Source organism: Rhodoferax sp. ZS1R25, assembly GCF_056521335.1.
On record NZ_JBWMAZ010000002.1, the window covers coordinates 110,098 to 220,909 of the forward strand.

The following is a 110,812-nucleotide window of genomic DNA, read 5'->3' on the forward strand; positions in this document are numbered from 1 at the left end:
GCGGTGGGTGTTGTCGGAGAAGCAGGAGTGCTCGTCTTCCTTGTCCTGGGTGTTCATCGCCACTTCCAGGCGTTCACCGGCCAGCTCGCCGCGCGACAACGAGCCCAGGCCCACGATCATCTTGCGTACGGACTGGATGCCGCCTTGCTCAAACTTGGCACGGTAGTTTTTGGCCGATGGTTGCCAAGCTTTGACGAGGTAGCCCAGGTCGTCGATCAGCAGTTCGGTGACGGTGTTCAGGTAGGCACGGCGGCGGTCCGCATTGGGGGCCTTGCCGGTCACATAGTCTTCAAACGAGCGGTCACCGGGGCCGGTTTCGCTCAGGTCCTGGCCCCAGAGCAGGAATTCGATGGCGTGCCAGCCGGCGGCGATGTTTTCCTCACCGCCGCGCTCATTGAGTTTGGCCAAGCTGGCCTTGTTGATCTTGACCTTGGGGTTGTTGACAATGCCCGACGCGGGCTTGCCCACCACGCGGTCGATATAGGACTCGTCCAGCGGCCAGGAATTCAGGCGACCTTCGGGGCCTTTGGCGTCGTCAATGGGGCCGCTGTAGAAGCGGAAGGCTTCTGTCTGGCCGTAAAACTCGCGCGCGGCCAGCCAGGCCTTGCGGGCATCCGCCAAGCCTTGTTCCGAAGGGGCGGCCGTGAAAGCATGGATGGCCTTTTGCAGGGCGTGGGCGCTGGTCAGCACGTCACTGTAGTTGGCATACACCAGGGCAGCGTACTGCTGCACCACGGCCTTGGGCTCGGTGGTCTGAGCGTGGGCGGATACGCCCAGCAACATGGCGACGCTGAGCAGGCTGGCCTGGAGGAAATGACGCTTGTGCATGAAAGCCTTTCAATGGTGCAAAGTGATCTTGGGCCACATAATAATGCAAATCGTTCTCATTTGTGACGCAAAAAAAGCCAGCGAATGCTGGCTGTGCGATGAAAAAGTGGGGGCGGCTTAGGACAGCTCGCCCATCTGGCTCTGCAAGTAGTTTTGCAAACCGACTTTGGCGATGAGTTCGATCTGGGTTTCCAGAAAGTCGATGTGCTCTTCGGTGTCGTCCAGGATTTTTTGCAGCAGATCACGTGAGACATAGTCGCGCACCGATTCGCAGTGGGCGATGCCGGCCTTGATCGTGGCTTGCGCGCCTACTTCCGCTTTCAGGTCGCAGGCCAGGCACTCGGGCACGTCTTCGCCGACCAGGATCTTCGCCATGTCCTGCAGATTGGGCAGGCCATCGAGCATGAAGATGCGGTCCATCAGCAGGTCTGCATGCTTCATCTCTCCAATGGATTCAGAGTATTCCTTCTTGGCGAGCTTCTCCAGACCCCAGTGCTTGTACATGCGGTAGTGCAAGAAATACTGGTTGATGGCGGTGAGTTCGTTCTTCAGTTGGGCCTGCAAATGGCCAATGACTTGTGCGTCGCCTTTCATGGGGAACTCCTTTGAATCAAACCCGCATTATGGCCAGCGCCGCGGGGTGTTCCAGCGTTTTGTGCTGCGGATATGAGAGAAATTCCTTTGAATCTAAATGGTTTTGCAAATGAGAATGATTCGCATATACTGAAAACCATGCGAAATACATCGCAGGCCCACAGAAGGACCCAAGGAGACGCCATGCAAAGCACCCCTGTCACACCCAGTACCACCGAGGAATACACCATGCCCTGTGCCGAAGCCTTGCTGGCTGGCACGTTGGCGCTGATGACTGGCCATGTGCAGGCCTGCTGCGGCGCACACCGCGAAGCCATGGTGGCAAAGATCGTCTCAAACCTGACCGCCCTGACCGAGGACCCCATGCTGTCGCCCGGCTTCAAGACCCTGCTGTGGTCTCTGCGTGGCCGCTGGGTTAGCCAAAGTCAGAGCAGCCCGCTGGCCCAACTGCCCAGTACAGAACGCGGTTTGTGGCACAGCAGCCCGGAGGCCGTGCAATGAGCACAACTCCGGCCCCAGGGCACACGCAGCGCTTGGTGGCGTCGGTCTACGGCTGGCGCACCTACCAGTCGTGGTGTGACTGCTGCACACCCGCTGCAGACACAGACGTGGCGGACAAGGTCCCCACGCTGAGTTCCCGACCCCGTAACAAGCCCGCCAGTCCGGTGCTGCCCTGGCGTAAGCGCCTTGCAGTGCCTGCAGAGTAAAAAATGCCCATAGCCCCCGTCAACAATGCGCAAGCAGCTATTGAAAAGATAGCATTTGGAGGTCCATCCATGCCTGTCAATGAACACAGCCACGGTGGCTTTTGTCACCACGAGACCGCTGCAGCTCCGGCCCAGGGCTCCCGGCGCAAACGCCTCTGGGATTTGGGCCACCAATGCCACTGCCCGCTGGTGGGAGTAAGTCTGCCTATCGACGTGCTGCGCCGGCTGGTCAACAAGGCCCTGGGCGGCAGTGCCGTGGCCAATGACTACGAGGTGCACGCCGGTGCCGTGTCTGAATGTGCGCGCCGCTCCAAACTGTCGGAGCTGATGCAGGCCGAGCTGGACGCGCGCTATGCACGCGAGATCCTCTGGTTCAAGACAGCCAAGAGCACGCTGGCGGTGGCCGACTTTTGGATCAAGTCGCTGAAAGCCGGGGATGTGGCGGGTGCCTTTTGGGCGGCCTTGACCCACCCGCGTTGCGATGTGCCGTTGCAAGAGGCCATGTGCAAAGACCTGCACATGTTCCAGCACCAGGCAGGAGCCGGCGTGCGACTGGAGATGACGCGCTTCAATGCTTTGGCGGAAGAGAACGCGGTGCTGACGCGCGAGTTGGGCAAAGTGCAAGAGCGCATCACGCGCGTAATCAGCCAGAAGACCGCAGATATCGAGCGCCTTAACGCCTTGTTGGTGCAAGCCCGGGCCGATGCCATCGCCAAGGACAGCCGCATCAACTTCATGGCGCAGGATCTGGAAGCCCTGCAAACCTCGATCCCTGAGCTGGAAGACAAGCAGCGCCTGCAAAGGCGGTTGGACCAGATGGCGCAGCGCCAAGTCGAACTGGAAGGCCAGAACGCCGAGTTGCGGCGCAAGTTGGCTGTGGCCGAAAAGGCTGCCGGCGGCGCCGTGCCGCGTGAGTCGGTGCCAAGCCCAGAAGAGGGCGCCCTCGTTGGCGTGCAGGCCATGGTGATCCAGCTGCACCAGAAGATGGTGCTGTGCGTAGGCGGGCGCAGCGGCAACATTGCCAACTACCGCGACGTGGTGGAGCGCGTGGGCGGTCGCTTTGCCCACCACGATGGCGGGGTGGAAGACAACGCGTCGGTGCTGGACGCCAACTTGGCCGCCGCGGATTTGGTGATTTGCCAGACCGGCTGCATCAGCCACAACGCGTATTGGCGTGTGAAGGATTTTTGCAAGCGCACCGGCAAACGTTGCGTGTTTGTCGAGAACCCCAGCGCATCGTCTCTGGAGCGTGGTTTGGCGCAGATCGCGGCGCCCAAATCGTTGGCGAGGGAAGTCACGCTGGGCGAGCCTTCCACGTGAAATAAATTTCGTTACAAATCTAAATGCGAATACTTCTCAAGTAGAATAAAGACTTCGAGTAGCAAGCTAAGTCCCCAGTCCGGTGTCAGCAAGACGCCCAAGTCCAGTGCCCAGCCAGCCAATGTGAAACCTTTGTTTTCTATGGGTGATGTGTATGGCTTGTGCAGGTATGTCGGGGCAGTTTTCTTTAACCAAACTGTCCTTGTGTTTGGGGTTGGTGTGGGGCAGCACGGTATTCGCGCAACCCGCCGCTGATGGTGAGGTGGTGAAACTCAAAGAAGTGGTTGTCACGGCCACGCGCAACGCAACGGACATCGACAACACTACGGCCACGGTGACCAGCATCGATCGCACCAAGCCGAGCGCTACGTTGGTTGCCGATGAGAGTGAGTTGTTCAAAGACGAGTCTGACGTGGCCTTTGCTCGCGATTTGCGCCGTCATGGCGCCACGCGCATCAACATCCGTGGCATTGAAGACAACCGCGTGGTGTCTTTGGTGGACGGTGTGCGTTTGGGTGACTTTTACAACGGTGGTGGCCCCACCAACTTCACCCAAAGTGCGGCTCCCGCTGTGCTGCCAGATTTCTTGAAGCGCATCGAAATCGTGCGTGGGCCTTCTTCCAGTCTGTATGGTTCGGACGCCATTGGTGGGGTGGTGGGCTATGTCACGTTGGACCCTGCCGATATTCTGAAAGACGGCGCATCTACCGGCGTGCGTTTGATTGGTGGCTACACCGGTGCCAACGAAGGACTGAATCAAACCGTCCTGGGTGCGTTTCGGGACAGTTCGGCCGAAGTGTTGCTGGGCTACAGCCACGCGACTGGCAAAGAGATGGCGAATATGGGAAGTGTGGGTGGCACATCGGTGAGCCGCAGCACCCCCAATCGGTTGAAATCCGAAGACCATGGCGTGCTCGGAAAAGTCACGTTCCAGCCCGCAACGGGGCACAAAATATCTGCCATGCTGGAAGGCCACGACCAGCAGGTGGACTCCAATATCTACCGCATGGCATCGTCATTGCCACGGGTCAGTTCTGTCAATGGTGAAGACAATGCGCGACGCATGCGCACCAGCTTGGAGTGGGAGCACAGCCCCACGAATCTGCCGATCTATGACCGGTTGACCGCGCGCCTTTACCAACAAGATTCCAGCACCCAGAACTACAACTTCCAAAACCGCACGAATACCACTGCGACTTGCTCTGCGACGACTGCCGGTGTCAATAACTGCTACATCGAAAGCGATTTCACGTTGAACCAGTCTGTATTGGGTACAGGTGTTCAATTGGAAAAACTGTTGTCCGCGGGTGGCGTGGATCACATGCTGACCTACGGCGCAGACCTGAGTCGCACACGTGTGGAAGAACTGCGAGACACACGGGTGTGGAACCGTACCACCGGCACCTTCACCAAATCGTTGGCCGGTGAAAACTATCCCTTGCGAGATTTCGCCATTGGCACCACCGACACGATAGGGGTGTATTTTCAAGATGAAATTTCGGGCCTGGCTGGTGGAAAGCTTTCGTTGACGCCTGGCATCCGTTTTGACCAGACACGGTTGACGCCGGAGGTGGATGTGCTCGCGCAGCAAATCCTTACCCTCAACAACCGGCAGGCTGCTTCCCAAACCCAAGCAGGTTTGTCGCCCAAGATTGGTGGCGTTTGGAAGTTTGACTCTGCAGTTTCCACGTTCGGGCAAATCTCGCGTGGGTTCCGGGCGCCCAACTACAACGAAGTCAATGGCGTATTCCGCAACACGGCCCAAAGCTACGGCGTCACACCCAATGCAGACCTGAAACCGGAAACCAGCATTGGCATGGAGCTGGGCGTGCGTGTAGGCAGCGGCAAGTTCAAAAGCCAATTCAGCGTGTTTGACAACCGCTACCAGGACTTCATTGACAGCGTGAAGCTGACTTGCCCCGGCAATCCGAATTGCATCTCGGGACTGGGCACCACGTACCAGTCCGTCAACCTGAGCAAGGTGCGCATCTTTGGTGCGGAAGCCCGCGCGAGCTGGGACTTTGCGCCCGGTTGGTCCACCAGCGGTTCTCTGGCATGGGCCCAAGGCAGCAACGAGGAAACCGGCGCGCCCATCAACAGCATCGAACCCATGCGCCTGAGTGCCAGTTTGGCCCGCGATTTTGGCGAGTGGGGCGTGGAAGGGCGCATGCGCGCAGCCAGCGACAAGGACCGCACCGATGACTCGGCGGGCGCGTGGTTTCGTCCCGGCGGCTACGCCGTGAGCGATGTGTCTGTGTGGTGGAAGGTCGGCCGCCATGCACAACTGACCGTAGCCATGAACAACGTCTTTGACAAGAAGTATTGGCTCTGGAGCGACATCCGCCAGGCGGATGCGAGCAACCCGGTGGGCGTTGATTTCTACAGCCAGCCCGGACGCAGTCTCAGCTTGGCCTTTCGTGCTGATTTTTGATCCCACGGGCCAGCATTTTGTAAAAGTTTGAAGACGGTGAGGGCGCCGCTTTACCAGGAGCCCCTCAGGGGGCTCCTCTTTTTTATGTTGGGTTTACGTTGATGAATGGCTTGAAACATCGTGGTCTCTGGTCGCGCCTGGGTGCGGGGTTTCTCCTGTACCTGGCGCATGCACTGCTGTGGCCGTCCCTCAGCGTCGCCGCCTCCCTGCTGTTCGTCACCTCCAGCCCCATCACCCCCGGCAAGTTCAAGGTGTTGTCCGATGCCGCTGCGCCCTATGGCGTGAAGGTGGAGGCGAAGTTCATTGAGAAGCTGGGTGCGGTAGATGGCCGTCTGTGGGCCGGGTATGACATGGTGTTTTTCGATGCCCCGCGGGACCACATCCAGGAGGCGATTGCCGCGAAGGTGAACGACGTGTTGCCCGCGTTGGCTCAGGCCAAGACGCCTACGCTGTGGCTGCACACCAGCAAGCCGCTGTGGCAGAACCTGCCCGATGACCTGGCACGGCGTCTGCATGGTTATTACGTGAACGGAGGGCGGGCCAACAGCGCGGGCTTCTTTGCCACCGTGGCGGCTTATCTGGGCAAGAAGCCTTGGGCCGCTATTGCACCGCCGCAGATCTTTCCTACCACCGCCATCTACCACCCCAAGGCACCTTCGCTGGTGTTTGCCGACACTGCTGCCTACTGGCGCTGGAAGGGCAACATCAAGGGCAAGCCGGTGGTGGCCATTGCGTTCCACCAGCAGGCCATTGCCGCAGAGCAGACGGGCATGATCGATGACCTCATCGCGCGCATTGAGGCGGCGGGTGGGGTCTCGCTGGCTTTCTACAGCCCGGTGATGGACAGCAACCTGGTACCCCTGCTGGCACCGCAGGGCAAGACGCAGCCCGATGTGCTGATCAACACCCAGATCATGCTGAACCCTGAGGGGCGGCGTGCCGAGTTTGAAAAGCTGGGAATTCCCGTGATCCAGGCCATGGCCTACCGCAAGGGCAGCGCCGATGCCTGGTGGAACGACACCGTAGGCGTGTCACTGATGGACGTGCCGTTTTACCTGGCACAGCCCGAGTTTGCGGGCGTGCACGACATCCAGGTGGCGGCCGCCACCGGGGCCAACGACCAGTTGCAGCCCATTCCCGAGCAGGCCGATGCGGTGGTGGGCAAAGCCATGGCCTTGGCGCGGCTTGCGCATTCTGCCAATGCGGACAAGAAGGTGGCGGTGATGTACTGGAACTACCCGCCCGGCGAGAAGAACCTGGGCGCCTCCTTCATGAACCTGCCCACCAGCCTGCAGAGCATGCTGACGGCGATGAAAGACGCCGGCTACCGCACCGAGGTGCCAGACGCCATACAACTCACACGTAACTTGCAGCGCCTGCTAACCCCGTTTTACCGGCCTGGCAGCGTGACCGAAGAAATGGAAGCGCTGGTGCGCGATGGTCTGGCCGAACTGATGCCGCTGGCCACCTACAAGAAATGGCTGGCCAGCCTGCCCGAAACGCGGCGCGAGGTCTGGACCGCGGCCGTGGGCCAGCCGGACAAGTCAGTGTTCCTGGTGCGGCGCAATGGGGAGGCCTTTTTTGCCATTCCCCGCCTGAAGCTGGGCAACGTGAGCATCCTGCCGCAGCCGCCACGGGGCGAGCCCCTGGGTGGCGGCCTGTATGCCAAGAACAAGGACATCTACCACTCCAGCAGCGCGGCCCCCCCGCATTCCTTCATGGCCAGCTACCTGTGGACGCGTGAGCAGCTCAAGGCCGACGCGCTGATCCACTTTGGCACCCATGGCACGCAGGAGTGGCTGCCTGGCAAAGAACGTGGGCTGTGGGCCTATGACTACCCGCACATGGCGCTGGGCAATGTACCGGTGATCTACCCCTATATCGTGGACAACATTGGCGAAGCCGTACAGACCAAGCGGCGCGGCCGGGCAGTGAACATCAGCCACCAAACTCCCCCGTTTGCGCCTGCGGGCCTGCACGATGTGCTGACCAAGCTCCACGATGACCTGCACGCCTGGCTGGCCCAGGACACGGGTGCGGTGAAAGAAAAACTGCATGCGCAAATTGCCGCCACGGTGCTGAAGGAGCACATAGACCGTGATATGGGCTGGACCACCGCGCGCATGGAGCGCGAATTCCCGGCCTTCATCGACGAATTGCACAACCACCTGCATGAGCTTGCGCAGAGCGTGCAACCGCTTGGCCTGCATACGTTTGGCAAGGGTTCGGACGAGCAGGGCCGCCTCTACACCGTGCTGATGATGCTGGGCATGCCGTTCTGGGAGGCTACCGCCACCTTCATCGATGGCAACGACCTGGAGGCGGATGAAGCCATCATTGCCGACTACGCCAAGATGACGCAGACGGGCCCCTACAAGCTGTTGGTCAAGCACGTGGTGCAGGGCCAGCCCACCGATGGCCTGCCGCCCAAGCTAAAAACCATGGTGGAGCAAGCCCGCCGCTGGTATGGGGACTTGCAGGCCGAAGGCGAAAACGCGGGCCTGCTTGCTGCGCTGAGCGGCCGCTACATCCACACCTCTTACGGGGGCGACCCCATCAAGAACCCTGACAGCCTGCCTACCGGGCGCAATCTGTATGGCTTTGACCCCTCCCGTGTGCCCACCAAGGCCGCGTGGACGGCGGGTAAGGAGGCGCTGGACAAGCTCGTGGCCGCGCACAAGCAAAAGACGGGTGTGACGCCTTCCAAGTTCACTTTCACGCTGTGGTCGGTAGAGACCATGCGGCACCAGGGCATGCTTGAAGCCCAGGCCCTGTGGGCCATGGGCGTTGAACCCGTGTGGGACGCAGGTGGCCGCGTCACTGACGTGAAACTGGTGCCACGGAAGGAGCTGGGCCGTCCACGCATTGACGTAGTGCTGTCGGCCACCGGCTTGTACCGCGACCACTTCCCCAATGTGATGAAGCAGCTGACCCGCGCCGCCCAGCTGGCCGCGCAGGCCATCGACGAAGCCGACAACGCCGTGGCAACCAACACCCGCACCGTGGCCCGCCAGCTGGTGGCCCAGGGTTGGCGCGCGGATGCGGCGCAGCGCGCGGGTGAGACGCGCGTGTTCTCCGCGGCATCGGGCAACTACGGCACGGGCCTGGACGACGCGGCTCTGGCCACCGACACCTGGAAAACCAAGGAGGAGGGCGACCGCAAGATGGCCGAGCTCTACCTGCGCAAGATGCAGTTTGCCTACGGCCCGGATGAGGCCGATTGGGGTAAGAGCGGTGCCGACCTGGCGCGTGAGGCCGGTGGCAGCAGCGGTGGTGCGAGCCTGAACCTGTATGCCTCGCACCTCAAGGGCACGCAGGCTGCGGTGCTGGCGCGGGCGTCCAACCTCTACGGCATGCTCACCACCGACGATCCCTTCCAGTACCTGGGCGGCATCGCCACCGCAGTACGCTACCTGGATGGCAAGGCGCCCGAGCTGTTCATCTCCAACCTGCGTGGCGCGGGCTCGGGCAAGGCCGAAGAAGCCGGCGCCTTTCTGGCCAAAGAGCTGGCCACGCGCAACTTCCACCCCGGCTACATCCAGGGCCTGATGAAAGAGGGCTACGCGGGCACGCTGGAGGCGTTGGACGGCATCAACAACTTCACCGGTTGGACCACGGTGGCGCGCGAGATCGTGCGCGATGACCAGTGGCAGGCGTTTGCTGATGTGTATGTGCGCGACAAGCACCAGCTCGGTATTCGCCAGTGGATGGAGCGCGAAAATCCCCACGCACTGGCGCAGATGATGGAGCGCATGCTGGAGATGGCGCGCCAGGGCTACTGGCAGGCCGACGCCGCCACGGTGGACGAACTGAAGGACCGCTACAAGGACCTGGCCAAACGCTTCGACGTGCGCAGCAACAACCAGACCTTCCAGGCGTTTGTGGGCCTTTCCGGCTACGGCCTGAGCCAGCCCGTGGACGGCGCAGTGACGCAGGCGGCTGCGCCTCCTGCAGCCCGCCAGGCTGCCGCTGCACAGCCAGCGCCGGCGGCCGACACACCCAAGGGGCCTGCGCCCCCACCGCTGATCGAAGGCATGAAGCTGGAGAAAGTGGCCGAACCCGTGGTGCAGGCACTCAGCGCGATGCTGTTGCTGGCCATGGGGCTGCTGGTGATGACGCCAGCGGTTGGCGCCTGGCGGCAATGGAGAAAAGCATGACCCACCGCTACGCAGTGGGCTGCGTACGGCTGTGCCTGGGTCTCAGCCTGGGGGCGTGCAGCCTTGTTTACGCGCAAACACCCCAGCCTTTACCCGGGCGCATCTGGGACACCCAGGCCGGCCAGTTCATCACCGAAGACGCGCTCTACCAGCGCGCCGCCGCCGCACGCTACGTACTGCTGGGCGAAAAGCATGACAGCGAAGCCCACCATGCACGCCAATTGGATGTGCTCAAGGGCCTGGCTGCACTGGGTCGCAAGCCGGCCTTGGCCATGGAGCAATTGGACTCTGAGCACCAGGCTGCGCTAACCCAAGCCCAGGCCATGGGTCTGGCGGACGCAGAAGGCCTGGCCGATGCGGGACAGCTCAACCGCAAGGGCTGGCGCTGGCCCCAGTACAAAGCGCTGATTACCTTTGCCGCCGAGCAGCAGTGGCTGCTGCTGGCCGCCAACCTGTCGCGTGCCGAGGCACGACCCATTGCCCTGGGGCAGGTGGTTCCTGCGCTACCCGTGCCCGGCGCAGCGCAGCTGGCCGCGCTGGAAGACGATGTGGTGCAAGGCCACTGCGGTCAGCGGCCCGAGCCTGCGCGGCTGAACGGCATCGTGGCCGCGCAGCGTGCCCGCGATGCGCGCATGGCCCAGGCGCTGGACGCTGTGCCCGGCTCGGTGGTGCTGGTGGCCGGTGCGGGCCATGTACGCTCCGACCGCGCCGTGCCGCGTTACCTGGCAGAGCCCAGCCGAGCCCTGGCCATTGCACTGGTAGAGGCCAACGACCACAAGCCCCAGCCCACCGACTACGACCAGGCAGGCTTTGACCTGCTGTGGTTCACCGTTGCAGGCGAAGAGCGCCCCGACCCCTGCGCTGCGCCATTGCCGGGTCTGGCGGCTCCTGCTACTCCTTTAACCCCATCCCCCAATACCAAGCCTTAAGGACACCCCATGAGCCAAAGCTCGATGATTGAAATTTTTATGTACCAGGTAGGGCAGCTGTTTTTGCTGCCCGTGCTGAGCCTGGTGGCCCTGTTGTTTGTCTACGCACTGTATGTGCTGGGCTCGTTCACCGTGCAGGCGCTGCAGCGCCGCAACGCGGGCACCTCGGGCGGTTTTCCGCTGCTGCGCCATGTGGAAAAGAACCCTGGCGCCACGGAAGACGAACTGGACCTGTTTGCCCACAAGCTGCTGGAACCCGAACGCCTGGCCAGCCGCATTGCGCCCATGCTAGGTCTGGTGGGCACCATGATTCCCATGGGCCCCGCGCTCAAGTCGCTGTCAGACGGCAACCTGGCCCAGGTGTCGGGCAGCCTGACGGTGGCGTTTTCTGCGGTGATCCTGGCGCTGATTGCCGCCAGCATCACCTACTGGGTGGCCAACGTGCGCCGCCGCTGGCTGGCCGAAGAGTTGGTAACCCTGCAGAAGAGGAAAGCAGCATGAGTTTGAAGCTGTTGCACGAACCCGAGAACGACGACCCCATCCTGTCGGTGGTCAACATCATCGACATCTTCCTGGTCATCATCGCCGCGCTACTGATCACCGTGGCGCAAAACCCCATGCTCAATGCCTTCAGCAAGCAAGACGTGACCGTGATCACCGACGCCGGCAAGCCCACCATGGAAATGATGGTGAAAAAGGGCGAGAAGATCGAGCGTTACAAGTCCAGCGGCCAAATCGGCCAGGGCGAGGGCGCCAAGGCGGGCACCGCCTACCGCATGAAGGATGGCGGTATTGTCTATGTGCCGGAGTAGCTGTTTATAGAAAAAATAGGCCGCTAGCCCCCGTGGAGTATGCGCGAGCAGCTATCTAATTGGTAGCATGCTTGCGCTGCCACCAGACAAATAACGGCGCGCCCACGATCTCCAGAACGGTAAAGCCCACAAACGGCAGCAGCGGCAGTCCTACCAATAGCAGCGATGCCAGCCGGCCCACGCCGCCCAGAAAAATCATCAGCCACACCGCGCGGAATAGCGCCGTCTCGGTGGCAATGCGCGGCACCAGCCACCACACGCTCAGGCCCAGACCCAGCCATACGCCGCCCAGAAAACGCATATTGCTGTCCAGCGTTGCATCGCGCGGCAGGGCCAGCGCGGCGTACAGCGGGTCGCTCAGCCCCAGCATGGTGACCAGGCCGGTGGCCACTGGCACCGCACCCAACAGGGCGGTGGTGATTTGCAGTTGGCGCAGGCTCATGGTTGCACCTGCACCCATGTGGCCAGCAGGCCGGCCGCAAACAGCACGCAGGCCAGCGCGATGCCGCGCCGCGGAATGCTGAACCAGTAGCGTCGCGCCAGCGCCAGGTAGGCCAGCAGCGTGCCCATGCCCAGCGCCAGCAAAAACACCGACTGCTGTAACAGCACCGTGTGTTGCGTGGCCAGGAAACCAAACACCAGCCCAAACAGCATGGCACCCAGGCTGTGGCTGGCGTTAAAGCCCTTCACCGCCCGCCACACTGTGGTCTCGCGCGTCAGCACCGGGTGCGTGGCCTGCATGGCCAGGGTGGTGGCCGCATCGTGCGGATGCAGCTTGCTGCCGTGGAAGGTGTAGAGCAGGTGGATGCTACCTAGCAGCCCCACCACGGTGGCGCTGGAGGCGAAGAGCAGGGCGGCGAGTGGCATGGCGGTTCCTTCGAAAACATCGGTAGATGGGTTATCTTTACAAGAGAAAGATTGGCTACATATTGCACCCTTATCTTTCGCATGTCAAGATAGCGCCATGCTCTCTGCAAAACGCACCCCCAAGCCACCGCCCAAGCCCTACCACCATGGCAATCTGCGTGAAACCCTGCTGGCCGCGGCTGATGCGGTTCTGGCCGAGCGCGGGGCCCAGGGCCTCACGCTGCGCGATGTGGCCAAGGCCGCGGGCGTTTCACACGCCGCGCCGTACCACCATTTCGCCAGCCTGAACGACCTGCTGGCCGCCGTGGCCGAGCGTGCGTTCGGCCTGCTGGCCCAGGCGCTGGAACAAGCCGCTGCCGAGTCGGACACGGCTGAGCGCATGCTGAAGATCAATGACGCCTATGTGGCCTGCGCCGTGGCGCGGCCGGCCCAGTTCCGCCTCATGTTTGGCCCGCTGCTGGCGCGCAAGCAGGACTACCCCGCGTTCAAAGTCGCGGCCGAACGCGCCTTTGGCGTGGTGCTGGCCGCCGCCTGCGCCCACGACCCCCAGCGTGGCCCAGAGCTGGCGCTGACCGGCTGGAGCCTGGCCCACGGTCTGAGCAACCTGCTGATCGACGGCGCGCTGGAAGGGTTGCCGATTGCAGTGGGGCCTGGCCAAGCGCTGGCACGGCAGTTGGCGGTGCGGGCACTCGGCATCACTGACAAGCAATTGATCAATTAACTTTTTTGATGACTTTCGCGGTAGCGGGCTGTTCGTTTTTCAGGTTCCGGACCCAGACCGCGGAGTACTCTGGGGTAACTTCTCCTGCAATCTCATAGATGCCATTCGCTTCTGGAGAAAAATCGACAACGCCTTCTGCCAGGACGTTTTCCCTGGCATCTGGTTTGGCATCCACTGAGTTGCGATACAGCTGAAGTTTGATCTTCATGACAACTGCGGGTATTTGGTCGCCGACGCAACGTGCCGGGACTGCATCTCCACGTCTGAATGCTTCACCTTGGCATTGAGAGGGAAGTCGCGGCGCTCCGTAAATCTCGCTGAAGTTAAACCACAAAATGGTTTTTGCATTTTCCATTTTCCCAACGCCACGAATTTGGGCAATCGGACCGCCGTAGGCGTTGGGATCCTGATCCGCCGCAACACACGTCGGGCCCAAATAACTGAAAGCTTTGATTTTTCCGTCAGCGGATGCCTGCAGCGTAATCTCGCACCATAGGATTAGTTTTTCTTCTGCAATTTCTATTTCTTTGGGTTCACGTTGGAAGCGGTACCGTTTGAAACCTGGTTGGTTGCCATCTTCGATGTTCAAAGGTTCGCCCCACTTGGTAACAAGGTCCTCTATCTTGGAACCGACAAGCGATTGCATGTATTTTTTGAAGGCAGCCTCTGTTTTGGGGCCTTGCGATTGGCTCTGACTTGGGTCCGCCGTAAATATTCCGATGGCGAATGCGAGTAAAAAGCGGCTTAGCACGAAAGTTTGGAATCGAAGTTGCATGGTGAGGATGAATAAGTTTTTTTCCTGCTGCATCCTAAACAGATTCATCGGATGATTTAAGAGCATGTTGTTTACTCGTTTCTTTGCCTACTGTCGGACCGCCTTCCGCTGGCAGCGCGGCCGCCAGGGCACGGGCTACGACAAGATGCTGCTGCTCACCGCGCGCTGGCCGCTGCCGTTTGACAGCTACCTGATCCGCTACCCCGAGGGCTCTGAGATCCCGCCGCACACCGACCCCGTGCAGGCCGGGCGCCACTACCGGCTCAACATCGTGCTCAAGTCGCCGCGCTTGGGCGGTGAGTTTGTCTGCGCCACGCCCATTTACGCCAGCCGCCGCATCAAGCTGTTCCGCCCCGATGCCTGCGAGCACAGCGTGACCCGGGTGGTGGGTGGCAGCCGCTATGTGCTGTCGCTGGGCTGGGTGCTGAAGGCGAAGGCCCGATAATCGGGGCATGTCATCTCCCAAAGTGCTATTCGGCTTTCACGCCGTGGGCGTGCGCCTGAAGACCGCCCCCAAATCCATCATCGAAATCTTTTACGAGCCCACGCGCCGCGACGCGCGCATGCGCCAGTTTCTGGAAAAGGTGGCCGAAGCCGGCATCCGCGTGGTCGAGGCCGACGGCATGCGCCTGGCCAAGATTGCGGGCAGCCACGGCCACCAGGGCGTGGCTGCCCGTGTGCAGGAGATCAAGCAGGTCCATTCCCTGGACGAGCTGCTGGAAAACCTGGAAGCCGCCAACGCCGAGCTGCCTGCAGACCAGCGCACCAACCCGCTGATCCTGGTGCTGGACGGCGTGACCGACCCGCACAACCTGGGCGCCTGCCTGCGTGTGGCCGATGGTGCGGGCGCGCATTGTGTGATCGCCCCCAAGGACCACGCCGCCGGCATCAACGCCACCGTGGCCAAGGTGGCCAGCGGGGCGGCCGAGACCGTGCCCTACTTCATGGTGACCAACCTAGCGCGCACGCTCAATGAGCTGAAGGAACGCAACATCTGGATCATCGGCACCAGCGACCAGGCCACCAGCAACCTGTACCAGGCCGACCTGAAAGGTCCCGTGGCCCTGGTGCTGGGCGCCGAAGGCGACGGCATGCGCCAGCTCACCGCCAAGACCTGCGACCAGCTCGTCAGCATCCCCATGCAGGGTGCGGTGGAAAGCCTGAACGTGTCGGTGGCCAGCGGTGTGTGCCTGTACGAGGCGCTGCGCCAGCGCACCACGGCCGCCAAGTAATTCGAAATGCAGGGAGTGACGATGTTTGCTACGAAATCAGGAGCTGCTCGCGCAATATTGACGGGGGCTATAGCCGCTTTTCTCTTGATGGCCTGCACCCAGGAGCAGCAAAACAAGATCAGCCGCGACATCCAGAACTGGACCGGCACCAACGGCGTGCTGGAGTTCTACGCCGGCGACAAGCTGGTGCGCCGCTTTCTGAAGATCGACAAACTCAGCACCGCCATGGGCACCGAAGACGGCAAGCCGCGCAGCTACCGCTTTGGCTACGGCGTGCTGGACGAAAACCTGAACATGCAGGCCGACCCCGGCGAGAAGAAGGTGTATTTCGAGATCAGCGACTACGGGTCGAACTACATCTTTTTCGAGAACCCGCGCTAAGCACGCCCCACTGTCGCCCGGGTTACGCAAACAGGCCGCACCGCCGCGGCGCGCACCTAAGATCAGCCTCTTTTCTGCAGGAGGGGATGATGAACATGCGTTTTGACGACAAGGTGGTGCTGGTCACCGGCGGTGGTGGTGGCATTGGCAGAGCCAGTGCGTTGGCCTTTGCCCGCGCAGGGGCCAAAGTCGCCGTGACAGACCGGGACGTGCAGGCGGGACAAGATACCGCGGCGCAGGTGCTGGCCTTGGGTCAAGAGGCCATTTTCATTCAGGCTGATGTGGTGCACGCCGCGCAGGTGCAAGCCATGGTGGCACAGGTAGTAGCCCATTTTGGGCGACTGGATTGTGCGTTCAACAACGCCGGCATTGAAGAAGAGCACATGCGCTTGGCCGACTGCGAAGAAGCCACCTTTGACCGCATCATGGGTGTCAATGTCAAGGGTGTTTGGCTCTGCATGAAGTACCAGATTGCCCAGATGCTGGCCCAGGGCTGCGGCGCCATTGTGAACACCGCGTCGGTGGCAGGCTTGATCGGTGCGCCCAAGATGTCCGCCTACTGCGCCAGCAAGCACGCCGTCATCGGCCTCACCAAATCTGCCGCTGTGGAGTACGGGCGCAAGGGCATCCGTGTGAACGCTGTGTGCCCCGGTGTTATCCGCACGGTGATGTTTGAGCGTGCGGTGCAGGCAGACCCCAAGCTGGCAGGGACGGTAGCGGGCGCGCATCCCATCGGTCGCATCGGTGAGGTGGATGAGGTTGCCGCAGCGGTGCTGTGGTTGAGTTCGGACGCAGCCAGCTTTGTAACCGGCCATGCGCACACGGTGGACGGTGGCCTGACGTCGATCTGATGATCCTGCGCCGCTGAATCCGCGCGGAGCGGCTACCTCAGCCGCGCATGGCGGATTCGATGGCGGCGATGTCGATCTTCTTCATCTGCATCATGGCCGTGAACGCGCGCTTGGCGACCGCAGGGTCCGGGTTTGCGATGGCGGCCATCAGGATGCGCGGTGTGATCTGCCACGACAACCCCCATTTGTCCTTGCACCATCCACACTGGCTTTCCTGGCCGCCGTTGCTGACAATCGCATTCCACAGGCGATCTGTCTCGGCCTGGTCGTCGGTTGCGATTTGGAAGGAGAAAGCCTCGCTGTGTTTGAAGATGGGGCCACCGTTCAGTCCCAGGCAGGGGATGCCCATTACCGAAAACTCCACCGTCAGCACATTGCCCTCCTTGCCATTGGGGTAGTCGCCGGGCGCATGGTGCACCGCGCTTACCGCGCTGTCGGGGAAGGTCTCGGCGTAAAACTTGGCGGCTTCTTGGGCGCCGCCGTCGTACCAGATGCAAATTGTGTTTTTGCTGACCATCTTGGTTCTCCTGCAGAAATAGTGGCGATAGCAGTTTAGTCCTCGATGGCCGGCCTCTGTGTGCGGCAGTGCACGGTTGGCGGCTTAGTTCTGCATTTCTTCTACCCCGCTTCTGGCATACCGCCCAGGAGGCATACCCACATGGCGCGTGAAGGCCACGCCAAAGGCGCTGACCGAGCTGTAGCCCACGCGCTCGGCAATATCGGCGATCGCCAGTTCGCGTTGGCGTAGCAGTTGTTTGGCCAGCGCCATGCGCCAGGCCTGCAGGTATTCCATAGGCGTGACGCCGACGGCACGGCTGAAGCGGTCGAAGAAGGCGGAGCGCGACATGGCAGCTTCGCGCGCCAGTTGCTCAATGTTCCAGGGAGCCGCTGGGCGCTCGTGCATGCGGCGCAGCGCCAATGCCAGTTTGGCGTCGGCCAAGCCGCGCACCAGGCCCGGCGATGCCGCTGTGCTGGCGGTGGACCGCAACGCTTCGATCAGCAACACCTCCAGCAGGCGTGCCATCACGATGTCACGCGCAGGCCGGTCTGTGCGCGATTCGTCGCCCAACAACTGCACCAGCGTGGACAGCCGAGGCTCGCCCCGCACATGCACCCACTGCGGCAACAGCGGCACCAGCAGCTCGGCGTCCGGCGATCCCAGCACGCAGTTGCCTACCAGCATGCGCACGTCTACTGCGCCGTCCGGGTTGCCCACGCGCGCGCCACCGGGCATGGGGACGATGGCTGTGGTGACAGCTTCGTCCGCAAGAGGTGGCAGCCGGTCGATGCTGGACGTCGCAAAGCTGCGCGCTGCCGGGATCAGCGCAAAGTCCCCCGCGTTCAGCGTGATCGTGTCGCTTTGCGCCGGGCCATCGATCGTCAGGTGGCAGCTGCCCTCCAGCACCACAAAGTAAAACGGGCGGCCCATCTCGGTGCGGCGCACCGCCCAGGGTGCAGACGCCACCACGATCTTGGAAAACGGTGCGCCCGGCTGCAGGAGCGAAACGACTTCGGCCAGCGGATCAACCATATTGGATCATCTCAACAAAAAAATGGACATTTAAATATAGTAAGTCCGGATCATGGCACGTATCGTACGGACACCACCCACCCAAGGAGTTTTTTGATGTCTGCCATTTCCACTGTTCTTATCACCGGTTGCTCGTCGGGCTTTGGCCTGGAGACCGCCCGGTTCTTCCTCGACAAAGGCTGGCGCGTGGTTGCCACCATGCGCACGCCGCGCAAGGATCTGCTGCCAGCTTCAGATCGCCTGCGCGTGCTGGCGCTGGATGTGACCGACCCGGACAGTATCCGCCGCTGTGTGGAAGATGCCGGCCCCATTGATGCGCTGGTCAACAACGCTGGTGTGGGCCTGCTGGCTCCGCTGGAAGGCATAGCGCTGGCCCATGCGCGGGAGATCTTTGAGACCAACACGCTGGGAACCATCGCCATGACCCAGGCGGTGCTGCCTCAGTTCCGCCAGCGGCGTGCTGGCGTCGTGGTGAACGTGACTTCCAGTGTGACGCTCAAACCACTGCCACTGCTGTCGGTTTACACCGCCAGCAAAGCCGCAGTCAATGCGTTCACGGAGTCATTGGCGCTGGAGTTGGAGCCCTTCGGTGTGCGTGTGCGCCTGGTGCTGCCGGGTAGAGCGCCCAGTACCAGCTTTGGTGCTAACGCCCGCCCCCGCATGGAGGGCAGCATGCATGAGGCGTATGCCGACTTCACGCAACAAGTGTTTGCGGCCGTGCGCGACACGGCCACACCGGTCACTTATTCAGAGGACGTTGCAGAAGCGGTGTGGCGCGCGGTGACCGATACGGCCGCGCCAATGCAGCTACCGGCAGGTGCTGATGCGGTAGCACTGGCCTAGCCGCTAAACCCACCCCACCCATCCCGCAACCGCCCCCGCGCCCAGCAGCCACAAAATGTGGATGCGGGTCTTCCAGATCACCACGGTGGTGACGGCGGTGACGGCCCAGAGGGTGAGGTGGTGGTCTTCGGCCTTGTGGTTGGCGGCCAGCAGCCAACCGGTGGCCACCAGCAGCGCAATCACGATGGGGGCCATGCCCTGCTTGAAGGCGCGCACGGCGCGCATCCCGCGGTTGCGATGACCCCAGCGCGACGCGGTGAAGGTGAGGATGGAGCTAGGCAGCATGATGCCGAAGAGCGTGATGCAGACACCGGCCAACGCGCAGGCCAGGCCCACCCAGCCGGCGGCCAGGCCACCGGCGGCATTGAGCCCCAGGTTCCAGCCCAGCAGGGGCACAAACAGGATGTTGGGCCCGGGCGCCGCTTGGGCCAGTGCGATGCTGGAGGTGAACTGCTCATCACTGAGCCAGCCTTGCTCCACCACCAGAAAGCGCTGCATGTCGGGCGCCGTGGTGATGGCACCCCCCACGGCAAGGATGGACAGCGAGGCGAAGTGCAGAAACAGGTTCAGCCAATCGGCCGCGTGCAGGGTGATCATGGAGCATCCTTCTTCGCGGCCAGCTTCACGGCCCGGCCCAGGCACACATAAGCCCAGCTGCAGCACAGGCCGCCAATGCCCAGCAGCACCCAGGCCAGCGGCACGCGCAAGAAGGCAACCGCCACAAAGGTGGCGACCAGCGCAGCCACGCAGGCCGCCATGCCCATGACATTGGTTTTGAGCGCCGTGACCAGGCGCAGGCCAGCCGCTCCGATCAGCCCAGCGGCCACCGCACCCATGCCGCGCAGCGCGCCCTGGGCCTGCGGGTTGTCGGCCACGCCAGCAAATGCGGCCGCCATCAGCAGCACGATGACTAGCGGAAAGAGCAGCATGCCCGCCACGCCGACCAGCGCACCGCGCCAGCCAAAGTAGCGGTCGCCCAGCATGAGCGAGAGATTCACCACGTTGGGGCCGGGCAGGATCTGGGCGACCGCCCAATCTTCGACAAACTCTTCAGGCGTAAGCCACTGCTTCTTGTCCACCAACTCGCGCTGCACCACGGCCAGCACGCCGCCAAAGCCCTGCAGGGCGAGCAGCGAGAAGGCAACAAACAATTCGGTCTTGGAACGGGGGCCGGGGCGGGGAGAGAGTGGGGTGCTGGGTGGCATGCAGGGGATCGGGGCTTAGGCGGGTTGCCCCACCACGGTGAATTGCGCCCTATTGTCGCGCAGCCACTGCAGCGATCGCGTGGTGTCCTGCTGGCGGGGATGGAAATCTTCGCGCAGGTAGGCGCGCCACAGCGCCCGGTTGCTGGAGATGATGCCTGCCTTGCCAAACAGGAACTGGCTCGCGCTGCGCCAGGTGCTCCATCGGAATAGCGCGCCGTCGTGCCACAGGTTGCGAAGGGTCTGGCGCGTCACATCGGCAAAAAAGGTGAGTGTGATGTAACGGAACAGGCGCAGGCGCCATTCGTGGTTGCCGCCTATGGCCTGGTACACATCAAACGCGGTGCTGCAGTGCTCCGACTCTTCGGCGCTGTGCCACAGCCACAGGGTTTTCAGGCGGTCTTCGCTGCCTTCCAGCGCCTCGGGGTGGGCCAGCATCCAGTCGGCAAAGATGGCGGTCAGGTGTTCGGTGGCCGCGGTGGCGGCGACGTGGATGCGCACATCGCGGTGGGCATTGGCTTGCAAGCGCCTGGCGGCCCGACGTTCCAGCGCGTTGTCAAAGCCCTGCTGTTCCAGATGCCCGTTGAACAGCGCGTGGATGCGGCGGTGCGTGGCCTCTTGGCCCACAAAACCTTGCACCTCGGCGGCAAAGCGCTGGCGTTGGTCCTCGGGCAGGGTCTTGAGCCCGGCGCGCACTGAGTCCATGAAGTACTGCTCGCCAATCGGAAAGCTCATGGACAGCGCGTTGAAGAAGGCCGAACGAAATGCGTCGCCCCCATTCCAGCGCACGGCAAAGGGCGTGTTCAGGTCAATCAGCAGTTTGCGAACCACGAGGTCGGTCATGGGGAGGCTCCGGGAGAAGAAGGGTGCAGGCCGTGCAGCTGGGTCAGCAGCCATTGGATCACGGTGGCATCGGTGCACAGCTGCACGTGGCCCACGCCGTCAAACACGGTGGGCGTGATGCCGGCCAGGGTTTGGGCGCGCTGGGGGTATACGATGTTGTCTTGCGGGGTCAGGGCAATGCGCAGCAGGCTGCGTTGCTCTGCGGACTCGGAGGCGGCCAGTTCTTGCAGCCAGGCACTGTTCAAGTCCATCTGCCGGCCGTTGGGGGTGCGCGGGTGCGCATCGATCTGCGTGCCCGCATGCGGCGTGCCCAGCGTGATGGCGCGCGCCACCTGGGTGGTGCCGTGTGCGCGCATCCACGCGCGAATGGCCAGGCCGCCCATGCTGTGGCCCACCAGCAGCACCTGGGCCGTGCCCGCATGCTGGCGCAGGGCCTGCACCGCGGCGTCCACGATGGGGGCGTAATTGTCGATAGAAGTGAAGACCGGCTCCAGGTTCACCGCCAGCACCGCATGGCCCTGGGCGCGCAGCTGCGTGGCCACCGGGTCCCACAGCCGGTGGTTGCACAGGTAGCCATGCACCAGCACCACGGGCAATTGGGGGGTGCCGCCCGTGGCGGGCAGCACGGTGGGGGCGTGCAGGGTCCAGGGTTGGCGCAGCACAAAGGTCTGGAATTCGGCCACCGTCTCGCCCAGCCAGGCACGCCACCAGTGCGCGGCAGGTTCGCCCGCCGCGCGGGACTTGAGGGCCGATACCAGGTTCACTAGCACCAGCGTGGCGCAGGGCAGGGCGACAGCCCCTAGCAGCAACCACACCGCCCCGCCATACGACCGCGATGCGGCCCAGCCCAGCAGCGCGCCCAGCGCCATTTGGGTGAACAGGATGCGGCGTAGCAGGCGGGCGAGCATGGTGGCGTAGGTCTCAATACTGGGGTTGGCGGCGGCGGATGGCGGCTTTCACATCATCGCTCAGTGCAAAGCCCGGGCCATAGTGCGCGGCCAGTTCCGCGGCACGTGCCTCAAACGCCTCCACCCCCATGCCATAGATGAACTGCATCGCGCCACCGGTCCAGGCCGGAAAGCCGATACCGAAGATGGAGCCGATGTTGGCGTCGTGCACACTGGTCAGAACGTTTTCCGACAGGCAGCGCGCGGTCTCCACGGCTTGGCGGTAGAGCAGACGGTCTTTGAGGTCGGTGATGGCCCAGGGCGCATCGGCCTTCTCAAACAAGGGCTTGAGCTGAGGCCAGAGGAATTTCTTGGCGCCTTTTTCGGTGGGGTATTCATAGAAGCCCGCACCGCCCGCACGGCCGGGGCGCTCATGTTGGCGCACCATTTTTTCCACCACCCGCTCGCCCGGTGTGGGTGTGTAGGTCTTGCCTTCGGCCTCCAAGTCCTTCTTGGTCTGCTCCATCACATGCAGGCTCAGCGTGAGTGCGGTTTCGTCCAGCACGGCCAGCGGGCCCACGGGCATGCCGCACTGGATGCCAGCGTTCTCAATCGCCGCAGCGGGGATGCCCTCAAGCAGCATGGCCGCGCCTTCCATCACAAAGGTGCCAAACACGCGGCTGGTAAAGAAGCCGCGCGAATCGTTCACCACGATGGGGAACTTGCCCAGCGCCTGCACATAGTCATAGGCGCGGGCTACGGTCTCGTCGTCGGTCTGCTTGCCCTTGATGATTTCCACCAGCTTCATCTTGTCCACGGGGCTGAAAAAGTGGATGCCGATGAACTTCTTGGGTTTGGCGCTGGCCGTGGCCAAACCGGTGATGGGCAGGGTGGAGGTGTTGGAGGCGAAGAAGCCGCCGGGCGCGAGCAGCGGCTCGGCCTCCTGCGTCACGCGGGCCTTCAGCTCGCGGTTCTCAAACACGGCTTCGATGATGAGGTCGCAGCCCTGCAGGTCTGCCGCGCTGCCGGTGGGCTGGATCAGGTCGAGGATGGCCTGCTGCGCCTCGGGTTTCATGCGGCCCTTGTCCACGCGGCCTTGGGTGATTTTGGCGCTGTAGCTCTTGCCCAGGTCGGCTTTCTCCTGGCTCACGTCCTTGAGCACCGTGGTGATGCCTTTGCTGGCCTGGCTGTAGGCAATGCCGGCGCCCATCATGCCGGCGCCCAGCAGGCCCACCTTGGCGGGCTTGAAGCGTGGCACGCCGGCCGGGCGGCTCTGGCCGCTCTTGATGGCGTTGAGGTTGAAGAAGAAGGTATTGATCATGGCCTTGGCCTGTGGGCCGGACATGAGCTTGGCCAGGTAGCGGCTCTCAATGCGCAGCGCGGTCTCCAGGTCCACCTGCAGGCCTTCCACCATGCAGGCGATGATGGCTTCGGGTGCGGGGTACAGACCGCGGGTGTTCTTCTTGATGACGGCGGGCACCACGGGCAGCATGCCAGCCACGGCGGGCGAGGAGGGCAGGCCGCCGGGCACCTTGTAGCCCTTGGCCTCCCAGGGGTGCTGGGCGTTGGGGTTGGCGGCAATCCAGGCCAAGGCCTTGGCTTTCATCTCGGCCGCGGCATCGGCGCCGGGCGCCACCAGCTCGTGCACCAGTCCCAGGCCCTTGGCCTCGGCGGGGCTGAAGGTCTTGCCCTCCACCAGGTAGGGCTGTGCGCCCATCAGGCCCAGGTGGCGCGTCATCTTGGTCACGCCGCTGGCGCCGGGCAGCAGGCCCAGCGTCACCTCGGGCAGGCCAAACTGGGTTTTCTTGTCGTCCACGGCAATGCGGTAGTGGCCCACCAGTGCCACCTCCCAGCCGCCGCCCAGCGCCGTGCCGTTGAGCAGGCTGACCACGGGTTTGCCCAAGGTCTCGATGGTGCGGAAGTTCTTCTTGACGCGCTCGATCTCTTCAAAGATGCGCGGTGCATCCGCTGGCGTCAGGCGCATGGCGGCCTTGAGGTCGGCGCCGGCAAAAAAGGTGGTCTTGGCGGACGCCAGCAGGATGCCGGTGATGCTGTCCTTGTCCTGCAGCACGCGGGCGGCCACGGCGTCCATGTCTTCCTGCCACTGCAGGCACATGGTGTTGACGGGGGAGTCCGGTTCGTCGAAGGTGATGGTGGCAATGCCGTGGGCCAGCGAATATTGGATGGTTTTCATGGAGGATGCCTGCTATGAAATAAGGAGCTGTTCGCGCAATGAATACGGGGGCTAGAGGCTTAAAATGCCTCAAAGTCGCTCGACAATGGTGGCAATGCCCATGCCACCGCCCACACACAGCGTGGCCAGGCCATAGCGCAGCTTGCGGCGGTGCAGCTCGTCGATCAGCGTGCCCAGAATCATGGCGCCCGTGGCACCCAGCGGGTGGCCCATGGCGATGGCGCCGCCGTTCACGTTCACCTTGTCGTGCGGCACCTTCATCTCCTTCATGAAGCGCATCACCACGGCGGCAAAGGCCTCGTTCACTTCAAAGAGGTCAATGTCGTCCACGGTCAGGCCCGCCTTGGCCAGCGCCTTACGCGTGGCGGGCATGGGGCCGGTGAGCATGATGGTGGGGTCGGCACCGCTGAGTGCCGTGGCCACAATGCGTGCGCGTGGTGTCAGGTTGTGGGCCTTGGCCGCAGCCTCGTTGCCCACCAGCACGGCGGCGGCGCCGTCCACGATGCCCGACGAGTTGCCCGCGTGGTGCACATGGTGGATGCGCTCCACCTGCGGGTAGCGCGTGAGCGCCACGGCGTCAAATCCCATGCCGCCCATGTCCGCAAATGCGGGCTTGAGCCCGGCCAGGCCTTCCAGTGTGGTGCCGGGCTTGATGAATTCGTCGCGCGCCAGAATGGTCTGGCCCAGTGCGTCCTTTACGGGCAGCACCGACTGGTCAAAGTAGCCTGCCGCTTGTGCCTTGGTGGCGCGGCGTTGTGATTCGAGCGCATAGGCATCCACATCGGCGCGGGTGAAGCCTTCCAGCGTGGCGATCAGGTCGGCGCCAATGCCTTGCGGCACAAACAGGGTTTGCGAATTGGTCTCGGGGTCCATGGCCCAGGCGCCGCCGTCGGAGCCAATCGGCACGCGGCTCATGCTCTCCACGCCGCCAGCCACGACCAGGTCTTCCCAGCCCGAGCGCACTTTTTGCGCCGCCATGTTCACGGCCTCCAGGCCGGAGGCGCAGAAGCGATTGATCTGCACGCCCGCCGCCTGAAAGTCCCAGCCCGCCTTGAGCGCGGCCACCTTGGGGATGACGGAGCCCTGGTCGCCCACGGGGGAGACCACGCCCATCACCACGTCATCCACGCGCGCGGTGTCGAACTTGTGGCGCTGCTGCAGGTCAGTGAGCAGGCCAGCCAGCAGGGTGACCGGCTTGACCTCGTGCAGGCTGCCGTCTTTCTTGCCCTTGCCGCGCGGGGTGCGGATGGCGTCAAACACAAATGCTTCGCTCATGGGGTGTCTCCTCGGGTTATTTGCGCAGGGCGGGGCCTGCCCTCATCGGCTGGAATGCAGTATATTCTTTTTACCAAGCAAATGCTTTGTAAAAATATTGTCACAGATCCGAGGGCATCCCCATGATTGAACGCACCCTGTTTTCCCCCGACCACGAGTCCTTCCGCGACAGCTTTCGCCGCTTCATGGAGAAGGAGATTGCGCCCTTTCACGCCGAATGGGAAGAGCAGGGCTATGTGGACCGCGCCGTGTGGAACAAGGCCGGCGAAAACGGCTACCTGTGCATGACCATGCCCGAGGAATATGGCGGCTCGGAGGCCGACAAGCTGTACTCGGTGATCCAGATGGAGGAGCTGGCGCGCGGCGGCTTCACCGGCATAGGCTTTGGGCTGCACAGCGAGATCGTGGCGCCGTACATCCTGCACTACGGCACGGCCGAGCAAAAGGCCAAATACCTGCCCAAGCTGGCCAGCGGCGAGATGGTGGGCGCCATTGCCATGAGCGAGCCCGCTGCGGGCTCGGACCTGCAGGGCATCAAGGCCACCGCCCTCCAGCAGGCCGATGGCAGCTACCTGCTCAACGGCAGCAAGACCTTTATCACCAACGGCTGGCATGCGGACCTCGTGGTGGTAGTCGCCAAGACCAACCCGGCCGCAGGCGGCAAGGGCACCAGCCTGCTCCTGGTGGAGCGCGGCATGCCGGGCTTCAGCGTGGGCCAGCGGCTCAAAAAGCTGGGCATGAAGGCGCAGGACACGTCGGAGCTGTTCTTTGACAACGTGCGCGTGCCGGCCAACAACCTGCTGGGCGGCAAAGCGTATGAAAACAAGGGCTTCATCTGCCTGATGGAGCAGCTGCCCTGGGAGCGGCTGCAGATCGCCATTGGCGCGGTCGCAGCATCGCAGGCCGCCATTGACTGGACGGTGGACTATGTGAAAGAGCGCAAAGTGTTTGGTCAACCCGTGGCCAGCTTCCAGAACACGCGCTTCACGCTGGCCGAGCTGCAAACCCAGGTGCAGGTGGCGCGCGTGTTTGTGGACAAGTGTTGCGAGCTGATCTGCCAGGGCACGCTGGACACGGCCACGGCAAGCATGGCCAAGTACTGGACTACCGACCTGCAGTGCAAGGTGATGGACGAGTGTGTGCAGTTGTTTGGTGGCTATGGCTATATGTGGGAATACCCCATCACCCGCGCCTATGCCGATGCACGCGTGCAGCGCATTTACGGCGGCACCAACGAGATCATGAAAGAGGTGATCACGCGGTCCATGGGGCTGGGCGCGAAGTAGGGCGCTCGGTACACTGGGGCGCCATGAACCCGCTCGATTATTTGCCCCATGCCGGCCCCGGCAATGCCCGCACCGATGCCGCGCTGGATCGCCTGCGCAAGGCCATGGCGGACATCACTTTAGACATTGGGAAAAACCAGGGCGTCTACCCGTTCAACCACGGCCGCGTCACGCAGTCCGAACTCTGCCGGCGTGCCGATGTCAAAAAGGCCACGCTGCAAACGCCGCTGCACAAAGACACTACCCGGGTGCAGGTCCTGGCTTGGCTGGAGGCGGTGACTGCCACGCTCGCCCAAACCCGCGATGGCACGCGCGAGCGTGTGACCGTCGTGGCAGACCAGCTTTCAGCCGAGCTCACCCGCCTGGGCGACGAGCTGCAGGCCGCGCTGCTGCAGCTGGGCATTGCAGAGCAGGCGCTGGAAGCACTGGAACATGAGAACGCTGGATTGCGGGCACAACTACGGTGAGGGACGCCACATGCGCATGCGACATCTGATTGTTTTCTGTGGATTTCTCATGGCCAGTCTGTCCATGGTGCCGGTCGCGGCCCTGGCACAGGGCGCACCAAAAGCGGCACCCGCTTGTCCGGCCTTGCTACAGCACCAGTTCCCTCGCTTGCAGGACGACAGTCCGCAGAACTTGTGCCAGTACGCCGGCAAGGTGGTGCTGGTGGTCAATACCGCCAGCTACTGCGGGTTTACCAGCCAGTACCAAGGCCTGGAGGCCCTGTATGCCAAGTACGAAAAACGGGGGCTGGTGGTGCTGGGTTTTCCCTCCAACGACTTTGGCCAGCAGGAGCCAGGTTCGTCCAAAGACATTGCCGACTTTTGCTTCAACACCTACGGCGTGAAGTTCCCGATGTTCTCCAAATCTACGGTATCCGGCGCACAGAAAAATGCCCTGTACGCAGCACTGGGCAAGGCCACGGGCAGCACGCCGCAATGGAATTTTCACAAATACCTGCTGGACCGCAGCGGGAAGGTGGTCGCCACTTTTCCCAGCGAAGTGGACCCGCAAAGCCCCAAGCTCGTTGCAGCGTTGGAGCGCGCACTGCAGTAAGTCGATCGCCAACAGGCGTGTCTGCCTTTTCCGCTGGTTGTCTGATTCATGCTGAAAATGGCACCACAGTTGCCCAGCCTTGGCACAACTTGCTAATATGGTTGCACCACTAGTGGGGGATGGCCAATGACTTACGTACGGCAGCCTAGCAAATCCTTGACACCACCCGCCCAGTCGCGCCCGCCGCGGCTGACGGTCTTCCAGCGAGAGCTGCAGCGCCACATGAAGTGCAGCGCCCAGCAAGCCGCCTGGATGGACGCACTGGCGAGCCTGAACAGCCCATCCAAACTCGACCACTGAACGCTTCGGTGGACCTTGCAGGGTTTTGACGTCGGAGGTACCCCTATGGACAAGTGCTCTGTTGGATTTTCCAGGTTGTTGTCGCAATGCCTTCTGCTGTTTTCGTTGGCGTTTGGGGCGGTTGCAGCCCATGCCGAGGGGCTGAGCCCCAAAGACGAAAAGCAAGTTCTCAGCGTGGTGCGCAGCCAGCTGGATGCCTTCGCGCAGGACGATGCAGACAAGGCCTTCTCGTACGCGGCGCCCAATATCCGCAACCTGATGGGCACCGCGGCACGCTTCATGGCGATGGTGCGCAACCAATACGAGGTGGTGTACCGGCCCGCGTCCACCATCTTCCTCAAACCAGTGGGTGATGCGAGCGAGGCTGTGCTCAAGGTGCAGCTGACCGAAGAAGACGGTACGCCCTGGATCGCGATCTACACGCTGCAAAAGCAGAAGAACAAATCCTGGCGCATCACCGGTTGCGCCGTGAGCCCGGCCACCGGCACCATGGTGTGAGTCAGGGGGTAGACTGTTCCGAGTTATTCCACCGGAGCACTTGAATGCGCAGTCCTTCCCGCCGTTTTTTCAGCCTGGCGCTGTGCTTGGCCACCACTGTGGCACTTGCCCAAACCGCGCCGCCACCGCTACGCCTGCGTGGCGTGGTGCAGCAGGTCAGTGCCACCACACTGACGCTCAAGGAGAGCAATGGCGAGGTGATCGAACTGGCTGCCCCGCCGGGGTTGGTGGTGTCTGAGGTGTACCCGATCACACTGGCCGACATTCAGCCCGGCAGCTTCATCGGTACCGCCGCGTTGCCACAGACCGATGGCACACAGCGTGCCATTGCGGTTACCGTATTCCCCGAGGCCTCACGGGGACTGGGTGAGGGCCACCGGCCCTTTGACCTGCAACCCCAAAGTACCATGACCAATGCCACGGTGGACCAGGTGGTGTCTGGCGTGTCTGGCCGCACACTGCAACTGAAGTACAAAGGCGGTGAAAAGACCATTGTGGTGCCGCCCGAGGCGCCCATCGTCACCTTCCGCCCCGGGGATCGCAGCCTGTTGGTGCCCGGTGCCAGTGTGTCGCTGTCAGCCCAGGCGCTGGACGGTGTGCCCACGGTGCTGCGCATCAGCGCTGGGCGCAATGGCTTTCAGCTGCCGTACTGATACGGGTATTCTGCGTCAGGCGGGCTTTGGATCGCTCTTGCGTAGCAGGTAGGTGTCCATGATCCAGCCATGCGCCGCGCGCGCAGTTTGGCGCTGGTCCAGAATTTTTGGGCCGACATCGGCCAGTGGGCCGCTAATGCAGATTTGGTTGGGCATACCTAGGTAAGCCCCCCACCAGATGTGAACGCCCTCCGCAGGCAACTGCTGAAAAGCACACTGGCCATCCAGCATCACTGCCACCGTGCTGGCGCCCACGGGCCAGCCATGGTCGCGCAGTCGGCGCCCCGTGGTGATGGTCACTGGCGCATTGATTTCATTCAGCGCAATGGCATGGGCCGCGGTGAGCGCCTGCAGCGCTGTAATGCCTGGCACCACCGACACCCGCAGTGGCAACTGCGCCGCCAGACGTTCGGCAATGCGCAGTGTGCTGTCATACAAGGAGGGATCACCCCACACCAGCAAGGCCAGGCGCCCGCCCTGGGGCAGATGGGCCTGGATGTGTGTGAGCCACACCTCTGCAATGGCGTCGTGCCAGCGGTTCACTCCGCTTTGGTAGTCAGGGTCTGCGCTGTCGCGCACCGGCATGTCAAAGCCCACCACGCGCGTGGCTGGGTTGGTGATCAGTTGGGTACACAGGCTTGCGCGTAAGTCGGCCAGGTCGGCTTTGTCCGCGCCCTTCTGGGGCAACAGAATCAAGTCCGCCGCATTCAGTGCGGCCACGCCCTGGCGGGTGATGTGGTCCGGGTTGCCGGTGCCCATGCCCACTAGGCTGAGTTCGATCATGGTGTGCTGCCTTCGGGGAAGCGCGGCTGCGTGCCTACGGGGCGGTAGCGCCGATCGTAGTCGCCAGCATACAGGCGGCTGGTGGCAAAGTCCTGCGCACCCAGGGTGCGGCCGACCAGAATAATCGCCGTGCGTTCCATGCCTTCCCCCACCGCAGCCTCCACCGTGGCCAGAGTGGCGCGCACCACGCGCTCATCCGGCCAGCTGGCACGCCAGACCACGGCCACCGGACAGTCCACGCCGTAGTGGGGACTGAGCTCTTGCACCACGCGGGCCAGCACATGGATAGACAGGTGGATCGCCAGCACCGCGCCGGTCTGCGCGAAGTTGTGCAGCGACTCCGCTTCCGGCATGGCCGAGGCACGGCCCGAGGTGCGCGTCAGCACTACCGACTGGCAGAGACCCGGCAGGGTCAGCTCGGCTTCCAGCGTGGCGGCGGCCGCAGCAAACGACGGCACGCCCGGCGTAACGCTGTAGGGAATGCCTTCTTCACGCAGACACCGCAGCTGTTCGCCCATGGCGGACCAGACTGAGAGATCGCCCGAATGCAAGCGCGCTACGTCCTGCCCTGCGGCATGCGCAGTACGGATCTCATCAATGATTTGCTCCAGCGACAGCGGCGCGGTGTTGACGATGCGGGCACCGGCCGGGCAATGCGCCAGAACGCCTTCGGGTACTAGAGAGCCCGCGTACAAACACACGGGGCTGGCAGCAATCAGGTCGCGGCCGCGCAGGGTCAGCAGGTCAGGGGCGCCGGGGCCGGCGCCAATAAAGTGAACAGTCATGGGAAGGTATTTTCAGGGAGGACAAACGCGATGGCCGACGTGGCCAAGCGATCCGGGGACACGCAGCGCGGCCCCCGCAGTTGCGCACCAGAGCCCGCGGCCGCCAGTGCAGAAGACTCGGCCAGGCTGTGCTGGCCATAACGCGCAGGCACATGGGCGCTGGTGTGGGCCTGCTGCATGTGCAAAGCCTCTGCCGAAATGGCCAACACCGGCAGCCCCCACTCGGTGGCAAAACGCACAAATGCAGGGGCGACCGCCTTGTCCCAGGCCGTGGCCAGCGCGGTCAGGGTGACGGGCGCATCCGATTGCGCCAAGGCGGCTTGCAAGGCGCTTCGTAAAGAATCTGCCGTTGCGGCTTCGCGAAACCCGAATCCGGCCACGCTCATGCCCGGCCCTTCACAGCCGGATACTCCACTGCACCACGGGGCGGCTGGGCTGCCAGCCGCGCATGCGCCCTAGCGGTGCTGCATGCGCCAGCTCAATGCGCAGCAGCTCGCCGCCATGCAGCGCATGCAGCTGCAACAGTGCCGACTCGGTTTCCAGCGTCACGGCATTGACCACCAGGCGGCAACCCTGCGGCACGACTGCCCTCAGTGCTTCGAACAACGCCAGATCAAAGCCGCCACCGACAAACACCGCGTCGGGTTTGGGCAAGCTCTGTAGAGCCTGCAAAGCAGGCCCGTGCACCGCCGTCAATGCAGCGGTCACGCCAAAACGCTGGGCATTGGTCTCGATATTGGCCACCCGTTCGGCATGCTGTTCCACGGCGCTGGCCGTACCTCCCGCCAGGCACCACTCCACGGCAATCGAGCCGGAGCCCGCGCCCAGATCCCACAGGTGTTCACCCTGGCGTGGCGCCAGAGCAGCCAGCGTGAGGGCTCGCACAGGGGATTTGGTGATCTGCCCATCGTGGGCAAAGTCGGCGTCGGGCCGCCCGGGCGTGCGCGCCATGCCGGTCAAGCCCGCCACCTCGACAGCGATGGCCACCGGTGCAGCCACGTCTGCAAAGTCGCAGGCCCGTGCCGTGGCCTCGCGCACACGTTCACGCGGGCCGCCCAGGGCTCCCAGCACCCAGACGCGGGAATCGCCCGCGCCCAGATCCGTCAGCCACTGCGCATAGCCCGCAACCGCCGCGCCATCGCGCAGCAGGCAGACCAAGCGTTGACCCGTATGCAGCGCCTGCCGGGTGGCGGCAAACGGCGTAGCGTGCAGCCCAAAGCAATGCGTGGTTTCCAGCGCCCAACCCAAGCGGGCGGCGGCCCAGGCGAAGGTGCTGGGGGCAGGAAACGCCTGCCACTCATGGGCATCCAGGTGCTTGGCCAGGCTGCAACCGGCGCCAAACCAAAACGGGTCACCCGAGGCCAACACGGCGACGGACTGGCCACGCAGCGCCAGCACCGGCGCGATGTCAAACGGCACGGGCCAGGCGATGCCGCGTTCCCCCACCTGCGCCAAGGCCAGGTGCCGGGGGCCACCGACCACATGCCGCGCGTTCGCCAGAGCCGAGCGGCTACCATCCGACAGACCATGCAGCCCATCTTCCCCCATGCCAATGATTGAAAGCCAGGGTTCAGCCATGCCGCGTGTCCTCGTGTTGGGGGGCACCACCGAAGCCAGCCGCTTGGCCCAGGCCTTGGCCGATGCGCAGGTAGACGCCATTTTTTCGTATGCAGGCCGCACCGAATCGCCGCTGCCGCAGCCGCTGCCCGTGCGGGTTGGGGGCTTTGGCGGTGTGGACGGTTTGCGGGCCTGGCTGCGGGAGCAGCGCATTAACCATGTGGTGGACGCCACCCACCCCTTCGCCGCCCAGATGAGCCGCAACGCCGTGAATGCCTGCGCTGTTACCGGTATCCCGCTGCTGGCGCTGGAGCGCCCAGCCTGGCAGGCACAGGCGGGTGACCATTGGCAACTGGTGCCCGATATCGAATCCGCGGTGCGTGCGCTGCCCGAGGGACCCGCCCGTGTTTTTCTGGCCATTGGCCGCCAGCACCTGGCGCCATTTCTGGCCCTGCCGCAGCACTGGTTTTTGCTGCGTCTGGTAGATGCATCGGTGGAGTTGCCATCCGAGCGTGGACACATTGTGTTGGCCCGTGGCCCATTTGCCGTAGCCGCCGATGCCGCCTTGCTGCAGCAGCACCGCATCACACACATCGTGGCCAAAAACTCGGGCGGCAGCGGCGCTGAAGCCAAGCTGAGTGCTGCCCGTGCCTTGGGCTTGCCCGTCATCCTGATTGACCGCCCCGCCATTCCGCCCCGGCCCACGGTGGCGCGTGTCGAGCAGGTTCTGCAATGGATTGCTGGCCATCATGGCAGCACCGGCGTAGCCACCGAACGCGGCGTGTAAACAAAGCGGCCCACCTGCCGGGTAGTGCTATTGCCTACGATGACGACAGTGCGCATGTCCGCCATGTCGGCACGCGCTTGCGCGAGGGTGACGGTGGCAATGCGCTCCTCGGGTGTGCTCACCGCGCGGGCAAAGGTGATGAGCCGGTCCGGGCCACACAGCTCCAGCAAAACTGCGAGGATGCGCACAAAGGTATCTGGGCGGCTGGCGGATCGCGGGTTGTAAAAGGCCATCGCAAAGTCGGCACCGGCGGCAGCGCGCACACGGGCTTCGATCAGGCTGGCGGGCTTCAGGTTGTCGCTAAGGTTGATGGCACAAAAGTCGTGGCCCAGCGGTGCACCGGCCTTGGCCGCAGCGGCCAGCATGGCGGTAATGCCGGGCAGCACACGGATGTCCAAGCCTTGCCAGTGTGGCTGCCCTTCCAGTGCCTCGAACACGGCAGCCGCCATGGCAAACACGCCAGGGTCGCCCGAGGACACCACCACCACCTTGTGGCCCGCAGCGGCCATCTGCAGCGCCGCACGGGCCCGGTCCATCTCCACCCGGTTGTCCGAGGCATGCAAGGTGAGCCCAAGCCGTGGCGCAACGCGCGCCACGTAGGGGATGTAGCCCACGATATCGGTCGCCTCGGCCAGCGCAGCGCTGACCTCGGGCGTCACCAACTGTTCGTCACCCGGCCCCAGGCCGGCAATACACAGCCAACCGCTCATTCCTGCACCTCCGGGCGCCGGCCCTGGCCGTGCACCAGCACGATGGCGAAGTAAGGGCAGTCGTTGCCATCCACCTCGGCCAGTGGCAGTACACGCTGGCCCGGCATGGTGCCGCGCTCGACGAGCCAGGCCTGTTCCAGCCGGCCAGCGGCCTGCAGCGCCCGGCGCACGCGGGGCAGGTTACGCCCGGTCTTCATGATGACCAGCGCGTCTGCGGACTGCATGTGCCGCTCCAGCTCGGCATCCGGCAAGGTGCCCATCAGCACAGTCATCACGTCATCGCCCCAGGTAATGGGCGTTTGGGTGGCCGACCAACAGCCCACCATGCCCGGGATACCGGGAATGACGTCCACCTGGGCGCGCCCCTGCAAGCGGGTGTACAGGTGCATGAAAGAGCCGTAGAAAAACGGGTCGCCCTCGCACAGCACCAGCACGTCCTGCGTTTGCGCCAACTCGGCCAGGCGCTGGGCCCAGTCGTCGTAAAAGGTGGCCAGGCAGTGGATGTATTCGGGGCTGTCAAAGGGCAGCTCGGTGGTGACCGGGTACTCCATGGGGTACTCCACGGCGTGCGGTGCCAGCATGCCCTCCACAATGCGCCGGGCCTGGCCGGGGCGCCCTTTTTTACGGAAGTAGGCCACGTGCCCGGCACCGCGGATGGCGCGGTCCGAGCGCACGCTCATCAGATCGGGGTCACCAGGCCCCAGGCCGGCACACACAATGCGGCCCATCAGATCTCCCTCCGGCTGGCCAGCGCATTGATAGCCGCCACCGTGATGGCCGAGCCGCCCAGCCGGCCGCGCACCACCATGGACGGCACCGGTGGCGCCGCCATCAGCGCGGCCTTGGATTCGGCCGCCCCCACAAAGCCCACGGGGCAGGCAATGATGGCGGCAGGCCTTGGAGTATCGGGGTCTTGCAGCAGGTTCAGCAGGTGAAACAGTGCGGTGGGCGCATTGCCAATGGCCACCACGGCACCAGCCAGGTGCGGGCGCCACAGTTCCACGGCAGCCGCGCTGCGGGTGGTGCCCAGCGTTTGCGCCAACGCACGCACTTCAGGCTCTTGCAAGGTGCAAATCACCGCGTTGTTGGCGGGCAGGCGGGTGCGGGTAATGCCTTCGCTCACCATGCGCACGTCGCACAAAATGGGCGCACCGGCTTCCAGCGCGGCCCGGGTGGCCTGGGCCATGCCGGGTGTGAAGTGGATGTGCGATTCCAGGCCCACCATGCCGGCCGCGTGCACCATGCGCACCGCGGCCATTTCTTCCACGGCGTCAAAGCGGGCCAGGTCGGCCTCGGCGCGGATGATGGCAAAGGACTGCCGGTAGATGGCCTCGCCATCGGTTTCATAAAGGTGTCGCATGCGCTTGTTCTTGTATCTGGGTGGCCAAGGCCGCCGGGGTCAATCCCACCCAGTCGGGTGGTGAGGCGGCGCTTCCGTGTTGAATCAGGTTGTACCCGTGGGCAGTGGCCACCACTGTCAATGCAGCCGCGGGGTGGGCGCAGCCTTTGGTGCAGCCAGCAACATGCAGTGTCTGGCCGACCGACAGAGAAGTCGCCAGTGCGCGGGCCAGTGGCCGGGTTGCACCTGCCGCTTGCCCACAGCCGGGCGCGCCCGTGCAGGCGTGGATGCGCAAGCGCGGGTCGTCGGCGCGGGTGATGAGGTCTGGCAGAGTGGGGGTGGTGTCTACGCCTTCCAGCAGCACGCTGCGCCAGGGTGTCAAGCGCAGGTGCGCCAGCTCTGCCAACGCGGCCAGCGTAGTCGCAGGCAGCTGCCCAAACTCCAGGGCCGCCAGATAGCCCAGCGGCACGCGGCCCAGTGGCTGCGGGCGCTGTGCGGCAGCTGGCACTGGTGTCGTGGTGAAGCGGTGCGGCAGTGCCTGGGTGGCAACCAGGGATGCCATGCGTTTGCGCGGGGTTGCGAGGCCACCAGCCTCGACAAACCACTGAGCCAGTGCCATGGCAAGGGCAACTACGTCGTCCACATGCGCCAGCGCGCCGGTGGTGCTGCCATCGGCGTACACCAAAAAACCGGCATCGCAACGCTCCACGCGAATGTCGGCCGAGCTGGCGCGCAAGACCGGCGTATCTCCGATGTCCAGCGCGAAACCAAATTTCGCGGGGAGATCGGGGGCCTGGGGCGCATTCAGTGCCAGGGCCAAAGCACTTGCCACTTCCGTGGTGCCATCGCCGGCCTGCCAGAAGGGAGCCAGCAACAGGTTGCGCCGCGACTCTGCCCGCACATCGGCGTCCACCACGCCCAATGCTTGCAGGCCTGACAGCAACACCGGGTAGTCAACATCCGTGATGCCACGCAGTTGCAGATTGGCGCGGCCAGTGATCTCTACGGTGTCTTGCGCATGGCGGCTGGCCAGGGCTGCAATGCCACGGGCCTGGGCCTGGGTGAGTCGGCCCAGCGGCGGGCGTATCCGCACGACCCAGCCGTCTTCTGCCAACATGGGCTGCAGCGCGCCGGGGCACCAACCTTGAATGCGCGGAGAGCTCATGGGGCGTATGTTGGCAGCCAATTGCGGGTGCAGCGGTTGCGGTGCGGTAAGGGTTTCAAATCCGTGCGGATGGGTGGGAACCTTCAAGTATCTCACTATCAAATTGCCAGGCCCATGGTCCTACCGCAGAAATAGAATGCAGGCGACCGTCGCCTACTGGAGCCCCTTTGCCCGCGCCCGAACTCAGCAACCCCTTTGCCATCCGAATTTATTGGGAAGACACAGACGCAGGCGGCGTAGTTTTTTACGCCAACTACCTGAAGTTTTTTGAGCGTGCCCGCACGGAATGGCTGCGCGCTGCGGGGGTGGAGCAACAGGCCTTGCGTGAAGAGACCGGCGCCATGTTTGTCGTGGCCGAGGTGCAGATGCGCTACCTGGCCCCAGCCAAGCTGGACGACCTGATGCTGGTGAGCGTGAAAGTGGTGGAGCAGGGCGCGGCCAGCATGGTGCTGGAGCAGGAGGCCTGGCGTGGTGACACGCTGCTGGCACAGGGGCGCATCCGCATTGGCTGTGTGCAGGCCGACACGCTGAAGCCGCGGCGCATTCCGCCGCAGGTGCGTGCGGCAGTGCTTACTGCATGAACCAGCCGTGGCTGACCACGATGGACTGACCGGTTAGCGCATTGGAATTGAAGCTGGCGAACAGCAGCGCCACCTCGGCCACGTCCTGCACCGTGGTGAATTCACCGTCCACGGTTTCCTTGAGCATCACCTTTTTGATGACGTCGTCTTCGCTGATGCCCAAGGCGGCGGCCTGCTCGGGGATCTGCTTTTCTACCAGCGGTGTGCGCACAAAGCCGGGACAAATCACGTTGGCGCGGATCTTGTGTTTGCCGCCTTCCTTGGACACAGTTTTGCACAGGCCGATGAGCCCGTGCTTGGCGGTGACGTAGGCGGACTTGAGCACCGAGGCTTCTTTGGAGTGCACCGAGCCCATGTAGATGATGCTGCCGCCATTGCCAGACTTTTGCATGTGCGGCATGACGGCCTTGGTGGTCAAAAAGGCACCGTCGAGGTGGATGGCCAGCATCTTCTTCCAGTCGGCAAACGGAAATTCTTCTATCGGGTGCACGATCTGAATGCCGGCATTGCTCACCAGCACGTCTACACCGCCATAGGCGGCCACCGCTTCGGCTACGGCGGCGTTCACCTGGTCTTCGTTGGTCACATCCATGGCCACGGCCATGGCCGTGCCACCGGCCTTGGTGATCTCATCCGCCGCCGTCTGGGCAGCGTCTTTGTTCAGGTCGGCAATCACGACCTTGCCACCTTCGCGGGCGTAGGTGAGGGCGATTTCCTTGCCAATGCCGCTGGCGGCGCCGGTAACGATGCAGACTTTGTCTTTGAGTTTCATGGGGATACTTTCAACGGGGTGGAGTTAAAAATTGAGGGCCAGGGCTACGCCAGGTAATCGTGGATCACACTGCCCATGCCCAGTGTCATGTCGGACAGGATGTGGGTGCCCGACAGCACTTCCAGCACTGGCAGGCGGGCCACGGGCGCCAGGGCATGGTGGGCCAGCTCCAAGGCAGCGGGCCCGGTCCAAGCGCCCTTGATGGTGACGTCTTCCAGAAAATAGCGCACTAGTTCGCAAATGCGCGGGCTGCCGTCCACGTGGGGAATGATCTTGAGCAAGTAATTGGGCGTCAGCATGCCGGTGCGCACCGCTACTGGGTCCAGCGTGCGGTGCTTGTAGCCCATGGTGGCTGTGGCCACGCGCACGGAGCCATAGTCCAGCGTGCCCAGCAGCGTGTCGGTTTCCATCACCATACGGGGCGACGCCAGTTTTTTCGGGAAGCCCCACAACTCGCGCCCGCCGGCAATCGGTGCTTCGTCGTTCAGGTACATGGAATGCACATAGCCGCCGGCCACGCCTTCGAAGCTGACGGGGATCACTTGCCCCGACTCGGTGTAATCGCCAAAGCCAGTGGAGTCCGGCATGCGGATGAACTCGTACTTGACGATGGGCTCGGTGATCTGCAGTGGCTCGGGGACCACCGCGCGCAGCGCATCCAGATCGGTGCGATAAGTGACGATCAGAAATTCGCGGTTGATGAAGCGGTAGGGCCCGGGCGGGAACGCAGGGCTGGTCAGCGGCATCGCAAAGGCGTTGCGTTTCACGTCGGCAATGTTCATGGGGGTGATCCAGAAGAGGGTGTGGCGTCTGAGGCCAAGTCAAATACGCGCACACCTGTCGCGTTGCGCTCGCGCCCGGTCCAGCGCGCGTCGTGCAGCGTGTGGGCCATGTCGGCGCGTCCGGAGTCCCAGTGCTCTTCCATGGACAGGCGCGAGAACTCGTAGTCTTTGGACTGGCTTTCGTAGTGCTTGCTGCGGTAAATCAGGTGCACCACATCCACACCACCTTCGCTGCGCAGGCGGGCCAGTGCGCGGGCGTCGGGGTCATGGCGTAGCTCTGGTGGCAGTTTCGCCAGCAGGCGCTGGGCGGCCTGGGCAATCACCTGGCGGTCCAGCTCCATGGTGGTGTTGAGCCGGGTGCGGCTGGAGAAGCGGATGTCCTTCTCGCGCTCCGTCACCTCGGCCAGCGTGGCGGGCAGGGCGCCCGCAGCAGCAAACAAATCGACCTGGAACACGGTGCGCTGCTGGTCGCCGGGCTGGTCCAGCACGTACTGCAGTGGCGTGTTGGAGACCAGGCCGCCATCCCAGTAATGCTCGCCATCAATCTCGACCGGCGCAAAGCCCGGGGGCAGGGCGCCACTGGCCATGATGTGGCGCACATCGATGTGCTGTTTGGCCGAGTCGAAGTACTCAAAATTACCGCTGCGCACATTGACCGCGCCCACCGACAGCCGCACCGTGCCTGCGTTGATACGGTCAAAGTCCACCAGGCGCTCCAGCGTTTCCTTCAACGGCGCGGTGTCGTAGTAGCTGATGGCCTCCAGCGTGCCACGGGGCTGGAGCGGTGCGGGCGGGAAGCGGGGTGCGTAAAAGCCGGGCACGCCAAACAGCATGGCCTGGCTGGCGCTGGCTTCGTTCAACAGCTCGCGCAGCGGTGCACTGGCCACGCTTGGGGGTGCCACCGCAGAGCTGACCAGTTCCCAAAATTCACGCAGCCGCGCCACGCGCTTGTGGGGAGGGTTGCCCGCAATCAGGGCACAGTTGATGGCGCCAATCGAGATGCCCGCCATCCAGGTGGGTTCGCGGTAGACCTTGCTGAGCGCTTCAAACACGCCGGCTTGGTACGACCCCAATGCGCCGCCGCCTTGCAGCACCAGGATGCACTCTTTGTCCAAATTCGATGTCATGTGCGGTAGGTGGCTCTCAGGTTGGGTAGTTCAGTCCATGGTGGAGGGTGCGCCAGCCAGTGTCAATGCATTCGATACACCAAAGTGTGAACATTGGGTAAAGCTGTTGCGCCGGCCGAATGAGGCAGTCTCTTTGCAAGAAATGTGCCTATAGCCCCCGTGGAATATGCGCGGGCAGCTATACATTCAGGAGCATTGCTGCTGACTCAGCGCTTGCGCTTTTCTTCGCGCAGCTGCCAGGCCGCCACCACGGCGATGGCGCACAGGGCTGCCAGCATGAGGAAGGATTCGTTGAACGCGGTCAGCCGCGCGGGGTTGGTACTGGGTTGGGTTAGCGACTGGCCATGGACCGCCAGTCGCCATTCCAGCACGATGGCGCACATGCTCACGCCCACGGCACCTCCCACCATGCGCACAAAGTTGATGACGCTGGAGCCCTGTGGAATCAGGTGCTTGGACAGGCCGCGCATGGAGCCCAGGTTCAGCGACGGCAGGATGAAGCCCAGCCCGATGCGTCCCACCACCACCCAGCCCACGATGAAGGCAATCGCCGTGCCCAGGCCCACCGTCACCATCAGCGCAAAGCCCAACGCCAACAGCAGCAGCCCGATGCTGACCAGCACGTGGGTGGGGTGCTTGTCCGCCAGCCGGCCCACCAGCGGAATGGTGATGGCCAGCGCGAACCCGGCGGGCAGCATGATGGTGCCCACGTGGGAGGCCGACATGCCCAGCCCCATCTGCAGGTACACCGGCAGCAGGTAGGTGGAGCCAAACAGCGCCGTGCCATAGATGAACGACACCAGGCTACCCATGGCGAACTGCCGGTGGTTGAACAACGCCAGGTTCATCAGCGGGGCCTGCTGGTGCGGCCCGCGGTGGATGTGGCTTAGGCGCCGCTGCCATTTCACAAACACCAAGAGCGCCAGCGCTGCGGTGCCCAACATCAGTGCCGAATGCGTGAAGCCGCCGCTGTGCAGTGACACCAAGCCATTCAGCAGACACAGGGTGACGGCCGTGGCCAGGCCCAGGCCGCGCCAGTCGAGCGTGGGTTTGGTGGTGGGGGCTGCATCGTCACCGGTGGTGGTGAAGGCGGGGATGAAGCGCCGCCCCATGTAGAGCGAGGCCAGACAAAACGGCACCACCATGAAGAAGGTAGAGCGCCAGCCAAACCAGTCCACCAGCAGGCCGCCGATGCTGGGGCCTATGGCTGGTGCCAACACCACGCCCATGCCAAACACGCCGCTGGCACGCCCTTGTTCGTTGGAGCCGAAGGCATGCAGGATGATGATGGCCGGTATCGGTTGCACCACACCCGATGCCAAGCCTTCGGCCACGCGGGCCAGCAGCACCAGGTCAAAGTTGCGGCTGAACCCGCCCGCAATGCCACCGGCCAGCAGCAGCAGCATGGCCCAGGCGTAGGTCTTGCGGTAGCCAAAGCGCGACAGCAGCCAGGGCGTGGTCAGCATGGACACAGTCATGGCCACCATAAAGCCCGACGACACCCACTGCATGCGGTCCTGCCCCAGGCTGAAGTAGCGGCTCATGTCAGGCACCGCCACATTGATGATGGTGGACGACATGATGGACGCCATGGTCCCAATCATCACGGACAGGAGCAGCAGCCAGCGGTAGCGCTCTCCGTGGCGGGCCTGCAGGCTGACAAGGGTATCGGAAGAGGGCATAGACCTATTTTGCCGGGTTTGTAGGACTGCGACTACCGCAAGTCGCGGCCTCCATCCCTAGGCAATGGCGCCCTGTGGCCCCATGCTTCAAGCACACCCCAGTTGCACTGGCCCAGCGGGCTTTAGACACTGTTTTTTGCTGTTTTTTCGATCGGAATTTCATGACCTTTTTCATTCCCACCGTGTTGGGTGGCATTTGGGGCCACCAGGTGGTTCAGCCCTGCGCTTGAAGAGCGGAATGACCATGTCCATGTTGCGCCTGAACTTCTCCATCGTGTTGAACTACAACATCACCCCACCCGGGTGTGACTTCATCTTCAACATCCATGCGGCCCAAACCGCGCACCAGACGGTGGTGAATGAGTCGCTCACCATCAGCCAGCAGGTGATGCCCAAGATGTACACCGATCCCGTGACCCACAACCGCTACCTGCGACTCAAGGCAGAGGCGGGCCCGCTCACGGTGCGCTACGAAGCGGTGGTGGACCTGGCCCACCATGTGGCCCAGCCGCTGGATGTGCCCGAGGTGCCGGTGGCCCAACTGCCCGGCGCGGTGCTGCCTTATATCTACCCCAGCCGCTACTGCGAGTCCGACCGCCTGCACCGCCTGGCAGTGAAAGAGTTTGGCCACCTGCCGCAGGGCTACACCCGCGTGCAGGCCATCTGCAACTGGGTGACCCAGCGCGTGGTGTTTCGCTCCAACACCTCCAACGGCACGACCACGGCGCTGGACACCTTGGTGGACGAGACCGGTGTGTGCCGCGACTTTGCCCACCTGATGATTGCGCTGTGCCGCGGGGTAAACATTCCCGCGCGCTTTGCCACTGGCATCGACTACGGCGCCGACCCGGCGCTGGGGCCGACCGATTTCCACGCCTATGTGGAAGCCTTTGTGGGCAACCGCTGGTACCTGTTTGACCCGTCCGGCACTGCCATTCCCATGGGCTTTGTGCGCTTTGCCACCGGGCGCGATGCGGCTGACTCTGCCTTCGCCACCATGTTTGGCGGCGTGCAGGGCACGGCGCCCATCATGCACATCCAGGCCATCCCCAACGCCCAAGGCGTGCTGCGGGTGCCCGAACACGTTTCCCACGCCCTGTCTACCGACGGGATTGCCAATTACCACTGAAGGGACCACCGGTCCCTCGTTCACCGGAGAGAAAAAATGAAACACCACACCACCGCCACCCTGGTCGTCGCCTGCACTTTGGCCCTTATGGCCAGCACGGGCTGCGCCACCCGAACCCAAACTGCGGCCACCGCCAATGTGGCGGTATCCAAAGCCGCCGTGGACAACGCGGCTGGCGCAGACGGCGTGCAGTTCGCACCGGCCGAGATGGCCGCAGCTCGCGAGAAGCTGACCCGTGCCAACCAGGCCATGACCGCCAAGGACTACAAGGCCGCCACTGCACTGGCCACCGAAGCCCAGGCCGATGCCAAGCTGGCCCAGAGCAAGGCCAATTCCGCCAAGGCGCAGGCTGTGGCCGACGCGCTGCAAGACGACATCCGCGTGCTGCGCGAAGAGCTGGACCGCGCCAATGCGCCCAAGCAATAGCCCACGCAGCCTCACGTCCCAAGAAGCCTATTTCCCGCACAACATTCCAAGGAGTTCTACATGAAACACACCTACCTGACCCCCATCGCTTTGGCGACGGTTCTCTTTCTCGGCGCTTGCGCCTCCGGCCCCACCACGACCACCCAGCTGGAGAGTGCCCGCAATGACTATGCGCAAGTGCAGCGCAACCCCGACGTAGCGAGTTACGCGGCTTTGGAAATGCAGCAGGCCAGCGATGCCATGCAGAAGGCCAATACCGCGGCCGACAAGGGCGAAAGCCTGGCCAAGGTGGACCAGCTGGCCTACCTGGCGCAGCAAAAAATCGCCATCACCCAAGAGGTGGTGAAGCAAAAATCCGCCGAGGCCACTGCGGCCCGCACGGCCCGAGAGCGTGACCAGATGCAACTGAACCAGCGTACCAATGAAGCCAACCAGGCCACTGCCAACGCGCAGATGGCGCAGAACGATGCCGCCGCTGCCCAGCGCAAAGCCGACGAAGCCCGCGCGGCCACGGCGGATGCGCAGGCCCGCACGGCGTTGCTGGAGAGCCAGCTGGCCGAGCTGGCCGCCAAGAAGACCGAGCGCGGCATGGTGATCACCTTGGGCGACGTGCTGTTCGGCAGCGACAAGGCCAGTCTGACCGCGGGTGGCATGCGCAGTGCCCAAAAGCTGGCTGACGTGCTCAAGCAAAACCCCAACCGCACTGTGCTGGTGGAAGGTTTCACCGACAGCACCGGTGCTGACGCTTACAACCAGCAGCTCTCCGAGCGCCGGGGCATGACCGTGCGGGAAGCACTCTTGCAAATGGGCATCAGCAGCGAACGCATCAGCGTACGCGGCTATGGAGAAGCCTACCCGGTGGCTGCCAATGACACCGCGAGCAACCGCCAACTGAACCGCCGGGTGGAGATTGTGTTGTCCGATGAAACGGGCAAGACCCAGCAACGCTGAGCCCGAAGGTTCTCGCTGCTTGCTATTGTTTCAATAGCTGCTGCCGCAGTGCCTACGGGGGACTGCGGCTATTTTTCTTGTGTAACCCACCAAATACCGATGCTGACGAAGGCCAGGGCCACCAGGTATTTCCATTCCAGCAGCGATTCGCCCAGAAACAGCGCTGAGAGGCAGGCGCCAAACACCGGCACCAGAAAGCTGTACACCGCTACGACGCTCACGCGGTTGAACTTCAGCAGCACGCCCCACAGTGCAAACGCCACGGCCGACAGCACGGCCATGTAGCCCAGCAGCGCCATGGGCGCCACGCCCCATGCGTCGATGCGCCCACCGGCGGCCCATCCAATGGCCACCAGGACCACGCCGCCTATGCCGAGCTGGTAGCCAGTCATGACCACCGAGTCCATGTCCTGCGACAGGCGCTTGCCGTACAGCGAGGCAGACGACAGCACCAAGGCGGCCAGCACGATGAAGCCCTCGCCCAGCAGCGTGAACTCGCCGTCTGTCGCCGCACCGCCTAGCAGTCCACCAATGTTCACGGCCATCACACCGACAAAGCCCAGCGCACACCCCAGCAGCTTGCGCCAGGTGAGGGTGTCGTTGTGGTACACAAAATGTGCCAGCAGCACACTGAAAAACACGCCCGAGGCATTGAGGATGGAGGCCTTCACCCCCGTGGTGTTTGCCAGGCCGATGTAGAAAAAGATGTACTGCAGCGTGGTCTGCAGAACCCCCAGCAACACCAGCCGCCCGGTTTGGGCCGGTGGGAGGCCCAGCGGCTTACCAGTCAGCCGCGCAAAGCCCAACAGCAACACCCCTGCACCTACAAAGCGGTAGCCCGCAAACAGCAGCTGGGCGGCCAGGTCGTTGCGGCCAATGGAGAGCAGCGCATAGCCCTGCTTGATGGCCGGGTAGGCGCTGCCCCAGAGCAGGCAGCACAGGCTGGCCAGCAAAAAGACAACGCGCGGGCGGGTGAAAAATGGGGTGGTGGATGACACAGGGCAAAGGGGCGCGGCGAGGCGCCCGGGCTCAGGTTAGCGGGGTGGGTGCTGGGCCCGGAGGGCGGCAATCTGCGCGTCTTTCTCACGCCAGAGTTGTTGCACCCACTGGGCAAAGGCTTCACGGAATACAGGGTCCTGGCCGTAGTCGCCACCCAGCAAGTGGGCGGGCACGGGGATGGAGCGCACACGCACCACCACGCGTGGCAGTTGGCCACACAGGAAGGACCAGAACGTGGGTACGCCATCGGGGTAGACGATGGTCACGTCCAGGATGGACTGGAACTTGTCGCCCATCGCCTGCAGGGCCAGCGCCAGGCCGCCGGCCTTGGGCTTGAGCAGGTGCTGGTAGGGCGATTGTTGTTTGGCGTGCTTGGCCGCGGTGAAGCGCGTGCCCTCCAGAAAGTTCATCACGCTGGTAGGGATGAGGGCGAACTTCTCGCAGGCCCGGCGGGTGGTCTCCTGGTCCTTGCCGCGCATCTCGGGGTGCTTCTTCAGGTAGTCCTCGGTGTGGCGGCGCATGAAGGGGAACTCCAGCGCCCACCAGGCCAGGCCCATGATGGGCACCCAGATCAGCTGTTGCTTCAGAAAGAACTTGAGCAGCGGAATGCGCCGGTTCAGCAGGTGCTGCAGCGCCAGGATGTCCACCCACGACTGGTGGTTGCTGCTCACCATGTACCAGCTGTGTCGGTCCAGGCCGTCCAGGCCCTGCACATCCCACTGGGTGCGCTGGGTCAGCGCCATCCAGCCACTGTTGCAGCCAATCCAGCCCTCGGCGATGAAGAGCAGCACCGGGTCGATGACCAAGCGCACTGCGCGAAACGGCAGCACCAGTTTGACCAGCGCAAACACCAGCAGGATGGGAACCCAGAAGAAGATGTTGAGCGTCAGCAGCAGCGAGGCAATCAGCCCCCGCAGGGTCGCAGGCAAAAAGTGCAGCATGGGGCTTTCAGGGTTGGTAGAAACACAGGGTGTTCCTGCCGTTGGCCTTGGCTTGGTACATGGCGGTGTCGGCCTGCTTGAGCACGTCGTTGGGCACCATGCCTTCGCCTTTGAACAGTGTAATGCCGATGCTGGGCGTGGTGGTGTGCAGGCGGGCGTTGAGCAGGTAGGGGTCGTTCAGGCTGGCCAGAATCTTGTGGCCCACTGTGGTGGCGTGCAGGCGGGCCTCTTCATAGTCTGCGCTGAGGTCCTGGATCAGCACCACGAACTCGTCGCCGCCCAGACGGGCTACCGTGTCCACTGCGCGAACGCTTTGTTGCAGGCGCCGCGCCACTTCCTGCAGCAGCAGGTCGCCCACGTCGTGGCCATAGGTGTCGTTCAGCAGCTTGAACTGGTCCAGGTCCAGGAACATCAGCGCGCCGTGCTCGCCCTTGCGGTGGCTGGCGCCCAGGGCCTGTTGCAAGCGGTCGGTCAGAAGGCGGCGGTTGGGCAGGCCGGTCAACGTGTCGTGGAAGGCGAGGTGGCGAATCGCCTCTTCGGCGTTCTTGCGCTCGGTGATGTCGCGCGCAATGGCGATGAAGCGTTCTTCCTCACCCGGTACCGTGGGCTTGCGCACGACCGACAACTCAAACCACAGCTTGCCCGCGGGCAACTCCAGGCTGTACTGCATGCCGTGGGAGCGGCCATTGGCTTGGGCTTCGCGCAGCGCGGCTTTGCAGGCATCGGCTGCGTCTTTGGGCAGTACCTCTTCCACCGCGCGGTCCAGCAATACCTCGGGCGGGCGCGCCAGCATGGCCACATCACGGCTGTGCACCACGCGGTAGTGGCCGGTGGCGCTGAACTCGAACAGCAGGTCGGGGAGGGCCGTCAGCGTGGCCTGCAGTTCAGCCTGGGTCGCGTGCAGCTGGGCCTCGGCCTGTTTGCGGCCCGATATATCCATCAGCGTGCCCACCATGCGCTGGGGCGCACCGTCCTTGCTGAACTGCACTACCTTGCCACGGCTGCTGAGCCAGATCCATCGGCCATCGGTGTGGCGTGCGCGGTATTCAGCTTGGTAGGCCGGGCTGGTCCCGGTCAGGTGGCCGCGCATGGCCTGCATGGCATTGCTCAGGTCGTCGGGGTGCACCAGGTGGCCCCAGGCCCGGCCAAACTCGCTTTCGCCGGGGTCGCGGCCCAACATGAGGCAGGATCGGGCGTCCAGGAAATAGCCGCGCTCATTGGTCAGGTCATGGTCCCAGCGGCCCAGGTCGGCGCCCATGATGGCCAGTTCCAGTTGTTCGGTGGTGTCGCGCAACAGGGCCTCGGCCACTTTGCGCTCCTGGATGTTGCGGGACATGCCCAGCACACCAATGACGTTGCCGTCGTTGTCGCGCATCGGCGTCTTGGTCACCTCAAACAGGTCGCCCTTGGGGTTGATGGTGGTGAAAGAGTTTTCTTCAAAGCTCACCGAGCGGCCGGCCTGGATGGCCCAGCGGTCGCTCACCAGAAAGGTCTCTGCCACCGATTCTTCCACCCAGTGCGCATCGCGCGTGCCAATGATGTCGGCGGGCGTGATGCCCAGATGGGTGGCAAAAGCGTCGTTACAGGTCAGGTAGACGCCGTCGATGTCCTTGAGCCACACTTGGTCGGGAATGGTTTGCAGCACGTTGCGCAGTAGCGCTTCGCTCTTGCGCATGGCGGCGCGGGAGGCGCGTTCGCGCGTGATGTCCTCTATCGTGCCTTCGAAGTACAGCACCTCCCCCTCATCGCCCAACATCACGTGGGCGTGCTCGCGCACCCAGAAGCGCTCACCCGTTTTGAGGCGGTACATCTCCGACACAAAGTTGGTGACCTGGCCTTGGGCCAGGATCAGTTCGGCAAACTTCTCGCGCCGCTGCGGGTGGACATAGGGGTCACGGCCGTGGTTTTGCAGGTGCTGCTGCATTTCCTCTTCGCTGCTATAGCCATTGAGCCGCAAAAAGGCCGCGTTGACCTTGAGCAGCTTACCGTCCACGCTGGAGCGATACGCCCCAATGGGCAGCTGCTCAAAGAGCGTGGAGGTTTCACGCAGGGGCATGGCAGGCTCGCTAAGGCGCAGCGCTTATTTCAGGCTGCCCGAGAGAAACTGGGCCAGGCGTTCGCTCTTGGGGTTGGCCAGCACCTCAGCAGGGTTGCCTTCTTCCTCAACCAGGCCCTTGTGCAGGAAGATCAGGTGGTTGGCCACCTCGCGTGCAAAGCCCATTTCGTGGGTGACCACCACCATGGTGCGGCCCTCCAAGGCCAGGTTTTTCATGACCTTGAGCACTTCGGACACTAGCTCGGGGTCCAGCGCGCTGGTGGGTTCGTCAAATAGCATGACTTCGGGCTCTACCGCCAGCGCGCGGGCAATGGCCACGCGTTGCTGCTGGCCGCCGCTCATGTGCGCGGGGTAGCGGTCTTCCACGCCCGACAGGCCCACTTTGGCGAGGTACTTGCGCGCGGTGTCCACGGCCTGGTCTTTGGGGATACCCAGCACGTGCACCGGCACTTCGATGATGTTTTGCAACACCGTCATGTGGGCCCACAGGTTGAAGTGCTGGAACACCATGGCCAATCGCGTGCGCAGGCGCTGCAGCTGCTTGGCGTCCTTGGCCACCAGCTCGCCCGTGGGGCCAGGCATCAGCACCAACTCTTCACCGGCGACGTGGATGCGGCCCTGGTGTGGGCGCTCCAACATGTTGATGCAGCGCAAGAACGTGCTCTTGCCCGAGCCCGAGCTGCCGATGATGCTGATCACATCGCCCGCATGGGCGGAGAGGGACACGCCCTTGAGCACCTCGTTGCTGCCAAAGCGCTTGTGGATGTTTTCAACCTGGAGTTTGAGAGGTTTGCTGGTCATGGCAGTGCAGGGTAATGCGTTGGGAGGGGGAGAGGGCCAGGCGCTCAGGCGCCCAGCAGTTCCCCGGTTCGGAAAGGAATGGCGCCGGCTACCTTGCCGATTTCGGCACCCGAGACGGCATAGCGGTCGCGCACCCGCGCGTAGAACACGCCGGCCACACCGGCCACCACGCGGTGGCTGGTGTTGGCAATGGGGTCAATAACTTCGGCCACCAGATCGCCCACTTGCAGGGTCTGCCCCACCTCGGCGGCGTAGACCACTACGCCAGGCACTGGGGTGTTCAGGGTCTCGGAGCCGGCCAGAGGCGTGGCCTGGCAAAGCGCAGATGGGATGGTCACCGGGCCGCCCGCAATCGCACCACTGTGTTGCAGGAATGCGAGCACGGCCGCGGCATCGTCGCGCGCAAAGGCGTGGGCCACGTCCGCCTCACCGCGCAGCTCTACCGTGGTGCTGCAGCAGCCTTGGGGCAGCGGGGCGGTGCGGCCCGCTGCCTTCAGGGCTTCGGCCAACTGCCACCAGGCGCCTGACAGGCATTCGTCAAACGGGCCACTGCCCGAATTCTTGGCCAGCAGAATGGCCTGGGCCTTCAGCAGGTGGGCCAGTGGTGCCAACTGGGGCCAGCAGCCCTCCTCGGTGTAGAAGTGCATCACGCCTTCGCAGTCGCAGTGCAGGTCAATCACGTAGTCAGCGTCATGCGACAACGTTAGCAGGGTACGGCGCAGGCTCTGCAGCTCGGTGGTGGGTTGCCACTGGCGCAGGTATTCGCCCATGGCGCGGCGCACGGTGACCACGTTGGCCGTCGGGTCGGCACCCAGGGCGTCTTTCACCAGCGGGAATACGGCCTGGGCCAGGTCGGGGTAGTGGCGGTTGAAGTTCTCAGAGCTATCCAGCTCAAACCGGCCCATGGGCTTGTGGTCCACACGCTGGGCCAGGCCAATCGGATTGGCCACCGGCACCAGAATGATCTCGCCTTGGATCTGTCCTGCCGCTTCGGCTGCGTCCAGATGGGCGCGCAGGTGGTGGGCCACCAGCATGCCCGGTAGCTCTTCGGCGTGCAGGCTGGCCTGTATGTAGATCTTGGGGCCCTGGCCCGGCGCGCCGTAGTGAAAGCTGCTCAGGCTGCGATGGCTGCCCAGGCTGTTGGAGAGCAGGGGGTGGTCAATGCGTTGCATGGCGGTTCAATGCGTGCGGGGGGCGAGGTAGGCCAGCAGGTACTTTTCTGCCACGCGGAAGATTCCGATCAGGCAGAACGACGCCACCAGGTAGATGGCCGCCGCCGCGATATAGGCCTCGAAGGGCAGGTAGTACGTGGAATAGATGCTGCTGGCCGCCGCCGTCACGTCCAGCATGCTGGGCACCGCGCTGGCCAGGCTGGTGCTTTGCAGCATCATGACCACCTCGTTGCTGTAAGCGGGCAAAGTGCGGCGCATGGCGCTGGGCAGCACGATGTAGCGCATGACCTGGAAGCGGCTCATGCCATAGGCCTGGGCCGATTCGATCTCGCCGGCCGAGGTCTCGCGGATCGCACCGGCCAGCATCTCGGCGGTGTAACCCGCGGTGTTCAGGCTAAAGGCCAGCAGCGCGCAGAAGAAGGGTTCCTTGAAATGCGTCCAGGGCCAGACATCGTCCCAGCGCGCCTGGATCCATTCCAACTGGCCCAGGCCGTAGTAGATCAGGTAGACCTGGATCAGCAGCGGTGTGCCGCGGATCACATAGGTATAGGCGCCCACGATCCAGCGAGCCGTTTTCCAGGGGCCGGTCAGCAGCAGCGCAAAGATGAGCGCCAGCACGGCGCCTATGCCCAGCGAAGAAAACAGCAGCCCCAGCGTGGTGAGGATGCCGGTGGCGTAGAGCTCCAGGTTCTGGGGCTCAAATATCACATGCCATTTCATAGTTCAGCCCGCTTGGTGCCCAGGCTGTAGCGCGCATTGAGCTTGCGCAGTGCATACAGCGAGATGGTCGTGTAAATGAGGAACAGGGCCGCGGTGAACAGGAAGAAGGCAAACGGCGCACGCGTGGCGGCACTGGCCTGCTTGCCGATGTAGGTCATTTCTTTGAGGCCAATCAGGCTCACCAGTGCAGTGGATTTGATGAGCACCAGCCAGTTGTTGGTGAAGCCGGGCAGGGCGTAACGCACCATCTGCGGCAGGGTAATGCGTACAAAGGCGCGCAGTGGGTGCATGCCGTAGGCGACGGCGGCTTCCATCTGGCCCTTGGGGATGGAGAGAATGGCGCCGCGGAACGTCTCTGTCATGTAAGCCCCGTAAATGAAGCCCAGAGTCAGCACGCCGGCCAGAAAGGGGTTGATGTCAATGGTGGCTTTGCTGCCGGCGAGTTCCAGCAGGCGGTTCAGGCCAATGGTGCCGCCGTAGAAGACCAGCAGCATGACGACCAGGTCGGGCACACCGCGGATGACGGTGGTGTAGGCAGCGGCAACCGCACCCAGCACAGGACGGCCCGAGAGTTTGGCGCTGGCGCCCAAGAGGCCCAGCGCAATGGCTACCAGCAGTGCGCACAGGGATACCCCGACGGTGAGCACAGAGCCTTGCAAGATGGCAACGTAATAGGCGTTCATGAATGGCTTGAAAGGCGACTAACAACAAGGCACAGCAAAAACGCGCAACGGGGCGCATGGTAGCGCCCCGTTGCGTGTGCGGTCACATGGCTTACTTGCCGTAGACGTCGATTCCGTACTTGGCGAAGTACTTGTCGTTCAGGGTCTTGTAAGTACCGTTGTCGCGAATCGTCTTGATGCCGGCATTGATGTCAGCCTTCAGTTTGTCTTCACCCTTGCGCATGGCCACGCCTACACCGGCGAAGTACTTGGCGTCGTCCAGATCGGGGCCGACCAGCTCGTACTTGGCGCCTTCAGGCTTGGAAAGGAAACCGCCGGTGACTTCCAGGTAGTCGGCCACGGTACCGTCCAGACGGCCGGACTTGATGTCCAGATAGACCTGATCCTGGGCTTCGTAGGAGTTGATGATCACGCCAGCTGGCTTGAGGTTGTCCAAGGCATATTTTTCCTGGGTGGAACCCTTCAGAACGCCGAGCTTCTTGCCCTTGATGGAGGCAGCATCGGTGAACTTGGAACCCTTCTTCAGCACGACGCGGCTGGGGGTTTGGTAGTACTTGTCGGAGAAGTCGATTTCCTGCTTGCGCTCTTCGGTGGCGGACATGGAGGAAATGATGACGTCGTACTTCTTGGCGGTCAGGCCGGGGATCATGCTGTCCCAGACTTGTTCCACGAATTCGCACTTGCGCTTGATCTGGTCGCAGAGTGCCAAGGCGATGTCCACGTCAAAACCAGCGGGCTTGCCGTCAGCCGTCTTGAAGGTGAAGGGTTCGTAGGTGGGGTCGATGGCGACCTTCAACACGGCGGCTTCGGGCGCAGGTGCGGCAGCGGCGGGGGCCGATGCGGGAGCCGCAGGCGCTGCGGGCGCAGCTTCTTCTTTTTTGCCGCAAGCGGCCAAAACCGAGGTGACTGCCAGTGCCAGCAGGAGTTTCTTCATGGAAAAGTTCCCTTAGAGTTGCCGGAGCAAGCCCCGGCGGATTGAAAAATAAGAAAAAATCATTCTACGGGCTAAGCAGAGCAAATTTGATGCCGCCCCAAGCCAGTGCATTGGGGTTTTTACCGTGGAAAATCAGGCATTTGGCGCTTTCCGCTGGCGAACGGTGCGCAAAATTCCGATTGCGCTTTCAGTCCCCCTGCGCCGCTTGTCCTTAGAGGGTGCGTAAACAGGCGCAAAACCTTACACTCTAGGGTTACCCCCCGGATCCCCATGAACGCCCCAGTCGACGTCTCCTTTTTCGCGCGCGCCGCCAAGCCGCTGTCCAGCTACCGCAAGTACTGGGCGGCCCGCTTTGGCACGGCCAAGTTTCTGCCGATGAGCCGCAAAGAGATGGATCTACTGGGATGGGACAGCTGCGACATCATCCTGGTTACCGGCGACGCCTATGTGGACCACCCCAGCTTCGGTATGGCCGTGATCGGCCGCATGCTGGAAGCGCAGGGCTTTCGGGTCGGCATCATCGCCCAGCCCGACTGGACTAGCGCCGAGGCCTTCAAGGCTTTGGGCAAGCCCAACCTGTTCTGGGGCGTGACCAGCGGCAACATGGATTCCATGATCAACCGCTACACCGCGGACCGCAAGATCCGCAGTGACGACGCCTATACGCCCGGCGACGTGGGCGGCAAACGCCCGGATCGCGCCGCGATTGTCTACAGCCAGCGCTGCCGCGAAGCTTTCAAGGACGTCCCCATCATCCTGGGTGGCATCGAAGGTTCTTTGCGCCGCATCGCCCACTATGACTACTGGAGCGACAAGGTGCGCCGCAGCATCGTGGTGGACGCCAAGTGCGACCTGCTGCTGTACGGCAACGCTGAGCGTGCGATTGTCGAAATCGCCCACCGCCTGGCTGCCAAGGAGCTGGTGGAGCAGATCACCGATGTGCGCGGCACTGCCTTTGTGCGCCGCCCCGATGATGAAACCGGCAAGGGCTGGTTTGAAATCACCTCGACCACGGTGGACGAACCGGGCCGGGTGGAAGCCCACATCAACCCGTACATGACCACGAGCGAGCAGGCCGCCGAAAACGGTGCCACCTGTTCCAAGGAAGATGAAGCCAAGCTGGTGGCCGAGGGCGCTACCAAAGAAGGAGCTGCCCGCGCAGAGTCCATGCGGGCTGCGGCCCTAAAGCCTTTGACTTTTATGCCAAACCCCAACTTGCAACCCGGCTTGCATGGCCTGGGCAAGTACAAGGTGCCGCCGCGTGAGCGTTCGGTGATCCGCCTACCCAGCTATGAGCAGGTGAAGAGCGACCCCATCCTCTACGCCCACGCCAACCGCGTGTTGCACCTGGAAACCAACCCCGGCAACGCCCGCTCCCTGGTGCAGGCGCACGGGGAGGGCGTGACCGCCCGCGATGTCTGGATCAACCCGCCCCCCATTCCGCTGACCACGGCCGAGATGGACCTGGTGTTTGACCTGCCGTATGCGCGCAGCCCGCACCCCAGCTATGCCGATGAAAACGGCAGCCATGACGGCGCGACCAAGATTCCCGCCTGGGAGATGATCCGCTTCAGCGTCAACATCATGCGTGGCTGCTTTGGCGGCTGCACCTTTTGCTCGATCACCGAGCACGAGGGCCGCATCATCCAGAGCCGCTCCGAAGAGTCCATCATCAAAGAGGTGGAAGACATCCGCGACAAGGTCAAGGGCTTTACCGGCACCATCTCCGACCTGGGTGGCCCCACGGCCAATATGTACCGTCTGGGCTGCAAGAGCCCCGAGATCGAGGCCGCCTGCCGCAAGCCCAGCTGCGTCTACCCCGGCATCTGCCAGAACCTGACCACCAACCACGACCCGCTGATCAAGATCTACCGCCGCGCGCGCGCGCTCAAGGGCATCAAGAAGATTCTGATCGGCTCCGGCCTGCGCTACGACCTGGCCGTGAAAAGCCCGGAGTACGTGAAGGAACTGGTGCAGCACCACGTCGGCGGCTACCTGAAGATCGCACCCGAACACACCGAGCAGGGGCCGCTCACCAAGATGATGAAGCCGGGCATTGGCTCGTACGACAAGTTCAAGCAGTTGTTCGAGAAGTTCAGCGCCGAGGCGGGCAAAAAGCAGTTCCTGATTCCTTACTTCATCGCGGCCCACCCGGGCACGACCGACGAAGACATGATGAACCTGGCCATCTGGCTGAAGAAGAATGGCTTTAGAGCCGACCAGGTGCAGACCTTCTACCCCAGCCCCATGGCCACGGCCACGGCCATGTACCACTCTGGCCGCAACACGCTCAAGCGCGTGCACCGCACGGCACAGAGCGACGATGAGACGGTGGACATCGTCCGTGGCGAGAAGCGCCGCCGCCTGCACAAGGCTTTCTTGCGCTACCACGACCCCAACAACTGGCCGCTTTTGCGCGAGGCGCTGAAGGCCATGGGCCGTGCCGATCTGGTTGGCAACGGCAAGCACCACCTGATTCCCACCTTCCAGCCGCTGGGCGATGGGGCTTACCAGAGTGCACGCAAGAAAAACTCGACAGCCGCACCGGCCAAAGCCGCTGCGCCCGCTGCACCGGTGAAGGGCCGCATGCTGACCCAGCACACCGGCTTGCCACCACGCGTGACCGGAGCTGCCAAACCCAGCGCCCGGCTGCCACGCAAGCCACGCTAGGCGTTGAGACACCCAATAGGCCGCTAGCCCCCATGCCCTCTGCGCGAGCAGCTATTCAATTTATAGCAATTTGCATGCTGGGCTGGCTGCTCGGCGGTGGGGTTGTCCGCGCGGCGGAGGGCAGTGCAGAAGCCTGCCCCCTCGCAGCCCAGCCGCTCAATGAAACCCTGTTCCAGGCTGCCGCTGCCCAAGCCAAAGACCGCGGCCTGCTGTGGCGCGTGAGTAAGGGCGGCCACAGCTCGTACCTGTACGGCACCTTGCATGTGGGCCGCGCCGAGTGGATGGCGCCCGGCCCGCTGTTGCGGGACGCACTGCAAGCCACCGACACCTTGGCCCTGGAGCTGGACCCGCTGAACCCCGATGTGCAGCGCGAGATGGCCGCTGGCCTGGCCCAGATGAAGTTGCGGCCCCTGACCGCGGCACTGCGGACCCGGCTGGTGCGCCAGTTGCAGGCCCAGTGCCTGCCGACGCAGGACGTGGACAAGGCGCCCGCTGAAATGCAGCTCATCACCCTGTCCGCGATGGTGGGGCGGCGCGACGGGCTGGACCCGACGTATGGTTCCGAAGTGCTGCTGTCGGTCGTGGCGCGCAGCATCGCGCGGCCCGTGGTCTCACTGGAAACCGTGCAGCAGCAAATGCATGCCTTGCTGGCCCGCAACGCAGCCGAGGCCACCACCGTGGTGCGCGAGGGCCTGGATGATCTGGAAACCGACCGCCTGCGCCAGATGCTGCTGCGCACGGTAGAGGTGTGGGACACAGCCGACTTTGATGCGCTGTCCCGCTACAACGAATGGTGCCAGTGCGCCAACACGCCCAGCGAGAAGGAGCAGATGCGCCGCTTGCTGGACGACCGCAACCCCGGCCTGGCACAGCGCGTGGATGCTTTACACGCCAGCGGCAAAAAGCTGCTGGTGGCGGTGGGCAGTCTGCATATGGCGGGGCCGCAAGGGCTACCGGCCTTGTTGGCTACGCGTGGCTATCTAGTCGAACGATTACGCTAAATCGCTGGGTGAGTATCGGTAACTCGCCACAAAACAGGGTACAAATTGGGTCTTGGAGGCAGTGCAGGGGTGTTGACTAAGTAAAACGCCTTGAGAATGCACTAAGCTGTTCGTCAACAAGAGACAAAGCGGCGGCACCCCGGTGCCGACCCCCACACCATGACGCTGCAAGACCACGACCTGTCCGCCCTGATGCGGGCAGAGCACCCCGATCCTTTTGGCGTATTGGGTATGCATGCCCGCCCCGACGGCCTGGCGGTGACCGCCGTCTTGCCGGGCGCCACCGCGGTGGCGCTGGTGGACAAAACCACGGGCCTGGCCCGCGCTACGCTGGCGCGCCATGCGGGTACCGACGTCTTTGGCGTGCAACTGGCCGCCAGCGTCGCGCCATTTGCCTACCAGCTGCGCGTGCAGTGGGCCGATGGCCCCGAGCAGTTGATTGACGATCCCTACAGCTTCCCCCTGGTGCTGCAAGACCTGGACCTGTGGTTGCTGGCCGAAGGCACGCACCAGCGCCCGTTTGAATGCCTGGGTGCGCACCTGGTCTGCATCAATGGGGTGTCCGGTGCCAGCTTTGCAGTGTGGGCACCGAATGCCCGCCGTGTTTCGGTGGTGGGCTCGTTCAACCAGTGGGATGGCCGGCGCCACCCCATGCGCTTTCGGCGCGAGTGCGGCGTGTGGGAAATCTTCATCCCAGATGTGGCCCAGGGCGACCTCTACAAGTTCGAGATTCTGGGCGCCCAGGGCCAGATTGCCGTCAAGGCCGACCCCTTCGCCTTCCACGCCCAGCTGCGGCCCGACACCGCCAGCGTGGTCTACCCGCTGCCGCCGCGCCTGCCCATGCGCGCCGACCGCGCTGCCGCCAATGCGTTTGACAAGCCCATCAGCATCTATGAAGTGCACCTGGGCTCGTGGCGCAAGGCCGACGGCTGGCGCTGGCTCAGCTACCGCGAGCTGGCCGACACCCTGGTGCCCTATGCCAAGGAGATGGGCTTCACCCACCTGGAGTTGCTCCCCATCAGCGAGCATCCGTTTGATGGCTCCTGGGGCTACCAGCCGCTGGGGCTGTTTGCGCCCACATCGCGCTTTGGTTCACCCGAAGACTTCAAGTTTTTTGTGGACGCTGCGCATGCCGCCGGCCTGGGCGTGATCCTGGACTGGGTGCCCGCGCACTTTCCGAGTGACGCGCACGGCCTGGCCGAGTTTGACGGCACCCACCTGTACGAATACGCCGACCCCAAGGAAGGCTTTCACCAGGACTGGAATACGCTGATCTACAACTTCGGCCGTACCGAGGTGCGCAACTTCCTGGTCGGAAACGCGCTGTACTGGCTGGAGCGCTATGGCATCGACGGACTGCGCGTGGACGCCGTAGCCTCCATGCTGTACCGCGACTACAGCCGCGAGGAGGGGCAATGGATCCCCAACAAGCACGGCGGGCGCGAGAACCTGGAAGCCATCGAGTTTCTGCGCCGCATGAACCACACCGTGGGCACCGAACGGCCCGGCGCCATCACGCTGGCCGAAGAGTCCACCGCGTTCCCCGGCGTGAGCCGTCCGCCCAGCGCGGACCTGCAAAGCGGTGGCCTGGGCTTTCACTACAAGTGGAACATGGGCTGGATGCACGACACGTTGAAGTACGCGTCGCTGGACCCGGTGCACCGCCGGCACCACCACAACCAGCTCACCTTCGGGCTGATGTACGCCTTTACCGAAAACTTTGTGCTGCCGCTCTCGCATGACGAGGTGGTGCACGGCAAGGGCTCGCTCTTGGGCAAGATGCCGGGAGACGACTGGCAGCGCTTTGCCAATCTGCGTGCGCTCTATGGCTTCATGTGGGCCTACCCGGGCAAGAAGCTGCTGTTCATGGGCGGCGAGCTGGCCCAGCCCACCGAATGGGCCGATGGGTCCGAGCTGTCCTGGTCGCTGGAGCAGCAACCTGCCCACCAGGGCGTGCAGCGCCTGGTGCGCGACCTGAACCGCGTGTACCAGGCCTTCCCCGCGTTGCACCGGCAGGATGTGCAGAGCGGCGGCTTTGACTGGATCGCCCATGAGGACGCGGCCCAATCGGTGGTGGCCTTTGCGCGCCATGGCCTGCGGGGCGAGTGCGCCGTGGTGGTGTGCAATTTCACCCCGCTGCCACGTCACGGCTACCGCATCGGTTTGCCCAGTGGGGGCACCTGGCGCGAGCTGATCAATACCGACAACGCCGTGTACGGCGGCAGCGGTGTGGGCAATGGCGAGCTGGCCACCGAGGCCGTGGCCGCCCACCACCGCGCGCAGTCGGTGGTGCTGAGCCTGCCGCCGCTGGCATGCCTTGTGCTCACCCGCATGGCCCCATAAACGACCCAGCGGATTCCGTAGGCATGACCTTGCAACCCGGCCAAACGCACACCTTGGGAGCGCAGTTGCGCGACCAGGGCGTGAACTTTTGCCTGGCTGCGCCCAACGCCCAAGCCGTCGAGCTGTGCCTGTTCGACGCCAGCGCCACGCAGGAAGTCCAACGCCTGGCGATGCTGGGCCCGGTGGAGGGCCTGTGGCACGGTTTTCTGCCCGGTGCCCAGGCCGGTCTGGTCTATGGCTGGCGCGTGCATGGCCCTTGGAACCCCGCGCAGGGCCAACGCTTCAACCCCGCCAAGTTGCTGCTGGACCCGGCTGCGCGTGAGGTGGTAGGGCGCTACGACGGCGACGATGTGCACGTGGGCCATGTACCCGGCAATCCCCATCAGCTGGATGCACGCGACAACGCCACTACGGCCCTGAAGGCCCGCGTGGTGCAGGACCTGCCGCCACCGCAGGGGCGGGTGCAGGTGGACCCCGCCCAACGGGTGCTGTACGAGTTGCATCTCAAAGGCTTTACCGCCTTGCACCCTGAGGTACCTGCGGCCCTGCGCGGCAGCTATGCCGGCTTGGCGCACCCGGCGGCCATTGCGCATCTGCGCAGCCTGGGCGTGACCACCGTGAGCCTGATGCCCGTGGCACACCGCGCAGACGAGGTGCGATTGATTCAGCTGGGCTTGTCCAACTACTGGGGCTACAGCCCGATTGCCTGGAACGCACCCGAGCACCGGTACTGGAGCGGCACCCCCGGTACCAGCCCGCGCAGCGAATTCCGCGGGCTGGTGGACGCGCTGCATGCGGCGGGGCTGGAAGTGATTCTGGATGTGGTCTACAACCACACGGGCGAGACCGACGAGATGGGCCCCACGCTCAGCCTGCGCGGCATCGACAACACCACCTACTACCACCTGGACAGCAGCAACCCCGCGCTTTACGCCAACTGGACCGGCTGTGGCAACTGCGTGAACCTGACCCACCCCTTGGTACTGCGCACCGTGATGGACAGCCTGCGCGGATGGGTGCAAGAGTTTGGCGTGGACGGCTTCCGCTTTGACCTGGCGCCCGTGATGGCGCGTGCGGGCGCCGACCGTGAGCACCGCTTTGAGGCGAACGCCCCCTTTCTCATGGCGATTGCACAAGACCCGGTGCTGCGTGACCGCCTGATGGTGGCCGAGCCCTGGGACATCGGCCCTGGGGGTTACCAACTGGGCGCTTTCCCGGCCGGTTGGCTGGAGTGGAATGACCGTTTTCGTGACACCCAACGCAGCGCCTGGCTGCAGCACAGTGCCAGCCGTGCCGACCTGGCCAACCGCCTGGCCGGCTCGGTGGATGCTTTTAACCCCACGCGGCGTGCCGCGCACAGCAGCGTGAACCTGGTGACCGCGCATGACGGCTTCACCCTGATGGACTTGGTGAGCTACAACGAGCGCCACAACGAGGCCAATGGCGAACACAACCGCGATGGCCACGGCCATAACCTGAGTGTGAACAATGGCGTGGAAGGCCCCAGCGACGAGCCCCAGGTGCTGGCCCTGCGCGCGCGCCAGCAGCGCGTGCTGCTGGCCAGCCTGCTGTGGTCGCTGGGCACGCCCATGTTGTTGGCGGGTGACGAGCTCGGCCACAGCCAGGGCGGCAACAACAATGCCTATTGCCAGGACAACTCCACCACCTGGTTGCATTGGGACGACGCGGACAAGGCATTGACGGCGTTTGTAGCCCGCGTGCTGGCCCTGCGCCGTGTGCTGCCTGTGTTGCAGAGCCGCGACTGGTGGCGCAGCAGTGCGGACCATGGATCACCCAACGCACCGGTGGCCCAGTGGTGGGCACCGCAGGGGGACGCGCTGAGCGGCTCCGACTGGCACCACCCGCATGAGCGTGCCCTGGTGTTGGTACTGATTCCTGCGCCCGCCCAGGTCGGTACCGCTGTCCCTACCGCCTGTCTGCTATTGCTCAACGCCACGGCCGAGGTGGTCGAGTTCACACTGCCCGTCGCACCGGCTGGCACTGCCTGGCAGCTGCGCCTGGAAACCCATACTGGCACCACACCTGATGCGGCCTTGCCGCCACGTGTGCAGGTGCCTGCCCAGAGCCTTTGGCTGGCCAGTGCGGCTGGCCTGTAACCTGTTTACTTACTACGTCGTATCTACCTATGCCCATCATCACTCTGCCCACCACGCCGTTTGACGGCCAGCGCCCCGGTACCTCGGGGTTGCGCAAAAAAGTGACTGTGTTTCAGCAGCCACGTTACCTGGAGAACTTCGTCCAAGCGCTGTTCGATGTGCTGCCCGACGCCGCAGGCCAGACCCTGGTGGTGGGGGGCGACGGTCGTTACCACAACCGCGTCGCCATCCAGACCATTCTGCGCATGGCCGCCGCCAAGGGCTATGCCCGCGTGCTGGTGGGACAGGGCGGTATTCTGTCCACCCCGGCCGTGAGTGCGGTGATCCGCAAGCACGGTGCCAGCGGCGGCATCGTGCTGTCGGCCAGCCACAACCCCGGCGGGCCCGATGGCGACTTTGGCATCAAGTACAACGTGGCCAACGGTGGCCCGGCGCCAGAGAAGGTGACCGATGCGGTCTACGCGCGCACCCTGCAGCTCAGCCAGTTGCACACGGCCGACACCTCCGATGTGGCGCTGGATGCGCTGGGCACCAGCCGGCTCGAAGGCACCGAGATTGTGGTGATCTACCCGGTCAGTGACTATGCCGAAGTAATGCGCGGCCTGTTTGACTTTGCGGCCATTCGCACACTGTTTGCGGGCGGTTTCCGATTGCGCTATGACGCCATGTGTGCCGTGGGCGGCCCGTACGCCAAATCCCTGCTCGAAGGTGAGCTGGGTGCGCCCGCGGGCACCGTGGTGAATGCCGAGCCACTGGAAGACTTTGGCGGGCTGCACCCCGACCCCAATCCGGTGAATGCTGAAGACCTGATCGCCCATCTGTTTGCCGACGATGCGCCCGACATGGGTGCCGCGAGTGATGGCGACGCGGACCGCAACATGGTGGTGGGCCGCAAGTTTGTGGTGTCGCCGTCTGACAGTCTGGCGGTGTTGGCGGCGCATGCCACCCAGGTGCCGGGGTACAAGGCCGGCCTGGCCGGTGTGGCGCGCTCCATGCCCACCAGCACTGCGGTAGATCGCGTGGCCAAGGCGCTGGACATTCCGTGTTTTGAGACGCCCACGGGCTGGAAGTTTTTCGGCAACCTGATGGACGCCGGCAAGGTCACGCTGTGCGGCGAAGAAAGCTATGGCACCGGCTCCAGCCATGTGCGCGAAAAAGACGGCCTGTGGGCCGTGCTGTTCTGGCTCAACCTGGTGGCCACCACGGGCCAGACCGTCGAGCAACTGGTGCGTGCGCTGTGGAAGGAGCATGGCCGCTGCGTTTACTCGCGCCATGACTACGAAGCCATTCCCACTGACAAAGCCGATGCGCTGATGCGCGAGCTGCGCGCGGCGCTGCCCACGCTGGGCGGCACCACCGTGGCCGGCCTGCCGATTGCGTTTGCCGATGACTTTGCCTACACCGACCCGGTGGATGGCAGCGTGAGCCAGAAGCAGGGCGTGCGCGTGGTGCTGACCGATGGCTCGCGCGTGGTGTTCCGCCTCTCCGGCACCGGCACCGAGGGCGCCACACTGCGTGTGTACCTGGAACGCCACGAACCCAACCCCGCACGGCAGGACCTGCCCGCGCAAGAGGCCTTGCAGCCGCTGGTGGCGCTGGCCGAGGCCGTGGCCAAGGTGCGCGCCTTCACCGGCATGGACCAGCCCACGGTGATGACCTGACAGCGGCCATATTTTCGCGATTTTTTGCAGAACGACCCCACTAAAAATGAACAGGAGACAAGCATGAGCACGACAGACACCCCACGCAGCCCCGTGCAGCAAGAACGCCATATGCAGCCCCACATGCTGGTGCGCCGCACCATCGCCTTGGTGCTGGCCGGAGGCCGCGGTTCGCGCCTCAAGCAGCTGACCGACCGCCGCGCCAAACCCGCGGTGTACTTTGGCGGCAAGTTCCGCATCGTCGACTTCGCGCTGTCCAACTGCGTGAACTCCGGCATTCGCCGCATTGGCGTGATCACCCAGTACAAGTCGCACTCGTTGTTGCGCCACCTGCAGCGCGGCTGGAGCTTCTTGCGCGCCGAACTGAACGAAATGGTGGACCTGCTGCCCGCCCAACAGCGCGTGGACGAGGAGCACTGGTACCGCGGCACGGCCGACGCTATCTACCAAAACCTGGACATCATCCAGAGCAGCAAGCCCGAGTACGTGGTGGTGCTGGCCGGCGACCACGTCTACAAGATGGACTACTCGCTGATGCTCAAGGACCACGTGGACAGTGGCGCGGGGTGCACCGTGGGTTGCATCGAGGTGCCGCGCGCTGAAGCCAGCGCCTTTGGTGTGATGGCCGTGGACGGCACGCGCCAGATCACCGACTTTGTGGAAAAGCCTGCCGACCCGCCCCCCATGCCCGGCAACGAGGCCGTGTCACTGGCCAGCATGGGCATTTACATCTTCGATGCCCAGTACCTGTACGACTTGCTGGAAGACGACATTGCCAACCCCAACTCCAGCCACGACTTTGGCAAGGACGTGATTCCCCGCGTGGTGCGCGAAGGCCGGGCGATTGCCCACCCGTTCTCCATGTCCTGCGTGTCGTCCACCCCCGACGCCGAGCCCTACTGGCGCGATGTGGGCACGATCGATGCGTTCTGGGAGGCCAACCTGGACCTCGCCTCGGTGACACCTGAGCTGGATATTTACGACACCAACTGGCCGATCTGGACCAGCCAGCGCCAGCTGCCACCCGCCAAGTTTGTGCAGGACGCCGAGGGCAAGCACGGCCAGGCCATCAACACCATGGTGTCGGGTGGCTGCATTGTGTCGGGCTCTATCGTCAGCAACTCGGTGCTGTTCAGCAGCGTGCGGGTGCATTCCTTTTGCGTGATCGACCAGGCCGTGCTGCTGCCCGAAGTCACCATTGGCCGCGGCTGCCGCCTCAGCCGCGTGGTAGTGGACCGCGGTTGCAGCGTGCCCGAGGGCCTGGTGATTGGTGAAGACCCGGTGGCGGACGCCGCGCGCTTTGAGCGCACCGAAAATGGCGTGGTGCTGGTCACCAAGGACATGATCAACCGCCTGCCTGCACCCTAACCCCCCATTGCATCCCCTCCAAACCATGCCTTCTTCCATGCGCATCCTGCAAGTCAGTGCCGAGATCTTTCCGTTGCTCAAAACTGGAGGGTTGGCCGACATTGCCGGTGCGCTGCCCGCTGCCTTGCAAGAGGCGGGCTGCGATGTGCGCGTGATGCTGCCGGGCTTTCCGGCCATCTGCGCGGGGTTGGAAGGTGCGGTGCCCGTGGGCAGCTTTGTCATGCCCTGGGGCGAGCGGGTGGAGGTGGCTTATGGCACGCTGCCCGCGCTGGCGCGCGAAGGCCGCACGCTGGGTGCCTATGTGCTGATGGCGCCAGGTCTGTATGACCGGCCGGGCAACCCTTATGAAGATGCCAACAAGCAGGCCTATGGAGACAACCACCGACGCTTTGCGGCGCTGGGTCTGGCCGCCGCCCATGTGGCGCACGGGCTGGATGCGCAGTGGCGCCCCCAGTTGGTGCATAGCCATGATTGGCATGCTGCGCTGGCGCCGGCCAGCCTGGCGCTGTGGAACGAAGGGCGTGGCCCGCGCGTGCCGTCGGTGTACACCGTGCACAACCTGGCCTACCAGGGCGTGTTTGGCCCCGAGCATTTTGGCGACCTGGGCCTGCCCGGGCGCGCCTTCCACGTGCATGGCATGGAGTTCCACGGCCAGCTCTCGTTCATGAAGGCCGGTCTGTTCTACGCCAACCACATCACCACCGTCAGCCCCACCTACGCCCAGGAGATCCAGGGCGCAGAGCAGGGCTGCGGGCTGGACGGCCTGCTGCGCGCGCGCCACCAGCACCTGAGCGGCATCCTGAATGCGGTGGACGACAGTGTGTGGAACCCGTCCACCGATGCGCTGATTGCGCATGCCTATGACGCCCGCCACATGACCGGCAAGGCGCAAAACAAGGCCGTGCTGCAGGCCGAAATGGGCCTGGCACTGGAGCCCGATGCGCCGCTGTTTGCCGTGGTGAGCCGTCTGACGGAGCAAAAAGGCCTGCCATTGGTGCTGGCCGCGGTGGACGAAATTGTGTCGCGCGGCGGCCAGCTGCTGGTGCTGGGCAGTGGCGAGACGGGGCTGGAGCAGGCCTTTGTGGCGCAGGCCAAAGCGCACAAGGGCCGCGTGGCGGTGAAGCTGGGCTACGACGAGACCTTTGCCCACCGCATTTTTGCCGGTAGCGATGTGACGCTGGTGCCCTCGCGGTTCGAGCCCTGCGGCCTGACCCAGATGTACGGCTTGAAGTACGGCAGCCTGCCGCTGGTGCGCCGCGTCGGTGGCTTGGCCGACACCGTGGTCGACTCCGACCTCGAAACCCTGGAAGACCGCACCGCCACCGGCTTTGTCTTCGACGACATGAACGAAACCCAATACCGCCGTGCGGTGCGCAGGGCCTTTGCGCTGTACCACCGCAAGGCCGAATGGAACCGCGTGCGCCAGACGGGCATGAAGCTTGCCTTCGATTGGACCAGTGCTGCCCAGCACTACGTCGCGCTGTACCAAAACCTGATTGCCCAGGCCTGATGGCCCTTATTGCCGCAAGCCCACACCATGACCCAAACGACAGCCACTGCCACCTCCCTCAATTTTGAATTTGACGCCCCCGGGCGCGATCTGGAGTCGCTCAAGCGTTCCATTGCCAACAAGCTGATGTTCGTGGTCGGCAAAGACCCGCAGGCCGCACGCCCCGAAGACTGGCTGCACGCCGCCGCCTATGCGGTGCGTGACCAGCTGGTAGAGCGCTGGATGACCACCACGCGCGCCCAGTACGCCCAGGACGCCAAGCGCGTGTACTACCTCAGCATGGAGTTTTTGATTGGCCGTACCTTCAGCAACGCCATGCTGGCCGTGGGCCTGCGCGAGCGCGTGAAGCAGGCCTTGGCCGACTTCGGGGTGGACATCGACGCCGTGACCGAGCTGGAGCCCGATGCCGCACTGGGCAACGGGGGCCTGGGCCGGCTGGCCGCGTGTTTTCTCGACTCCATGGCCACGCTCAACATCCCGGGCTTTGGCTATGGCATCCGCTATGACTACGGCATGTTCCGCCAGACCATTGTGGATGGCCGCCAGGTGGAGGTGCCCGACTACTGGCTGACGCACGGCAACCCGTGGGAGTTTCCGCGCCCTGAGGTGACCTGCCGCGTGCAGTTCGGTGGCCGTGTCGTTAAAGAAGGCGATGCCTACAAGTGGGTAGACAGCCACGACGTGCAGGCCATGGCCTACGACACCATCATTCCCGGGTACGCCACCAAGGCCACCAACACGCTGCGCCTGTGGTCGGCCAAGGCCACACAAGAGATTGACCTGGGCGCCTTCAACCGCGGCAATTACTTTGCGGCGGTGGAGACCAAGAACCACTCCGAGAACGTGTCCCGCGTGCTCTACCCGGACGATTCCACGCCGTCTGGGCGCGAGCTGCGCCTGCACCAGGAGTACTTCTTTGTCAGCGCCAGCGTGCAGGACTTGCTGCGCCGCTACCTGCGCACCCACACCGGTTTCGAGGAGCTGCCCAACAAGGTCAGCATCCACCTGAACGATACGCACCCGGTGCTGGCGATTCCAGAGCTGATGCGTCTGCTGCTGGACGAACACCACCTGCCGTGGGCCGATGCCTGGCGCCTGTGCCAGGGCGTATTCAGCTACACCAACCATACGCTGATGCATGAGGCACTGGAGACCTGGCCCGTGGAGATGCTGAGCCGCATCCTGCCGCGCCATCTGCAAATCATCTTTGACATCAACGCGCAGTTCTTGAACGGCCTGTCGGCCAATGGCGGCAGCGCCGAGCTGATGCGCAAGGTCTCGCTGGTCGATGAAGGTGGCGAGCGCCGTGTGCGCATGGCCTATGTGGCGGTGGTGGCCAGCCACTCGGTCAACGGCGTGTCGGCGCTGCATTCCGAGCTGATGAAGGAAAGCATCTTTCTGGACTTTGCCAACCTCTGGCCCGAGCGTTTCAACAACAAGACCAATGGCATCACGCCGCGGCGCTGGTTGGCGCAGGCCAACCCAGCCCTGTCTGCCGTGCTGGACAAGCAGGTGGGCACCGGCTGGCGCCGTGACCTCACCCAGCTCAGCGGCCTGAACGGTGTGCTGACCCAGCCCAAGGTGATTGCGGCATTCCAGGAGGCCAAGCAGGCGAACAAGCAGCGCCTGGTGGACTACATCCAGGCGCAAATGGGCCTGACCCTGCCGACCGACGCGCTCTACGACGTCCAGGTCAAGCGCATCCATGAGTACAAGCGCCAGCTGCTCAATGTGCTGCATGTGGTTACGCGCTACCTGCGCATCGTGAACCATCCCGGCAGCATCACCGTGCCGCGCGTGGTGGTGTTTGCGGGCAAGGCTGCGTCGGCCTACCACATGGCCAAGCAGATCATTCACCTGATCAACAACGTGGCCAGCGTGGTGAACAACGACCCGCGCGTGGGCAACCTGCTGAAGGTCGTGTTCATCCCCAACTACAGCGTGAGCCTGGCCGAGCGCATCATCCCCGCGGCCGATTTGTCGGAACAGATTTCCACCGCGGGCACCGAAGCGTCGGGCACCGGCAACATGAAATTTGCGCTGAACGGCGCGCTCACCATCGGCACGCTGGACGGCGCCAATGTCGAGATTTTGGAGAACGTGGGGGCGGACAACATCTTCATCTTCGGTCTGACCACGCCGCAGGTGGCCGCCACGCGCGCCGCTGGCTACCAGCCGCGCGCTATTGTGGAAGCCAACCCCGAACTTCAGGGCGTGCTGGAGGCGATTCGCGATGGCGTGTTCAGCCCCGATGAGCCGGCCCGCTTCCAGGCGATTTATGACTTGCTGGTAAATTGGGGCGACCACTACCTGCTGCTGGCGGATTACGCGGCGTACATTGCCGCCCAAGAGCAGGTGGATGTGGCCTACCAAAACCGTGACGCCTGGGCTGTGAAAGCCCTGCGCAACGTGGCGGCCATGGGGCCGTTTTCATCGGACCGGACGATTGGGGAGTACGCAGACAAGATTTGGCGCAGCAAGCCGCTGGAGCTGGCCTCCTAGGGCCACCCACACAGCTGACACTGAACGGCGCATCGCATAACCAGGGCCCCGCAGCGTTGGGGGACACCATGTTGAACATTGGCAAGGGCAGTCATGTCGCGGGGCCGTGGGCCACCGCATTGGTGTTGGTGTGCGCACTGCTGCAACCCGTTGGGGTCTGGGCCGCTGATGCTTGTGACAAGCTGGTGGTCACCGGCAACCCCGAATACCCACCCTACCTGTGGCGCGACCCCACCGACGACACCCGCCTGGTCGGCGCCAATGCCGACCTGATGCAGCTACTGGCCAAGGAGATGGGTGTCAGCGTGGAGATGAAGTACGTGGGCAACTGGGCGCGCGTGCAAGAGGTGGTGCGCAGCGGACGTGCCGACATGATTGCAGGCGCCTTCTACACACTGCCGCGGCTGGAGTACATGGACTACTTTTACCCCGCGTTCCGCGAGACACGCTCGGTCATCTGGGTGCAGGCCAGCAAGCCCTTCAAGTACAAAAAGTGGAGCGACCTGCAGGGCCTGAAGGGCGTGACCGTGATCAACAACAGCTTTGGTGAAAGCTTTGACCGCTACGCCAAAGAATCGCTGAGCATTGACAGCGTGGCCAGCCTGGAAAACGCACTCAAGGTGCTGCAGGCCGGGCGCGTGGATTACCTGGTGTACGAAGAAGACCCAGGCCTGGCCTATGCCGCCAAGATGGAGATCACCGGCCTGCGCACCGTGTCACCGTCCATCAGCAACGAGAGCCTGTACGTGACGCTATCGCACAAGTCCCCCTGCAACACGGGTGAGTTCCGCGGCCGGGTGTCCCGTGCGCTCTACCTGCTGCACAAGCAGGGCGTGATGAACAAGCTCATTGAGGCAAACATCCAGCTGTGGCGCAAGCAGGCTGGCAAGTAGGTGCGGGAACAAAAGAGGCTGCAGCCCCCGTAGATACTGTGCTGGTAGCTATTGAAACAATAGCGCCTTGAGTGCGTCCCGGAACACCCAAGCCCCCACGCCAACCAAGTTGCCCACCACCGTCAGCCAGTACATTGCCTGAAAACTCGCCTTGCTGGTTTTGTGCCGCAGCACCCGTTGCGCCACCCGCGCCGCAGGCCAGCCGCCCAGCAGGCTGAGCAGGTGCAGGGTGTTCTCAGGGGTGCGCCACTGGCCGGTGCGGGCGGCGTGCTTGTCCCGCGCGTAGAGCGCAAAGGTCAGCAGGTTGAGGGCGGCCCAGGCGGCTAGCCACAGGGCCATGGGAATTAACCGGCCAGCGCCACGTAGACGTTTTGCACGTCATCGTTGCCGTCGATGGCGGCCAGAAAGGCTTCCACTTCTTCCAGCGCTTCAGCGCTCAGGCTGGCGGGGTCTACGGGATTTTTGGCCTTGTAGCCCAGCTTGACGGACAGCACGTTGAAGCCGAAGTTGGGCAGGGCGCGGCTCACCAGGTCGAGGTCGGTGGGGTCGGTGTAGAAAACGGTGTTGCCTTCTTCGTCGCCGGCTTCAAAGTCCTGCGCACCGGCTTCGATGGCAGCCACTTCGGCATCTGCGTCCGGCGCGGTGGGTGCTGCTTCGATCATGCCCAGGTGGTTGAAGTCCCACGCCACCGAGCCGCTGGTACCCAGCTGGCCCTTGCGGAACAGCACGCGCATTTCGGGGGCGGTGCGCTTCACGTTGTCGGTCAGGCATTCCACCATCACTGCCACCTGGTGCGGGGCAAAGCCTTCGTAGATCACATGTTCGTAGTGCACCAGTTCACCGGTCAGGCCAGCGCCCTTTTTGATGGCGCGGTCCAGCGTGTCCTTGGGCATGGAGACCTTGCGGGCCTGCTCCACCACGAGGCGCAGCTTGGCGTTGGCGGCCGGGTCGGCACCGCCGCGAGCGGCCACGGTTATTTCTTTGACCAGTTTGGTAAACAGCTTGCCTCTGGCATCAGCGACCAGTGCCTTGCCTTTTGCTTTCCATTGCGCGCCCATAGCGAATCTTTCTGAGTTGGATGGCGGATTTTACTTGGCGGCCTGGGCCGCGATGGCATCTTTGGCACTGCGGCGCCACTGTTCAAAGCGCAGCTCCACCTGGGTGTGGAAGGCGTAGCTGGCGACCAGGCTCACGGCCCAGCTCGCGGCGATGAAGACCAAGGCCCATTCGGCGTCTTCCAGCCCCAGCTCGGCCCACAGCGCGTTGGCCAGCAGCAGTACTGAGAAGTGCACCAGAAACAGCGCGTACGAGGTGCGGCTCAGGCGCCCGATCCAGCGGTCCACCGCGCGTGGCAAGGTCAGGCGGTAGCTGCCAAAGGTGGCCAGTACGGCGGAGACGCTCAGGGCCAGCGCAATGCGCGAGCGAAAGTCCACCACCAGCGAGGCCAGGCCCGCGCTCAGCGTGGCCAGGTACAGGCCCAGGGCCATCACACCGTGGCGCGAGCGCAGGCCGCCCCACCAGGCCAGCGCGCCCAACCCGTAGGCGCCAAAGAAGTAGGGTGCCCAGGCGTCCAGCGAGGCGTCCATGTTGAACCAGGTGAGCGAGGCTACGGCCAGCGCGGCCACCAGGCCCAGGCTGAGCAGCCGCTGTCCGCGGCCCAGCCAGAGCAGCAGCGCGATCATGGCGTAGAGCTGGAAGTCAATCGCCACGTACCAGACGCCGGCGGAGAGCGACTCCACATCCAGCACGCTGTGCAGCAGGCTGGCGTGCGCCGCCAGCTGCGCCAGGCTGGGCGCAGCGGGTACCAGGTCGCCATCCAGGTGGGGGCGGGCAATGGCTGCGCAGAGGATGGTCAGACCCAGTGCCGCGGCAAAGGGCACCACCAGGCGCAGGTAGCGCTGGCCCAAGGCCTGCAGCACGCTGGGCGCCCGGCGCACAGTGAACGCCATGCCGCGTGCGGCCAGATAGCCCGCCACGACCAGAAACACCTGCACCGCAATGCGGGCGTCGTCAAACAGCCATTCGCTGGCGCTGGGGGCCATCTCGGCCGCCGCATCGGACAGCGGGCCGTAGGCCGAAAAGTGGTGCAGCACGATGCATTGGGCAGCAACGACCTTGAGGATGTCGATCAGGCGAAAGTGGGGGGCAGGGGAGCGGGCAGCAGTCATCAGGCAAAAAGAGGCCGGCCTGTTCAGGCCAGCGTGTACAGCGGTATGTCTTTGGAAAGGGCCAGTGCGTCGAGCTGCTGGCGGGTTTTGCCAGCCAAAAAGGCGGCGATGGTAGCGTGCGCCTCAGGGGCGAACATGGCCAGAAGCCCCGATTGTCGCAGACCGGCCTCGGCGCCCAGCGCGGCGGCAAAGTGCGGCTCCAGCGCGGCCAGGGCCACGCGGCCGTCTTTGCAGGGGTAGACCCGGTAGCCCGCATGGCCGCCACCCACGGCAGCGCCTGGGGTGGTCAGGCCCCAGCTGCGCGGCAGGGCCAGGTAGCCGGCGGCGTCGGACAGGGCCACCTCCAGGTACACGCCCTTGCCCTTTTGCAAGTGGTGCAGCCGGCTTTGCAGCACGGCTTCGGACGCCATGAGCGAGCCGCCCATGTCGGCGTACAGCGTGGGTGGCAGGTCCAGCCCGGTGACCAGGCCGTTTTCTGCCAGGTAGGTCAGGTCGTGGCCGGGCTCATCGGCGCGGGCACCAGGGGCGCCCACGATGGCTACGACGGAAAGTTGAGGGTACTGTTTGTGCAGGGCCTTCCACTCCAGCCCCAGCTTCTTGAGGGCTGAGGGGCGAAAGGACGTGAGCAGCACGTCGGCTCGGGCCAGTTCCTTGTGCAGGGCCTTTTGGCCTTTTTCGGTCTTGAGGTCGGCGCTGGCGATCTTCATGCCCGCGTGTAGCGTGGCGTAGGCCTCGGGGTTGTAGGCGCCCATGGGGTCACCCTGCGGTGGCTCCAGCTTCACGCAGGTGGCGCCCATGGCGTGGCAGCGCATCAGCGCCGCCGGCCCCGGCAAATTCAGCGCCAGGCTGAGGATGCGCACGCCCTTGAGCGGACGCAGCGGTTTGGCGGTGGAGAGAGCGGCGGCGGTGGGGGCGCTGGTGGTCATGGCGTTTGCTATCAAAAGTGAAGCTGCTCGCGCAGATTCTACGGGGGCTAGAGGCCTATTTCTTATATAACTGTCGCCAGTTGGACTGCCCACGGCGTGAGCCAGGCCACGGCGTCTTCCTCGGGCTGGCTGGTCTCCATGGCGTCCAGCACACAGATCTCGCCCACCCGCTGCGCGCCCAGGTCGCGCAGGCGTTCGTCAAACTGTTTGCCGCCGCCCATGAAGCTGTCGCCGTAGCTGCTGTCGCACAGCGCCACCAGGCCAAAGCGCACGTGGCCCAGGTACTTGGCCTGGGCGTCCAGCGAATGGAACAGGGCCTGGGCGTTGTCCGGCACATCGCCGCTGCCCGTGGTGCTGGTGCAGACGATGAAGGCGCCGGGCTGGTCGAACACGGTGATGTCCAGCCCGTCCATGGGCAGCACGGTGATCTGGGCGGCAATGTCATCGGCGGCCAGCTGCAGGGCCTGGGCCACGGCGCTGGCGTTGCCGTGCACGCTGCCCACAAGAATGGTGATTTGCATAGGGGTTCTCGGAGGGTGGCGCCGATGATAGGGGCAATAATGGGGTACCTATTGTTGCCAGGTGCACCCGTGACCACAGACCAGCTCGGTTTTGACTTTTTGCCCGATTTGCCCACGCTGCCCGGCACCCAGCCCGCGGGCAAAAAGCGTGCGTCCAGCGCTGCCAAGGCCCCTGCGGCCGCACGCGCAGCGCCTGCCCCGGTGGCCGAGGCCGCCCCTGCTGCGCTGGCCCCACCACTGGATGCCGAGGCCATGGCCCAGGCGCTCGAAGCCCACCCCGACTACCGCATCCAGCGCCGCCTGGTGCCCCGGCTGAACTGGCCCGGCACGGCCCAGGGTACGGTCAAACGCATTCTGGTGCTGGACACCGAGACCACCGGTCTGGACCAGGCCAAGGAAAAAATCATTGAGCTGGCGCTGCTGCGCGTGGATGTGGACACCGCCACCGGCCTGCCCGTGGGCCCTGTGCAGGTGTACGACGGGCTGGAAGACCCGGGTAAACCGATTCCCAAAGACGTGGTGGCCATTACCGGCATCACCGATGCCGATGTGCAGGGCCAGGCGCTGGACCTGGACCGCGTGGCCGCGCTGCTGGACGGCGTGGATGTGGTGATTGCCCACAACGCTGGGTTTGACCGCCCCTTTGTCGAAAGCCGCCTGCCTGCGTTTGCCAAGGTGGCGTGGTCTTGCTCGTTTGCGGACATTGACTGGAAGGCCCAGGGCCGCGGCTCTGCCAAGCTGGAGAGCCTGGCGCAGGCGCTGGGCCTGTTTTACGACGCCCACCGCGCTGAGATGGACTGCCACGCGCTCTTGGCGGTACTGGCCGTGCCATTGCCGCATGCCCCGCACACGGGCTTGGCCCAGCTGCTGGAGGCCGCCAACCACCCCAGCTACCGCCTGAGCGCCACCAACGCCCCGTTTGACGCCAAAGACCTGCTGAAGGCACGCGGCTACCGCTGGAACGCCGACCAGCGCGTCTGGGCCACGCGCCTGGCCGATGACGCGGCACTGCACGCCGAATTCGACTGGCTGCGCGACCAGGTCTACAACCACCGCCACGCGGCGGTGCAGATCGAGAAGATGGACGCCCTGGCCAAGTACTCCAACCGCGGTGGCGTGGTGGTGCACCAGCAGCTGTGAACGGCCGCCTCCTCAGCGTGCAGCTGGGCACGGCGCGCAAGGTCAGCGCGGCGGGCCGCACCATCCTCACCGCCATTCACAAAACCGCGGCCACCGGCCCGGTCCCTGTGCGCCCGCTGGGTCTGCAGGGCGATGAGCAGGCCGACCTGTCGGTGCACGGCGGGCTGGAGAAAGCCGTGTACGCCTACCCCAGCGAGCACTATGCGTTCTGGCAGCAGGCCCGGCGCGAAGCGGGCCTGACCGCCATCGACGAGCAACTGCCGTTTGGCGCCATGGGTGAGAACCTCACGCTGGCGGGCCTGCGCGAGGGCGATGTGTGGGTGGGCGACGTGCTGCGCTTTGCCAGCTGCACGCTGCGCGTGGAGCAGCCGCGCGAACCCTGTTTCAAGTTCAACCTGGCGATGGGCTTCAACACCGCGGTGAAGGCCATGGCGCAAAGCGGCTTCTGCGGCTTTTACCTCTCGGTGGACACGCCGGGCGCGGTGCAGGCGGGGGAAGACTTTGTACTGGAGCCCGGCCCGCGGCGCGTCGGCATTCCCGAGCGCTTCAACGCCAAGATGTTCAAGCATTTGAGGTAAACGGCCAATGTGCTTACCCTTGCTGCTTGTGCAGACGAATGTGCGGGGGTTTCAGCATGCTCATCACCTACCACGGCAGTTGCCACTGCGGCGCAGTGCGCTTTGAGGCAGACCTCGACCTGAGCGCGGCTACCTACCGCTGCAACTGCTCGATCTGCAGCCGCACCCGGTTTTGGCACGTGGTGGTGCGGCCTGCCGCCTTCCGGCTGCTGGCCGGTGAGGATGAGCTGACCCAGTACCTGTTCAACACCCGGCTCAACCCGCATTACTTTTGCCGCCACTGCGGCGTGCGGCCCTTCGGCATTGGCAACACGCCCGATGGGCACCAGATCTATAGCGTCAACCTGGGCTGCCTGGAAGACGCGAGCCCCGAGACCCTGGCCGCAGCGCCTGTGGTGTGCATCGATGGTCTGCACGACAAGGCCTCTGCACCGGCCATCACCAGTTACCTTTAAACCCCACCTGCCCATCTGGGCATGTAATTTGCATTCCGTGTTGACCATAAGGTATGACATGGAAAATAAATGGCCGTCTTCGTTGGCGCTCTCTTGGACATAGCCCCAAAGTTGGGCATCTCCACCCCCCTGCGAGCCAAGCTACGCACGGATACGGACCACGCGTCCGCCATGGAGGCCGCCGCGGGGTTTGGTCTGTGGTGGTATGACGCGCATAGCGGGCAGATCCTGTTGTCCACCCACGCGGCCAAACTGCTGGACGTGCAAGGCCGCCACCACAAAAACCTGGATGAAACCCTGATTCACGTGGTGCCCGACGACGCCGCCCGGCTGGTAGCGCTGTTGTCAGACACCACCACACCCTGTAGCGGCAGCATCGAGGTGCGCGTGCTGAGCGCTGCCGAGGGCATGCGCTGGCTGCGCATTTCCACGCTGCCCGATGATGCGCAGCACCCCCAGTTGATCAACGGCATGTTGCAGGACATCAGCCAGGTCAAGCACGCTGCGGTGCGCGAGCGGTTGGGCTTTGAGCTGACCGAGTACCTGGTGGGAAGCCATGCGCTGGGCGATGCCATCGACAACGCCATCCAGCTGATCTGCAAAAACCTGGGCTGGGAGTGGGGCGCCTACTGGGCCATGGAGCACTCCGGTCTGGTGCAGCCGCACCTGGCCTGCAAAAACTTTTGGCATCCCCCCGACTATGACCTGACGGGCTTTTCGCAAGCCAGCACTTCGCTGTACATGAAGGCCGGAGAGGGCCTGGTGGGGAGCGTGTGGGAAAGCGGGGAGGCGCAGTGGGTCGAGAGCATGGGCAACGACCCACGCTTTCTGCGCCACGCCAGTGCGCGGGCCAGCGGCCTGTGGTCGGGCTATGTGTTTCCCGTGACCTATGTGTCGGACGATGGCGTGCACCACCGCCCCGGTGTGCTGGAGTTTTACAGCAGCCTGTCGCGTCAGCCCGAGGCCCAATTGCCCAAGCTCTCCAAGACCATAGGTGCGCTGATTGCGCAAACCGCGGGGCGCCTGGAGAAAGAGGCCGAAATTCGCCACATGGCGCAGGTGGACGAGCTCACCGAGCTAGCCAACCGGGCGCACTTCTATGCCCTGCTGGACCGGCGCTGCGTGCGTGCTGCCAGAGCCAACACCGTGTTCGGGCTGATGTACATCGACTTGGACCGCTTCAAGCCCATCAACGATGCCTTTGGCCATGAGGCCGGTAATGTGGTGTTGCGCGGCTTTGCGACCCGACTCAAGCAGGTGGCGCCGGACGACGCCGTGGTGGGGCGTTTGGGGGGCGACGAGTTTGCGGTGTTGGTACCGTGCCGCAACGATGCGGAGTTGGCCCACATCGCGCAGCAGATTCTGGAAGCTGCACGCACGCCGTTTGAGTACGAGGGGATTGAGCTCACTGTGTCCGCCAGCGTGGGCATCAGTCGCTTCCCCGACAACGGCCTGACCAGCCCCGAGCTGTTGCGCAGCGCGGATGCCGCGATGTACCGCGTCAAGCAAAACGGCCGCAACAACAGTGATGTGTTCTCCAACAGCAGCCCCAATTTGTTGGCGCAGCAGCAGGCGTCCATCGCGCAGCGCCTGGCCATCGAGACCGAGCTGCACCACGCGCTGCAGGACAACGCGCTGTTTCTGGCCTACCAGCCGATTTTTGATATTGCCTCGGGCAGCATGCACGCGGTGGAGGCGCTGGTGCGCTGGCGCCGCCAGGACGGCACGCTGGTGCCGCCTGACCTGTTCATTCCCATTGCCGAGCAGAGCCATCTGATTGTGGAGATCGACCAGTGGGTGATGGCCCAGGCCTGCCGTGACCTAGCCACGCTGCGTGCGGCGGGCTTTGACGGACTCAAGGTGCACGTCAACATGGCGGCCACCGAGTTTGCCAACAGTGCCTTGCCTGAAGACCTGCGCCAGCTCACCGCATCGCTAGGGGTGGACCCCAGCAACATCTCGTTGGAGCTGACCGAGGGCATGCTCATGAAGCACCCCGAGCAGGTGGTGCGCGTGATGCACGACCTGCGCAAGCTGGGGTTCGAGATCAGCCTGGACGACTTTGGCATGGGGCACTCTTCGCTGTCCATGCTGAAGAACCTGCCCATCTCGTCGATGAAGGTGGACCGCTCGTTTGTGCGCGATCTGCCCACGCAGGAGCGCGACCGCGCCATCGTCAACACCATCGTTGACTTGGGCCAGCACATGCGGCTGGATGTGATTGCCGAGGGCGTGGAGACACTGCCGCAGCTCACGGTGTTGCGCGAAGCCGGGTGCACGTTGATCCAGGGCTTTTTGCTGAGCAAGCCGCTGAGCTTGCAGGATTTGCTGCTGCAGTTTCCCGAAGGCAAAAGCCCCGTCTCTGCGGTGGGTTCCGACTCCCTCGTCGGTTGACCGTTCGCCAGCCCCCGCTTAGGCGTGGGCATCGACCAGGTTTCCCATTCCCCCAAAACTGTTGGGGGCAGCCCACCAGATAGTCCGTTTGTTGGTGCGAATGCGTTTTCACCCGTTTGGGGGATGGGCAAACAGCGGACCTTTACCTAGACTTCAGCACAGCACGGCAACCTGTCAAAACCCCAGATACATGGGTGCAGGTGGCCTGCCCATCGCAACACAAACACAACACTCAGGGAGAGTGGCAAGCATGAAGAAGAAAGAAATCAAAGCCAAGGTGAATGCCTTGCTGAGCGCGGGTGTGGGCAAAACAGCCGTGTTCCGGCTGCTAAAGGGGCACGGCGTGCGTGACAGCCTGTTGGCGCACTACATTGCGTCGCACGTGGATGCGTCCGAGGTCGATGAGCATGCGAACAAGATCGACCGCCTGCTGTGGATCATGTATGCCCAGGCGCTGCTGGGACTATGGATAGGCTGGAGCATGGCGGCCGCCTGGGGCCCCGGGGGCAAGGCCTTTGCCTTGTTGCTGTGTGCCGGCCTGCCGCTGTTTTTTGCCTGGGGGTTTTACAGAAACCTGGCGGGTTTCTACAACGCCTATCTTTTGCTGCAGGTCGTGCAGCTGCCCAAAGCCTTCAAGGACTTCAATACCGATCCCGTCATCACCCTGGTGGCGGTCGGTATCAACGTCGCGGTGCTGGCCTATGTCTGGTACGTGCGCTCCAAACTGTTCCCCGACTTTTTGGCATTCACGCCCAAAAAGCAGTCGGGGCGGTATGTATTTGTAAGCTAAATCAGCCTCTAGCCCGCGTGGAATATGTGCAAGCAGCTACATATTCCATAGCAAGCTACACCACCTCACGCGCCATGCCCTGGGTCAGTGACAGGGTTTTAGCGGCTTCACGCAAGTGTTCGCGCACGTCGGCCATGTCGGGGCCGATGTGGCGGTCGATGCGGCGGATGTAGGGGCAGGTGAGGGTGGCCAGCGCGGTGTTGTCCGGCCCGAGGATGGGGAAGGAAATGTCCACCACGCCGAAGGACTGGGCCGAGTCCCGCTCCAGGTAGCCCACCTGGCGAATGGCGCTCAGCGTCTCTTTGAGCTTGGCCTCGGTGATAGGCACTTCGCCGTCCAGTGGCGTGTGCTCGGCCAGCATGCGCGTGTAACTGCCTTCGTCCGCATAGGCCAGCAGCAGGTGGCCAGAAGCCGTGTCCAGCAGGCCCACGCGCGCACCGCGTTGCACCGAGAAGCTCCAGCCCCGCGGGCTGTTGATCTGCGCACCAATCAGCACATTGCCGCGGTCGTACACGCCCATGTGGCACGACTGTTCGGCCTTGCGCGCAAAGTCGTCCATCACGGGCAGCGCCTGGTTGATCAGGCGGCTTAGCGGTGGGTGCATATTTGCCAGCGCAAACAGTTTCAGGCTCAGCGCATAGCGGTCGCCCGAGGGGTTGCGCATCACGTACTGGCGCACCACCAGCCGCTCCAGCATGCGGTAGATCTCGCTCGCGCTGCGGTCCATTTCCTTCACGATTTCGGCGCGCGTCAGGCCATGCGGCTGGGTGGCCAGCAGCTCGAGGATATCCAGCCCCTTGTCCAGCGCCGGGGCGCGGTAGCGCTCGTCAGCGGCCAGCAGGTCTTGCGGTTCTTCGGTCTTGGGGCGGCGGCCGCGGGGCTTGGGTTCTGGCGTGGTCATGGGTCGGGCGCTTTCGTTCTTGGGTTTTTATAGCAGAGCCTCCGTGGCCTAGGGTAAGTACTAGGCCTTGTGGCAGCAAACATGCCTATCATTCTGCTTCATACATGAATTGTTTATTCATATTTGAATTATTAAATCGGAGTCTGAAGCATGGGTCAAGGTCGCTTGCAAGGTAAAACAGTGCTCATCACCGCTGCGGCGCAGGGCATTGGCCGGGCCAGCGCATTGGCCTGCGCGGCCGAGGGCGCCCGCGTGATTGCCACCGACATCAACCAGGCATTTCTAGACAGCCTGGCCGCGGAGCACAGCAGCATCCAGGTGGAGCTGCTGGACGTGCGCAGCGACGCCGCCGTGGCAGCCCTGGCTGCCCGCACACCGGCGCTGGACGCCTTGTTCAACTGCGCGGGCATGGTGGCCAATGGCAGCATGCTGGAGTGCGCCGAGGCCGACTGGGACCTGAGCTTTGACCTGAACGTGAAAAGCATGTTCCGCATGACACGCGCCTTTCTGCCTGCCATGCTGGCCAAGGTGGAAACCCAGAACTGCAGCGTGTCCATCATCAACATGGCGTCCATGGCGTCCAGCATCAAGGGCTTTGCCAACCGCTGCGCCTATGGCGCGACCAAGGCGGCGGTGATTGGCCTCACCAAATCGCTGGCCGCTGACTATGTGAAAGCTGGCCTGCGTGCCAATGCACTGTGCCCTGGCACGGTAGACACCCCGTCGCTGCGCGGACGCATTGCCAGCGCCGCTGACCCGGTGCAGGCCGAAAAAGATTTCATCGCCCGCCAGCCCATGGGCCGCCTGGCCACGGTGTCTGACATCACGCCCATGGTGGTGTTTCTCGCCAGCGACGAATCGCGCTTTGTCACCGGGCAGACCCTGCTGGTGGACGGCGGCGTCACCATCTAAGCGTCGCAGCACACAAGGCCTGATCGTGACCCCACTGGTTTCCGTACAAAACCTCAGCAAATCGTTCCCCGGCGTGAAGGCGCTGGACGGCGTGCGCTTTGACCTGATGCCCGGCGAGGTGCATGCCCTGATGGGCGAAAACGGCGCTGGCAAGTCCACGCTGATGAAGATTCTGGCTGGTGTCTACCGCAAAGACAGTGGCCAGGTGCTGCTGGACGGCAAGCCGGTGGAGATTGACAGCCCGGCGCACGCGCAGTCGCTGGCCATCGGCATCATCCACCAAGAGCTGCACCTGATGGGCCACCTGACGGCAGCGCAAAACATTTACCTGGGCCGCGAGCCGCGCAAGGTCGCAGGGCTGTTTCTGGACGAAGAGCAGCTCAACCGCGACGCGCAAGCCCTGTTTGACCGCATGCACCTGGCGCTGGCCCCCACTACGCCGATTGGCGAGCTGACCGTGGCGCGCCAGCAGATGGTGGAGATTGCCAAGGCGCTGTCGCACAAGTCGCGCGTGCTCATCATGGACGAGCCTACCGCCGCGCTGAACAACGCCGAGATTGACGACCTGTTTCGCATCATCCGCCAGCTGAAAGACGAGGGTGTGGGCATTGTCTATATCTCGCACAAGATGGACGAGATCCAGCGCATTGCCGACCGCATCACCGTGATGCGCGATGGCGCCTACATCGCCACTGTGCCCGCCGCCACCCCCATGCAAGAGGTGATTGCCATGATGGTGGGCCGCAAGCTGGAGCAGGCCGAGAAGACGATTCCCGACACGTCCGCCAACGAGGTGTTGCTGGAGGTGCGTGGCCTGAACCGCGGCCGCGCCATCCGCGATGTGAACTTCAGCGTGCGCCGTGGCGAGATTTTGGGTTTTGCCGGACTCATGGGTGCGGGCCGCACCGAGGTGGCGCGCGCCGTGTTTGGTGCCGACCCGATTGAGTCGGGCGAAGTGCGGGTGCGCGGACAGGTGATTCGCCTGACCTCGCCACAAGATGCAGTGCAAGCCGGTATTGGCTACCTGTCTGAAGACCGCAAGCACTTTGGCCTGGCCACGGGCATGGACGTGGAGTCCAACATCACGCTGCCCAGCCTGAAGCGTTGGCTGACGTGGGGCGTGTTCCTGAACCGTCCGGCCATCCGCACCGTCTCGCAGCAGATGGTTGAGAAGCTGCGCATCAAGACCCCGTCGCTTACCCAAACGGCCAAGCTGCTGTCCGGCGGCAACCAGCAAAAAGTGGTGATCGCCAAGTGGCTGGTGCAGGACTGCGAGGTGCTGATTTTTGACGAGCCCACGCGCGGTATCGACGTGGGTGCCAAGAGCGAAATCTACAAGTTGCTCAACGACCTGGCGGCCCAAGGTCGCGCCATTGTGGTCATCTCCAGCGAGCTGCCCGAAGTGCTGCAACTGAGCCACCGCGTGCTGGTGATGTGCGAAGGCCGCATCACCGGTGAGGTGCGCGGTGACGAAGCCACGCAGGAGCAGCTGATGGCCCTGGCCACGCGGCGCGAGGCAGACAACCCTGCAGCGGTTGTGCACTGACATTCATAAAAACACCAAGGTAACCCCTCCATGTCCGAATCGAACTCTCCCTCCTGGCTAGCGCGCTTGTCTGGCGGCCAGGCCAAGCAAAAACTGCTGGCCTTTGCCAGCCTGATCGCGCTGATCCTGGTGTTCACCGCGCTCAAGCCCGATGCCTTCATGACGCAGGACAACATCATTGGCATCCTGCAGTCCACCACCGTGATTGGGGTACTGGCCATTGCCAGCACCTTCATCATCATCACCTCGGGCATTGACCTGTCGGTCGGTGTGCTGATGACCTTCTGCGCCGTCATGGCCGGTGTTTTCATGGTGAATCTGGGCATGCCCATGCCGCTGGGCATTGTGTGTGCCATTGGCGTGGGCGCCTTGTGCGGCACGCTGTCTGGCCTGGCGATTACCAAGCTCAATGTGCCCCCGTTCATTGCCACGTTGGGCATGATGATGTTGCTCAAGGGCGCCTCGCTCATCATCACCGGCACACGTCCCATTTACTTCAGCGATGTGGAGGGCTTTGACCAGATCGCACTGGGCTCGCTGATTGGCGACTTGATTCCCGCGCTGCCGATTCCTAATGGCGTGCTCATCCTGTTTCTGGTGGCTGCCGTCTGCGGCGTTGTGCTGAACAAGACGGCCCTGGGCCGCTACACCTTTGCTCTGGGCAGCAACGAAGAGGCGGTGCGCCTGTCGGGCGTGAATGTGGACCGCTGGAAAGTCATTATTTACGCCTTTGCCGGTGGCATCTGCGGTATCTCGGGTTTGCTGATTGCCTCGCGTTTGAACTCAGCACAGCCCGCGCTGGGCCAGGGCTACGAGTTGGATGCGATTGCCGCAGTGGTGATTGGCGGCACCTCACTCAGCGGCGGTGTCGGCACCATCCTCGGAACCATCATCGGCGCATTCATCATGAGCGTACTGATCAACGGCCTGCGCATCATGTCGGTAGCCCAAGAGTGGCAGATGGTGCTCACCGGTCTCATCATCATTTTGGCGGTCTACACCGACAACTTGCGCCGCAACAAGAAATAAGGAGACCGCACCACGCCCCATGCCCCGCTGTTTACTTCCCGAATTTTCATTTCGATTTTCCCCGTGATTCCGTGTGACATAACTTTTTCTAACAGGAGACAAACCATGAACGCAAAACGACAACTGCTGGCTTTGACCGCCGGCTTGGCACTGGCTGGTTTTTCCAGCTTCGCAACTGCCCAGGAGATCTACATTCCCCTGATCTCCAAAGGCTTCCAGCACCAGTTTTGGCAAGCCGTGAAGCAGGGCGCTGACCAGGCCGCCAAGGACTACAAGGTGAAGGTCACCTTCGAAGGCCCCGAAACCGAACAACAGGTAGACAAGCAAATCGACATGCTGTCCGCTGCACTAGCTAAAAAACCCGCTGCCATCGGCTTTGCCGCACTGGACAGCAAGGCGGCCATTCCTTTGCTCAAAAAAGCCCAGGCCGCCAAGATTCCGGTCATCGCGTTTGACTCGGGTGTGGACAGCGACATCGTGTTGACCACCGCACAAACCGACAGCAAGGCTGCCGCCGCATTGGCCGCCGACAAGATGGCTGAAAAAATTGGTGGCGAAGGTGAAGTGGCCGTGATCGGTCATGACCAGACCAGCACCACGGGCACCGGCCGCCGCGATGGTTTTGTGGACCAGATCAAAGCCAAGTACCCCAAGATCAAGGTCGTGGACATCCAGTACGGCGGTGGCGACCACCTGAAGTCGGCTGAAATTGCCAAGACCCTGTTGCAAGCCCACCCCCAGCTCAAAGGCATCTTCGGTACCAACGAAGGTTCTGCCATTGGTGCAGGCAAGGGCTTGAAGGAAGCCAAGAAGACCGGCGTCATCATCATTGGTTTTGACTCCGGCAAGGCCCAGAAAGACATGATCAACGACGGCACCATTGCCGGCGCGATCACGCAAAACCCTGTGGGCATTGGCTACAAGACAGTGGAAGCGGCCGTGAAGGCGTTGAAGGGTGAGAAGTTGCCCAAGATCATCGACACCGGCTTCTACTACTACGACAAGAGCAATATGAAGGACGCGAAGATCGCGGCCGTTCTTTACGACTGAAGCACCCCCCGAGCGGCTGCGCCGCTCCCCCCTCTCTCGCCTGCGGCGGGAGGGGGGCGCACCCAGCGGCCTGGCAGAGCCAGTTCCGCGGGTGCCCTGATTTTGTTGACTGAAAAGGAAAGACTGTGAAATTAGTACGCTACGGATTGCCAGGTCAGGAAAAGCCCGGTGTGTTGGATGCCCAAGGCCGCGTGCGCGACCTGTCGGGACAGATTGCCGATGTGGCCGGTGCCGCGCTGCTGCCCGAAAGTCTGGCGCGTTTGCGTGGCGTGAACATCGAGAGCTTGCCGCTGGTGGCAGGTACTCCGCAACAGGACTTGCGCCTCGGGGCCTGTGTGGGCCAGGTGGGCAAGTTCATTTGCATTGGACTGAATTACTCCGACCATGCGGCCGAGAGCGGCATGCAGGTGCCCCCCGAGCCCGTGGTCTTTAACAAATGGACCAGTGCCATCGTCGGCCCCGATGACCAGGTGGAAATTCCCCGCGGCTCGGTCAAGACCGACTGGGAAGTCGAGCTGGGCGTGGTGATTGGCAAAGGCGGCCGTTACATCGAGGAGGCCGATGCGCTGTCCCATGTGGCGGGCTACTGCGTGGTCAACGATGTGTCTGAGCGCGAATACCAATTGGACCGCAGCGGCACTTGGGACAAGGGCAAGGGCTGCGACACCTTTGGCCCCACCGGCCCTTGGCTGGTCACGGCCGACGAAGTGCCGGACCCTCAGGCGCTGAAGATGTGGCTGGACGTGGACGGCAAGCGTTTTCAAAACGGCAGCACCTCGACCATGGTCTACGGCGTGAAGTTTTTGATTGCCTACCTGAGCCGCTTCATGAGCCTGCAGCCCGGCGACGTGATTTCCACTGGCACCCCGCCCGGCGTAGGCATGGGTCAGAAGCCGCCGCAGTACCTGCGTGCGGGACAAACCATCCACCTGGGCATTGATGGCCTGGGCACCCAAACACAGAAGACCGTACAGGCCTGATATGACCAAAGTCACCAACATGCGCGTCGTGGACGTGCGCTTCCCCACGTCCCAACACCTGGATGGATCGGACGCCATGAACCCGGACCCGGACTATTCCGCGGCCTATGTGATCCTGGAAACCGACCAGCCCGGCAAGGAAGGCCATGGCCTGACCTTCACCATTGGCCGCGGCAACGAGATCTGTTGCGCGGCGATCGAGGCTATGCGCCACCTGGTGGTGGGCCTGGACATGGACTGGGTCGCGGCAGACATGGGGCGCTTCTGGCGCTACATCACGTCGGACAGCCAGCTGCGCTGGATTGGTCCGGACAAGGGTGCCATCCACCTGGCCACGGGCGCCGTGGTGAACGCGGTGTGGGACCTGTGGGCCAAGCTCGAAGGCGTGCCCGTGTGGAAGCTGGTGTCCCGCATGAGCCCCGAAGAACTGGTGAAGCTGATTGATTTCCGATACATCACCGACTGCATCACCCCCGAAGAAGCGCTGGCGCTGTTGCAGAAGCAGGCCGTGGGCAAGCAAGAACGCTGGGCCACGCTGGAGCGAGAAGGCTACCCCTGCTACACCACGTCGGCCGGCTGGCTGGGCTATGACGATGACAAGCTGCGCCGCCTGTGCAAAGAGGCCACGGATGCGGGTTTCAACCACATCAAGCTCAAGGTGGGCCGTGACAAGGCCGATGACATTCGCCGCCTGCGCATTGCCCGCGAGGTGCTGGGGCCAGACCGCCAGCTGATGATCGACGCCAACCAGGTCTGGGAAGTCAACCAGGCCGTTGAGTGGGTGCGCGAGCTGGCCTTTGCCAAGCCCTGGTTCATCGAAGAACCCACGAGCCCGGACGATATCGAAGGCCACCGTGTGATTCGCGAGGGCGTGCACCCCGTGAAGGTGGCCACGGGCGAGATGTGCCAGAACCGCATCATCTTCAAGCAGCTCATCATGCGTGGCGCCATTGACGTGGTCCAGATTGATTCCTGCCGCCTGGGCGGTGTGAACGAAATTCTGGCCGTGATGCTGATGGCAGCCAAGTACAACCTGCCGGTGTGCCCGCATGCTGGTGGCGTGGGCCTGTGCGAGTACGTGCAGCATCTGTCCATGATTGACTACCTGTGCATTGCTGGTACCCGCGAAGGCCGGGTGATCGAGTTTGTGGACCACTTGCATGAGCACTTTGTGGACCCCTGCGTGATCGAGAATGCGGCCTACATGCCACCGCAAGCTGCCGGCTTTTCGATCGAAATGAAGCCCGAGTCGCTCAAGCAGTACACCTTCAAACCCAAAGCCATCACGGCATGAAGATAGACACCCACCAGCACTACTGGCGTTACCGCGCCGAGGAATTCCCGTGGATCAGCGAGGCCATGCCTCTGCTGCAGCGGGACTGCATGCCCTCGGACTGCGAAGCAGCCATGGGGGCTGCGGGGGTGGACGCAGTGGTGGCGGTGCAGGCCCGCACGCTGGCCGCAGAAACCGACTTTTTACTGCGCGTGGCCGACCAGAACCCCGAGGTGCTGGGCGTGGTGGGCTGGGCCGACATAGGCGCGGCCGATCTGGAGCATAGGCTGGAGCAGTGGGGTGACCACACGGCCTTCAAAGGCCTGCGCCATATTCTGCAGGACGAGCCGGACGTAGGCGCTTGGGTGAATGCGCCCGCCATCAACGCCGGGCTGCACGCGGTGCAAAAGCGCGGCCTGGTGTACGACGTGCTGGTGTTTGACCACCAGCTGCCCAGCGTGACCGAGTTTTGTGCGCGCCACGACCAGCATTGGCTGGTGCTGGACCACGTGGGCAAGCCCGCCGTGCGTGACTGGGCGCGTAGCGCTGAAGTGCCGGGCCGCTGGAGCCGTTGCATCCGCGAGCTGGCCACCTTGCCGCATGTCATGTGCAAGCTTTCGGGTGTGGTGACGGAAGCCGACTGGAGTGGCCACGCTGGAGTCACCCCTGAAGACGCCAAAATCATTCTGTCCTGCTTTGACCAGGCGCTGGAGGCGTTTGGGCCGCAGCGGCTGATGTTTGGCTCCGACTGGCCGGTGTGCCAGCTGGCCGCACCGTATGACGTGGTGCATGGCCTGGCGCACAAGTGGGCCAGCACACGCCTGACGGTGCGGGAGCAAGATGCCTTCTGGAGTGGCAATGCCATCCGCTGCTATGGCCTGAATGTGCAGGCCCTGGCCGACTGACCTCAATTGACATTTGACCGAGAGTTTCCATGGATCTGCATTTACAAGACAAGGTGGTCATCGTGACCGGGGGCGCCAGCGGTATTGGCGCAGCCATCTCGCTCACGCTGGCCCGGGAAGGCGCCATTCCGGTGGTGTTCGGCAAAAGCCCCATGCCCGATGACTTTGCCCAGCAACTCCAGGCCACGGCCCGCCAGCACCTGTTTGTGCAGGTGGAGCTGTCGGATGAAGCGGCTTGCCGTGCGGCGGTCGCGCAGGTGGTGGCCCGGTTTGGCCGGGTGGACGGCCTGGTGAACAACGCCGGCATCAACGACAACATCGGGCTGGACGCAGGCCGCGATGCCTTTGTGGGTTCGCTGGAACGCAACCTGATCCACTACTACACCATGGCGCACTACTGCGTGCCGCACCTCAAAGCCGTCAAAGGCGCCATCGTCAACGTGTCGTCGAAAACCGCGGTGACAGGGCAGGGCAACACCAGCGGCTACTGCGCGTCCAAGGGTGCGCAGCTGTCGCTCACGCGCGAGTGGGCGGCAGCGCTGCTGAACGACGGTGTGCGGGTCAACGCGCTGATCCCAGCCGAGGTGATGACGCCGCTGTACGAGCGCTGGATCAACAGTTTTGACAAGCCAGAAGAAAAGCTGGCGGCCATCACTACCAAGATTCCGCTGGGGCACCGCATGACGACGTCCGAAGAAATGGCCAACATGTGCATCTTCCTGCTGTCCAATGTGTCCTCCCACACCACGGGGCAATGGGTGTTTGTGGACGGTGGCTACACCCACCTGGACCGCGCGCTGTCCTAGCCGCGGTTCTTTGGAAAAGCGTGCCGCATGAAATTGTCTGATCTGAAGATCTCCCAAATCCTGTACGCAGGGTTTGGTCTGCTGGTGGTGGTGTACCTGGTGTCCAGCGCCATCAATGCCGAAATGATGCGTCGCATGCATGCCAATCTGGAGCAAATCGAGACGACCAACAATGCGCAAATCGCGATTGCGCACGCGCTGCACAAATCGGTGTCCAACATCAGCTTGTCGGTGCGCAAAATCATCCTGCTCAACAGCGACGCGGAGATTCTGGACGAGATCAAGGCCTACAAAGCCGAGACGGAAAACTACAGCAAGGTTCGCGAAAAACTCGCGCAATCGAATGTGCTCACGCAAACCAATGGGCCTTGGCAGAAGGTGGACGATGCCCACCAGAAAGCTGGGCCACTGCTGGGCGGTCTTTACGCCGCGGTGCAGGAGCATCGCGATTCCGAAGCCATCAAGACCCTCAAGCTGGTGGGCGATGCCATTGGGGATTGGCAGAACGCGCTGGACGCGGGCATGCAGTACCAGCAAGATGCCAACCGGCTAGCCTTTGACGATTCCAACAAGGTCTACAGCGCCGCGTTGCTGCAGCTGGTCACGGTAGCGATCGTCAGTGTGCTGCTGGCCGTGGGCGTGTCTTTTGTCATTGTCCGATTGCTGGTGTCGCAGCTCGGCGGTGAGCCCAAAGACGCTGCACGGGTGGCGTTAAACATTGGTGCCGGAGATTTGACCCAGGCCATTGCGGTGCGCCAGGGCGACACCAGCAGCCTGATGGCCGCCATGAAAAGCATGCAGACCAACTTGGTCCAGGTGGTGTTGTCGGTGCGCTCGGGGTCGGAGGCGGTGGCAACCGCCAGCTCCGAAATCGCCCATGGCAACAATGACCTCAGTGCCCGCACTGAGCAGCAAGCCAGTGCACTGGAAGAAACCGCAGCCTCGATGCAGGAGCTGGGCTCCACGGTGAAACAGAATGCCGACAGCGCCAAGCAGGCCAGCCAACTGGCGATGACCGCATCGACGGTGGCCACGCAGGGTGGTGCGGTGGTGGGGCAGGTGGTGCAAACCATGAAGGGCATCAACGAGTCCTCCCAGAAGATTGCCGACATCATCAGCGTGATCGACGGCATTGCCTTCCAGACCAACATCCTGGCGCTGAATGCGGCGGTCGAGGCGGCCCGAGCTGGCGAGCAAGGCCGCGGATTCGCGGTGGTGGCGTCTGAAGTGCGCTCGCTGGCGGGTCGGTCTGCCCAGGCTGCCAAAGAGATCAAGGGTTTGATCGATACCAGTGTGGAGCGCGTGGCGCAAGGAAGCCAACTGGTGGACCGGGCCGGAGAGACCATGACCGAGGTGGTCTCGGCGATTCAGCGCGTCACCGGCATCATGTCGGAAATCAGTGCCGCCAGCTCGGAGCAGAGCGCAGGCGTATCGCAGGTGGGCGAGGCGGTGCGCCAGATGGACCAGGCCACGCAGCAAAATGCTGCACTGGTGGAGCAGATGGCCGCCGCGGCCAGCAGCCTGCAAAGCCAGGCCCATGATTTGGTAGGCACGGTGGCACAGTTCAAGCTCGCATTGGCGCCAGCCTGACATTCACACGACAAGGAACCCTATGCGTTACGCCCTAGCCCTGGATTTGGTGGACGATGCCCAGCGCATTGCCGACTACGAAAAAGCCCACGAGAAAATTTGGCCCGAGGTGCGTGAGCACCTGCGTACCCAGGGCGTGTTGGGCATGGAGATTTACCGCCTGGGCACGCGCCTGTTCATGGTGATGGAGGTGGACCCTGCGGTCTACAGCGCCGAGGGCATGGCCCAGGCCTCGCTGAACAACCCGGCCATCGTGCGCTGGGAGGCACTGATGTGGACTTACCAGGCCCCTACACCGTGGACACCCGCGGGTGAAAAGTGGGTGCCCATGGCCAAGATTTTCGACTTGGCGACCCAATAACGTCGCGGGCCACGTGCGAGGGTTTCAAGCCCCGATATTGCATTCCCGGCGCAGCAGCGCCACCGCATCGTTGAAGGTGTGGTCGTGGTCGCTTTGCAGCGTGGGCAGCGCGTCTTCGATGAAGTTGTCCCACAAGCTGGCGTAATCTTCCTGGTGCTGGGCAGGCGCGTGCTCCGCGATGAATGCGCCGACCAGCGCCGGCTTCAGCCCCGATTTGCGGATCTTGCGCACCAGCGTGGCCGCGGCCTTTTCGGTCAACAGGGTCTTGGGCGTACTGCCTGCTGCCATGCAGAGGAACAAGGTGAGCAACGAGCTTTCGTCGTCATTGCCACCCGTGGCCTTGTCCCACGCTTTGCTGGTGGTGCGGGCAAAGTGGTCGACCTCGGCCAGCGCGTCTTCCAGCCAGAAATAGCGGCCCATGAAGGCAGGCGTCTGGTCAAACAGCTTGCGTGCGGGCACGGTGGATTCCAGCCACTTCGGCGCATCCTGCAACAAGGACTGGCGCACGGCCTCTACGGCCTCTGCGTATTCGTCGGGCAGGCCCTTGGGCAGTGGGATGTTGAATTTGTCGGTCTGTGTGGCGAATTTTTTGCGCAGGGCCTGCACCATTTTTTCAAACAGCACCCAGTCGGGCATGTCGGTGCGTTTGAGTGCCAGCGTCAGCAGGGCCGTGCGAATCACGGCCTCGGCGTCCTTGCCGGCTTCTTCCAGCGCTTCGTCATCCACGCCCAGTTGTTGGGCTAACCACAGGGCGGCGTCCACCACGGCGGCGACACGGCTGCGTGTGGCCAGCTCGGCCTGGTAGTCGGGCAGGCTGCGCAGCGCCCATTTGGCCAGCAACGGGATGTGTTCGTCGCGGAAGCCGCTGCGCTCGTTCATACCAAAGTGCGTGCTCTGCGGCATCGCAATCAGTGCCTTGAGCATGTCGGAGCCGCCCTTGGAGCGCGACAGAAAGCTGTGGTCCCGCAGGGACTCTGCGGCGTGGTGCAGATCACCGCCGCTGCTGTGCTCCAGGTACAGGCTCACCAGATTGACCATGCGGTCCTTGGCCTGCTCCAGCTCAGGGCGCAAAAATTCGGTGCCAAAGTAGCGCGCAATCTGCACCATGCCCTTGGGTGCATCGGTGCAGATGGCGTCCAGCTTGGCCTGGTCAATCAAGCCGTGCTGCACGCCAAACGCCAGCGCCTTCTCAAAGAAGGGGCGGGCGTCATACAGGGAGACGGCTTGCGGCTGCGCAGACATGGTCAGATGGCGGCTTCTTCGTCGTCTTCGCGTGCGGCCGGGGTGGCCTTGCCGCGGTCGGTGTCGCCGGTTTCTACCTTGCCGTCGTCCTCCTCGGCTTCTTCCTCGTCGTCCAGGCCCATGTCGTGCGCACGCGCCTTGGCCCGCAGCACGATGAGCATTTCAATGAAGAGGTCGGGGATTTCGTGGCGCAGCAGCCAGGCCAGCTGCATCCAGTCCTGGTCGGCCACCTCGTCTAGCTCCACACGTGGGCGCACGTAGGCGGACTGCAGCAGGGCCTGCTCGGACAGCATTTCGCCATCGTCTTCCACCGTGTCAAAGGTGCCGGTGCGGGCAAAGGCCTCCACACGGCTCCACTTTTCGGTGAAGTAGTCAGCCAGGGCTTCACTGCCACCTTCGAGGTCGCCAATCGCGGTCAGGAACTCGATGGCATCGGCCGCGTCATCGCGGAAGATGACCGAATTCATCATGCCGCGCAGGTGGGTGCGGGTCAGGTCCTTGTATTGCTTTTCAATGACCACCGCATGGGCAAACTGCTGCGGTGTGATCAGCAGGTTGACGATGGACTCTTTGGAGTCGTCGTACTCGCGGATCACGGCCAGAATGTCTTTGGGGGGCAGCTGCTGCAGCACCACCATCAGGGCGCCATCGCCCTCGGTGTCGGCCAGCTCGGTCAACACGGATTCAGCGCCCACGATGTCGCCAGCGGCGATGAGGGCTTGGGTCTTTTCAATCAGGGCAAGTTGGGACATCGTGTTCTCAGCTCAATCAGTCTTTGTGGTCAAAGCCTTGCTCAACCATCCAGGCGGCGCCTTCTTCTTCGCTCACACGGGCTTCGCGCTCGTCTTCGTCCAGGCCGTCGTGGCCGCCGTCTTCCGCGTCGCGGTCCTCTTCCTCGTCGTCGCCGTCATTTGCGGCGGTAGGGCGGCTGTCCGGGCGGGCGTACATGTATTCCAGTGCGGCGGCCACACACATGAACCAGGGGCCGGCGGGCTGCTTCAGCACCTGCTCTGCCAGCGGGCGGGCCCAGGGTGAAATCTCGATGGAATCACTCAGGCTGTCCCACGCGGGCAGTTCTTCTGATTCGTGCGAGAGCAAATCGTTCAATGCCGCGGGCGACTTGAAGCGGAAGGCCTGGTGGAACACCACGGCCACCATCTCGGGGCTGAGCTCCAGCATGCTGAGCAAAAAACCCAGTTCCTTGCGGCGCTCGGCCAGTTTCTTGGGCAGAACATGCGTGCCTTCGGAGTCCGAGGCCAGGTCGTCGATCTCTGCCTCATAGGCGCTGCGCAGGTGTTGGAAAAACGGGGAAATGCTCATGGGTGGTCTAACTCAAAGAATGCGGCCGAAATAGGCGTTCCAGATCTCGCGTGCGGTCTCAATCGGGCTGTCCAGCAGGCCCCGGCGCCGGTTGTCGTCATAGGCTTGGCGTTTGTCATCGTCGGACAACACCTCATACGCCTCTTGTACTTCCCGAAAACGCTGGGCTGCGTCGGCAGCCGGGTTGCGGTCGGGGTGGTACAGCGCGGCCTTTTGGCGGAAGGCCTTCTTGATATCGGACAGCGTGGCCGCGCTGTTGAGCCCCAGGGCTGCGTAATGGTCTTTCATGCAGCGGCTTTCATAGAAGCGCATTGTGGCGGACAAAGAAAAAACCCCGCTACTGAAAAAGTAGCAGGGTTTCTTGCACCCTTGCGGGTTGTTCTGGCTCCTCAACCTGGGCTCGAACCAGGGACCTACGGATTAACAGTCCGGCGCTCTACCAACTGAGCTATTGAGGAATGAAGCCTCGAATTATAGCGTGATTTTTTGGGTGATTTGGAATGCGCCTGTCTTTTTGAAAAAAGTCACGCATTTTTTTGCGGCGTCTGCACGCCCAGCAGCGCATGTAGGCGCGGGCTGGTGGTGGTGTACTGCAGCATGACTTTTTTCTCGGGGAAGATGAAAGGCATGGCGCCATAAGCCGCCAGCGTGGCTTCGTGGAAGCCGCACAGAATGAGTTTCTTCTTGCCGGGGTAGGTGTTGATATCACCCACGGCAAAGATGCCCGGCACATTGGTGCCAAAGTCTTCCGTGTTTACGGCCAGCTGCTTGCGCTCCATGGCCAGGCCCCAATCGGCAATCGGCCCCATCTTGGGCGACACGCCCAGGAAAGTCAGCACCTGATCGGCGGGCAGGGCGCGGCTGTGGCCTTCGGCATCCAGAATCTGCAGGGCCTTGAGTGTGCCGTTGGGGGCCTCAAAACCGGTAATTTGCGCCGCTACAAAGCGCAGCGCGCCACTGGCACGCAGGGCCTGCACACGGGCCACGGTGTCGGCCTCGCCCACGAATACGTCGCGCCGGTGCACCAGCGTGACCGAGGCGGGGCGGTGGGTGTTGTCCGGGGCCAGCACCTGCAGCGCGCACTCCAGTGCGGCATCGCCACCGCCGTGGATGACCACATGGCGCTTGGCCAGGCTGGCCACGGGCGGTGTGCGGTAGTGCAGCTGGCTGCCTTCAAACGCGGCAATGCCGTCCACATGCAGGCTGCGCGCCACAAAGGCGCCCACGCCCGAAGCGATGAACAGGGCTTTGGTCAGAAAGGCCTGGCCACCCGTGGTGGTGAGGTGGATGCGGCCGTCGTCCTGGCGCTGGACCGAGGCGACCTGCTGGCTGAAATGCATCTGCGCGCCAAACGGGGCGATTTGCTGCCGCAGGCTGTCGGTCAGGCCGCGGCCGGTGGTGACCGGTACGGCTGGGATGTCGTAAATGGGTTTGTCGGCGTACAGCTCGACACACTGGCCGCCCGCGTAGGGCAGGGCGTCGATCACATGGGTTTGCACCTCCAGCAGGCCGAGCTGGAAGACCTGGAACAGGCCCACAGGGCCTGCGCCTATTACAACGGCATCGGCTTCAATGAGGGGTGCAGCCATGCCGTGGGCCGCGTTAGCGGATCAGTTCAGACAGCTTGCCGGTCTTGTCTTTCCAGTCGTCGGCGTCGTCCAGGGGCGCTTTGCGCTTGGTGATGCTCTTCCAGCCTGGCAGCTTGGCCAGGTCGGCGTTGAGCTGGATCATGTGCTGCTGGTCTTTGGGCGCGTCTTCTTCGGCGTAGATGGCGTTGACCGGGCATTCGGGAATGCAGACGGCGCAATCGATGCACTCATCGGGGTCGATGGTCAGAAAGTTGGGGCCTTCGCGGAAGCAGTCCACGGGGCACACGTCCACGCAGTCGGTGTATTTGCACTTGATACAGGCTTCGGTGACGATGTGTGTCATGTTGGGTCTTGAGACAGGTAAGTAAGAGTGTGGCGCCTAAACGCCAAGCCCTTGATTTTATTGGGTTTTGAAACGCGCTCGTTCGGCCGGTCAATTCAGCAGTAGCGCGCCGGATGTCTTATGGCTGGCCGTGTCCACCAAAATCAACGATCCCAGCACCCGGCTTTGCAGGTACGGCAGTGCCGCAATCGGCTCTTGCAGAGACACTTCAATGTGGCCAATGGCGTTGGGAAGGATCTCTTTCGCATCGTGCTCTTGCAGGGTGTTGATGTCCAGGCTGTGCACGATGCGCTTGACCTTGGCCTTGATCCAGCGGTGACCATGCAGCGCCAGGTAGACGCGGCCGGCGACCAGGGGTTCGTCGTCCATCCAGGCCACGGTGGCCTTGATCTCGCGCGTGGTCTCGAAGTGGCTGGGGGCGTCGTTGGAGGCCAGAATCCAGTCGCCGCGCGACACGTCCACCTCGCGGTCCAGCACCAGGCCGGCGCCGTGGCCGGCGCCCACGTTCTTGGGCACGCGGGCGTGGTTCAGCACCTGGGCCACTACGGCGGTCTTGCCGCTGGGCAGGATGGAGACGGTGTCGCCAGGCTGCACGGTGCCCGTGGCCACACGGCCCCAGAACACGCGGCGGCCCTTGCTGGTGTCAGCCGAGTCGTGAAACTTTTCGACCCACTGCACGGGGAAGGCGAAGGGCACGTCGGTTTCGGCTGCCGTCACCGGCAGGGTTTCCAGCAGGCTTAGCAAACTGGGGCCGCTGTAGCCGCACCAGCCGGGGTTGGCGGTCACCACGTTGTGGCCTTTGAGGGCCGACATGGGAATGGTGGCGGTGACGGCAATGCCAGCTTGCGCGGCAAAGGCGTGCAGCGCCTCGGTGATCTTGGCAAAGGCCTTGGCCGCGTCGTCGCCCAGCGCATCGAGTTTGTTCACCGCGAAGATGATGCCGGGCACGCGCAGCAGGTTCACCAGCAGGCTGTGGCGGCGGGTCTGGGGCAGCAGGTCCACCAGGCCGTCCACATTCCACTTCAGCTTGGTCGCGTCCACCAGCACCACGGCAGCGTGGGCACTGCTAGCGGCGGTGACCATATTGCGGGTGTACTGCTCGTGACCGGGTGCGTCACCGATGATGAATTTGCGCGCGGGTGTGGCGAAGTAGCGGTAAGCCACGTCGATGGTGATGCCTTGCTCGCGCTCGGCAGAGAGGCCGTCGGTGAACAGCGCCAGGTCGGCTTCACCGCTCTTGGAGACGTTGGCCAGTTGGTCTTGCAGCACCGATCGGCTGTCCACCAGCAGGCGGCCAATCAGCGTGCTCTTGCCGTCGTCCACACTGCCGCAGGTGATGAAGCGTAGGGCAGATGAAGTGTCATTTGTGCCGCTAGCCCGCGTAGAATGTGTGGGAGTAGCTATAGAAACAGTAGCAGTCATCAGAAGTATCCGTCTTTCTTGCGCTTCTCCATGGAAGCCTCAGAAGTTTTGTCGTCCATGCGGGTAGCGCCGCGTTCGCTCACGTCGGCGGCCAGGGTTTCGATCACGATGTCTGCCGCCGTAGCCGCCGTGCTTTCCACGGGGCAGGTGCAGGTGATGTCGCCCACGGTGCGGAAGCGCACGTCGCGGCTCTCAATCGTTTCGCCATCCTTGGCGGGTGTCAGGTCGGTGATGGGCACTAGCAGGCCCTTGCGTTCGACCACGTCGCGCTTGTGCGTGTAGTAAAGCGAAGGCAGCGCGATTTTTTCGCGCTCGATGTATTGCCAGACGTCCAGCTCGGTCCAGTTGCTGATCGGGAACACGCGGAAGTGTTCGCCGGGTTGCAGGCGGGTGTTGAACAGCGTCCACAGCTCGGGGCGCTGGGCCTTGGGCTGCCATTGGCCGAAGCTGTCGCGGTGCGAAAAGATGCGTTCCTTGGCGCGGGCTTTTTCTTCGTCACGGCGGGCGCCGCCGATCAGCGCGTCAAAGCGGAATTCGTCGATCGCCTCCAACAGCGTGACCGACTGGTGCACATTGCGGCTCTCGCCGGGGTGGGCCAGGCGCACGGTGCCACGGGCCATGGAGTCCTCCACGCTGCGCACGATGAGTTCTGCGCCCAGTTCCTTGGCGCGGAAGTCGCGGAAGTCGGTCACTTCGTGGAAGTTGTGGCCGGTGTCGATCATCAGCAGCGGATAGGGAATACGGCCCACGCCAAAGGCTTTTTCGGCGCACTTGAGCATGACCAGCGAGTCCTTGCCGCCCGAGAACAGAAGGGTGGGGCGCTCAAAGGCGGCCGCCACTTCGCGCAGGATGAAGATCGTCTCTTCTTCCAGCGCATCCAGGTGCTGGTTGGAGAGTCGTTCAAAGTGTGTTGGTTCGGTCATGGCATTCATGCTTTGGCTACTTCTTCATGTTTCACGTGCAGTCCGCACTCTTTGGCATTTTCATCTTCCCACCACCAGCGGCCCGATCGGAAATCCTCGCCCAGGCTGATGGCGCGGGTGCAGGGCTCGCAGCCAATGCTGGGGAAAAACTGGTCGTGCAGCGGGTTGTAGTCCAGTTTGTTGGCCTGGATGTAGTGCCACACGTCGCCCCAGGTCCAGTTGGCCAGGGGGTTGATCTTGGTGCGCTTCTCGCTGGTGTCTACCAAGGGCACCTCGGCGCGCGCACCGCTTTGCTCGCGGCGCAGGCCCGTGATCCAGGCGTCCTTGCCTTTCAGGGCGCGGTCCAGCGGCTCCATCTTACGGATGCCACAGCAGGCCTTGCGCAGCTCAATGCTTTTGTACATCGCGTCTTTGCCTTCGCGGTCCACAAAGTGGATGACCGACTCTTGCACCGGCGTGTACACGGTCACCGCAGCGCGGCTGGACGCCTTGAAGCGCTCCAGCAGGTCCAGTGTTTCGGGGTGCAGGCGGCCGGTTTCCAGCACAAAGATGCCAATGTCCAGCTTCAGGCTGTTGATCAGGTGGCTGATGACCACGTCTTCGGCGCCCAGGCTGGAGGCCTGGGTGACCTTGGCCGGACCACCGTCTTCACCGGCGAACTGCGCGGCAGCCTGGGCCAGCACAGCCTGGGCTTCGGCCAGTTTGATGATGTAGTCGCCAGACGCTGCGGCATTGCGCGTCACGGCGCTGCCGGCGGGCTGGGCCTGCACGGCAAAGCGATTGCTGAGGCTGGAAACCGAATCGGTGTCGCTCATGCGGTGGCTCCTTCACGGGCGAAGACGGGCTTCACGGTGACCGCGTCGCCCTGGTAGAAGCCGCAGTAGCGGTCAAACTGGCGTTGGGCAAAGTCCACGTTTTGGTCTTCGCGCAGCACGGCCACGTCAAAACCCGTGCGTTCCATCTGCACCAATTGGTCAATCAGCACGTCGCCGGTGGCGCGGATTTCGCCGGTAAAACCCAGGCGGCGGCGCAGCAGGAAGGCCTGGCTGTAGGCGCGGCCATCGGTGAACTTGGGAAAATGCAGGTCGATGCGCGTCACACCGGCCAGCGACACGCTGCGCGGGTCTTCGGTGTTGGCAATAGTCAACACGTTTTGGCTGTTTTCGGCCGTAGCCCCGGTGGAATGTGCGGAAGCAGCTATCAATTTCATAGTAAATCTCTCTTTCTGCGGTCGGGGCTCAGGCTTCTTGCGCGTCTTTGGCGTAGCCAGACGACTTGGGCAGGGCGTGCAGCTCTTCGTGTTTGTCGGCCAGGCGGGCGCTGTTGGCGGCGGCCTTGAAGGTGTCAAAGCCCACGCGCTTCACGCAGTCGATGAAGGTCTCGCGGCCTTGGCGGTTCAGGCGGAAGGCGTCCAGCAGGGCTTCGATGACACCGGGGACTTCGCCCGCACCAAAGGAGGGGCCGACCACTTTGCCGGGCACGGCAGCGCCACTCAGCGTGGAACCGTCAGAGCCGCCCAGCGACACCTGGTACCACTCCTTGCCGTCTTTATCCACGCCCAAGATGCCGATGTGGCCGCTGTGGTGGTGGCCGCAGCTGTTGATGCAGCCGCTGATGTGCAGGTCGATCTCGCCCAGGTCGTGCAGCTCGTCCATGTCCTGGTAGCGCTCGGTGATGGACTCGGCAATCGGGATGGAACGGGCATTCGCCAGCGCGCAGAAGTCACCACCGGGGCAGGCAATCATGTCGGTCAGCAGGCGGATGTTGCTGCGCGCCAAACCGGCGTGGCTGGCGGCCACCCACAGGGCGGGCAGGTCGGCTGCGTTCACCCAAGGCAGCAGCAGGTTTTGGTCGTGCGTCACGCGCACTTCGCCAGCGCTGAATTCGTCGGCCAGGGCGGCTGCGGTGTCCAGCTGGTCGGCGTCGGCATCACCGGGTGCCTGGCCCAGGCGCTTGAAGCTCAGGGTCACGGCGCGTAGCGCAGGGTTCTGGTGCGCAGCCACGTTTTGCTGCAACCAGCGGTCGTAATCCTTCTGGCGCTCGGGTGGGACTGCTACAGTTTTAGTAGCTGCCGGCGCACGTTCCACGAGGGCTGGCGGCACAAACGATGCTGCAACGCGGTCCAGCTCGGCCTGGGTGATAGTGTGCGGCGCGCCGTCCACGGTCAGGATCTGCTGGTACTCGGCTTCCACCTCGTCGATATAGCGTTGGCCTTCGGCCTTCACCAGGATCTTGATGCGCGCCTTGTACATGTTGTCGCGGCGGCCCCAGCGGTTGTAGACGCGTACCACGGCTTCCAGGTAATTCATGATCTGCAGCGCAGGCAGGAATTCGCGGATGGTGGTGCCAATGACGGGCGTGCGGCCCATGCCACCGCCCACCAGCACCTTGAAGCCCAGCTCGCCGGCTTCGTTTTTCTTCAGGTGCAGGCCCACGTCGTGCCAGTAGGTGGCCGCGCGGTCGGCCGTGGCGCCGGTGATGGCGATCTTGAACTTGCGTGGCAGAAACGCGAACTCAGGGTGCAGCGTGCTCCACTGGCGCATGATTTCGGCAAACGGGCGCGGGTCGGCAATCTCGTCGGGTGCCACGCCGGCCAGCTCGTCGCTGGTGATGTTGCGGATGCAGTTGCCGCTGGTCTGGATGCCGTGCATGTTCACGGTGGCCAGCAGGTCCATCACGTCGGCGCTCTTGGCCAGCGGAATCCAGTTGAACTGCACGTTTTGGCGTGTGGTGAAGTGGCCGTAGCCCACGGGCAGGTGGGTAGTTCCCCAGGCGGCTTGGGCGCCAATGGCGGTGTCAAACACCTCTTTGCTGGGGTGGTCAAACTCGCGGGCGATGCGGGCCAGCACGCGCAGCTGGGCGCTGGACAGCTCGCCGTACGGCACGGCCACGCGCAGCATGGGCGCATAGCGCTGGATGTACCAGCCGTTTTGCAGGCGCAGGGGGCGGAACTCGTCGTCGCTCAGCGTGCCGACCAGGTTGCGTTCCAGTTGGTCGCGGTGCTGGGCAGCACGGGCACGGACGAACTGGCGGTCAAATTCGGTGTATTGGTACATAGTTAGTTGAGGACAGAGCTGAAGATCTGTCCCGCAAGGTTTCACAAAGCAATGAGTTTCAAGCCAGCATAGGCAAGAAGGATGGAAAGCAAAGAACGAATGACGCGCTCAGGCGTTTTGAACATCAGGTGCGAACCCACCCAGATGCCGGGGACCGAGCCCGCCAGCAGCTTGGCCAGCATGGGCCAGTCCACCGAACCCAGTGAAGCGTGGCCCAAACCGGCCACCAGCGTCAGCGGCACTGCGTAGGCAATGTCCGCCGCCACGATGCGCGGCAGGGGCAGCAGCGGGTACAGCAGCATCAACACCGTGACGCCAATGGCCCCCGCGCCGACGGAGGTGAGTGTAACCAGCGTGCCAATGAGCGCGCCGAACAGCAGCGGAAGGCTCCAGTGGCGGGGGCGGGCGGCAGCGGCTTCCTGGCCGGCGGCAACGGACACCGGGGCCGCCTTGCCGCGCAAAGCCTTGTACAGCGTGGCCGCGGCCGTCAGCAACAGCGCGCCGCCCAGCGTGGTAGTCATGATGTGCTGCACCGCAGTGCTGGTGGCGCCCAAGGTATGCAGGGTGTAGAGGGTGATGAGTGCTGCGGGAATGCTGCCGGCCGACAGATTGGCCACCACGCGCCAGTCAATATGCTTGGAGCGCGCCAGCTTGACGGTACCCCCCATCTTGGTGAAGGCCGCAAACAGCAGGTCGGTCCCCACGGCCATATAGGGCTTCACGCCAAAGAAGAAGATCAGGATGGGCGTCATCAGCGAACCGCCGCCAACCCCCGTGAGCCCCACCACGAAGCCTACAAAGAAGCCCGCAAATACAAACGCCAAATCATGCATAGGCACGGACTGTAGAGGGGTGGACTTAGATTGAAAACTACTTTTTTGCTATGGTGGTATGTGATTTGGTTATATGGATATCCCGCTGGCCAATTTGGCAGCATGGGCGATTTGTAATCGCGTCAGGGCCCGCCATTTTCCAACCGCTTCTTCAATGCCGCAACGCCCACGGACGCGCGTTTGTCCATCACCCGCCGAACCAACGGCAGCAACAGGCCCTGGACGATCCTGCTGTTGCTTCTGCTGAACATGCGCCAAGTGAGCTCGCAGGAGCTGGGCCCTGTTTCACGCAGCTCGATTTCCATGCGAGGCATCAGCGGGGGAAACCGCCCCTCTGTGGCGAAAAACTGGTGGCCCCGCACCTCTCGCACCGCCAGTTTGACGTTTCGCATTCCCCTGAGCGGCACAGACACGGTTTCAAGGTATTCCTTACCTTGCTGTCCGTGATCGAGGGCGTTGGCCGATGCGATGGAGATCACGCCGGGGAACCATTCCCCAAAATTCTCCATGTTGGACACATAGCCGAATACAACCGATGCAGGCTGCAGGATAGGGATGGTCTTTTCAGTCAGCAAATGCATAGCGGTAGGGTCATGAAGTTGTGCCAACAGCCATGCTAATGTGTAGAGTTGGGTCTACAGTCAAGAGGAAATTCATGCGTATTGCGGAGCTGGAAAGCAAAACCGGGCTGGGGCGCCATGCACTTCGCTTTTACGAACGTGAAGGCCTACTGGTCGGCGTAAGCCGTGGCCCCAACAATTACCGCGACTACCCGGAGTCAGCGGTCAAAGACGCCACCTTGCTGCAACAACTCCAATCGCTGGGGTTCTCACTGCAAGAGATTTGGGTCGTCCTGAACGCCATGCGCGCGAAAAGCATCGATTGCGCGCAAGGCGCCCGCTTGATGGCGGAAAAACGCACCGCGGTCGAAGCCCAGATTACGAACCTGCGCAAGGTCAGCAAGATCTTGATGCGGGAACAGCAGCGTCTGGAAGACAGGGCGGCGCGTCACAATCTCTCAGAGACGCCTATTTGATAAATAGGGTGGCTTCAGACTGAAACCGGTCGGTCATTCTCCCCTCTACATTCCCACCCAAACCGATTCGTTTGGATGGTGCTCCTGAATTGTCTGGATTGCACCAGCAAGGGACTTGAAGTCTGCAGGATTGATTTCAAAAGCAAAATCTGTGACCTCCGTGTGCTTTCGAAGTGACTCCAATTCCGCCGAATTGAGCACACCAGATGTGACCCAAAGTGCAACATTGGAAAGTCCCAGTCGCTTGAAGTCGTCATACCCGGCTCTATTGATTGCAAGGAACGCCATTTGTTATCCCTAATAAGACGCTTTCAGACTGACTGCCGTCATAGCAATTGCTACCTTGCCCGAGTCAGAGCGGACATTGGCAACATATTGTCGACGGGCCTTTGTGCGATAAGTAGTTCTCCAAAGTGGGCATCCGTCATGGGCTGGTAGCGAAGTTTTCCCTACTTCCAAGGGGCCCCTCAATTGGGTTGCTAACGCTTTGCAAAAGCGCCTCGGTAATATGCACCGAAATAGTCTTTACTCATATGCATACCAAAGTTGAGCCCGAAGGTTGGTCTGAAGAGCGCGGGCACTGTGTCGCATACGAACTTTGCCAAGAGCGACTAGTAGTAACGTTTACGATCCATTGATCGGAGTGAATGGTTCACTTTATCTTCTTGAACAAAGAAATGAGATAGCTTGAGAGTCGATTTGTCGCTGGAATGTCGATTGCCGAATTGAATTTCGGATGCTTTATCTGTTCTGATCGTACGATGGGGACATCTGCATAGATGGTCAGGTCCGCTGGCGCACTACCACGCACGCTTCCATCTTGCTTAACCGCATACACAAGTTGCAATTGATGATTTCGGGGAGGTCTGTAGCGGAACTTTTCAGTCAGCCTAATCGTAAAAAAACTTGCCTCTGAATGAGCTGGAAGATAGTCAATTTTTACCGGTGGCCATTCAGTCGCTTTTGTCGGCATGTGCGTGTCGTCGACGCTTAGGATCTCGCACTCATCGAAATAGAGGTTCCAGAGATCAAGCTCACCTGTGTTTTTTGCGACAAATTCGTATTTGCCAGTTTCAGCAGTTGATCTGAGAAATATCTGAACCCTGTGGTGAGGAGTGTTTTTACGGGCATCCCGGACCTCTGCAGCGATTTTCTCGATGTATTCGCGAAACTCAGAGTTAGATTCCATGAGGCCAGTCTACTTTCACAGTTGAGTGCTCTTGTCAGATGTCCGCCCCGCATTGCAGTCTACAAGAGCACCCCAGAAGAAGAGATCGGCTTCGACCGTTGCTGGCCCATAGCTCCACTTAAGACGTATGTTTTGAGTGTTTCTCCGCTCCATTTGCTATCAAAATAGAAGCTACTCGCGCATATTCCTTGGGGGCTAGAAGCCAATCCGGTCTAAAGCTGCGCTCGCCAACTAGATATTCGACTGGTACGCCGACACCCCATACCCCCCAAACCCCGAGCTGGTGCTGCTGGAGGATTGGGTGGCCAACTGTTGCATCAACGTGGCCATGGCGTTCTTCTGAGTTTTGAGCAGGGTGGCGCGCTGGTTGAGTGCGTCGATGGAGCCAGCCACGGCGCTGCCAGCGGCCAGTTCCTTGGTGGCCACCTTGTCGACCAGGCTGCTCAGTTTCTCCAGCGTGGCTTCAACGGCGGCGGGGTTTGCCTTCTGTGCTGCGTCGAACTTGGTGGCGTCCAGTGTCAGGGTGCCATCGGTCTGCTGCTTAAAGCCAATTTTCTTCAAGGCATCCAGCACGCCAGGGTTGGAGGTGACGGCCCGGCCCAGGTCGTTGCTCACCCGCTTGGCGTTGCCCGATTCAGCAATGCCTGACGTGGTTTTGCCGGTGGTGATGGCGGTGTTGAAAGTGCTGACCAGCTTGTTCACCGCGGCTTTGATATCGGCCGCTGGCGATGCAGCGGTGAGGCCGTTCAAGCTTTTGGCCGCCAGCTGCGCGTCTGACACGGCGGAGATGAGTTTGCCGTAGGCCGAGAGCTGTGTGGTGGTGGTGTCCAGCTGCGACTGGATGCGGCTGCCCGCCTTGGTGGCAGCTTGGGATGCCAGGCTCAGTTTGGCTGCAGCCTGGGCCGCCTTTTGCTCGGCGGTTTGGGTGCTGGTGTTGGCGCTGGTACTGACGCCAGCAGTGCTGGACTTAAGTATTTGGCTGATATCCACGGTGATTCCCTGTGCGCAGATGGCGCGTGCGCACGAAGGTACCGGACTCTGCCCCGGCTGGACGGCCGATATGCCGGGGAAAAGGCAGGTATTTCCCCGCCGGTGCTCAGTTCAGTACTTCTTGCCGCGCAGCTCTTCCATGCGCTCGTTGAAATACTTCTCCACCGTGTAGCGCTCGGACAGCACCACCTCGCGGCGTGGGTGCAGAAAAAGGGGCAGCGAGATGCGCGACTTCTTGGCGCCTTCGCCCTTGGGGTTGAGCACGCGGTGCGAAGTGCTGGGGTAATAGTGGCCAGAGGCTTCCTGCAGCATGTCGCCGATGTTGACGATCAGGTAGCCAAAATCGCAAGGCACGTCGTGCCAGGCGTTGTCCTTGCCCTTGACCTGCAGGCCGGGTTCGGTCGCGGCGGGCAAGATGGTCAGCAGGTTGATGTCCTCATGCGCCGCTGCGCGGACGGCACCGGGGTCTTCATCGCCCTGCAGAGGTGGGTAGTGCAGCACGCGCAGCAGGGTGTGATCGCTGCCTTCAATCATTTTGGGAAGCGGCATCGAATAGCGCGCCTTGACCTCGGGCGGGGAGTTGTCTTCCACCCAGCCCAGCAGTGTGGCGGCCAGAGCGGCGCCCTGGGCGTAGTAGCGCTGGGCGTTGTCGCTCACCTCGGCCGGGTAACGGCCCCAGGGGTAGATATGGAAGAACTCTTTGAGGTCTTTTTTGGTGTTGTTTTTGGCCGTCTCGGACACGCTGGGCGAGAAGTACCCGTCATGCTTGACCGGGTCGTTGGGGTACTGTTTTTTGGCGTCGGATTTGAAGAACTCCAGCCATTCGGCGTAAATGCTTTCCACCAGGTCCTGGTTCAGCGGGTGGTTCTTCAGCACGCCAAAGCCTGTCTCATGCAGGCTCTCGCAAAACTCTTGTGGAGCGGTGGGGCTGGTGAAGTCAACGACGGGTAAATGCATGGCGGTCCTCGCAGGGGTCTAAGTGCGTTGAGAAATTACAGCCAGTTCGACATCAGAGTCGATTCGATCAGGTCGCGCGCCGCATCCACCTTGAGGTTCATGCAAGCGTGGGTGTCGGGCACGTCATCGCCCCAGCCGGGTTGGGGGTAGAAGATGTCCTTGCGGCGCATCATGGTTTGGCCGTTGCCGGGGCCGTCCAGCGTCACGCGCACACGGCCGGTCTGGATCTCGAAGAATTCGGGGTTGGTCAGCGCCACAAAGGCCAGGACGTCGTGCCCAAAGCAGCCATGGATCTTGGCCACATGGGGGTACAGGCCGCTGTAGAAGTCGGCATAGAAGCTGACGGCGTGGTGCAGCACGTCGGTCGCCACATGCTTGTGGTGGTCTGCCACCTTCTTGAACAGGGCTAGTGGCAGGATCAGCTGGTGCGTCACGTCCAGGCCCACCATGGTGAGCTTCCAGCCAGCGGTGAACACAAAGTCGGCTGAGTGCGGGTCGTTCCAGATATTGGCTTCGGCTACGGGGGACACGTTGCCGGGCTCGGTCACCGTGCCGCCCATGATGATGACTTCTTGCAACAGCTGGGGCAACTTGGGTTCCAGCTTCAGCGCGGTCGCCAGATTGCCCAGGGGGCCCACGGCCACCAAGGTGATCTCGCCGGGATGGGCACGCGCCATGTCCACGATGAACTGGGCGGAGGGGCGGGGGTCCAGCACGCTGGTGGTGGGTACGCGGCTGGGCAGGTTGCCTAGCCCGTCGCCACCGTGAATGAAGTCGGGCGGGGTGCCAGGGGCCTTCAGCCAGGGGGTCTTCACGCCCAGAGTCACGGGGATTTTTTTGCCGGCGATTTCAGTCAGGTACAGGCCGTTGATGGCCGCTTGCTCCACCGTCACGTTGCCAAAGGTGGTGGTGATACCGACCACGTCAATGCCGGGATGGGCCAGCGCGTAGTACAGCGCCATGGCGTCGTCCACACCGGGGTCGGTGTCATAAATTACTTTGCGTGCGGTGGTGTTGCTCATACAAACGTCTCGGTTAAAAAATCGGGTTTAAAAATCAGCTCAGGCCGCAGAAGGCACGCAGTGCCTGCTCGGCTTCTGGGGAAGTCTTGGGGTGCTGGGCGATGAAGGCCGTGACCTCCGTCGCCTCAGGAATGCTGGACTGGGCGCCCCAGCGGGTGCAGGCAATGGCGCTGGCGGCGCTGGCAAATTGCAGCGCGTCGGGCAAGGCCTTGCCCTGGCTCAGGGCGGCCACCAGGCTGCCGCAATACGTGTCGCCGGCTCCGGTGGTGTCCACCGGCGTGATGGGGTATGCGCCTTGCAGCGTGAACGCACCGTGCTGGCGCGCGCAGCTGCCATGGTGCCCCAAGGTGACGACCACGGTGGGCACGTTGATGTGCGCCAGGCATTCGGCAATGCTGCCGCTGTGGCCCGACACGGTGGCCAACTCGCCTTCATTGACCACCAGCACATCGGCATGGTCCAACAATTCTGCAGGCAAACTCTGTGCGGGGGCGGCATTCAGCACCACGGTCACGCCCCGGGCGCGGGCGGCCTTGGCATAGGCGGTGACCGTTTCCAGCGGTGTTTCCAGTTGCAGCAGGAGGTGGGTGAAACCTTGCAGGCTAGGCAGGTGTTCGGGGCGCAGCTGGGCGTTGGCGCCGGGGGCGACGGTAATGGCGTTTTCGGCGTCATCGGACACGCAGATGAAGGCGGTGCCGGTGGGGCTGTCAGGTGTGCGGATGGTGTGCAGTTGTACGCCAGCACCTTTGAGCGAGGCTTCCAGCGGTACGGCAAATGCGTCATCGCCCAGGCCCACCAGCATGTGTGTGGGGGCAGCGCCGGCGCGGGCGCTGGCCACGGCCTGGTTGGCGCCTTTGCCACCGGGGAAGGTTTTGAAATCGCGGCCCAGCACCGTTTCTCCCGGGCTTGGGATGTGATGGGCCCGGACCACAAAGTCCAGATTCGCAGAGCCAGCCACAAGTATCATCGGTTGCACTTTCTGTACACAAAGAGCGTCTATTTTGACGCCGAATTTCCCGCCCACCGATAAGCCTCGGCGTATAGACCCCAATGCCCCTGCAAATGACCAACCCCGCCGCCGCCCGCATCACCGTGGTGGGCGGTGCCAATATGGACGTGGGCGCCCAGACCCAAACCCCCTTACTGCCGGGCGATTCCACGCCTGGGCACATCCACTACGCCCCGGGCGGTGTGGGCCGCAACATTGCAGAGAACCTGGCCCGCCTCGGCAGTACCGTCGCGCTGGTGTCCGTGGTGGGAGACGACGCCTTTGGGCACGACATTCTGGCCCACACGCGCAGCGTGGGGGTGGATGTGTCCGGCGTGAACGCGCTGGCTGGGCAACGCACCGCCACGTACCTGTCCATGCACGGCCCTGATGGGGACATGGCGTTGGCGGTCAACGACATGGCGATTTTGGAAAGCCTGACACCTGCGCTGCTGGCTGCCGAAGCCGCCATGCCAGCGCACACCGATGTGCTGGTGCTGGACTGCAACCTAAGCGCACCGACGCTGGCTTGGCTGCTGGCGCAGGCGACGCAACCTGTGTTTGTGGATGCCGTGTCGGTTGCCAAGTGCCAGCGTTTGGTGCCCGTGCTGGACCGGGTGCACACGCTCAAGGTCAACCGCATGGAGGCGCAGGCCCTGTGTGGCATGGCGGTTGATACAGTGGAGGATGCCCAGCGTGCCGCGCTGGCCTTGCATGGCCTGGGTGTGCAGCGTGTGGTGCTGAGCCTGGGCGCCTTGGGCGTGGCGTGGTGCGATGCCGATGGCAGCACCGGCGTGCGCTCTGCATCCGCCGTGCCCGTGGTCAATACCACCGGGGCGGGCGATGCTTTGCTGGCCGGGCTGGTCCATGCCCATGCGCAAGGACTGTCCCTGTCGCGCAGCGTGGAATACGCCATGGCCTGCGCCGAGATCACCCTTTCCAGTACATTCGCCAACGCCTTGGACTTGTCGCACGCTGTGGTGCAGAGCCGATTGGCCGCTGTGGCGGCCTGAGCTATTTTTTGGACCTTTTATGACACTGAACGCCTACCTTGATATTGCCCCTGAAGTGCAGCGCGCACTGGATGCCGGCCAGCCCGTTGTGGCACTCGAATCCACGATCATTTCCCACGGCATGCCGTACCCGCAAAACGTGGCCACGGCGCTGCAAGTGGAGCAAGAGGTACGCAACCACGGTGCGGTGCCCGCCACCATTGCCATCGTCAACGGCCGCCTAAAGGCGGGCCTGTCAGCCGCCGAGATTGAAGCGCTGGGCAAGTCAGGGCGTGATGTGGTGAAGGTGAGCCGCCGCGATGTGCCGTTCATCGTGGCCGCAGGCGCTACCGGCGCCACCACGGTGGCCTCCACCATGATCATTGCGGCCATGGCGGGCATTCGCTTGTTTGCCACGGGTGGCATTGGCGGCGTGCACCGCGGTGCGCAACAGAGTTTTGATGTCTCTGCCGACCTGCAGGAGCTGGCGCAAACGCCGGTGGCCGTGGTGTGTGCAGGTGCCAAGTCGATTCTGGATTTGCGCCTGACGCTGGAGTACCTGGAGACCCACGGTGTGCCGGTAGTGGGCTACCAGACCAATGCGCTGCCCGCCTTTTTTACACGCGACAGCGCGTTCTCGGTGGACTACCGGCTGGACACCCCGCAAGCAATTGCGCGTGCTTTACACGTCAAGTGGGCTATGTCCCTCAAGGGTGGCATGGTCATTGCTAATCCCATCCCCGAGGCCTATGCCATGCCACGGGCCGCAATTGACGCGGCGATCGAGCAGGCACTGGCTGAGGCACAGGCCCAGAACATTGGTGGCAAAGAGTCCACGCCGTTTCTGCTGGCCCGGGTGTGTGACATCACCGGTGGTGACAGCCTGGCGGCCAACATCCAGCTGGTGCTGAACAATGCAAGGCTGGCTGCGGCGGTGGGCATTGAATTGGCCGGGATGGGCGGGCGTGCCTGAGTGACTAAAGTCGGATGCTTGTAACGATAAACAGGTTATAACGATTAACTTATATACGGATAAGCACTGATGGTGACACTACAGCGCGAAGGTATTCTTGGCTTACATTGAAAGCCGTGTTTTTTTAAACCTCATAGGGAATTGCGAGACGTTATGAACATCAAAACTACTGTGCACATGAGCCTGCTGGCCGCCACATTGGCAGCCAGCTTCCAGGCAATGGCTGCTGATCCCGCCGTCGTGTTCGACATGGGTGGCAAGTTCGACAAGTCCTTCAACGAAGCCGCCTACACCGGCATCGAGAAGTGGAAAAAAGAAACTGGCAAGAAATACCTCCAGTTCGAAATCACCAACGAATCCCAGCGCGAGCAAGCGATCCGCCGCATGGCTGAGCGCGGTGCCAGCCCCATCATTGGCATTGGTTTCGGCCAGGCTTCCAGCATCGAAAAAGTAGCCAAGGAATTCCCCAAGCTGCAATTCGCCATCATTGACATGGTGGTGGACCTGCCCAACGTGCAGTCCGTAGTGTTCAAGGAACAAGAAGGCAGCTTCTTGGTGGGCGCTATGGCTGCCATGGCCAGCAAGACCGGCAAGGTCGGTTTCGTGGGCGGTATGGACATCCCCCTGATTCGCAAGTTTGAGTGCGGCTACAAGCAAGGCGCGATGTACGCCAACCCCAAGGCTGAAATGATTGGCAACATGACCGGTACTACCGGTGCTGCCTGGAACGACCCCGCACGCGGTGGTGAGCTGGCCAAGGCCCAGTTCTCCCAAGGCGTCGACGTGGTGTTTGCCGCTGCAGGCGGCACCGGTATTGGTGTGTACCAAGCTGCCAAGGACAGCGGCAAGCTGGCCATTGGTGTGGACAGCAACCAGAACCACCTGCAACCCGGCACCATGCTGACCTCCATGCTGAAACGCGTGGACGTGGCTGTGTACAACGTGGCCAAGGGCCACAAGCCAGGTATTTCCGTGTTGGGCCTGAAAGAAGGCGGCGTGGACTACGCGGTGGACGCCAACAACGCCAAGCTGGTGACGGCCGACATGAAGAAGAAGGTGGAAGCCGCCAAGGCCGACATCATCAGCGGCAAGATCAAAGTGGCTGACTTCATGGCGGACAACGCCTGCAAGTTCTAACAACCTGACAAGGTGGGCGCAGGACGCAGGTCCGGGCCCGCTGCACGGAAAGACAAGCCCGCGGCGCCTTCGGTGCCGTGGGCTTTTCACATCGATGGGAGTGCCCCTGTGAGGAGCGAGATTTGAGTTCAGAGAGCGCATCGCCAGCCATGGCTGCCCCGCTGGCAGTGCACATGAGCGGCATCAACAAGCGGTTTGGCGCCGTGGCCGCCAACGCGGAAGTGGAGTTGCGCGTGCATAGTGGCACCGTACATGGCATCGTGGGCGAAAACGGGGCGGGCAAAAGCACGCTCATGTCCATCCTGTATGGCTTCTACCAGGCGGATAGCGGTTCGATTGCCGTGCTGGGCAAGCCCGTCACCATTCGCCATGCGGACGATGCGATTGCCCAAGGCATTGGCATGGTCCACCAGCACTTCATGCTCGTGGACACGCTGACTGCGCTCGAAAACGTGATGCTGGGCGCCGAGCCCCACTGGTTGCTGAACCAGGCGGATGCCCTGGTGCGCAGCAAGCTGGAGAGCCTGATGCAGGCCACAGGTCTGCAGGTCAAGCTGGATGCGCTGGTGACCGATCTGCCCGTGGGCGACCGCCAGCGTCTGGAGATTTTGAAAGCGCTGTACCGCGGCGCCAAGGTGTTGATTCTGGACGAGCCTACTGCGGTGCTGACGCCGCAGGAAACCGAGCACCTGTTCAAGGTGCTGCGCGTGCTGCGCGAGCAGGGCACCACGATTTTGTTGATCACCCACAAGCTCAAGGAAGTCATGGGTCTGTGTGACCGCGTGACGGTGATGCGCGGTGGCCGCGTGGTGCAGGAGCTGCCGATTGCCGAGGCTTCCATCGAAAGACTGGCCGAAGCCATGGTGGGCCGCAAGGTGCAGATGGGCCGTGTGGACCAGGACACCCGCCCGGTGGGCGATGTGCTGCTGGATATGCGCGATGTGCTGGTGCGTGATGCCATGCAGGTGGTGCGCTTGCAGGGTCTGAACCTGCAGCTGCGAGCCGGAGAAATTGTGGGTGTGGCAGGTGTGTCTGGTAACGGCCAGAGTGAGTTGCTGGATGTGTTGTCCGGCTTGTTGGCACCACAAGAAGGTAGTCTGCAGCTGGGTGGCCAACAGTTTGCACCCCAGCGCTGGTTGGACCCACAAACCGCACGCGCACTGGGCCTGGCCCATGTGCCCGAAGACCGCCATGCCCGCGCGATGGTGATGGATTTTGTGGCCTGGGAATCGGCCGTGCTCGGTTACGACGGCCTGGCCGAATACGCCACGCGCGGCTGGATGGCCCATGGTCGCATGCGCCAGGCCACGGCCCGCATGATGGAGCGCTTTGACGTGCGTCCACGCGACCCGGAGCTGGGAAGCAGCAAGTTCTCCGGCGGCAACCAACAAAAGCTGGTGCTGGCGCGCGAGCTGGGGCAGTCGCCCAAAGTGTTGCTGGTGGGCCAGCCCACACGGGGCGTGGACATTGGAGCGATCGAGTTTATTTATTCGCAGCTGCGCACCATGCGCGATGCGGGTTGTGCGGTGCTGGTGGTGTCCAGCGAACTGGACGAAATTTTGGCGTTGTCAGACAGGGTCATTGTGATGAACCAAGGGCGGGTCACTGGAGAGCTGGCCATTCAGGATTGCACCGAGGCCGGCATTGGCCTGTTGATGACCGGAGGTGGGCAATGAGCGGCGCCTACCCCTTGCCTCGTTGGGCTGATCTGGTGCTGCTGCCGGCCGTGTGCCTGCTGGTGGCCTTACTGGCTGCGGCTGGTGTGGTGGCCCTGGTGGGGCAGGACCCGGTGGAGGTGATCTCGGTGCTAATCCACGGGGCCTTCGGCACCCAGCGCGGCATCAGCTACACGCTGTATTACGCCACCACCTTCATCTTCACGGGGCTGGCCGTGGCCGTGGCTTTTCATGGGGGCTTGTTCAACATTGGCGGCGAAGGCCAGGCCATCATGGGCGGGCTGGGCGTGGGCCTGGTGGCGCTGTGGTTGTCGCATGCCTTGCCAGCCTGGATCATGCTGCCACTGATGGTGTTGTCGGGCGCATTGTTTGGTGCGGCCTGGGCCGCGGTGCCAGCCTATTTGCAGGCCTACCGCGGTAGCCATGTGGTGATCACCACCATCATGTTCAACTTCATTGCCAGTAGCTTGCTGGTGTACCTGCTGGTGAACCACTTGCGTCCCGCTGGCTCCATGGCAGTGGAGAGCGCGGCGTTTGCCGACTCGGCCAAGCTGCCTGCCATGCATGTGGCGCTAGGCTGGTTGGGTCTGGAGTGGGCCGATTCGCCCTTGAACCTGAGCCTGTTGCTGGCCCTGGCTGCCGCGCTGGGCGTGTACCTGTTTTTGTGGCGTACGCG

At 63.1% G+C, this 110,812-nt stretch carries 113 protein-coding genes and 1 tRNA gene (2 of these 114 running past the window's edge); 55 read left to right on the plus strand and 59 right to left on the minus strand.

Annotated elements, in window-relative coordinates; all coding sequences use genetic code 11:
• On the minus strand, window positions 1-783 hold the 5' portion of the coding sequence (locus tag AC097R_RS11350; RefSeq protein WP_479599537.1) for an imelysin family protein. It extends 330 nt beyond the left edge of the window; 783 of the gene's 1,113 nt are visible here — the first part of the coding sequence; the start codon lies at window positions 781-783; the stop codon falls past the left edge of the window.
• Between the two features lie 162 nt (window positions 784-945).
• Window positions 946-1,422, minus strand: a complete 477-nt coding sequence (gene bfr / locus AC097R_RS11355) for a bacterioferritin (protein WP_479598220.1) — start codon at window positions 1,420-1,422, stop codon at window positions 946-948.
• Between the two features lie 183 nt (window positions 1,423-1,605).
• Between bfr and AC097R_RS11360 the strand changes: the two genes are divergently transcribed.
• From AC097R_RS11360 to AC097R_RS11395, 8 genes are all read left to right on the plus strand, one after another.
• Window positions 1,606-1,923: a hypothetical protein gene (locus AC097R_RS11360; protein WP_479598221.1), complete on the plus strand. Its 318-nt coding sequence runs from the start codon at window positions 1,606-1,608 to the stop codon at window positions 1,921-1,923.
• Window positions 1,920-2,129 (plus strand): hypothetical protein, encoded by a 210-nt coding sequence (locus AC097R_RS11365; RefSeq protein ID WP_479598222.1) that lies wholly within the window; start codon window positions 1,920-1,922, stop codon window positions 2,127-2,129. The genes AC097R_RS11360 and AC097R_RS11365 overlap by 4 nt, the downstream gene beginning before the upstream one ends.
• Window positions 2,130-2,198: 69 nt before the next feature.
• Complete coding sequence (locus AC097R_RS11370; RefSeq protein ID WP_479598223.1) at window positions 2,199-3,449, plus strand: DUF2325 domain-containing protein; 1,251 nt, start codon at window positions 2,199-2,201, stop codon at window positions 3,447-3,449.
• Window positions 3,450-3,714: 265 nt separating this feature from the next.
• A complete protein-coding gene (locus AC097R_RS11375; protein ID WP_479598224.1) occupies window positions 3,715-5,880 on the plus strand; it encodes a TonB-dependent hemoglobin/transferrin/lactoferrin family receptor in 2,166 nt (721 codons plus the stop codon).
• A gap of 110 nt (window positions 5,881-5,990) precedes the next feature.
• Window positions 5,991-10,037: a cobaltochelatase subunit CobN gene (cobN, locus tag AC097R_RS11380; RefSeq protein WP_479598225.1), complete on the plus strand. Its 4,047-nt coding sequence runs from the start codon at window positions 5,991-5,993 to the stop codon at window positions 10,035-10,037.
• Window positions 10,034-10,966, plus strand: coding sequence for a ChaN family lipoprotein (locus AC097R_RS11385; protein ID WP_479598226.1), 933 nt, complete (start codon window positions 10,034-10,036; stop codon window positions 10,964-10,966). Before cobN ends, AC097R_RS11385 begins: the two co-directional genes overlap by 4 nt.
• Window positions 10,967-10,975: 9 nt before the next feature.
• A complete protein-coding gene (locus AC097R_RS11390) occupies window positions 10,976-11,467 on the plus strand; it encodes a MotA/TolQ/ExbB proton channel family protein (RefSeq protein ID WP_479598227.1) in 492 nt (163 codons plus the stop codon).
• Between the two features lie 2 nt (window positions 11,468-11,469).
• Window positions 11,470-11,778, plus strand: a complete 309-nt coding sequence (locus AC097R_RS11395) for a DUF2149 domain-containing protein (RefSeq protein WP_081708677.1) — start codon at window positions 11,470-11,472, stop codon at window positions 11,776-11,778.
• A 55-nt stretch (window positions 11,779-11,833) separates the two neighbouring features.
• On the opposite strand, the gene AC097R_RS11400 is transcribed toward AC097R_RS11395, so the two are convergent.
• Both AC097R_RS11400 and AC097R_RS11405 read right to left on the minus strand, forming a co-directional pair.
• Window positions 11,834-12,220 carry a DUF4345 domain-containing protein gene (locus AC097R_RS11400; RefSeq protein ID WP_479598228.1) on the minus strand — a complete coding sequence of 129 codons (387 nt, stop codon included), beginning with the start codon at window positions 12,218-12,220 and terminating at the stop codon, window positions 11,834-11,836.
• Window positions 12,217-12,645 carry an LIC_13387 family protein gene (locus AC097R_RS11405; RefSeq protein ID WP_479598229.1) on the minus strand — a complete coding sequence of 143 codons (429 nt, stop codon included), beginning with the start codon at window positions 12,643-12,645 and terminating at the stop codon, window positions 12,217-12,219. Before AC097R_RS11405 ends, AC097R_RS11400 begins: the two co-directional genes overlap by 4 nt.
• A gap of 97 nt (window positions 12,646-12,742) precedes the next feature.
• Between AC097R_RS11405 and AC097R_RS11410 the strand changes: the two genes are divergently transcribed.
• Window positions 12,743-13,366, plus strand: coding sequence for a TetR/AcrR family transcriptional regulator (locus tag AC097R_RS11410; protein WP_479598230.1), 624 nt, complete (start codon window positions 12,743-12,745; stop codon window positions 13,364-13,366).
• Here the strand turns inward: AC097R_RS11410 and AC097R_RS11415 are convergent.
• The gene (locus AC097R_RS11415; RefSeq protein ID WP_479598231.1) at window positions 13,359-14,207 is read right to left on the minus strand and encodes a hypothetical protein; all 849 of its coding nucleotides are present in this window, start codon (window positions 14,205-14,207) and stop codon (window positions 13,359-13,361) included. The two genes, AC097R_RS11410 and AC097R_RS11415, sit on opposite strands and share 8 nt — an antisense overlap.
• On the opposite strand from AC097R_RS11415, the gene AC097R_RS11420 reads away from it, so the two are divergent.
• The 4 genes from AC097R_RS11420 (at window position 14,206) to AC097R_RS11435 (ending at window position 16,605) form a co-directional block, all read left to right on the plus strand.
• A complete protein-coding gene (locus AC097R_RS11420) occupies window positions 14,206-14,586 on the plus strand; it encodes a 2OG-Fe(II) oxygenase family protein (RefSeq protein WP_479598232.1) in 381 nt (126 codons plus the stop codon). The two genes, AC097R_RS11415 and AC097R_RS11420, sit on opposite strands and share 2 nt — an antisense overlap.
• A 7-nt stretch (window positions 14,587-14,593) precedes the next feature.
• Entirely contained in the window at window positions 14,594-15,373 is a 780-nt protein-coding gene (rlmB, locus tag AC097R_RS11425) for a 23S rRNA (guanosine(2251)-2'-O)-methyltransferase RlmB (protein WP_479598233.1), read from the plus strand.
• 21 nt (window positions 15,374-15,394) lie between these two features.
• On the plus strand, window positions 15,395-15,754 hold the full coding sequence (locus tag AC097R_RS11430) for a hypothetical protein (protein ID WP_479598234.1): 360 nt from the start codon (window positions 15,395-15,397) through the stop codon (window positions 15,752-15,754).
• 89 nt (window positions 15,755-15,843) lie between these two features.
• Window positions 15,844-16,605, plus strand: a complete 762-nt coding sequence (locus AC097R_RS11435; protein WP_479598235.1) for an SDR family oxidoreductase — start codon at window positions 15,844-15,846, stop codon at window positions 16,603-16,605.
• A gap of 37 nt (window positions 16,606-16,642) precedes the next feature.
• Here the strand turns inward: AC097R_RS11435 and AC097R_RS11440 are convergent, their stop codons facing one another.
• On the minus strand, window positions 16,643-17,122 hold the full coding sequence (locus AC097R_RS11440; protein ID WP_479598236.1) for a VOC family protein: 480 nt from the start codon (window positions 17,120-17,122) through the stop codon (window positions 16,643-16,645).
• A gap of 84 nt (window positions 17,123-17,206) precedes the next feature.
• Window positions 17,207-18,136 (minus strand): AraC family transcriptional regulator, encoded by a 930-nt coding sequence (locus tag AC097R_RS11445; protein WP_479598237.1) that lies wholly within the window; start codon window positions 18,134-18,136, stop codon window positions 17,207-17,209.
• A gap of 96 nt (window positions 18,137-18,232) precedes the next feature.
• Here AC097R_RS11445 and AC097R_RS11450 point away from each other — a divergent pair, with 96 nt between their 5' ends.
• Window positions 18,233-18,979, plus strand: a complete 747-nt coding sequence (locus AC097R_RS11450) for an SDR family oxidoreductase (RefSeq protein ID WP_479598238.1) — start codon at window positions 18,233-18,235, stop codon at window positions 18,977-18,979.
• A gap of 3 nt (window positions 18,980-18,982) precedes the next feature.
• Here AC097R_RS11450 and AC097R_RS11455 read toward each other — a convergent pair whose 3' ends face one another.
• From AC097R_RS11455 to AC097R_RS11480, 6 genes are all read right to left on the minus strand, one after another.
• Window positions 18,983-19,576 carry a chromate transporter gene (locus AC097R_RS11455; RefSeq protein ID WP_479598239.1) on the minus strand — a complete coding sequence of 198 codons (594 nt, stop codon included), beginning with the start codon at window positions 19,574-19,576 and terminating at the stop codon, window positions 18,983-18,985.
• Entirely contained in the window at window positions 19,573-20,184 is a 612-nt protein-coding gene (locus tag AC097R_RS11460) for a chromate transporter (RefSeq protein ID WP_479598240.1), read from the minus strand. The genes AC097R_RS11455 and AC097R_RS11460 overlap by 4 nt, the downstream gene beginning before the upstream one ends.
• 15 nt (window positions 20,185-20,199) lie before the next feature.
• The gene (locus AC097R_RS11465) at window positions 20,200-21,024 is read right to left on the minus strand and encodes a metal-dependent hydrolase (protein ID WP_479598241.1); all 825 of its coding nucleotides are present in this window, start codon (window positions 21,022-21,024) and stop codon (window positions 20,200-20,202) included.
• Entirely contained in the window at window positions 21,021-21,932 is a 912-nt protein-coding gene (locus AC097R_RS11470; protein WP_479598242.1) for a lipase family alpha/beta hydrolase, read from the minus strand. The genes AC097R_RS11465 and AC097R_RS11470 overlap by 4 nt, the downstream gene beginning before the upstream one ends.
• A gap of 13 nt (window positions 21,933-21,945) precedes the next feature.
• Window positions 21,946-24,105 (minus strand): 3-hydroxyacyl-CoA dehydrogenase NAD-binding domain-containing protein, encoded by a 2,160-nt coding sequence (locus AC097R_RS11475; RefSeq protein WP_479598243.1) that lies wholly within the window; start codon window positions 24,103-24,105, stop codon window positions 21,946-21,948.
• Window positions 24,106-24,174: 69 nt separating this feature from the next.
• Window positions 24,175-25,380, minus strand: a complete 1,206-nt coding sequence (locus AC097R_RS11480) for an acetyl-CoA C-acetyltransferase (protein WP_479598244.1) — start codon at window positions 25,378-25,380, stop codon at window positions 24,175-24,177.
• A 122-nt stretch (window positions 25,381-25,502) separates the two neighbouring features.
• Here AC097R_RS11480 and AC097R_RS11485 point away from each other — a divergent pair, with 122 nt between their 5' ends.
• From AC097R_RS11485 to AC097R_RS11510, 6 genes are all read left to right on the plus strand, one after another.
• Window positions 25,503-26,666, plus strand: a complete 1,164-nt coding sequence (locus AC097R_RS11485) for an acyl-CoA dehydrogenase family protein (RefSeq protein ID WP_479598245.1) — start codon at window positions 25,503-25,505, stop codon at window positions 26,664-26,666.
• Window positions 26,667-26,689: 23 nt separating this feature from the next.
• Window positions 26,690-27,133 (plus strand): hypothetical protein, encoded by a 444-nt coding sequence (locus AC097R_RS11490; RefSeq protein ID WP_479598246.1) that lies wholly within the window; start codon window positions 26,690-26,692, stop codon window positions 27,131-27,133.
• A 49-nt stretch (window positions 27,134-27,182) separates the two neighbouring features.
• Complete coding sequence (locus AC097R_RS11495) at window positions 27,183-27,725, plus strand: glutathione peroxidase (protein ID WP_479598247.1); 543 nt, start codon at window positions 27,183-27,185, stop codon at window positions 27,723-27,725.
• Between the two features lie 156 nt (window positions 27,726-27,881).
• A complete protein-coding gene (locus AC097R_RS11500; protein WP_479598248.1) occupies window positions 27,882-28,025 on the plus strand; it encodes a hypothetical protein in 144 nt (47 codons plus the stop codon).
• Between the two features lie 45 nt (window positions 28,026-28,070).
• A complete protein-coding gene (locus AC097R_RS11505) occupies window positions 28,071-28,523 on the plus strand; it encodes a DUF4864 domain-containing protein (RefSeq protein WP_479598249.1) in 453 nt (150 codons plus the stop codon).
• Window positions 28,524-28,567: 44 nt separating this feature from the next.
• Window positions 28,568-29,176: a hypothetical protein gene (locus AC097R_RS11510; protein WP_479598250.1), complete on the plus strand. Its 609-nt coding sequence runs from the start codon at window positions 28,568-28,570 to the stop codon at window positions 29,174-29,176.
• 15 nt (window positions 29,177-29,191) lie between these two features.
• Here AC097R_RS11510 and cobF read toward each other — a convergent pair whose 3' ends face one another.
• From cobF to cbiE, 4 genes are read right to left on the minus strand one after another with little or no spacing between them, the layout of a single operon-like run.
• Complete coding sequence (gene cobF, locus AC097R_RS11515; RefSeq protein WP_479598251.1) at window positions 29,192-29,959, minus strand: precorrin-6A synthase (deacetylating); 768 nt, start codon at window positions 29,957-29,959, stop codon at window positions 29,192-29,194.
• Complete coding sequence (gene cobM, locus AC097R_RS11520) at window positions 29,956-30,744, minus strand: precorrin-4 C(11)-methyltransferase (RefSeq protein ID WP_479598252.1); 789 nt, start codon at window positions 30,742-30,744, stop codon at window positions 29,956-29,958. The genes cobF and cobM overlap by 4 nt, the downstream gene beginning before the upstream one ends.
• Entirely contained in the window at window positions 30,741-31,130 is a 390-nt protein-coding gene (locus AC097R_RS11525) for a cobalamin biosynthesis protein (protein WP_479598253.1), read from the minus strand. Before AC097R_RS11525 ends, cobM begins: the two co-directional genes overlap by 4 nt.
• Before the next feature lie 10 nt (window positions 31,131-31,140).
• Entirely contained in the window at window positions 31,141-32,322 is a 1,182-nt protein-coding gene (cbiE, locus tag AC097R_RS11530) for a precorrin-6y C5,15-methyltransferase (decarboxylating) subunit CbiE (RefSeq protein WP_479598254.1), read from the minus strand.
• Between cbiE and AC097R_RS11535 the strand changes: the two genes are divergently transcribed.
• Window positions 32,321-33,088, plus strand: a complete 768-nt coding sequence (locus AC097R_RS11535) for a cobalt-precorrin-6A reductase (protein WP_479598255.1) — start codon at window positions 32,321-32,323, stop codon at window positions 33,086-33,088. The genes cbiE and AC097R_RS11535 overlap by 2 nt on opposite strands.
• On the opposite strand, the gene cobJ is transcribed toward AC097R_RS11535, so the two are convergent.
• Genes cobJ through cobG form a run of 4 tightly spaced genes read right to left on the minus strand, consistent with a single transcriptional unit; the run spans window position 33,049 to window position 36,302 of the window.
• The gene (gene cobJ, locus AC097R_RS11540; protein ID WP_479598256.1) at window positions 33,049-33,798 is read right to left on the minus strand and encodes a precorrin-3B C(17)-methyltransferase; all 750 of its coding nucleotides are present in this window, start codon (window positions 33,796-33,798) and stop codon (window positions 33,049-33,051) included. The two genes, AC097R_RS11535 and cobJ, sit on opposite strands and share 40 nt — an antisense overlap.
• Window positions 33,795-34,526 carry a precorrin-2 C(20)-methyltransferase gene (locus tag AC097R_RS11545; protein WP_479598257.1) on the minus strand — a complete coding sequence of 244 codons (732 nt, stop codon included), beginning with the start codon at window positions 34,524-34,526 and terminating at the stop codon, window positions 33,795-33,797. The genes cobJ and AC097R_RS11545 overlap by 4 nt, the downstream gene beginning before the upstream one ends.
• The gene (locus tag AC097R_RS11550; RefSeq protein ID WP_479598258.1) at window positions 34,526-35,158 is read right to left on the minus strand and encodes a precorrin-8X methylmutase; all 633 of its coding nucleotides are present in this window, start codon (window positions 35,156-35,158) and stop codon (window positions 34,526-34,528) included. The genes AC097R_RS11545 and AC097R_RS11550 overlap by 1 nt, the downstream gene beginning before the upstream one ends.
• Window positions 35,142-36,302 (minus strand): precorrin-3B synthase, encoded by a 1,161-nt coding sequence (cobG, locus tag AC097R_RS11555; protein WP_479598259.1) that lies wholly within the window; start codon window positions 36,300-36,302, stop codon window positions 35,142-35,144. Before cobG ends, AC097R_RS11550 begins: the two co-directional genes overlap by 17 nt.
• Window positions 36,303-36,469: 167 nt before the next feature.
• On the opposite strand from cobG, the gene ybgC reads away from it, so the two are divergent.
• Window positions 36,470-36,883, plus strand: coding sequence for a tol-pal system-associated acyl-CoA thioesterase (gene ybgC, locus AC097R_RS11560; protein ID WP_479598260.1), 414 nt, complete (start codon window positions 36,470-36,472; stop codon window positions 36,881-36,883).
• Here the strand turns inward: ybgC and AC097R_RS11565 are convergent.
• From AC097R_RS11565 to AC097R_RS11580, 4 genes are all read right to left on the minus strand, one after another.
• Window positions 36,873-37,655, minus strand: coding sequence for a 3-hydroxybutyrate dehydrogenase (locus AC097R_RS11565; RefSeq protein WP_479598261.1), 783 nt, complete (start codon window positions 37,653-37,655; stop codon window positions 36,873-36,875). The two genes, ybgC and AC097R_RS11565, sit on opposite strands and share 11 nt — an antisense overlap.
• A 44-nt stretch (window positions 37,656-37,699) precedes the next feature.
• Entirely contained in the window at window positions 37,700-38,437 is a 738-nt protein-coding gene (locus tag AC097R_RS11570) for an acetoacetate decarboxylase (RefSeq protein ID WP_479598262.1), read from the minus strand.
• The gene (locus tag AC097R_RS11575) at window positions 38,434-39,564 is read right to left on the minus strand and encodes a DUF3734 domain-containing protein (RefSeq protein WP_479598263.1); all 1,131 of its coding nucleotides are present in this window, start codon (window positions 39,562-39,564) and stop codon (window positions 38,434-38,436) included. Before AC097R_RS11575 ends, AC097R_RS11570 begins: the two co-directional genes overlap by 4 nt.
• A 206-nt stretch (window positions 39,565-39,770) precedes the next feature.
• Entirely contained in the window at window positions 39,771-41,246 is a 1,476-nt protein-coding gene (locus AC097R_RS11580) for a DHA2 family efflux MFS transporter permease subunit (RefSeq protein ID WP_479598264.1), read from the minus strand.
• 250 nt (window positions 41,247-41,496) lie between these two features.
• On the opposite strand from AC097R_RS11580, the gene AC097R_RS11585 reads away from it, so the two are divergent.
• The 3 genes from AC097R_RS11585 to AC097R_RS11595 are packed head-to-tail and all read left to right on the plus strand — an operon-like array spanning window position 41,497 to window position 43,752.
• Window positions 41,497-42,375, plus strand: a complete 879-nt coding sequence (locus tag AC097R_RS11585; RefSeq protein WP_479599538.1) for a transglutaminase-like domain-containing protein — start codon at window positions 41,497-41,499, stop codon at window positions 42,373-42,375.
• A 36-nt stretch (window positions 42,376-42,411) separates the two neighbouring features.
• Entirely contained in the window at window positions 42,412-42,801 is a 390-nt protein-coding gene (locus AC097R_RS11590; RefSeq protein WP_479598265.1) for a DUF4398 domain-containing protein, read from the plus strand.
• 60 nt (window positions 42,802-42,861) lie between these two features.
• Entirely contained in the window at window positions 42,862-43,752 is an 891-nt protein-coding gene (locus AC097R_RS11595; RefSeq protein ID WP_479598266.1) for an OmpA family protein, read from the plus strand.
• 68 nt (window positions 43,753-43,820) lie between these two features.
• Here AC097R_RS11595 and AC097R_RS11600 read toward each other — a convergent pair whose 3' ends face one another.
• The 8 genes from AC097R_RS11600 to AC097R_RS11635 form a co-directional block, all read right to left on the minus strand.
• The gene (locus AC097R_RS11600; RefSeq protein WP_479598267.1) at window positions 43,821-44,750 is read right to left on the minus strand and encodes a DMT family transporter; all 930 of its coding nucleotides are present in this window, start codon (window positions 44,748-44,750) and stop codon (window positions 43,821-43,823) included.
• Between the two features lie 36 nt (window positions 44,751-44,786).
• Window positions 44,787-45,692 (minus strand): acyltransferase, encoded by a 906-nt coding sequence (locus AC097R_RS11605; RefSeq protein ID WP_479598268.1) that lies wholly within the window; start codon window positions 45,690-45,692, stop codon window positions 44,787-44,789.
• Window positions 45,693-45,699: 7 nt separating this feature from the next.
• A complete protein-coding gene (locus tag AC097R_RS11610) occupies window positions 45,700-47,748 on the minus strand; it encodes a diguanylate cyclase domain-containing protein (RefSeq protein WP_479598269.1) in 2,049 nt (682 codons plus the stop codon).
• 24 nt (window positions 47,749-47,772) lie between these two features.
• Window positions 47,773-48,549: an ABC transporter ATP-binding protein gene (locus tag AC097R_RS11615; RefSeq protein WP_479598270.1), complete on the minus strand. Its 777-nt coding sequence runs from the start codon at window positions 48,547-48,549 to the stop codon at window positions 47,773-47,775.
• Between the two features lie 44 nt (window positions 48,550-48,593).
• A complete protein-coding gene (locus tag AC097R_RS11620) occupies window positions 48,594-49,721 on the minus strand; it encodes a succinylglutamate desuccinylase/aspartoacylase family protein (protein ID WP_479598271.1) in 1,128 nt (375 codons plus the stop codon).
• A gap of 6 nt (window positions 49,722-49,727) precedes the next feature.
• Complete coding sequence (locus tag AC097R_RS11625; protein WP_479598272.1) at window positions 49,728-50,441, minus strand: ABC transporter permease; 714 nt, start codon at window positions 50,439-50,441, stop codon at window positions 49,728-49,730.
• Window positions 50,438-51,124 carry an ABC transporter permease gene (locus AC097R_RS11630; protein WP_479598273.1) on the minus strand — a complete coding sequence of 229 codons (687 nt, stop codon included), beginning with the start codon at window positions 51,122-51,124 and terminating at the stop codon, window positions 50,438-50,440. Before AC097R_RS11630 ends, AC097R_RS11625 begins: the two co-directional genes overlap by 4 nt.
• Before the next feature lie 91 nt (window positions 51,125-51,215).
• A complete protein-coding gene (locus tag AC097R_RS11635) occupies window positions 51,216-52,058 on the minus strand; it encodes a transporter substrate-binding domain-containing protein (RefSeq protein WP_479598274.1) in 843 nt (280 codons plus the stop codon).
• Window positions 52,059-52,328: 270 nt separating this feature from the next.
• On the opposite strand from AC097R_RS11635, the gene AC097R_RS11640 reads away from it, so the two are divergent.
• The 9 genes from AC097R_RS11640 to AC097R_RS11680 all read left to right on the plus strand — a co-directional run bounded on the left by AC097R_RS11640 (window position 52,329) and on the right by AC097R_RS11680 (window position 68,123).
• Entirely contained in the window at window positions 52,329-54,728 is a 2,400-nt protein-coding gene (locus tag AC097R_RS11640) for a YgiQ family radical SAM protein (RefSeq protein ID WP_479598275.1), read from the plus strand.
• A 74-nt stretch (window positions 54,729-54,802) separates the two neighbouring features.
• Window positions 54,803-55,729: a TraB/GumN family protein gene (locus tag AC097R_RS11645; RefSeq protein WP_479598276.1), complete on the plus strand. Its 927-nt coding sequence runs from the start codon at window positions 54,803-54,805 to the stop codon at window positions 55,727-55,729.
• A gap of 159 nt (window positions 55,730-55,888) precedes the next feature.
• Window positions 55,889-58,072: a 1,4-alpha-glucan branching protein GlgB gene (glgB, locus tag AC097R_RS11650; protein ID WP_479598277.1), complete on the plus strand. Its 2,184-nt coding sequence runs from the start codon at window positions 55,889-55,891 to the stop codon at window positions 58,070-58,072.
• A gap of 23 nt (window positions 58,073-58,095) precedes the next feature.
• On the plus strand, window positions 58,096-60,189 hold the full coding sequence (gene glgX / locus AC097R_RS11655) for a glycogen debranching protein GlgX (protein ID WP_479598278.1): 2,094 nt from the start codon (window positions 58,096-58,098) through the stop codon (window positions 60,187-60,189).
• 29 nt (window positions 60,190-60,218) lie between these two features.
• On the plus strand, window positions 60,219-61,850 hold the full coding sequence (locus AC097R_RS11660) for an alpha-D-glucose phosphate-specific phosphoglucomutase (RefSeq protein WP_479598279.1): 1,632 nt from the start codon (window positions 60,219-60,221) through the stop codon (window positions 61,848-61,850).
• A 63-nt stretch (window positions 61,851-61,913) separates the two neighbouring features.
• A complete protein-coding gene (gene glgC, locus AC097R_RS11665; RefSeq protein WP_479598280.1) occupies window positions 61,914-63,218 on the plus strand; it encodes a glucose-1-phosphate adenylyltransferase in 1,305 nt (434 codons plus the stop codon).
• A gap of 37 nt (window positions 63,219-63,255) precedes the next feature.
• The gene (gene glgA, locus AC097R_RS11670; protein ID WP_479599539.1) at window positions 63,256-64,728 is read left to right on the plus strand and encodes a glycogen synthase GlgA; all 1,473 of its coding nucleotides are present in this window, start codon (window positions 63,256-63,258) and stop codon (window positions 64,726-64,728) included.
• Between the two features lie 27 nt (window positions 64,729-64,755).
• Window positions 64,756-67,230: a glycogen/starch/alpha-glucan phosphorylase gene (locus AC097R_RS11675; protein WP_479598281.1), complete on the plus strand. Its 2,475-nt coding sequence runs from the start codon at window positions 64,756-64,758 to the stop codon at window positions 67,228-67,230.
• A gap of 68 nt (window positions 67,231-67,298) precedes the next feature.
• On the plus strand, window positions 67,299-68,123 hold the full coding sequence (locus AC097R_RS11680; RefSeq protein WP_479598282.1) for a substrate-binding periplasmic protein: 825 nt from the start codon (window positions 67,299-67,301) through the stop codon (window positions 68,121-68,123).
• A 48-nt stretch (window positions 68,124-68,171) separates the two neighbouring features.
• On the opposite strand, the gene AC097R_RS11685 is transcribed toward AC097R_RS11680, so the two are convergent.
• The 5 genes from AC097R_RS11685 to AC097R_RS11705 all read right to left on the minus strand — a co-directional run bounded on the left by AC097R_RS11685 (window position 68,172) and on the right by AC097R_RS11705 (window position 71,738).
• Entirely contained in the window at window positions 68,172-68,462 is a 291-nt protein-coding gene (locus AC097R_RS11685) for a DUF1294 domain-containing protein (protein WP_479598283.1), read from the minus strand.
• Between the two features lie 5 nt (window positions 68,463-68,467).
• On the minus strand, window positions 68,468-69,181 hold the full coding sequence (locus AC097R_RS11690) for a YebC/PmpR family DNA-binding transcriptional regulator (RefSeq protein WP_479598284.1): 714 nt from the start codon (window positions 69,179-69,181) through the stop codon (window positions 68,468-68,470).
• Between the two features lie 30 nt (window positions 69,182-69,211).
• The gene (locus tag AC097R_RS11695) at window positions 69,212-70,291 is read right to left on the minus strand and encodes an acyltransferase family protein (RefSeq protein ID WP_479598285.1); all 1,080 of its coding nucleotides are present in this window, start codon (window positions 70,289-70,291) and stop codon (window positions 69,212-69,214) included.
• Window positions 70,292-70,314: 23 nt separating this feature from the next.
• Window positions 70,315-71,217: a CoA transferase gene (locus AC097R_RS11700; RefSeq protein ID WP_479598286.1), complete on the minus strand. Its 903-nt coding sequence runs from the start codon at window positions 71,215-71,217 to the stop codon at window positions 70,315-70,317.
• 62 nt (window positions 71,218-71,279) lie between these two features.
• A complete protein-coding gene (locus tag AC097R_RS11705; protein ID WP_479598287.1) occupies window positions 71,280-71,738 on the minus strand; it encodes a flavodoxin domain-containing protein in 459 nt (152 codons plus the stop codon).
• Between the two features lie 69 nt (window positions 71,739-71,807).
• Here AC097R_RS11705 and AC097R_RS11710 point away from each other — a divergent pair, with 69 nt between their 5' ends.
• The 5 genes from AC097R_RS11710 (at window position 71,808) to AC097R_RS11730 (ending at window position 77,095) form a co-directional block, all read left to right on the plus strand.
• Window positions 71,808-72,878, plus strand: a complete 1,071-nt coding sequence (locus AC097R_RS11710) for a 3'-5' exonuclease (RefSeq protein ID WP_479598288.1) — start codon at window positions 71,808-71,810, stop codon at window positions 72,876-72,878.
• The gene (locus tag AC097R_RS11715) at window positions 72,875-73,456 is read left to right on the plus strand and encodes an MOSC domain-containing protein (protein WP_479598289.1); all 582 of its coding nucleotides are present in this window, start codon (window positions 72,875-72,877) and stop codon (window positions 73,454-73,456) included. The genes AC097R_RS11710 and AC097R_RS11715 overlap by 4 nt, the downstream gene beginning before the upstream one ends.
• 56 nt (window positions 73,457-73,512) lie before the next feature.
• Window positions 73,513-73,911 carry a GFA family protein gene (locus AC097R_RS11720; protein WP_479598290.1) on the plus strand — a complete coding sequence of 133 codons (399 nt, stop codon included), beginning with the start codon at window positions 73,513-73,515 and terminating at the stop codon, window positions 73,909-73,911.
• Between the two features lie 69 nt (window positions 73,912-73,980).
• Window positions 73,981-76,305, plus strand: a complete 2,325-nt coding sequence (locus AC097R_RS11725; protein ID WP_479598291.1) for a putative bifunctional diguanylate cyclase/phosphodiesterase — start codon at window positions 73,981-73,983, stop codon at window positions 76,303-76,305.
• Window positions 76,306-76,555: 250 nt separating this feature from the next.
• Window positions 76,556-77,095, plus strand: coding sequence for a hypothetical protein (locus AC097R_RS11730; RefSeq protein WP_479598292.1), 540 nt, complete (start codon window positions 76,556-76,558; stop codon window positions 77,093-77,095).
• Window positions 77,096-77,150: 55 nt separating this feature from the next.
• On the opposite strand, the gene AC097R_RS11735 is transcribed toward AC097R_RS11730, so the two are convergent.
• Window positions 77,151-77,996 carry an IclR family transcriptional regulator gene (locus AC097R_RS11735; protein WP_479598293.1) on the minus strand — a complete coding sequence of 282 codons (846 nt, stop codon included), beginning with the start codon at window positions 77,994-77,996 and terminating at the stop codon, window positions 77,151-77,153.
• Between the two features lie 150 nt (window positions 77,997-78,146).
• Here AC097R_RS11735 and AC097R_RS11740 point away from each other — a divergent pair, with 150 nt between their 5' ends.
• The 10 genes from AC097R_RS11740 to AC097R_RS11785 all read left to right on the plus strand — a co-directional run bounded on the left by AC097R_RS11740 (window position 78,147) and on the right by AC097R_RS11785 (window position 88,448).
• Entirely contained in the window at window positions 78,147-78,908 is a 762-nt protein-coding gene (locus AC097R_RS11740) for an SDR family oxidoreductase (RefSeq protein ID WP_479598294.1), read from the plus strand.
• A 25-nt stretch (window positions 78,909-78,933) separates the two neighbouring features.
• Window positions 78,934-80,454: a sugar ABC transporter ATP-binding protein gene (locus tag AC097R_RS11745; protein ID WP_479598295.1), complete on the plus strand. Its 1,521-nt coding sequence runs from the start codon at window positions 78,934-78,936 to the stop codon at window positions 80,452-80,454.
• A 30-nt stretch (window positions 80,455-80,484) separates the two neighbouring features.
• The gene (locus AC097R_RS11750; RefSeq protein WP_479598296.1) at window positions 80,485-81,483 is read left to right on the plus strand and encodes an ABC transporter permease; all 999 of its coding nucleotides are present in this window, start codon (window positions 80,485-80,487) and stop codon (window positions 81,481-81,483) included.
• Window positions 81,484-81,588: 105 nt separating this feature from the next.
• Complete coding sequence (locus AC097R_RS11755) at window positions 81,589-82,533, plus strand: substrate-binding domain-containing protein (RefSeq protein WP_479598297.1); 945 nt, start codon at window positions 81,589-81,591, stop codon at window positions 82,531-82,533.
• A 125-nt stretch (window positions 82,534-82,658) separates the two neighbouring features.
• On the plus strand, window positions 82,659-83,513 hold the full coding sequence (locus AC097R_RS11760; RefSeq protein WP_479598298.1) for a fumarylacetoacetate hydrolase family protein: 855 nt from the start codon (window positions 82,659-82,661) through the stop codon (window positions 83,511-83,513).
• 1 nt (window position 83,514) lies between these two features.
• On the plus strand, window positions 83,515-84,807 hold the full coding sequence (locus AC097R_RS11765) for an L-fuconate dehydratase (protein ID WP_479598299.1): 1,293 nt from the start codon (window positions 83,515-83,517) through the stop codon (window positions 84,805-84,807).
• Window positions 84,804-85,691, plus strand: a complete 888-nt coding sequence (locus tag AC097R_RS11770; protein WP_479598300.1) for an L-fucono-1,5-lactonase — start codon at window positions 84,804-84,806, stop codon at window positions 85,689-85,691. Before AC097R_RS11765 ends, AC097R_RS11770 begins: the two co-directional genes overlap by 4 nt.
• Before the next feature lie 29 nt (window positions 85,692-85,720).
• Window positions 85,721-86,497, plus strand: a complete 777-nt coding sequence (locus tag AC097R_RS11775) for an SDR family oxidoreductase (protein WP_479598301.1) — start codon at window positions 85,721-85,723, stop codon at window positions 86,495-86,497.
• Window positions 86,498-86,524: 27 nt separating this feature from the next.
• The gene (locus AC097R_RS11780; RefSeq protein ID WP_479598302.1) at window positions 86,525-88,087 is read left to right on the plus strand and encodes a methyl-accepting chemotaxis protein; all 1,563 of its coding nucleotides are present in this window, start codon (window positions 86,525-86,527) and stop codon (window positions 88,085-88,087) included.
• A gap of 22 nt (window positions 88,088-88,109) precedes the next feature.
• A complete protein-coding gene (locus tag AC097R_RS11785; RefSeq protein ID WP_479598303.1) occupies window positions 88,110-88,448 on the plus strand; it encodes an L-rhamnose mutarotase in 339 nt (112 codons plus the stop codon).
• Window positions 88,449-88,472: 24 nt separating this feature from the next.
• On the opposite strand, the gene AC097R_RS11790 is transcribed toward AC097R_RS11785, so the two are convergent.
• The 14 genes from AC097R_RS11790 to AC097R_RS11855 form a co-directional block, all read right to left on the minus strand.
• Window positions 88,473-89,690: a hypothetical protein gene (locus AC097R_RS11790; RefSeq protein WP_479598304.1), complete on the minus strand. Its 1,218-nt coding sequence runs from the start codon at window positions 89,688-89,690 to the stop codon at window positions 88,473-88,475.
• A 2-nt stretch (window positions 89,691-89,692) separates the two neighbouring features.
• Window positions 89,693-90,442, minus strand: coding sequence for a hypothetical protein (locus AC097R_RS11795; RefSeq protein ID WP_479598305.1), 750 nt, complete (start codon window positions 90,440-90,442; stop codon window positions 89,693-89,695).
• A 16-nt stretch (window positions 90,443-90,458) separates the two neighbouring features.
• A complete protein-coding gene (locus AC097R_RS11800) occupies window positions 90,459-91,010 on the minus strand; it encodes a hypothetical protein (RefSeq protein WP_479598306.1) in 552 nt (183 codons plus the stop codon).
• Between the two features lie 12 nt (window positions 91,011-91,022).
• Window positions 91,023-91,298 carry a DnaJ domain-containing protein gene (locus AC097R_RS11805; protein WP_477887691.1) on the minus strand — a complete coding sequence of 92 codons (276 nt, stop codon included), beginning with the start codon at window positions 91,296-91,298 and terminating at the stop codon, window positions 91,023-91,025.
• Between the two features lie 94 nt (window positions 91,299-91,392).
• Window positions 91,393-91,468 (minus strand) — tRNA-Asn (locus AC097R_RS11810).
• A gap of 66 nt (window positions 91,469-91,534) precedes the next feature.
• Complete coding sequence (locus AC097R_RS11815; protein ID WP_479598307.1) at window positions 91,535-92,599, minus strand: NAD(P)/FAD-dependent oxidoreductase; 1,065 nt, start codon at window positions 92,597-92,599, stop codon at window positions 91,535-91,537.
• Window positions 92,600-92,612: 13 nt separating this feature from the next.
• Window positions 92,613-92,942, minus strand: coding sequence for a ferredoxin FdxA (gene fdxA / locus AC097R_RS11820; RefSeq protein WP_310338962.1), 330 nt, complete (start codon window positions 92,940-92,942; stop codon window positions 92,613-92,615).
• 90 nt (window positions 92,943-93,032) lie between these two features.
• Entirely contained in the window at window positions 93,033-94,364 is a 1,332-nt protein-coding gene (locus tag AC097R_RS11825) for a sulfate adenylyltransferase subunit 1 (protein WP_479598308.1), read from the minus strand.
• Complete coding sequence (cysD, locus tag AC097R_RS11830; protein WP_479598309.1) at window positions 94,364-95,296, minus strand: sulfate adenylyltransferase subunit CysD; 933 nt, start codon at window positions 95,294-95,296, stop codon at window positions 94,364-94,366. Before cysD ends, AC097R_RS11825 begins: the two co-directional genes overlap by 1 nt.
• Entirely contained in the window at window positions 95,293-96,102 is an 810-nt protein-coding gene (locus tag AC097R_RS11835; protein ID WP_479598310.1) for a phosphoadenylyl-sulfate reductase, read from the minus strand. Before AC097R_RS11835 ends, cysD begins: the two co-directional genes overlap by 4 nt.
• Window positions 96,099-96,497, minus strand: coding sequence for a DUF934 domain-containing protein (locus AC097R_RS11840; RefSeq protein ID WP_479598311.1), 399 nt, complete (start codon window positions 96,495-96,497; stop codon window positions 96,099-96,101). The genes AC097R_RS11835 and AC097R_RS11840 overlap by 4 nt, the downstream gene beginning before the upstream one ends.
• A 28-nt stretch (window positions 96,498-96,525) precedes the next feature.
• Window positions 96,526-98,343 (minus strand): nitrite/sulfite reductase, encoded by a 1,818-nt coding sequence (locus AC097R_RS11845; protein WP_479598312.1) that lies wholly within the window; start codon window positions 98,341-98,343, stop codon window positions 96,526-96,528.
• A 41-nt stretch (window positions 98,344-98,384) separates the two neighbouring features.
• Complete coding sequence (locus AC097R_RS11850; RefSeq protein ID WP_479598313.1) at window positions 98,385-99,176, minus strand: sulfite exporter TauE/SafE family protein; 792 nt, start codon at window positions 99,174-99,176, stop codon at window positions 98,385-98,387.
• 122 nt (window positions 99,177-99,298) lie between these two features.
• Window positions 99,299-99,757, minus strand: a complete 459-nt coding sequence (locus tag AC097R_RS11855) for an SRPBCC family protein (RefSeq protein ID WP_479598314.1) — start codon at window positions 99,755-99,757, stop codon at window positions 99,299-99,301.
• Between the two features lie 74 nt (window positions 99,758-99,831).
• Between AC097R_RS11855 and AC097R_RS11860 the strand changes: the two genes are divergently transcribed.
• A complete protein-coding gene (locus AC097R_RS11860) occupies window positions 99,832-100,212 on the plus strand; it encodes a MerR family transcriptional regulator (RefSeq protein ID WP_479598315.1) in 381 nt (126 codons plus the stop codon).
• 45 nt (window positions 100,213-100,257) lie between these two features.
• Here AC097R_RS11860 and AC097R_RS11865 read toward each other — a convergent pair whose 3' ends face one another.
• The 6 genes from AC097R_RS11865 to AC097R_RS11890 form a co-directional block, all read right to left on the minus strand.
• Complete coding sequence (locus tag AC097R_RS11865) at window positions 100,258-100,500, minus strand: hypothetical protein (RefSeq protein WP_479598316.1); 243 nt, start codon at window positions 100,498-100,500, stop codon at window positions 100,258-100,260.
• A 364-nt stretch (window positions 100,501-100,864) separates the two neighbouring features.
• Window positions 100,865-101,401, minus strand: coding sequence for a hypothetical protein (locus AC097R_RS11870; RefSeq protein WP_479598317.1), 537 nt, complete (start codon window positions 101,399-101,401; stop codon window positions 100,865-100,867).
• Between the two features lie 231 nt (window positions 101,402-101,632).
• Window positions 101,633-102,391 carry a flagellar filament capping protein FliD gene (gene fliD, locus AC097R_RS11875; protein ID WP_479598318.1) on the minus strand — a complete coding sequence of 253 codons (759 nt, stop codon included), beginning with the start codon at window positions 102,389-102,391 and terminating at the stop codon, window positions 101,633-101,635.
• Window positions 102,392-102,502: 111 nt separating this feature from the next.
• Window positions 102,503-103,348: a 2OG-Fe(II) oxygenase family protein gene (locus tag AC097R_RS11880; RefSeq protein WP_479598319.1), complete on the minus strand. Its 846-nt coding sequence runs from the start codon at window positions 103,346-103,348 to the stop codon at window positions 102,503-102,505.
• Window positions 103,349-103,383: 35 nt separating this feature from the next.
• A complete protein-coding gene (locus tag AC097R_RS11885; protein ID WP_479598320.1) occupies window positions 103,384-104,370 on the minus strand; it encodes a nucleoside hydrolase in 987 nt (328 codons plus the stop codon).
• A 34-nt stretch (window positions 104,371-104,404) separates the two neighbouring features.
• Entirely contained in the window at window positions 104,405-105,337 is a 933-nt protein-coding gene (locus AC097R_RS11890; RefSeq protein WP_479598321.1) for a ribokinase, read from the minus strand.
• Between the two features lie 95 nt (window positions 105,338-105,432).
• On the opposite strand from AC097R_RS11890, the gene AC097R_RS11895 reads away from it, so the two are divergent.
• The 5 genes from AC097R_RS11895 to AC097R_RS11915 form a co-directional block, all read left to right on the plus strand.
• Entirely contained in the window at window positions 105,433-106,371 is a 939-nt protein-coding gene (locus AC097R_RS11895) for a PfkB family carbohydrate kinase (protein ID WP_479598322.1), read from the plus strand.
• Window positions 106,372-106,396: 25 nt separating this feature from the next.
• A complete protein-coding gene (locus AC097R_RS11900; protein ID WP_479599540.1) occupies window positions 106,397-107,323 on the plus strand; it encodes a pseudouridine-5'-phosphate glycosidase in 927 nt (308 codons plus the stop codon).
• 153 nt (window positions 107,324-107,476) lie between these two features.
• A complete protein-coding gene (locus tag AC097R_RS11905; protein ID WP_310338993.1) occupies window positions 107,477-108,460 on the plus strand; it encodes a BMP family lipoprotein in 984 nt (327 codons plus the stop codon).
• 122 nt (window positions 108,461-108,582) lie between these two features.
• Window positions 108,583-110,136: an ABC transporter ATP-binding protein gene (locus tag AC097R_RS11910; RefSeq protein ID WP_479598323.1), complete on the plus strand. Its 1,554-nt coding sequence runs from the start codon at window positions 108,583-108,585 to the stop codon at window positions 110,134-110,136.
• Window positions 110,133-110,812, plus strand: partial view of an ABC transporter permease gene (locus tag AC097R_RS11915; protein ID WP_479598324.1) — the 5' portion only. 445 nt of this gene lie beyond the right edge of the window; the window shows 680 of its 1,125 coding nt (coding positions 1-680); it begins with the start codon at window positions 110,133-110,135; its stop codon lies beyond the right edge, outside the window. The genes AC097R_RS11910 and AC097R_RS11915 overlap by 4 nt, the downstream gene beginning before the upstream one ends.

What these genes read in the sequence shown, in the direction of transcription:
- bfr (WP_479598220.1), bottom strand. Translation starts at nt 1,422, where the DNA reads ATGAAAGGCGACGCACAAGTCATTGGCCATTTGCAGGCCCAACTGAAG.
- AC097R_RS11360 (WP_479598221.1), top strand. Translation starts at nt 1,606, where the DNA reads ATGCAAAGCACCCCTGTCACACCCAGTACCACCGAGGAATACACCATG.
- AC097R_RS11365 (WP_479598222.1), top strand. Translation starts at nt 1,920, where the DNA reads ATGAGCACAACTCCGGCCCCAGGGCACACGCAGCGCTTGGTGGCGTCG.
- AC097R_RS11370 (WP_479598223.1), top strand. Translation starts at nt 2,199, where the DNA reads ATGCCTGTCAATGAACACAGCCACGGTGGCTTTTGTCACCACGAGACC.
- AC097R_RS11385 (WP_479598226.1), top strand. Translation starts at nt 10,034, where the DNA reads ATGACCCACCGCTACGCAGTGGGCTGCGTACGGCTGTGCCTGGGTCTC.
- AC097R_RS11390 (WP_479598227.1), top strand. Translation starts at nt 10,976, where the DNA reads ATGAGCCAAAGCTCGATGATTGAAATTTTTATGTACCAGGTAGGGCAG.
- AC097R_RS11400 (WP_479598228.1), bottom strand. Translation starts at nt 12,220, where the DNA reads ATGAGCCTGCGCCAACTGCAAATCACCACCGCCCTGTTGGGTGCGGTG.
- AC097R_RS11405 (WP_479598229.1), bottom strand. Translation starts at nt 12,645, where the DNA reads ATGCCACTCGCCGCCCTGCTCTTCGCCTCCAGCGCCACCGTGGTGGGG.
- AC097R_RS11410 (WP_479598230.1), top strand. Translation starts at nt 12,743, where the DNA reads ATGCTCTCTGCAAAACGCACCCCCAAGCCACCGCCCAAGCCCTACCAC.
- AC097R_RS11420 (WP_479598232.1), top strand. Translation starts at nt 14,206, where the DNA reads ATGTTGTTTACTCGTTTCTTTGCCTACTGTCGGACCGCCTTCCGCTGG.
- AC097R_RS11415 (WP_479598231.1), bottom strand. Translation starts at nt 14,207, where the DNA reads ATGCTCTTAAATCATCCGATGAATCTGTTTAGGATGCAGCAGGAAAAA.
- rlmB (WP_479598233.1), top strand. Translation starts at nt 14,594, where the DNA reads ATGTCATCTCCCAAAGTGCTATTCGGCTTTCACGCCGTGGGCGTGCGC.
- AC097R_RS11430 (WP_479598234.1), top strand. Translation starts at nt 15,395, where the DNA reads ATGTTTGCTACGAAATCAGGAGCTGCTCGCGCAATATTGACGGGGGCT.
- AC097R_RS11435 (WP_479598235.1), top strand. Translation starts at nt 15,844, where the DNA reads ATGAACATGCGTTTTGACGACAAGGTGGTGCTGGTCACCGGCGGTGGT.
- AC097R_RS11440 (WP_479598236.1), bottom strand. Translation starts at nt 17,122, where the DNA reads ATGGTCAGCAAAAACACAATTTGCATCTGGTACGACGGCGGCGCCCAA.
- AC097R_RS11445 (WP_479598237.1), bottom strand. Translation starts at nt 18,136, where the DNA reads ATGGTTGATCCGCTGGCCGAAGTCGTTTCGCTCCTGCAGCCGGGCGCA.
- AC097R_RS11450 (WP_479598238.1), top strand. Translation starts at nt 18,233, where the DNA reads ATGTCTGCCATTTCCACTGTTCTTATCACCGGTTGCTCGTCGGGCTTT.
- AC097R_RS11455 (WP_479598239.1), bottom strand. Translation starts at nt 19,576, where the DNA reads ATGATCACCCTGCACGCGGCCGATTGGCTGAACCTGTTTCTGCACTTC.
- AC097R_RS11460 (WP_479598240.1), bottom strand. Translation starts at nt 20,184, where the DNA reads ATGCCACCCAGCACCCCACTCTCTCCCCGCCCCGGCCCCCGTTCCAAG.
- AC097R_RS11465 (WP_479598241.1), bottom strand. Translation starts at nt 21,024, where the DNA reads ATGACCGACCTCGTGGTTCGCAAACTGCTGATTGACCTGAACACGCCC.
- AC097R_RS11470 (WP_479598242.1), bottom strand. Translation starts at nt 21,932, where the DNA reads ATGCTCGCCCGCCTGCTACGCCGCATCCTGTTCACCCAAATGGCGCTG.
- AC097R_RS11475 (WP_479598243.1), bottom strand. Translation starts at nt 24,105, where the DNA reads ATGAAAACCATCCAATATTCGCTGGCCCACGGCATTGCCACCATCACC.
- AC097R_RS11480 (WP_479598244.1), bottom strand. Translation starts at nt 25,380, where the DNA reads ATGAGCGAAGCATTTGTGTTTGACGCCATCCGCACCCCGCGCGGCAAG.
- AC097R_RS11485 (WP_479598245.1), top strand. Translation starts at nt 25,503, where the DNA reads ATGATTGAACGCACCCTGTTTTCCCCCGACCACGAGTCCTTCCGCGAC.
- AC097R_RS11490 (WP_479598246.1), top strand. Translation starts at nt 26,690, where the DNA reads ATGAACCCGCTCGATTATTTGCCCCATGCCGGCCCCGGCAATGCCCGC.
- AC097R_RS11495 (WP_479598247.1), top strand. Translation starts at nt 27,183, where the DNA reads ATGGCCAGTCTGTCCATGGTGCCGGTCGCGGCCCTGGCACAGGGCGCA.
- AC097R_RS11505 (WP_479598249.1), top strand. Translation starts at nt 28,071, where the DNA reads ATGGACAAGTGCTCTGTTGGATTTTCCAGGTTGTTGTCGCAATGCCTT.
- AC097R_RS11510 (WP_479598250.1), top strand. Translation starts at nt 28,568, where the DNA reads ATGCGCAGTCCTTCCCGCCGTTTTTTCAGCCTGGCGCTGTGCTTGGCC.
- cobF (WP_479598251.1), bottom strand. Translation starts at nt 29,959, where the DNA reads ATGATCGAACTCAGCCTAGTGGGCATGGGCACCGGCAACCCGGACCAC.
- cobM (WP_479598252.1), bottom strand. Translation starts at nt 30,744, where the DNA reads ATGACTGTTCACTTTATTGGCGCCGGCCCCGGCGCCCCTGACCTGCTG.
- AC097R_RS11525 (WP_479598253.1), bottom strand. Translation starts at nt 31,130, where the DNA reads ATGAGCGTGGCCGGATTCGGGTTTCGCGAAGCCGCAACGGCAGATTCT.
- AC097R_RS11535 (WP_479598255.1), top strand. Translation starts at nt 32,321, where the DNA reads ATGCCGCGTGTCCTCGTGTTGGGGGGCACCACCGAAGCCAGCCGCTTG.
- cbiE (WP_479598254.1), bottom strand. Translation starts at nt 32,322, where the DNA reads ATGGCTGAACCCTGGCTTTCAATCATTGGCATGGGGGAAGATGGGCTG.
- cobJ (WP_479598256.1), bottom strand. Translation starts at nt 33,798, where the DNA reads ATGAGCGGTTGGCTGTGTATTGCCGGCCTGGGGCCGGGTGACGAACAG.
- AC097R_RS11545 (WP_479598257.1), bottom strand. Translation starts at nt 34,526, where the DNA reads ATGGGCCGCATTGTGTGTGCCGGCCTGGGGCCTGGTGACCCCGATCTG.
- AC097R_RS11550 (WP_479598258.1), bottom strand. Translation starts at nt 35,158, where the DNA reads ATGCGACACCTTTATGAAACCGATGGCGAGGCCATCTACCGGCAGTCC.
- cobG (WP_479598259.1), bottom strand. Translation starts at nt 36,302, where the DNA reads ATGAGCTCTCCGCGCATTCAAGGTTGGTGCCCCGGCGCGCTGCAGCCC.
- AC097R_RS11565 (WP_479598261.1), bottom strand. Translation starts at nt 37,655, where the DNA reads ATGAAACTCAAAGACAAAGTCTGCATCGTTACCGGCGCCGCCAGCGGC.
- AC097R_RS11570 (WP_479598262.1), bottom strand. Translation starts at nt 38,437, where the DNA reads ATGAACATTGCCGACGTGAAACGCAACGCCTTTGCGATGCCGCTGACC.
- AC097R_RS11575 (WP_479598263.1), bottom strand. Translation starts at nt 39,564, where the DNA reads ATGACATCGAATTTGGACAAAGAGTGCATCCTGGTGCTGCAAGGCGGC.
- AC097R_RS11580 (WP_479598264.1), bottom strand. Translation starts at nt 41,246, where the DNA reads ATGCCCTCTTCCGATACCCTTGTCAGCCTGCAGGCCCGCCACGGAGAG.
- AC097R_RS11585 (WP_479599538.1), top strand. Translation starts at nt 41,497, where the DNA reads ATGTTGCGCCTGAACTTCTCCATCGTGTTGAACTACAACATCACCCCA.
- AC097R_RS11590 (WP_479598265.1), top strand. Translation starts at nt 42,412, where the DNA reads ATGAAACACCACACCACCGCCACCCTGGTCGTCGCCTGCACTTTGGCC.
- AC097R_RS11595 (WP_479598266.1), top strand. Translation starts at nt 42,862, where the DNA reads ATGAAACACACCTACCTGACCCCCATCGCTTTGGCGACGGTTCTCTTT.
- AC097R_RS11605 (WP_479598268.1), bottom strand. Translation starts at nt 45,692, where the DNA reads ATGCTGCACTTTTTGCCTGCGACCCTGCGGGGGCTGATTGCCTCGCTG.
- AC097R_RS11610 (WP_479598269.1), bottom strand. Translation starts at nt 47,748, where the DNA reads ATGCCCCTGCGTGAAACCTCCACGCTCTTTGAGCAGCTGCCCATTGGG.
- AC097R_RS11615 (WP_479598270.1), bottom strand. Translation starts at nt 48,549, where the DNA reads ATGACCAGCAAACCTCTCAAACTCCAGGTTGAAAACATCCACAAGCGC.
- AC097R_RS11620 (WP_479598271.1), bottom strand. Translation starts at nt 49,721, where the DNA reads ATGCAACGCATTGACCACCCCCTGCTCTCCAACAGCCTGGGCAGCCAT.
- AC097R_RS11625 (WP_479598272.1), bottom strand. Translation starts at nt 50,441, where the DNA reads ATGAAATGGCATGTGATATTTGAGCCCCAGAACCTGGAGCTCTACGCC.
- AC097R_RS11630 (WP_479598273.1), bottom strand. Translation starts at nt 51,124, where the DNA reads ATGAACGCCTATTACGTTGCCATCTTGCAAGGCTCTGTGCTCACCGTC.
- AC097R_RS11635 (WP_479598274.1), bottom strand. Translation starts at nt 52,058, where the DNA reads ATGAAGAAACTCCTGCTGGCACTGGCAGTCACCTCGGTTTTGGCCGCT.
- AC097R_RS11640 (WP_479598275.1), top strand. Translation starts at nt 52,329, where the DNA reads ATGAACGCCCCAGTCGACGTCTCCTTTTTCGCGCGCGCCGCCAAGCCG.
- AC097R_RS11645 (WP_479598276.1), top strand. Translation starts at nt 54,803, where the DNA reads ATGCTGGGCTGGCTGCTCGGCGGTGGGGTTGTCCGCGCGGCGGAGGGC.
- glgB (WP_479598277.1), top strand. Translation starts at nt 55,889, where the DNA reads ATGACGCTGCAAGACCACGACCTGTCCGCCCTGATGCGGGCAGAGCAC.
- glgX (WP_479598278.1), top strand. Translation starts at nt 58,096, where the DNA reads ATGACCTTGCAACCCGGCCAAACGCACACCTTGGGAGCGCAGTTGCGC.
- AC097R_RS11660 (WP_479598279.1), top strand. Translation starts at nt 60,219, where the DNA reads ATGCCCATCATCACTCTGCCCACCACGCCGTTTGACGGCCAGCGCCCC.
- glgC (WP_479598280.1), top strand. Translation starts at nt 61,914, where the DNA reads ATGAGCACGACAGACACCCCACGCAGCCCCGTGCAGCAAGAACGCCAT.
- glgA (WP_479599539.1), top strand. Translation starts at nt 63,256, where the DNA reads ATGCGCATCCTGCAAGTCAGTGCCGAGATCTTTCCGTTGCTCAAAACT.
- AC097R_RS11675 (WP_479598281.1), top strand. Translation starts at nt 64,756, where the DNA reads ATGACCCAAACGACAGCCACTGCCACCTCCCTCAATTTTGAATTTGAC.
- AC097R_RS11680 (WP_479598282.1), top strand. Translation starts at nt 67,299, where the DNA reads ATGTTGAACATTGGCAAGGGCAGTCATGTCGCGGGGCCGTGGGCCACC.
- AC097R_RS11685 (WP_479598283.1), bottom strand. Translation starts at nt 68,462, where the DNA reads ATGGCCCTGTGGCTAGCCGCCTGGGCCGCCCTCAACCTGCTGACCTTT.
- AC097R_RS11690 (WP_479598284.1), bottom strand. Translation starts at nt 69,181, where the DNA reads ATGGGCGCGCAATGGAAAGCAAAAGGCAAGGCACTGGTCGCTGATGCC.
- AC097R_RS11695 (WP_479598285.1), bottom strand. Translation starts at nt 70,291, where the DNA reads ATGACTGCTGCCCGCTCCCCTGCCCCCCACTTTCGCCTGATCGACATC.
- AC097R_RS11700 (WP_479598286.1), bottom strand. Translation starts at nt 71,217, where the DNA reads ATGACCACCAGCGCCCCCACCGCCGCCGCTCTCTCCACCGCCAAACCG.
- AC097R_RS11705 (WP_479598287.1), bottom strand. Translation starts at nt 71,738, where the DNA reads ATGCAAATCACCATTCTTGTGGGCAGCGTGCACGGCAACGCCAGCGCC.
- AC097R_RS11720 (WP_479598290.1), top strand. Translation starts at nt 73,513, where the DNA reads ATGCTCATCACCTACCACGGCAGTTGCCACTGCGGCGCAGTGCGCTTT.
- AC097R_RS11725 (WP_479598291.1), top strand. Translation starts at nt 73,981, where the DNA reads ATGGCCGTCTTCGTTGGCGCTCTCTTGGACATAGCCCCAAAGTTGGGC.
- AC097R_RS11730 (WP_479598292.1), top strand. Translation starts at nt 76,556, where the DNA reads ATGAAGAAGAAAGAAATCAAAGCCAAGGTGAATGCCTTGCTGAGCGCG.
- AC097R_RS11735 (WP_479598293.1), bottom strand. Translation starts at nt 77,996, where the DNA reads ATGACCACGCCAGAACCCAAGCCCCGCGGCCGCCGCCCCAAGACCGAA.
- AC097R_RS11740 (WP_479598294.1), top strand. Translation starts at nt 78,147, where the DNA reads ATGGGTCAAGGTCGCTTGCAAGGTAAAACAGTGCTCATCACCGCTGCG.
- AC097R_RS11750 (WP_479598296.1), top strand. Translation starts at nt 80,485, where the DNA reads ATGTCCGAATCGAACTCTCCCTCCTGGCTAGCGCGCTTGTCTGGCGGC.
- AC097R_RS11755 (WP_479598297.1), top strand. Translation starts at nt 81,589, where the DNA reads ATGAACGCAAAACGACAACTGCTGGCTTTGACCGCCGGCTTGGCACTG.
- AC097R_RS11765 (WP_479598299.1), top strand. Translation starts at nt 83,515, where the DNA reads ATGACCAAAGTCACCAACATGCGCGTCGTGGACGTGCGCTTCCCCACG.
- AC097R_RS11770 (WP_479598300.1), top strand. Translation starts at nt 84,804, where the DNA reads ATGAAGATAGACACCCACCAGCACTACTGGCGTTACCGCGCCGAGGAA.
- AC097R_RS11775 (WP_479598301.1), top strand. Translation starts at nt 85,721, where the DNA reads ATGGATCTGCATTTACAAGACAAGGTGGTCATCGTGACCGGGGGCGCC.
- AC097R_RS11780 (WP_479598302.1), top strand. Translation starts at nt 86,525, where the DNA reads ATGAAATTGTCTGATCTGAAGATCTCCCAAATCCTGTACGCAGGGTTT.
- AC097R_RS11785 (WP_479598303.1), top strand. Translation starts at nt 88,110, where the DNA reads ATGCGTTACGCCCTAGCCCTGGATTTGGTGGACGATGCCCAGCGCATT.
- AC097R_RS11790 (WP_479598304.1), bottom strand. Translation starts at nt 89,690, where the DNA reads ATGTCTGCGCAGCCGCAAGCCGTCTCCCTGTATGACGCCCGCCCCTTC.
- AC097R_RS11795 (WP_479598305.1), bottom strand. Translation starts at nt 90,442, where the DNA reads ATGTCCCAACTTGCCCTGATTGAAAAGACCCAAGCCCTCATCGCCGCT.
- AC097R_RS11800 (WP_479598306.1), bottom strand. Translation starts at nt 91,010, where the DNA reads ATGAGCATTTCCCCGTTTTTCCAACACCTGCGCAGCGCCTATGAGGCA.
- AC097R_RS11805 (WP_477887691.1), bottom strand. Translation starts at nt 91,298, where the DNA reads ATGAAAGACCATTACGCAGCCCTGGGGCTCAACAGCGCGGCCACGCTG.
- AC097R_RS11815 (WP_479598307.1), bottom strand. Translation starts at nt 92,599, where the DNA reads ATGGCTGCACCCCTCATTGAAGCCGATGCCGTTGTAATAGGCGCAGGC.
- fdxA (WP_310338962.1), bottom strand. Translation starts at nt 92,942, where the DNA reads ATGACACACATCGTCACCGAAGCCTGTATCAAGTGCAAATACACCGAC.
- AC097R_RS11825 (WP_479598308.1), bottom strand. Translation starts at nt 94,364, where the DNA reads ATGACTGCTACTGTTTCTATAGCTACTCCCACACATTCTACGCGGGCT.
- cysD (WP_479598309.1), bottom strand. Translation starts at nt 95,296, where the DNA reads ATGAATGCCATGACCGAACCAACACACTTTGAACGACTCTCCAACCAG.
- AC097R_RS11835 (WP_479598310.1), bottom strand. Translation starts at nt 96,102, where the DNA reads ATGAGCGACACCGATTCGGTTTCCAGCCTCAGCAATCGCTTTGCCGTG.
- AC097R_RS11840 (WP_479598311.1), bottom strand. Translation starts at nt 96,497, where the DNA reads ATGAAATTGATAGCTGCTTCCGCACATTCCACCGGGGCTACGGCCGAA.
- AC097R_RS11845 (WP_479598312.1), bottom strand. Translation starts at nt 98,343, where the DNA reads ATGTACCAATACACCGAATTTGACCGCCAGTTCGTCCGTGCCCGTGCT.
- AC097R_RS11850 (WP_479598313.1), bottom strand. Translation starts at nt 99,176, where the DNA reads ATGCATGATTTGGCGTTTGTATTTGCGGGCTTCTTTGTAGGCTTCGTG.
- AC097R_RS11855 (WP_479598314.1), bottom strand. Translation starts at nt 99,757, where the DNA reads ATGCATTTGCTGACTGAAAAGACCATCCCTATCCTGCAGCCTGCATCG.
- AC097R_RS11860 (WP_479598315.1), top strand. Translation starts at nt 99,832, where the DNA reads ATGCGTATTGCGGAGCTGGAAAGCAAAACCGGGCTGGGGCGCCATGCA.
- AC097R_RS11865 (WP_479598316.1), bottom strand. Translation starts at nt 100,500, where the DNA reads ATGGCGTTCCTTGCAATCAATAGAGCCGGGTATGACGACTTCAAGCGA.
- AC097R_RS11870 (WP_479598317.1), bottom strand. Translation starts at nt 101,401, where the DNA reads ATGGAATCTAACTCTGAGTTTCGCGAATACATCGAGAAAATCGCTGCA.
- AC097R_RS11880 (WP_479598319.1), bottom strand. Translation starts at nt 103,348, where the DNA reads ATGCATTTACCCGTCGTTGACTTCACCAGCCCCACCGCTCCACAAGAG.
- AC097R_RS11885 (WP_479598320.1), bottom strand. Translation starts at nt 104,370, where the DNA reads ATGAGCAACACCACCGCACGCAAAGTAATTTATGACACCGACCCCGGT.
- AC097R_RS11890 (WP_479598321.1), bottom strand. Translation starts at nt 105,337, where the DNA reads ATGATACTTGTGGCTGGCTCTGCGAATCTGGACTTTGTGGTCCGGGCC.
- AC097R_RS11895 (WP_479598322.1), top strand. Translation starts at nt 105,433, where the DNA reads ATGACCAACCCCGCCGCCGCCCGCATCACCGTGGTGGGCGGTGCCAAT.
- AC097R_RS11905 (WP_310338993.1), top strand. Translation starts at nt 107,477, where the DNA reads ATGAACATCAAAACTACTGTGCACATGAGCCTGCTGGCCGCCACATTG.